This is a genomic window from [Actinomadura] parvosata subsp. kistnae (assembly GCF_900323885.1).
In the GTDB taxonomy this organism is placed as follows: Bacteria; Actinomycetota; Actinomycetes; order Streptosporangiales; family Streptosporangiaceae; genus Nonomuraea; species Nonomuraea composti.
On sequence record NZ_OOHJ01000006.1, the window covers coordinates 835,054 to 919,945 of the forward strand.

Genomic DNA, 84,892 nt, shown 5'->3' on the forward strand with positions numbered 1-84,892 from the left:
AGCGTCGCGCACCTGCGCGGTGAGGACCTGGGGGTGTTCACGCACGGCACGGTGGAGATCCTCAACCCCCTGGGTGGCGAGCCGGCCGCCGACTGGCCGGACCTGCTCGCCTACCTCAAGGACTTCTACGGCGACGACCTCTTCGACTGGGACAACGAAGTGGTCTACTACCGGCTGCATCCCCACTGGATGAGCGTCTTCGCCCCCGACCTCGCCAAGCTCACCGCGGAGTCCCGTTCGTGATCCGGGCTGAAGCCGGCGTCCGCGATTTAGTGCGGTGCAGCGAGCCGTAAGGCCGGGCTCGTCGTTCTCGACGAGCCCGCAAGGGCAACCCGGGCTCTTCCTTGAGGGGCGCGGGGCCTTCACCGCGGCCATTTCCATGAGTCACACCAGTCGATCGACAGATTCGCCGCAAGGCCGTCGGTGAATAACGTCGGTGCTGTTTCGACAGCGTCGATGGGAGTACGTGAGATGAAAATGCTCGCCCGCTTGATGGTCGCCGTGGTGACCCTGGGCGTGACCTTACTGACCGGCGGTTCGGCGCACGCCGCCGACACGGAGCGAACCTACAACGTGTGGCAGTGGAATGTGGCCGGCTGGAAGATGAACGACGGGTCCACGACCAACGGAATGGTGGACGCCGCGGCCGCGTCGATCCTGAACAGGGACGCGGATTTCGCGGCGTTCAACGAACTCTGCTGGAACCAGTACAAGGCACTGCAGGAAAAACTCCTGCAGAACGGCTGGGTGTCGGCGGGCACCAGCTTCGCCCGCTTCGCGGCCATCCGCAACGGGGGAGAATCGCACGATGACGAGGCCTGCAACGGAGAGCCGTACGGCGTCGCCATCTTCAGCCGGCGAGACCTCGGCATCGCCGAGAAGTACGACCTGCCGCAATACACCCCGAAAGTCGTGTACAAGCTTCTGTGCGCGCCGCTCGCCGACCTCGGGCGCATGCGGTTCTGCACCACGCACATCACCAGCAAGAATTCCGACATCAACGGAAGCCCCATCAACGAGCAGCAACTGAACGCGGTGCAGGAACATCTCGAAGACCTCTACAACGCCGGCAACACCGTGATCATCGCCGGCGACTTCAACGCACGCCCCCATCTGATCCGGCTCAACGACTGGTACTCCCCGTCGGTCAACGGGCCGAACAACCACAACAACACCGGGGCTTACCGGGAGCTCGACGACCTGGACCCGGTGTGCCCGGGCGTCGGCGAGACCACCGTCCTGGGCATCGGGAACGAGACACCCTGCGGCCAGCCTCCCAAGATCGACATGATCTTCGTACGGGAGAGCCTGATCGCCGGCGCGTACTCCGCTGACGCGCTCGGCCAGGGCACCGGCTGCGGCGGCGGAGGGTGCTCCGACCATCGCGTCCTGACCGGCACGGTCACGGTCCGCATCAGGGCCTGACGGCAGGCCCACCGGAGCCGCCCCGTCCGCCGGCCGACACGGCAGGCGGACGGGGCCCGCACCGGGCCTGTCACCAGCTGAGCACCCGCAGCGGCACTTTCGTCTCGGCCGGCTGGGCCTGCTCGCGCAGCTCCGGTACGGCGTCGCGCAGCACCTTGATCCCGAGCGGCACGAGCACCAGGCACAGGGCGGCGCCCGACAGGACGCCGTCGATCAGCTCGCTCCTCTTCAGCACGCCGGTCCACAACCATCCCGAGAACACGAACAGCGCCAGCCGCCCGGTGCCGAACGTGCCCGAGCGGAAGGCGGCGAAGCCGAGCAGCAGCGTCCCGAGGTAGAGGCCGAAGGCCGCCGAGACGGGCACCCGCCAGGGCCCGTAGGAGATGTCCTCGTACAGGCTCATCACGATCTCGGTCGTCCGCTCCAGCCCGAGCGTCCCGATGAGCCGCAGGGCCGTCTCGTCCACGCCCGCCCAGTACAGGCGCGAGAACAACCCGACGACCACCATCGCGCCGCCCAGGCGGGCCGGCCACGGTGAGCGCGCGGCGGCCACCCGTGCCAGCACGACGACGGCCAGGCACAACACGATGGCGCCCGCCGTGTAGAGGGCGTATCCGGCGGTGGCCAGGCCGGGGTTCACGGTGTAGACGGCCAGTTGCTCCGGAGCGGCGAACGGCTGCGCGGCGAAATGCGCCCGCTGCTGCGCGGTGAACGGCGCCGTGCTCGTCGCCAGGTGGCGCAGCGTCAGCCCGGCGAGCCACAGGAGCGGGCCGAGTACCAGGGCGCCGCCTCCGAGGAAGCGCCCGGGAAACCAGGCGTTGTGGGTGATCAATGGCATGCCGCTCACCCTGGCGTGCGGGAGCGGGCCGCCACATCTGCCGTTCGTCCAGGTACGGACATCACTTTAGTCAGCAGCGAGCCCGTGGAACGGCAGGGGCACCGGGCCGAACGCCTATGAGGATGCCGACCCATCAGGTCTCAAGACGTGAAGCACCAGTGGGTACGCTGGCCGGGCTTCCGGCTGCCCACCGAACGCGGAGCGGCCGCCGATGCCCTGCGTGAGGCGTGGGACCGGGCCGGGTCGGAGCGCCTGCTGCGGCGGTCAGGGCCGCACCGGCACCGCCCCGGCCTGCCTGGCCGTGCTCGACGGCGCACCGAACGACCAGGCGGTCACCTACGTACGCGAGCCGGGGTCAGATCCTGGGAGGCCTGCGCCGCCGCTTCACGGTGACGTGCCACCGCTTACGCAGCCATTCGACGCCCGCGTAGAACCCCACCATGCAGGGAATCGAGTAGAACGCCGACCCCCACCCCTGCACCCAGTACACGTTGTACGCCGCAGCCACCATGAACGGCCCGAGCAGCGTCCACGTACGCCACTCCGAGGCCAGCACCCACGAGGCGGCCCGCCGGACGTGGTACAGCCGCACCCGCCCCGACAACGCCATCCGCAGTTCCAGCACCCGGCGAAGCTGGTGGACCGAGTAGATGACCTGCGCGGACGAGGTGGCCTTGGCGTTGGCCAGCTCGTACAGCTCGGCGTGCAGTTCCTCGGCGTAGCGGCTGCGGTGCCTGGCGGGCAGCAGCCGGGTCAGGGCGTCGACCAGGACCACGGCGGGGCGGGCGACGTTGGCCCGCTTGGCGGCGACGTGCGCGGGCTCGAACTGGTGCAGCCACTTGTCCAGCCGGCGGACCAGGCGGACGGCCTGGCCGAGGTCGCGGTCGAGCTCGCGGGCGCGGATCTGGACCTCGTCCAGCGTGCCTGCCAGGGTCCGGGCGGGCTCGAAGATCCGGTCGCAGGCGTTCATCACGGTGAGCGCCCTGACGCGGTGCCGGGCCCCTGCGATGATGCGCTCGTCGGTGATGCCGCGCGACAGGAGCCTGGCCTGGTCGAGGCTCCGGTCGAGCACGTTGAGCGGCGTGCTGGTGAGGTCGGGGATGCGGGCCTCCTCCAGCGTCCCGGCCAGCCGCAACGCGCGCCCGCGTGCGCGGTCGAGCAGGATGACGGCCTCCAGGGAGTAAGCCAGCTCGCGACAGCGCTCCAGGTCCTCAACGAGGATCCCGGCGTGGACGCGGGCCCGCTCCAGGGCTCTGGTGAGGTCAAGGATCCCGGTGGTCTGGAGAACGTCGGCACTGCCGCCTAATTTGCTCACATCGCACCATCCGCGAGGCCGGGCCGCCTGATCGGCAGGGTGCCGATCTTGGTGTGTGCCTTGGCGAGCGCCTGACGCGCCTGCTCGGCACCGTCCGCCGTGAGCCGGTAGTAGCGACGGCGGGGGCGGCCCTCCTCGCTCGGGTCGATGTCCTCGAACCTCGACTGCAGCCAGCCGATGCCTTCAAATCTGGCAAGGATGGGATGGATCGTGCCACTCGGCAGCCCGGCGGCGTCACAGATCTCCAGCCCGTACATCTCCCGTGTGGGGCTCTCCAGAAGAGCGCGGAGCACGAGCTGGGTCGACAATGTCATGCGCGGACCACCCATGCTCTAACTCTACCTAGGGGCTAGGTAGAGAACAAGCATCTACGCCGCCTCGGCGGCCATCCGCCGCCGGCCCCGCCTCGTACGACTCCGCCACGCCCGCCACCGACTTGCTGATGGCCGCATCGTGTGGCGGGTATGGACCGGTGTGCCCTGGCGGGATGTGCCCGGGCCAGGACAGCGACACCCGGCGACTGCCGGTGCTGCTGAACCGTATCCGCATACCCTGGCCGGGCCGCGTCGGCCGGCCACGCACGCGGCTGCACAGCCTGACCGGCGACAAGGCCTGCGGCTCGGCCGCCAACCGCACGCTGCTGCGCCGCCGCAACCAGAGCGAACGCCTGATGAACCGGCGCAAGCAGTACCGCGCCATGGCCACCAGTACCCCTGATCCAGGGGAACACACCCTAGCAGCACCCGTCGGCGCAGCCCTGCTCACGCGCAGGCGCGCCCTCGCCGGCGAGCGGGGGCGGGCAGCAGGTGTCGCCGCGCCAGGCTTCGCGGCCTTCCTTGACGGCGACGGCGGCGATGACGAGGGCGGCGATCGGGTCGGCCCAGGACCAGCCGAACAGGCTGTTGAGCGCCAGGCCGGCGAGGAGCACCCCGGACAGGTACGTGCACAGCAGCGTCTGCTTGGAGTCGGCGACGGCCGAGGCGGAGCCGAGCTCGCTGCCGGCGCGGCGTTGCGCGTGCGACAGGAACGGCATGACGACCAGGCTGAGGGCGGCCAGGATCAGGCCGGGGGTGGAGTGCTCGGCCTCGCCGGCGCCGAGCAATGCGCGCACGGCGTCGAAGGTGACGTAGGCGGCCAGCGCGAAGAACGAGATCGCGATGACGTGCAGCGCCATCCGCTCCCGCCGTTCGTGGTCGTGGGCGGAGAACTGCCAGGCCACCGCGGCGGCCGAGGCCACCTCCACGACCGAGTCGAGGCCGAAGCCGATCAGCGCGGCCGAGGAGGCGAGGGTGCCGGCGGTGATGGCGACGGCCGCCTCGATCACGTTGTAGGTGATGGTCGCCGCGACCAGCAGCCGGATGCGGCGCCGCAACGCCGTGCGCCGGGCGGGGCCGGGAGCGGGCAGGTCGATCGCGCTCACCTCGCCCCACCTCGCCCGGCGTCCGGGTGAGGGGCGGGGCAGAGCGTGACCGCGTGGCCGGTGGCGACCAGCAACTGCTCGGCGGAGGCGAGCAGGTCCATCAGCTCGGGCCGGGTCAGGCTGTAGAAGGACTGGCGGCCCTCGGCGCGGTAGTCGACCAGGCCGCAGTCGCGCAGGCAGGCCAGGTGCTTGGAGACGGTGGACTGGGCCAGGCCGAGCTCGGCCACGAGGTCTACGACGCGAGCCTCGCCGCGGGCCAGGCGTTGCACGATGCGCAGCCGGTTCTCATCGGCCAGGGAGTGGAAGAGCGCGGCCGCCGGGGGGACGCCGGCGGCGATGTCCGCGCTGACACAGGGCCCCGCATCGCTATCAATCGCCATATGGCGATGATATCCCGTTCTGGGCATCTCATGGCAAGGAGCGGCCCAGAGCTTGAGGCGGGCTCCAGGCGCGCTCCTGGTGCGCATCCGGGTGCGCTCCTGGTGCAAACCCCGTGACCGGTGCGGGTTCGGGGTCGCTTCAGCCGAGCAGGGCCGACGGGTCGCGTTCCGGTGGGCCGGCGGGCCACCACTCGTCCCCGCGCTGCCGGAACGGGTACCAGCGTCCGTCGCGGCTGTAGCGCAGTTGCAGCGGGCCGAGGGTCCAGCGGTTGCGCCACACCTCCGGGCGCGGCGGGCGTTCGCCCTCCCAGCCGGACTCCAGCAGCGCCTGAGCCCTGGCCAGCTCGTGCCGGGGCGGGGTCCAGGCGTGCTCCAGGACGTCGAGGCCGTCGGCGCCGCCGTAGCGCCACGCCTGGACGGCGGCGCCGAGCCCGAGCTCAGGCCGCGCTTCCGGCCTGGCGTCCGGGTCGTCGTCCGATACCGCGTTCGGGCCGGTGGCCGGTATGAGGGCCGGGCCGTGTTCGGCGAGGAGGCGGACGTGGTCCTGGTGCTCGGTCAGCTCGGGCAGGCGGCCGTGCCGGAGCAGGTCGCGGGCCCGGCCGGCGGCGGAGGCGGCCAGGAGCGCGAGGGCGGTCACGTCCACGCCCGGGCCGGGCTCCAGGGCGGGCGGGGTGTAGGCGACGTCGTACGGCGGCGGCTCCGGCAGCGGCGGCACCCCCGCCGCGTACGCCAGTGCCGCCGGCACCCCCGACGGCTCCTGGACGGGCGCCTCGCGCTCCTGCAACGCCTCGATCAGGTCGCGCTCGCCGCGCCCGCGCATCAGCAGCAGCACGAACGGGTCCGCGTCCAGCAGCCACGACACCTGGTAGCACAGGGCGGCGGCGTGCTTGCAGGGATGGCCCCAGTCGGGGCAGGAGCATTCGGGCTCGAGGTCGCCGACGGCCGGCAGCAGCGGCACGGCGGCGTCCTCCGCCGCCTCGACGAGGTCGTGCGGCATGTCGCGGTCGAGCAGCGCGGCGATGTGCCCGGCCTTGGCGGCGACCTGGTCGAGGAAGCGTTCCCAGGCCGCGTCGGTGAGCTGCTCGACGCGGACGACGACGTCGTACTCGCTTTCGGCGACGGCGGCGATCCTGCCGGGGCTGACGGTGATGGGGCCGAGCCGGCCCTGTTTGGCGTACGCGCGGCCGTTGCGCAGCAGGGTGTGGTCCAGGGAGGTGTCCTCCATGGCCTGGATCCAGGCGCGTCCCCACCAGGAGGTGGCGAAGCGGGCGCCGGCGCGTTGCGGGGGGAAGGCGGCGAAGCCGCGGGCGTCGGTCATGCGGGCTCCCAGGGGGTCAGCGGAGCTCGACCAGGGCGGCGAGTTCGGTGTCGGTCAGCTCGGTGAAGGCGGCCTCGCCGGAGGCCAGCACGGCCTCGGCGAGCGAGCGCTTGGCGGTCAGCATCTGGGCGATGCGGTCCTCGATCGTGCCTTCGGCGATGAGGCGGTGCACCTGGACGGGCCTGGTCTGGCCGATGCGGTAGGCGCGGTCGGTGGCCTGGTCCTCCACGGCGGGGTTCCACCAGCGGTCGTAGTGGATGACGTGGTCGGCGCGGGTGAGGTTCAGGCCGGTGCCGGCGGCCTTGAGGGAGAGCAGGAACACCGGGGCCTCGCCGTCCTGGAAGCGCCGGACCATCTCCTCGCGGCGGGCGACGGGGGTGCCGCCGTGCAGGAGCTGGGTGGGCACGCCGCGGCCGGACAGGTGGCGTTCCAGCAGGCGGGCCATGGCGACGTACTGGGTGAAGACCAGCACGGCGCCGTCCTCGGCGACGATGGTGTCGACGAGCTCGTCCAGCAGCTCCAGCTTGCCGGAGCGGCCGGGCAGGCGCGGGCTCGCCTCGTGCAGGTACTGGGCGGGGTGGTTGCAGATCTGCTTGAGCCCGGTGAGGAGCTTGACGATGAGGCCGCGCCTGGCCATGCCCTTGGCGTCGGCGATCTGGGCCATGATCTCGCGCACGACGGCCTCGTACAGGCTGGCCTGCTCGGTGGTGAGCGGCACCGGCCGGTCGGTCTCGGTCTTGGGCGGCAGCTCGGGCGCGATGCCGGGGTCGCTCTTGCGGCGGCGCAGCAGGAACGGCCCCACCAGCCGGGACAGCCGCTCGGCCGTGCCGGTGTCGCCGGACTCGACGGGCTTGGCCCATCGCGCCCTGAACCTGGTGAGCGGGCCGAGCAGGCCCGGCGTCGTCCAGTCAAGGATGGCCCACAGCTCCGACAGGTTGTTCTCCACGGGGGTGCCGGTCAGAGCGACGCGCGCGGCGGCGGGGATCTCGCGCAGGGCCTTGGCGGTGCCGGAGGCGGGGTTCTTGACGTGCTGGGCCTCGTCGGCGACGACCAGGCCCCAGGGGTGGGCGGCCAGCAGGGGCGCGTCCAGGCGCATGGTGGCGTACGTCGTCAGCACGAAACCCTCGTCCGGCAGGCTGCGGTTGGCGCCGTGGTAGCGGCGGACGGGCACGCCCGGCGCGAACCGGGTGATCTCGCGCTCCCAGTTGCCCAGCAGCGAGGCGGGGCAGACCACGAGCGTAGGACCTGGGGCTTCGGCGGCTCCGGTGGTGCGGGTGGCTTCGGCGGTGCGGTGCAGGTGCAGGGCGATGAGGGTGATCGTCTTGCCCAGGCCCATGTCGTCGGCCAGGCAGGCGCCCAGCCCGAGCGAGGTCATCCTGACCAGCCAGCGCAGCCCGGCGAGCTGGTAGTCGCGCAGCGTGGCGGCCAGCCCCGGCGGCGGGCCGGCGTCGGCGGGCTCGGCCAAACGCCGGCGCAGCTCGTCCAGCCAGGCGGTGGGCTCGACGGGCACCTGCTCGCCCTCGACCTCGACCGTCCCGGTCAGGGCGGCGCCGAGCGCTTCGATGCCGGTCAGCGGCTTGAGGTCGCGCTGGCGGGCCTTGCGGGCCAGGTCGGGGTCGATGAGCACCCACTGGTCGCGCAGCCGGACGACGGGGCGGTGCGACTCGGCCAGCCGGTCCATCTCGGCGGCGGTCAGGCGCTCGCCGCCGAGGGCGAGCTGCCAGTTGAAGCTGGTCATGTGGTGCCCGCCGAGGAAGGACGGCAGGTCGGAGGGTGCGGCGTCGCGGTCGCCGACGACGGCGCGGGCGCTGAGGCCGCGGACGAGCGACTTGGGCCAGTGCACGTCCACGCCGGCGGCGGCCAGCCGGTCGGCGGCTCCGGCGAGCAGGTCCCCGATGTCGCCGTCGGACAGGGTGAGCTCGTCGGGGACGGCGCTGTCCAGGAGGCGTTCGAGGCGGGGCCAGGCGCGGGCGGCGCGGCGTACGGCGAGGGTGGCCTCGATCCTGGCGCGGGCGCCGAAGCCGGGGTCGCGGCCGTGCCACAGGTCGGCGGCGTCCACCACGAGGGACGGGTCGGCCAGGCTGTGGAGCTGGACGACGGCGCGGAACTCGGCGGCCCCCTGGCCGGTCGCTTCGTCGGGCAGGTGGTCGGCTTCGACGCGCAACGACAGCCGGACGCCGGCGTCCAGCCCGGCGGAGCTCTCCTCGGCCCAGCGGCGCAGGTGGGGGACCTTGACGGGCCGGGCGGCGGCGAAGGCGGTGGTGCCGGTGGCGCGCACGGCGCCGGGTGAGCGGGGCATGGCGTCGGCGACGGCGTCGAGGAAGGCCCGCACGAGCGCTTCGGCGTCCGGCAACAGCGGGCCCTCGGCCGAGGCCGGCTCGCCGCCGGAAGGGCCGCTCATGGGGAGGGGATGGCACGGGCGGCGGCGGGCATGGCGGCGGCCAGCTCCCGTACGCGGCGCAGGTCGTCGGCGTCCAGCGGTCCGGCCCGCCACGAGTCGTGCTCGCCGGCCGTCACGCCGGGCAGGATGCGCCCCCGGGTGACGAGCTGGAGCGCGACGAGCGCGGCGGCGCCCCAGAAGCGGGCGGCGGGGTGGGCGTGCGCGTCCATGCGGGCTCTGGCCAGCGCCGCGACCGCCTGCGCGACGGGCACAAGGGTGGCGGGGGCGGAGCGGGTGACGATCCGGCCGTCGAGCTCCTCGGCGACGGTGACCTGACCGTCTCCTTCGGGGTCGAGGAAGGCGATCTGGCCGGACCTGGGCGGGTCGCCGGGTTGGAAGACTGCGGAGTGCCGGGCCAGATCCGTCGAAGAGCTCACGGCCGTACAGTGTACGGTACGGAGGGGGTGTGGTTTACCGCAGCGAAGATCGGGCAGCGTCCCCATTCCACACTTTTCCGGATCTTCCATAGCCTTGATCTCATGACTGACTGGCTGATCGGATTGATGGAGAGCCTGGGTGCCGTGGGGGCGGGGCTGGCCATCGCACTGGAGAACTTGTTCCCGCCCCTGCCGAGCGAGGTGATCCTACCGCTGGCCGGTTTCACGGCGAGCAAGGGCAACATGGACCTGCTCGACGTGCTGGTGTGCACCACGCTGGGCTCGGTGGTCGGCGCGCTGGCCCTGTACTGGGTCGGAGCGCTGCTCGGCCGCGAGCGCACGCTGGCCATCGCCTCCAAGCTCCCCCTCGTCAAGATCACCGACATCGAGAAGACCGAGGCGTTCTTCCAGCGTCACGGGCGCAAGACCGTCTTCTTCGGCCGGATGATCCCCATCTTCCGCAGCCTCATCTCCATCCCGGCCGGCGTGGAGCGCATGCCGCTGCCGATCTTCCTGCTGCTCACCACCGCCGGCAGCCTCATCTGGAACACCGCGTTCGTGATGGCCGGCTACCTGCTCGGCGACAACTGGCACCTGGTGGAGACCTACGCGGGCATCGGCAGCAAGGTCGTGCTCGGCCTGGTCGCCCTCGCGGTCGTGGTCTTCGTCGTCGTCCGGCTGACCGAGCGCGCCAAGGGAAGGCATGCGAGCCGTCGTTGAGGGCCTGCGCGTGGGCGCCGCCGTGGTCCTGGGCGCACTCAGCGCGCTCGCGGAGCTGGCGTTCCTGCTGCTGACGCTGCCGTTCCTGGGCAATCCGAACGTGCGGGCCGCCGCCCGGCGGCTGGCCCGGCTGGAGGCCCGCCGCCTGCGCCTTGACCTGTCCGAGCTGGACGCGCTGGGCGAGGGGCGGGGCAGGCGGGCCACCGGTTACCTGGCCGCGCGGGTGCCGGTCGGGTTGCTGGGCGGCCTGGTGCTGGTGTTGCTGGTGTTCGGGATCGTGACCGGGGTGCGGATCGCGCTGGCCTGGGGGCGGGGCGAGCCGTTCGACGGCATGCTGCCCTCGGTGCCGATCGTCGCCTACTTCGGGGTGGGCGGGTTCGTGTTGCTGTTCCTGGTGCTGTCGGGGCTGGCCGGCGCGCACGCGGTGGAGTGCGTGCTGGCCCGGCGGATGCTCGGCCCCGACCCGACCGAGGTGCTGCGGCGCCGGATCGCTGAGCTGGCCGAGAGCCGGGCCGGGATCGTGGCGGCGGTCGACTCGGAGCGGCGCAGGATCGAGCGTGACCTGCACGACGGGCTGCAGCAGCGGCTGGTGGCGCTGTCGATGCTGATCGGCCGCTCCCTGCGCGGCCGTACCGAGCTGATGCGCCAGGCGCACCAGGAGGCGCAGCAGGCGCTCGCGGAGCTGCGCGAGGTGGCCTGGCGGGTCTATCCGAGCGGGCTGGACACGCTCGGGCTGGGCGAGGCGCTGGCGGGGGTCGCGGAACGCTCCAGCGTCCCGGTCAGGGTAGATTGCCGCCTGGAACAGCGGCCGCCGATGGCGGTGGAGACGGCGGCGTACTTCGTCGTCTGCGAGGCGGTGACGAACGCGGCCAAGCACGCCGGCGCCACGCTGATCAGGGTCGAGGTGTGGCAGGAGGAAGCGGCGGTGCACGTACGGGTGCGCGACGACGGCTCGGGCGGCGCGCAGGCCTCGGGAGGCGGCCTGTCGGGCCTGGCCAGGCGGGTGGCGGCGCTCGACGGCGGCTTCGAGGTGACCAGCCCGGCGGGCGGGCCCACGACGATCACGGCGGTGCTGCCGTGCGGGTGATCCTCGCCGAGGACTCCACGCTGCTGCGCGAGGGCCTGGTACGCCTGCTGCTGGAGGAGGGCCACGAGGTGCCGGCGGCGGTCAGCGACGGCCAGGCCCTGGTGGCGGCGGTTCAGGAGCACGTGCCCGACATCGTCGTGGTGGACGTGCGCATGCCGCCCACCCACACCGACGAGGGCCTGCGGGCGGCGCTGGAGATCCGCCGCCGGTGGCCGGGGGTCAAGGTGCTGGTCCTGTCGCAGTACGTGGAGAAGCGCTACGCCACCGAGCTGATGAGCTCCGACGTCGAGGGCGTCGGCTACCTGCTAAAGGACCGGGTCGGGCAGGTCGGCGACTTCCTCGACGCGCTGGAGCGGGTCGGCGCGGGCGGCGCCGCGTTCGACCCGGAGGTGGTGCGGCAGCTCCTGGCCCGCACCACGCAGGTGGACCCGCTGTCGCGGCTGACGGCGCGCGAGCGTGAGGTGCTGGAACGGATGGCGCAAGGGCTCACCAACGCCTCGATCGCCCAGGAGCTGCACGTGTCGCAGAGCGCGGTGGAAAAGCACGTCAACTCGCTGTTCGACAAGCTGAACCTGTCGCACACCACCGGCTACAGCCGCCGCGTGCTGGCCGTCCTGCACTTCCTGGAGTCCTGAGGCTCAGTGGCGGCGCAGGACGAGGCTCGCCTCGCCGCCGGAGACGCTGAGCTCGGCCAGCCCGCCGATCGGGATGGTGGCCAGCGGGTAGGTGTGGCCGACGTCCACGCCGGCCAGCACCGGCAGGCCCTCCAGCACCGGCTGGGTGGCGATGATCTGCTCCAGCAGCGGGCGCGTCATGTGGGTCGCCCGCTGGAAGCGCCCGATGACCAGCCCGCGCACGCCGGCGGCGTCCGGCAGCTGGAGCAGGGAGGTCAGGTTCCGGGCGAAGGTCGCCGGGTGCGACTCCAGGTCGTCCTCCAGCACGAGGATCGCGCCGTCGAGTGAGGGCATGTAGGGGGTGCCCTGCAGCAGGCTGAGGGTGGAGAGGTTGCCGCCGACGATGCGCCCCTCGGCGGCGCCCGGCCGCAGCCGCCACCATCCCTCGTTGCGGAAGAGCTCGCGTTTGTCCTGGTCGAGGAACCACAGGTCGTCGCTCCAGGTGTCGGCCGGACTCAGCGTGACCGGCTCGGAGCCGAACATGACGTCGGTGAACCAGCGCAGCGTCTGCTCGAAGTGGTCGCGCATCCCGAACGTCGCCCAGTGCGGCCCGGAGTAGGTCACCAGCCCGGTGCGGGCGAGGATCGCGTTCTGCAGGGCGCTGATGTCGGAGTAGCCGCACAGGATCTTGGGGTTGGCCCGGATCAGGTCCCAGTCGAGGTACGGCAGGAGCTCGTTGCTGTTGTAGCCGCCGATGACCGTGATGATCGCCGCGACCGAGGGGTCGGCGAAGGCGTCGTGCAGGTCGGCCAGGCGGGAGGCGACGGAGGAGGAGTCGAAGGCGTCGCGCTCGTCGACGTGGCGGCCGTAGGTGAGCGTGAGGCCGAGCTCGGCGAAGCGGGTCTCGATGACGGCGGTGTGGTCGTGCTCGGTCACCATGGCGCGGGACCTGGCCGGGGCCACGACGCGCACGACATCGCCCCTGGTCAGCTTGGTGGGGAAGGTCATGCCCAGGGACCCTATCGGGCTCGCGGGGGAGGGCTCATCCGCATTTCGCCACCGACCAACAGGATTGCCTTGACAAAACTTTTTGTCGGTGGAACGCTGGAGCCACCTCAGAGAAGGAGCCGGACCATCATGAGAAAGATCATCGCGAACCTGTTCATCTCGCTCGACGGCGTCGTCGAGGCCCCCGAGACCTGGCACTTCCCCTACCTCGACGAGGAGATGGGCCAGGCGATCGCCGCCCAGATGCAGGCCGCCGACGCCCTGCTGCTCGGCCGCCACACCTACGACGTCTTCGCCGCCCACTGGCCGCACCGCGACGCCGCCCAGGACCCCATGGCCGCCACGCTCAACGCCGTGCCCAAGTACGTCGTCTCCACCACCCTGACCGCCCCCACCTGGGCCAACACCACCGTCATCGCCGCCGACCCGCGCAAGGAGCTGCTCCAGCTCAAGGAGCGCCCCGGCAGGGACATCGGCATGAGCGGCAGCCCCACCCTGGTGACCTGGCTGCTGCGCGAGGGCCTGCTCGACGAGCTCAACCTGATGGTGCACCCCATCGTCGTCGGCGCCGGCCGCCGCCTGTTCGAGCCCGGCACCGGGCAGATCCCGCTGACGCTCACCCGATCCGCCACCTTCAGCACGGGCGTGCTGAACCTGACCTACACGAGGGCCTGACCATGCCTGCCAAGACCGTCGCCGAGAAACTGCTCGTCAAGCCGGGCACCGCCGTCTGGATCTCCGAGGAGGCCCACCGCCCGCTGGTGGAGCCGCTGCCCGAGGGCGCCCGCCACGCCGGCGACCTGCGGGAGGCCGCCGTCGCGGTGTTCTTCGCCGCCGACGCCGCCACCGCCCGCCGGCTGCTCGACCAGCACCGCGCCGCGCTCACCGAGCCCGCCGTCGTCTGGGTCGCCTACCCCAAGGGCAACAAGTCCGACATCAACCGCGACACGCTGTGGCCCATCGTCGGCGAGTACGGCCTGCGGCCCAACGGCCAGGTCGCCGTGGACGAGGTGTGGTCGGCCCTGCGCTTCCGTCCCCTGAAGGAGGGCGAGCCCCCGTTCACCGGCGGCCGCGGTTGACCCCCGGCCCCGCGGGCGGGTGCTTGAATGGCCCTCGGGCCGCCGCACCGAAGGAGCTCCGCGTGGACCCTCTGGCCAAGACGTTCGGCACGACCCTGGTCACCGCGATGACCACCCCGGCCTGGCCGCGGGCCCGCACCGCGGCGGTGCAGCTGTGGCGCGAGGCCCGCCCCGACCAGGCCGGCGCCGTCGAGCGGGACCTGACCGACGCCCGCGCGCTCGCCCTGGCCGCCAAAGACGAGGGCGACACCGACACCGAGCGGGCCCTGGCCGGCTCCTGGCAGCTGCGGCTGCAGCGGCTCCTGCGCGACAGCCCCGCCCTCGCCCCCGAGATCCAGCGCGTCCTGGACGAGGTGCTCACGCCCGCCCTCGCCCCGGCGGCCCGGCCCGGCCGGACGGCCACGATGACCGCCACCGCCCGCGACCACGGCCGCATCTACCAGGCGGCGGGCAACCAGTACATCACCGAGCACGGGGCGGGCGGGCAGGAGTGAGCGCGGAGCGGGAGGTCGTCGAGGCGGCCCGCGAGCGCGCCGCCGCCCTGGCCTCAGGCGACGCCGAACGGCTGCGCCGCTCCCTGCACCCCGGCTTCCACTGGACCTCCCACACCGGCCGGCGGTTCGACCGCGACGCCTACGTCGCCGCCAACACCGCAAGCGGGCTCACCTGGCGGCGGCAGTCGCTGGAGGAGACCGAGGTGACGGTGGTCGGCCCGGTCGCGGTGCTGCGCTGCGTGGCGTGCGACGACGTGGTCGACGGGCGGGGCGAGCGGGTGACGTACCGGATGCCGATGACGCAGACCTGGGTCAGGCAGGACGGCCGCTGGTTGTGCCTGGCCGGGCACGCGGGCCCGGCTCGACTCTCCCCCCGTGGGAGACCTCATGCTACGTCGCAGGAACGCCGGGAACGGGAGGGCGACGCATGACCATGGTGAAGGACGTCGAGGCGCGCGGCACGCAGCACTGCGAGACGACGGCGCTGGGGGTCCTGCTGCGCCACGAGGGGCTGGACCTGTCGGAGCCCATGCTGTTCGGGCTCGGCTCCGGGCTGTCGTTCGTCTACTGGGACGGCAAGAACCTGCCGTTCCCGTTCCTCGGCGGCCGCGTCAAGCCGTTCGAGCTCACCCGGAACCTGGCCGCCAGGCTGGGCGCGACGCTGACGGTCGCGGAGACCGCCTCGGCGCGCAAGGCGTGGGAGAACGTGGCCGCGCCCCTCGACGCCGGCCGGCCCGTCGGCCTCCAGCTCGACTGCTACCACCTCGACTACTTCACCACCAGGATCCACTTCGGCGGTCACGTCGTCGCCATGTACGGCTACGACGACCGCGACGCGTACCTGGTCGACACCGGCCCGCAGGGCGGGGCGGTGCGCACCAGCCGCGACAGCCTGGCCAGGGCGCGCGCCGAACGCGGCCCGATGACCGCCAGGAACCGCTCCTTCACCCTCACCCTGCCGGCCGGCCCGCCCTCCTGGCAGGCCGCCGTCCTGCCCGCCGTCCGGCACTGCGCCGAGGCGTTCCTCGCCGCGCCCATCGCGAACCTGGGCCACCGCGGCATCGCCAAGGCCGGCGACCTGGTGCCCGGCTGGCTGCGGCGCGCCGCCGACCCGCGCCGGGACCTGCCGCAGGCCGCCCTCCTCATGGAGCGGGCCGGCACCGGCGGCGCCCTGTTCCGCGCCCTGTTCCGCGACTTCCTCCAGGAGTGCACCGGCCTCGTCGACGCTGACGGCCTGCGCACCGGCCACCGCCTCTACGCCGAGGCGGCCACCTTGTGGACGGAGGTGTCCGCGCTGATCGGCAAGGCCGGGGAGAGCGGCGACCCGGCCCTCCTGGAGCGGGCCGGCGCCGTCCTGCACGACCTGGCGCGCATCGAAGGCGAGGCCATGCAGGTGCTGCGTCAGGTGTGACGCGGGGCGGGCGGCAGGTCGGTGGCGCGGCCGGCGAGGTGCCGGGCCAGCGCGACGGCGGCCGTCAGCGCCACGATCGCGCACACCCCCGGCCAGCCGGCCCGCCCGTAGGCGGCCGTCCCGAGCCAGGAGCCGGCGGCGCCGCCGAGGTACGCGCACGCCATGTACGCGGTGGTGAGCCGGCCGCGGGCCCCGGCGCGCACCCCGTAGACGCGCACCTGGTTGGCCACCATCCCCGACTGCATGGCGAGGTCCAGCAGCAGCGACCCGACCGCGAGCCCCGCCATCCCGGGTGCCCCGCCGAGCGCGCCAGCCGCGAGCACGGGCGCCGAGACGATGACCGCGACCAGGCAGACGAGGGTGACCGGGCCGGGGCCGCGCCGGTCCACCTGGCGCCCGGCGATCGGCGTGATCACCATGGTGGCCGCGTTCACCAGCGCGAGCACCCCGGTCGCGGACGCCGGCAGGCCGTAGGCGGGGCCGGTCAGCAGGAGCGTGATGCTCGCCCAGACGGCCGAGAACCCGGCGAAGACCAGGGCCTGGTAGAGGCACGAGCGCCGCAGCAACGGCTCGCCGACCAGCAACCGCAACGGCTCGGCCAGCAGCGCCAGATAGCGCCGCACCGGGGCAGGCGCTCCGCCGAGCGATGCCGCGTCGCGGCGTGCCGGCGAGGGCGCGCCGCCCGGCCGGTGCCGCTCCGCCGGTTCTCCTCCGGCCGGCAGCACCCGGAGCAGGACGAGCGCGACGGCCAGGGTCAGGGCCGCCGCCACCAGGTACGGTGCCCGCCAGCCCAGCCCTTCCACGAGCGCCCCGCCGAGCGTGCGCGACAGCAGCATGCCGCCCAGCCCGCCGCTCAGCAGCATCCCGCTGACCCTCCCGCGACGGCCCTCGCTCACCAGCCCGGCCGCCATCGTTCCGACGATCGGCCCGATCACGGTCGTGGCGCCGGTGAGCACGGCGGCGGCCAGCAGCACCCCCAGCGTGGGCGCGCCGGCCGCGACCAGGAGCCCCACGCCGGTGAGCAGCAGCAGACCGACGATCAGCCGCCGGTAGGGGATCCGGTCGCCGAGCGGCACCAGCAGCACGATCCCGGCCGCGTACCCGGCCTGCGTCGCGCTCACCACCCGCGCCGCCGCCCCGGCGGACACCCCCAGCCCGTCGGCCACTCCGGGGACGACGACCTGGGGGAAGTACACGTTCCCGACCGCCACCCCGGCAGCCAGGGCCAGCAGCAGGATCAGGGCCGCGCCCGGCTCTCCCACCGGCCCCGCGTCGGTCGGGGTGGGTGTGGCCGCGCCGCCCGTCTGTGCAGAGGTCATGCGCCAAGCAGAGCGCCCAGGACGCCCCGCCGCCCATTGATGTAGCCTCCAGCTTAATGATCAGTTACGAGCTCGGCGTCGAGGACCTCGCCGACACCCGGTTCGCGATCTCGCCCCTGGCCGAGACCGTCTTCAGCCTGCGGGTCCTGCGCGACCCCGGCCTGCACGCCCTGCACCTGCCCTGGCGCAGGACGGTGCTCGCCAGGCTGGAGGCGGCCGACGCCGAACGGCTGACCGCGCTGGTCGGCGAACGGCTGGCCCTGCCCGACTTCCTGACCCCGAGGCCCGAGACGTTCGCGCCGGCGTTCGAGGAGGAGCTGGCCCTCGTCCGGCGCACACCCCCCGGGCTGGTCCGCCGGGACGTGCCGGCCGCGCTCGTCTCCCGGCCGGCCCTGGACGGCGACGACGACGCGGCCCGTTTCCGCGACGCGGCCTGCGAGCTGCTGCGCCGCTACTGGGCGCTGGCGGTCGAGCCGTTCTGGCCCCGGATGCGGCAGGTGCTGGAGGCCGACATGACGTACCGGGCGCGGCGGCTGGCCAGGGGCGGCGCCCGGCTGCTGTTCGCCGACATGCACCCGAACCTGCGCTGGCACGACGGCGTGCTGCGCATCTCCAAGATGATCGGCCACCACCATGTCGCCGCGTCCGGGCGGGGGCTGCTGCTGATGCCGTCGGTGTTCGCCCACAAGCCCGCCCCGCCGGTCAGCCCGGACGAGCCGCCCAGCCTGGTCTACCCGAGCAGGGCGGTGGCCACGTTGTGGACGCCCGCGCAGGTCACGGACGCGGGCGCGCTGAGCGCGCTGCTCGGCGCGCCCCGCGCCCGGCTGCTGCGCCTGCTGGAGGAGCCGCTGCCGACGATCGAGCTGGCCCGCCGCCTGCGCGTCACCCCCAGCGCCGTCTCCCAGCACCTGCGCGTCCTGTACGGCTCGGGCCTGGTCGCCAAGGCCCGTGACGGGCGGCAGGTCCTCTACGGCCGCACCGAACTCGGCGACCGCCTCGTCACCGTGAAGCCCGGGGCTTAATCGTTTGGCCGCCGGGCGTCGTGACGGTGAGCTGGAGGCCGTACAGGTCGTCTGGAGGAGGATCGGGATGCAGATCAAGCGGCTCGGGGGCAGCTCGGTGGAGGTCACGGAGCTGGGGTTCGGCGGCGGCCCGCTGGGCGGGCTGTTCACGGCGACGCCCGAGGACGAGGCCGCCGAGGCGCTGGCGGCGGCGTGGGAGGGCGGCGTCCGCTACTTCGACACCTCGCCGCACTACGGGATCGGGCAGTCCGAACGCCTGATCGGCCGGTTCCTCAGCCAAAAGCCGCGCGACGAGTACGTGCTGTCCACCAAGGTAGGCCGGCTGCTCGTCCCGCAGGACCCGCAAGGGCGGATGGACGAGTTCTTCCAGGTGCCCGCCACCCACCGCCGCGTCTGGGACTTCTCCCGCGACGGCATCCGGCGCAGCGTCGAGGACTCCCTGACCCGGATGGGCGTCGACCGCTTCGACGTGCTCTTCCTGCACGACGCCGAGGAGCACTTCGAGGACGCGCTGTGTGAGGGCGCCCCCGCGCTGGCCGAGTTGCGCGCGGAGGGCCTGGTGGGCGCCATCGGGGCGGGCATGTACGACACGGGCCTGCTCACCCGGCTCGTCCGGGAGGCCGACGTGGACGTCATCATGCTGTCCGCCCACTACACGCTGCTGCGGCAGCCGGCCCTGGACGACCTGCTGCCGGCCTGCGCCGAGCGCGGGGTCTCGGTCCTGGCGGCCTCGGTGTTCAACTCCGGCATCCTGGCCACCCCCCGCCCCCGGCCCCGACGCGCGCTTCGAGTACGGGCCCGCGCCGGCGGAGGTGCTGGAGCGCGCGCACCGCATCGCCGACGTCTGCCAGGCCCACGGCGTGACGCTGCCCGAGGCGGCCCTGGCCTTCCCCCTGCTGCATCCGGTGGTCGCCGGCGTCGTGGTCGGCATGCGCTCGGCCGAGGAGGCGCGCCACAACCTGGCCTCGTTCAACCGTGAGGTGCCGGGGCGGTTGTGGGCCGACCTGGCCGCCGCGGGGCTGATCGACGCGCGGGCGGCCGCGTAGGCGGGCGATTTTGTCGGGCATGTCGGGTTCGACGAGGCCGATCATGAGCAGGTACGTCATGACCGGCCTTCCACGAGGGGAGCATCCACGTGAAACCCGTGTACGCGGCCGCCGCCGTGCACGTGCCCGCGCCGCCGGAGCAGGTGTTCGCGCTGATCACCGACTGGCCCCGGCACCACGAGTGGATGCTCCTGACGACCGCCCGGCAGGTGGGCGAGGACCGGCTGGAGGCGTACACGGGGGTGTGGCCGCTCGGCTTCCTCGACACGATGACGATCACCCACTGGGAGCCGCCGGCGCTGATGCGCGTCCTGCACACCGGGCGGGTGGTGCGGGGCCGCGGCGCCATCCGCGTCCGCCCTCAGGGGAACGGCAGCCGCGTGGTGTGGGCCGAGGAGCTGGAGCTGCCGCTCGGGCCGCTCGGCCGGGCGGCCTGGCCGCTGGTCCGGCCCGTCGCCGTCGCGTTCGCCCGCCACTGCCTGCACCGGCTGGCCCGGCTCCTGCCCCCGCCCGCCTGAACGCGTGCGGAATCGGTGAACCTGGACGGCCCGCCGCCCGACTGTGCTGGGTGACGGGAGGCCGAGATGTCTGATGAGCTGCTGATCGTGCGCGCCCAGCTGGGCGAGCGGGCGGCGCTGGCGGAGCTGGTGGCGCGCTGGCGGGTGCCGGTGTGGACGTACGTGCGGCGCATGCTCGACGCCGAGCGGGCCGACGACGTGAGCCAGGAGATCTGGCTGGCGGTGGTGCGCGGCCTGCCGCGGCTGCGGGAGCCCGAACGGTTCGCGCCGTGGCTGTTCACGATCGCGCGCAGGTCGATCACCGACCGGCTGCGCGGCCAGTACGCCCGCGAGCAGGAAACGCTCACGCCCGCCGGAAACACCTTCACCGGGGACACCTTCACCGAGGATCAGGTGGAGGCCATGGTGGACCGGGCCGTGCTGGTCGAAGCGCTGGCGCGGCTGCCGCTGCCGGAGCGGGAGGTCCTCGTCCTGCACTACCTGGAGGACCTGCCGGTGGCGGACTGCGCCCACATCTGCCAGGTCCCGGCCGGGACGATCAAGTCGCGGCTCAGCCGGGCCCGTCGCCTGCTGCGTACCTGCCTGGAGGAGGGAGACCGGTCATGAACGGAGACGAGGAGCCGCGCCTGTCCGCGCGGGAGCTGCTCGAGCGGCTGGAGCCGTCGCTGCGGGTCCGCACGCGCGTGCGGGCGGTGGCGGCGCTGGTGGCGGGGCTGGCCGGGGCGGTGTTCGTGCTCGGCCTGTGGTGGAGCGAGCCGGCGCCGCTGCCGGGGCGCACGCGGCTCGCGTTCGGGCTGCTCACGGCGTTCTGTCTGGCGTGGGCGTGCTACGGCGGCTGGCTGGTCAGGCGGCGGGTGCCGCTGTTCGCCACCGACCGGGTGATCGCCGCCTGGATCGCGCTGGCCGCCTGCGCCTCCGTCACCGCCCTGATCGCCTTCGTCGCCGCCCAGCGCGGCACCGTCCCGGTGCCGGCGCTGGTGGTGGGGGCGCTGTTCGTCGGGGCGGCCCTGGTTCTGGTGGTACGCGCGCACCGGCGGCGGGCGGCGCTGTTGCGCCGGTTGCGGGAGCTGGGCTCCGAGCCGCAGCCATGACCGGCCCCGGCTTACGAGGGCAGCGCGTACAGGTTGCCGTTGGAGCTGCCGACGTAGACGAAGCCGTCCCCGATGACCGGGGTGGTCGTGGTGGTGCCGCCGGTGGGGAGCCTGGATCGCACTGCGCCGGTGGTCGCGTCGAGGGTGTGGAGGGTGCCGTCGCGGGCGGTGACGTGGACGGCGTCGCCCGCCACGACGGGGCCGGTGGCGCGGCCCTTCGGCAGGGGGAGGCTCCAGCGACTCGTGCCGGTGGCGGGGTCGAGGGCGTACAGGGTGCGGTCGGCGCCGGCGGTGAAGAGCAGGCCGTCGCCGGCCGCGGCGCTCCAGGTGTAGGTGGGCTCGTCGCGGGCGGTGCGGACGTGCCACAGCGGGGTGCCGGTGGTGGTGTCCAGCGCGTACGTGGTGCCGTCGCTGTCGCCGGCGTACAGGATGCCGCCGGCCACGAGCGGGCGGGAGGTGACGGCGCCGGGGATGCGTGACCTCCACCGGAGGCGGCCGGTGGCGGCGTCCAGGGCGTGGGCGGTGCCGCCGGCGCCGATGGCGTAGACGGTCGTGCCCGCCCGGGTCAGGTGGACGCGCTCACCGGGCGGGCCGGTGCGATGGTGCCACCTCTCCGCCCCGGTGGCGGGGTCGAGGGCGTGGACGAGGCCCTGGTCGGCGCCCACGAGGAGAGGGTCGCCGCTCAGGACGGGATCGAGGTTGAAGACGTCGCCGTCCGGGCGGAACGTCCACAACGTTGCGCCCGTTGCGGGGTCGAGCGTGACCAGGGTGGCGCTTCCCGAGGCGGGGGAGGGCCTGGTCCAGGCGTGCAGGCGGCCCCCTTCCGCGACGAAGCCGCCCGCGACCGTGAGCGTGCGGGTCCACCTGGGGCGGCCGGTGGCGGCGTCCAGGACCACCAGGGAGCCGGTGCCGTTGCCGGCCGCGTACACGCTGCCGTCCGCGACGGCGAAGGCGTCCGGGACCGAGCCGCCCGTACGGAAGCGCCAGCGGAGCGCGCCCGTGGCGGCGTCCAGGGCGAGGACGACGCCGTCGCCGCTGATGGCGTGGACGACGCCGCCCGCCACCACCGGGTCGGTGCGGATGGCGGCGTCGGCCGGGAAGTTCCATCCCGGCCCGCCCGTGGGGGAGGGGGCGGGGACGCCCGGCTGGTAGCGGGCCAGCAGGTTGCGGCGCAGGGACGCGGCGAGCAGGCGCACCGCCGCTCGTGAGGCCGAGGTGAGGCGGGCGATCACGGGGCCGACGTTCACGAGCGCCGCGCCGTAGAAGCCGTTCGGGGTGGCGACGGTGTAGGACAGGAAACCCGGCACCTCGGTGGTGGGGTCGATGTCGCCGTTCTGCCTGATGGCGGCGGCCTCGGCGGCGAACAGATCTCTGGCGCCGTTCCCGGACGGCGACACCCAGTCCACGGACAGCGAGACGACCGGGGTGCCGTCGGCCGGCGGGATCCAGTCGCACGTCGCGGCGCCGTCGGTGGCGGGGGACGGGCGGTAGCCGGGCGCGAACGACGCCAGGTCGGGGGTGGTGAGCAGGGTGCACGGGTCCGGCCAGGCGGTCCGCCGACCGGGCCGCTCATGGACCAGCCTGTACGCGGTGAGCCGCCCGCCCCTGCCGGCGTCGCTGTGCACGAAGGCCAGGTCCCCGCTGGTACCGGCGAGGGTCGCCAGGCGGGCGGGCACGTCGATCGGCAGGCCGCCGAGGCGTCCGGTGCGGGTGTCCACGGAGACCAGGTAGGCGGGCAGCGGCCAGGTGCCGTCCAGCTCGATGCCGCCGTGCGCGCCCGGGGCCGGAAGGGGGCCGGCGTACAGGGGTGCGCTCCAGCGGCCGGGATCCGTCTGCGCGGGCGAATCTCCGGAGGCGGGGTCTGCCTGCGCGGGCGGAGCGCCAGGGCCGGAGCCGGTCTGCGTGGGCGGGCTCCCCTGCTGGGCCGGAACGGCTTGCGATCCGGTGGACAGGAGGCGGCCGTCCGGCCCGTAGAAGAAGTCGTCCTCGCCCACCGAGGCGTGCACGTACCCGTCGGCGGCGGCTCTGAGGCCGATCGGAGGGCCGTCGCCTTGCGGGGCGGACGATGACAGTAGGGCTCGACTCCACTCCTGGCGCAGGGTGCCCGGGTTCAGCGAGGCGAGGCGCAGGTCGTTCTCCTGGCAGTGGCTGAGCAGGATCACCGAGCGGGCGGTCGCGGCGGCGGTCAGCCGGCAGCCGGCGGGAGGAGCCCAGCGGGCCGTCACCGCGCCGGTGCGCGGGTCGAGGGCCCGCACGGCGATGGGCTCGTCGGGCTCCTCGACCACCACGATGCCGCGCTCGGTCGCCAGGACGCGCGGCCCGTGGTAGGTGCCGGTGTTCCCGAGTGTGGGCCGGTAGTCGGTGATGGTGATCGCTCGCCGCCACAGTGCCGTGCCGGTGGCCAGGTCGTGGCCGTGCAGGGTCTGCTCGGCGCCGCCCGGTGCGCCTCTGGAGACGATCAGTGTGCCCGCCGCGATCCAGAGGCCGGTGACGGACGCGGGCCGGGCGGCGCCGGCGGGCACGACGCGCCGCAGTGCTCCGGTGCGGGGGTCGTGGATCCGCACGTCGCCCTGACGCGTGGCCACCGCGACCGCCTGACCGGCCGGGGTGTGCCCGGGGACGGCGTACCCCGCCTCGGTGGGCACCGACCAGGCCGCCCGCCACGCGGCGAGAACGCGCGGCGGCCCTGTGGCACCGTCCCGGGCCGCGACGGCGCAGGTCGCCAGGAGGAGCACCGCGAGCAGGATCGCACCTCGCAAGATCGCGCCGCGCCTCGCGCCGCGCCTGATGCCGTGCCCCATCCCGCCCCGCCCGATCGCATCCTGCCGAATCGCATCCTGCCGGATCGCATCCTGCCGGATCGTGCCCCGCCCGTTCGCTTCCCGTCCGATCGCGCCCTGCCGGTGCTCGCGCCCGCTCAGCACTTGCCGGCCTCGGCGAGCTTCGGCTCGATGGCGCACGCCTGGCTCCTGGGGATCGGCTGCCAGCCGCCCATCTGGGAGTAGGTGTAGTACCCCTGGTACGTGGCGGAGGTGCCGGTGACGCGGAACGGCGTCCGATCGGGCCCCGTGATGGTCAGCTGCTCGGTGCGGTCGCCGGCGAGCACGGTGACCAGGAGGTCGAAGGTGTAGCAGGCGGCGGTGCCGGTGACCGCCATGGAGAGCGTGACTCGTTCGTCCCGTTTGAGGTCGATCTGTTTCTTCCTGAAGTACGGCGTGTCCGGGTCGCCGGACGTGGCGAAGCGGGGCGCGGGCTGGTCGAGGTCGGCGGCCAGCTCGATCGCGTCGGCCTCCCCGGCGGGGGTGTGGACGAGCAGCGCGCCGTCCGAGACGGGCGCGCGGCCGAGGACACGCGGCTGGATGTCGACGATGCGCACGCTGCTGCGGTTGCCGACGAGGACGACGGTGAGCTCGGCGGCCTCGAGCGGCGCCCACTCGTGGCGGGCCAGGACCGCGTCCCGCCGCGAGGCGCCCGCGCTGCCGAGCAGCACCGCCCGGTCGGCGGGGTCCTGGACGGGCGTGCGCAGCGCGAGGTCCTGGGCGGCGTGGTCGACCGCGACGTGGCCGACCTTGACCGGGGGCTCGCCGGTGACGCGGTCGAGGGTGTCGGGGCCGTCCGCGTTCAGCCAGGCGGTGACCACGACGCCGGCGGCGGCGACGATCACGGCGCTGAGGATGCCGGCGAGCCACGCCCGCACGCCCTTCCAGCTCCCCTCTTCCTCACGGAGGGAGCCCGGGCGCGGGCGGGGGCGCCTCTTCTGGCGCGTCTTGGCCATGGGACGTCCCCTCGTGAGCGGCGTACGGCATTCCGATTCATAACGCATGGGACGGCGGCCGCGTCGCGCTCTTGACGAAATCCTTCTGACCGTTCTGAACGGCTGATGTCCGCCATTTCCGCAGGGCCGGGCCGAGGTGCTGAAAGTTTCATCCGAAATGCGCGGGCGCGTGAGGGTTGACGTCACCCACGTGCTCGTTCCATAGTGAGCCGGTCACCCTGAATTCTCGCTCAGGAGGTCGATGACCGCGCCGATGTTAGCGCTAACAGTATAATTCTCCTCCCTGTCGCGATGTCCGCAGGCCCATCGGCATGAGCCCATCGTCGATGCCCCATGCCGCAATTCTCCGGCATCGCCCGAAAAAGGCAGAGGTACCATCATGGCTGGCTCCGGATTACGCAATCTGACAAAGGCGATGTCGTCCGCGGGCGCGGTCGTCGCGCTCGCCGCCGGTCTGCTGACCGGCCTGTCCACGCCGTCGCAGGCCGCCGCGTCCCTGTCGTGCGACCTCTACGCCGCCGGCGGCACGCCCTGCGTCGCGGCGCACAGCACGACCCGCGCCCTGTACGGCGCCTACAGCGGCTCGCTCTACCAGGTGCGCCGCTCCTCCGACAACGCCACCCGCGACATCGGCGTCCTGAGCGCGGGCGGCTACGCCGACGCCGCCGCGCAGGACACCTTCTGCGCCGGCACGACCTGCCTCATCTCCGTCATCTACGACCAGTCGGGCCGCGGCAACCACCTCACCCAGGCGCCGCCCGGCGGCTTCTCCGGCCCGGCGCCCGGCGGGTACGACAACCTCGCCGTCGCGACCGCGGCGCCGATCATGGTCGGCGGGCACAAGGCGTACGGCGTGTACGTGGCCCCCGGCACCGGCTACCGCGACAACAGCACCAACGGCATCGCCCGCGGCGACCAGCCGGAAGGCATGTACGCCGTCTTCGACGGCACGCACTACAACGGCGGCTGCTGCTTCGACTACGGCAACGCCGAGACCAACAGCCGCGACAACGGCAACGGCACCATGGAGGCCATCTACTTCGGCAACAACAAGGTGTGGGGCTACGGCGCCGGTAACGGCCCCTGGATCATGGCCGACCTGGAGAACGGCCTGTTCTCGGGCGTGAACCGCGGCTACAACGCGGGCGACCCGAGCATCAGCCACCGCTTCCTGACCGCCATCGTCAAGGGCGAGCCGAACCACTGGGCCATCCGGGGCGGCAACGCGCAGTCGGGCGGCCTTGCCACCTTCTACAACGGCCCGCGCCCCAACGTCGCCGGCTACAACCCGATGAAGAAGGAGGGCGCGATCATCCTGGGCATCGGCGGCGACAACAGCATCGGTGCCCGCGGCACGTTCTACGAGGGCGTGATGACCAGCGGCTACCCGTCGGACGCGACCGAGAACGCGGTGCAGGCGAGCATCGTCGCCGCCGGGTACGCGCCCTCGGGCGGCGGCGTCCCGGGCGGCACCCTGACCCCGGGGTCGGCGATCTCGCTGCGGGCGACCACGCCCGGCTACACCGACCGCTCGATCCGCCACCAGAACGACCAGGTCATCACCTCGGTGGTCGGCTCCTCCAGCTCGTCGCTGGACAAGAACGACGCCACCTGGGTGGTGCGTGCCGGGCTGGCGAGCAGTTCGTGCGTGTCGTTCGAGTCGCGCAACTATCCCGGCGACTACCTGCGTCACCAGAACTACCAGCTGTACCGGCAGCGCAACGACGGCAGCTCGCTGTTCGCCGCCGACGCCACGTTCTGCGCGCAGGGCGGCAGGAGCGGCCAGGGCACGTCGTTCGCCTCCTACAACTTCCCCGACCGGTTCCTGCGCCACTACAACAACGTCGTCTACATCGCCTCCAACGGCGGCTCGCACGCCTTCGACAGCACCTCCTCGTGGGCGGCGGACGTGAGCTGGACGGTCGGCCAGCCCTGGGCTTAGCCGGCCGGCGCTCCCGAGCGAGCCGTCCCCGCGCACCCCGGGGACGGCTCCCCGTCCTCAAGGAACGATCGGCTCCTTCGGAGGCGAGGGCGGAGGCACGGGCGGGGGCACGGGCGGGGGCACGGTAGGGGCAGGGTGCCGGAGCCGTTGCTCAGGGCCCGGGTGAGCACGGCGGCCAGCCCTTCGAGGCTGGACCCCGGCCCGGTGACGAGGACGTCCGGCATGATGTCGATCTGCCCGTCCGCGACCGCGTTCGCCACGGCCACGATCGCCGTGGGCAGCTCGCCGATGGCCTGGCTCTGGGCGTGGAACGCGGCGGCCTTGGCCAGGCCGAGCGCCTCGGCGGCGGCGGCTTCGGCCAGGCCGATCGCCTGCACCTTGTCGGCCTCGGCCTGGCCGGTGAGCCGGACGAACGCGGCCTCGCCGCTGGCCTCCGCCTCGCGTGCTTTGGCGCGGCTGGCGTTGATGTCGACGGAGACCTGGGCGGTGGCCAGCTCGGCCTGCCGGTCGGCGGTGCCGCGCGCCTTCTCCATCTCGATGCGGGCGATCTCGGCGCGGCGCTGCTCCTCGTAGGTGGCCCGCTGCTGGTTGGCGATCTCGCGCCGGGTCAGGACCTCGACGATCTCCGGCGGGAAGACGACGTCCTGGATGTGCACGCCCTTCGTCTCGACCTGGTAGCCGTTGAGGTAGGAGCTGATCGCGTGGAAGGCGCTGACCTGCACCTCCTGGCGGGTCTCGATGAACATCACCGCTTCCAGGTTCTGCAACGTGTTGCGGAAGTGGTTGCCGACGGCCGACTGCAGCACTTCGGTGACGAGGTTCTGCATGGTGCCGACCATGGAGATGACCTTGGGCGCGCGGGTGTCGGAGACGTGGATCTGCACTTGCAGGTCGATGTGGAAGACGAACCCCTCCCGGCTCTTGCCGATGATGGGCTCCAGCCGCGAGTCGAGGTTGTGGGCGAAGGAGACGGCTTTGGCCCAGTTCAGGGTGAGGATGGAGGTGGGGACGATCTCGGCGGCGTAGATGCGGGTGTTGAGGGGGTACTTGCCGGTGCGCAGCGGCTCCTGCCAGATGCCCCGGTGCCCGGGCCGGACGATGCTGCCGAACTTGAACTCCTCGCCCGAGGTGTCGAGGGTGGGCAGGCCGACGAAGCTCTTGATGACGGCGACCTGGCCCTGCCGTACGACGAGCATCGGCACCTGCTCGACGCGGACGAGGAAGGGGTTGAGCAGGTACGCCCCGTACAGCAGGGGGTCGTGCTGCAGCCCGATGCGCCCGCCGGCGTCCAGGAACGCCTGGAAGTCCTGGTAGTTGTTGTGCCGCTCGTTCTGGGAGCCGAGCAGGGCCTCGATCAGCTCGGCGTCGGTGGTGCGCGGCATGGCCTCCAGCCGGGTCATGTCGGAGAAGCCGCCCAGGCGGCTGGCCATGTCACCGGGCGGCAGCGGCTCGCCCTCCAGGACGGTGACCAGGCCCACGACGTCCGTCTCGCTCTGCGGGCTGATGACCATCACCTGCAGCTGCTCGGGGGCCAGGCCGAAGGAGGAGGGGGTGAGCTTGCCGCGCTCGGCCAGGCGGGCCAGCTCGGGGGTGACCGGCAGGCCGTACACCTTGCGGGCGGTGATGACCACGAACGCGACCGGATGGATCGGCACGAGCGTGCCCGGCGGCAGCACGGGACGCTGCACGCCCTTCTCGCCGTCGCCGGCCACGAAGGCGCGCAGGTCGGAGAAGTTGCCGAACTCCGGTCTGAAGCGGGCGCTCTTGGCGCCGATCGGCAGCGGCCGGCCGACCTGGGCGATGACGACGCCGATCTCCCCGGCGGGCACCTGCACCCAGGGGAACTTCCTGACGCCGAACTTGGGCCACATCTTGAAGCGCAGCCCCGGCATCAGCAGCTCGGACTGGTATCCGGCCTCGCCGTTGAAGGCGACCGGGTTGTCCTCGGTGAGCTTGCGGCCGCTGTAGCGCTTGATGACGAGCCCGACCTGGTCGGGCCCGATGCGGTGCAGGGAGAGCAGGGAGATCGCCGCGGCCGGCACGGCCAGGACGACGGCGACGATCGCGAGCAACGCCGGCACGCCCATGTGCATCCCTTTCCCAGGGGTTGGAAGACGCGCACTGTCACGTCGAGCGTACGCCGCCCGGCCCGCCCGGCCGGCTGGTCCTGTGGCGCACCAGGCCGCGCGGCGAGCGCGAGGCGTGGGGGCCACGGATCGCCGGCCGGGATGGGCGTGGCGGTCAGCGGCTGATCCGGCGGGGGGCCGCCAGCGCGAGGAGCTTGTCCGGGTTGCGGATGGCGTAGAACTGGGTGATCTTCCCGTCGGCGACGTCGGCCAGGAAGACGCCCTCCAGGCGCTCGCCGTTGTAGGCGGCGAGCGCGGGCGTGTTGTTGCAGTTCACGCGCTCGATGCGCAGGTCCGGCCGGAAGATGCCCAGGATGAGCGCGGCCACCTTCTCCGCGCCGACCACGGGCCGGCGCACCGTGATCACCTTGCCGCCGCCGTCGGCGGTCCAGGTGACGTCCGGCGCGAGCAGCGACAGCAGTCCCTCCATGTCGCCGGTGGTCACCGCGGCCATGAACCGCTCGGTGACCCGGGCGGTCCTGGCGGGGCCCGCGGGGTGGAAGCGCTTGCGCCGCGCCCGCACGTGCTCACGGGCGCGGTGCGCCACCTGGCGCACCGTCGCGGCCGACTTGCCCACCGCCGGCGCGATCTCGTCGTAGTCGAAGCCGAACACCTCACGCAGGACGAACACCGCTCGCTCGTCGGGAGTGAGCGTTTCGAGCACCACGAGCATCGCCATCGACACCGACTCGGCGAGCACCAGGTCCTCGGAGGCGTCGTGCTCGTCGAGCAGCAGCGGCTCCGGCAGCCACACGCCGACGTAGTCCTCGCGGCGGCGGGCGCCGGCCCGCAACGCGTTGAGCGCCTGCCGGGTCACCAGCCGCGCCAGGTAGGCCTTGGTGTCACGGACCGTCGCCAGGTCCACCTCCGCCCACCGCAGGTAGCTGTCCTGGAGCACGTCGTCGGATTCCGTCGCCGAGCCGAGGATCTCGTAGGCGATCGCGAACAGCAGCGGCCGCAACAGGGTGAACCGTTCGGCGTGCTCGTCGGTGCTCATGCCGGCGCCGCCATCCGCTCGGCCCGCGGCCCGCTCTTCTGCCAGACGACGGACCCTGGGCTGCGGGCCTCCAGGGCGATTCCCGTCACTGCCTTCTTGCAGAACTCCTCCTTGATCTCGGCGGCCTGCCGCCCGTCGATGCAGGTGTCCAGGGGGGTGTCGTCCGGGCGGGCGGGCTGCATCGTGGCGGCGTGCCGGCCCAGGCTGATGATCGACCCCTTGAAGGCCTGGTCGATCACCGCCGGTTCGGTGCCCGCGATGCGGCTCAGCACGGTGTCGGCGGCCTGCACCCCGAGCGGTACGGCGGCCTGGCAGCTCATCCGCAGTGGCCGGCCCGACGGTGAGGCGGCGTCGCCCGCCGCGACGATGCGGTCGTCGTCGAGGCTGAGGAGCGTCTCGTCGGTGAGGAGGCGGCCGAGCGCGTCGACGCGCAGCCCGCTGGCCGCCGCCAGGGCGGGCACGCCGAAGCCGGCCGTCCAGATGGTGAGGTCGCTGCGCCGTAGCGCCGCGTCGGTGAGGACGACGGCGTCCTGCCGGACCTCGGCCACCGCGGTGCCCTCCAGCACGGTGACGCCGTGCTCGGTCAGCCAGGTCATGATCGATCGGCGGCCGGCGGTGCTGAGTGACGGAGCCAGGGTCGCGCCGCAGACCAGCGTGACCGTGCGTCCTTGCTCGGCGAGCTCCGCCGCGGTCTCGATGCCGGTCAGCCCGCCGCCGACCACGGTGACCTCGGCGTCGGCGGGCAGCTCCGCGAGCCGGTCGCGCAGCCGCTGGGCGGCCTCGAACTCGGCGAGGGAGCAGGCGAACTCGGCCGCGCCCGGCACCGAGGAGGGGATGGCGCCGGTGCTGCCGACCGCGTAGATGACGTAGTCGTAGTCGAGTGCCCGGCCGGAGGCCAGCTCCACGGTGCGGGAGGTGGTGTCGATGCGGGTGGCGTCGTCGACCACCAGCCGGATGCCGTCGCCGAGCAGCGTGCCGTAGTCGCGGCAGGCGTCGTAGCCGCCGGCCACGAACTGGTGCAGCCGGATCCGCTCGACGAACTTCGGGCGGGAGTTGACGAGAGTGATGTCGACGTCGGTGCGCGAACGGAGGTGGTTGGCCGCGACCGTTCCCGCGTAGCCGCCGCCGATGACCACGATCTTGTGCAGGGTGCCGTGTTCAGTCATGCCCTCAAGACACCGCGCGTTCCTGCGGAGTGACACGACGTGGCGCACATCACACGGGGCCCTTGCGTTTCAGGCGCGCAGGCCGTCGATGAGGGCGTCGACGGCGGCGAGGGCGGCGGCGGTGTCGAGGCCCGCGCGGGCGACCAGCGACAGGCCCTGGGTGGTGAACAGCAGCAGCCGCGCCTGCGCCTCGGGGGCGGCGGCGCGGGTGACCTCGCCGTCGGCCTGCGCGCGCCGCAGCGCGCCGGCGACGATCTCGACGAAACGCTCGTGCGAGCGGGTCACGATCCGGCGGGCCTCGTCGTCCTGCGGGACGAGCTCGGCGCTGGTGTTGCCGATCATGCAGCCTTGCGGGACGCCGAGGTCGGAGGCGTACTCGTGCGCCCGGACGGGGTGGGTGAGCACCTCGCGCAGCGCCGGCAGCACCGGCCCGGCCTCCAGCGCCTCCCGCAGCCGGCGCTCGTAGGTGTCCCAGTACAGCTGGACCGCGGTGAGGTAGAACTGGCGCTTGTCGCCGAAGGCGCCGTACAGGCTGCCGCGTTCCAGGGCGAGCGCGTCGACGAGGTCCTGGACGGAGGTCGCTCCGTAGCCCCGTGACCAGAACAGCAGCAGCGCGCGCTCCAGGGCGTGGTCCTTGTCGAAGGCGCGGGGGCGCCCGGTGCGTGCCATGTGCCCAGGTTACGACTTTTTGACCGGCTGCACAAAACCCCGTACGGTGAGGACCGCACGACTTCTTGAACGAATGCACAGAAGTCGGCCGGCGCGAGCGTGCCGGCCGGCGAGAGGCAGGACCACCATGACCTTCACCGGAAAGACGGCGCTGATCACCGGCTCGGGCGCCATCGGCGGGCTCGGGCACGCGACGGCCAGGATCCTCGCCGCCGGCGGCGCGGACGTGATCATCACCGGCACCGACCCGGACCGCGGCGCCCAGGTCGTGGCGGACGTGCGGGAGAGCGCGACCGGCACCGTCCGCTTCGTCCCCGCCGACCTGGCCGACCCCCAGGCCGTGCAGCGGCTGGCCGACGACGCCGGGGCGGTGGACATCCTCGTCAACAACGCCGGCGTCGTCCCGTTCGGCACGACCCCCGACCAGGACCTCGCCGCCTACGACGCCGCCTTCGCGGTCAACGTGCGCGCGCCGTTCCTCCTGGTCGCCCGGCTCGCGCCGAAGATGGCCGCGGCCGGCGGCGGCAGCATCGTCAACGTCAGCTCCACCGCCGCCCGCCTGGGCCTGGCGCCGATGGCGGTCTACGGCGCCACCAAGGCCGCGCTGGAGTCGCTGACCCGCACCTGGGCGGCCGAGTTCGCCGCCGCGAACGTGCGCGTCAACGCCGTGGCGCCCGGCCCGATGACCACCTCCAAGGTGGTGGCGGCCATGGGCCCGGACGTCGGCGGCATGGGCCTGACCACCGCGCTGCGGCGCGCCGGCGACCCGGCCGAGGTCGCCCACGTGATCGCCTTCCTCGCCGGCGACCAGGCCAGCTACATGACCGGCGCCGTCGTGGCCGCCGACGGCGGCCGCACCGCCATCTGACCGCCCGCTTTGAGGATTCGCCCGCTTTGAGGAGACTGACATGGGACGACTTGACGGCAAGTACGCACTGATCACCGGAGGGACGAGCGGCATCGGCTTCGAGACCGCCCGCGAGTTCCTCGCCGAGGGAGCGGCCGTCGCGATCACCGGCCGCTCCCGTGAACGGCTGGACGAGGCCGCCCGCCGGCTGGACGGCCGGGTGCTGACCGTCCTGTCCGACGCCGGCGACGTGCCCGGCCAGGCGGCACTCGCGCAGCGGCTGCGGCAGGAGTGGCCGCGGCTCGACATCGTGATGAGCAACGCCGCCGACACCACCCACCTGCCGATCGAGTCCTGGACCGAGGAGGCGTTCGACCGGCTCCTCGCCACCAACCTCAAAGGACCGTTCTTCCTGGTCAAGGCGCTGCTGCCGCTGCTGTCGCGGCAGGCGTCCGTCATCGTCGTCGGCTCCGTGTCCGCCTTCATCGGCCACGAGAACGCCGCCGTCTACGGCGCCGCCAAGGCCGGGCTACTGTCGCTGGCGCGCGGGCTGACCTACGAGCTGAAGGAGCGGGGCGTCCGCGTCAACGGCCTGAGCCCCGGCCCCACCCTCACCGACACCTTCGCCGCGCTCGGCCCCGAACGGCAGGCCGCCCTCTACGACGAGCTGCGCCGCACCGTGCCCCTGCACCGCATCGGCACCGCCACCGAGCTGGCGAAGGCGGCCGTCTACCTCGCCTCCGACGAGTCCGCCTACACCGCCGGCACCGTCCTGCGCGTCGACGGCGGCATCGGCGCACTCGCCTACTGACCCGCCGGATGATCGTCTAGGGTGTGCGGCGTGAGCGACACACCCGACGATCTCGCCCTGCCCGCCGCCCTCGCCGAAGTGGCCGAGATCGGCTTCACCTACGAGTGGGACGAGGACAGCGACGAAGCCGTCGGCTGCGACTTCGAGCTGTACCCCCGCCTGGAGGAGCCGAGCCGCACCGCGTGGTGGCTGCGCCTGTGGACGGGCAACCCGGAGGCCGACGGCAGCCGGTTCCGCTTCTTCGGCACGACCGGCGCGGGCGACTACACCGGCTTCTGGCTGATCCGGCCCGGCACGCCGCTCACCGGCCAGCCCGTCGTCCATCTGGGCTCCGAGGGCGACCGGGGCGTGATCGCCCGGGATCTCGGCGACCTGCTGTGGCTGTTCGCCGCCGGCCTCGGCCCCGGCGAGGCCTTCGACGACCCCGCCCGCCCCGCCGAGCCGAACGACGGCTTCCGCGCGATCGCCGAACGCCACGCCCCGGGCCGCCGCCGCGATCCGGCGCGGATCGTGGCGGACGCTCGGGCGGAGTTCCCCGGGTTCTCCGGGCTCATCGACGCGATGTGCCGCTGATCAAGGCCCGTCAGCCCCCGGGCTCGGGGTGTGGGCGGCGTGGTGACCGCCACCGACGCCGCCGCCGGACACCTGCGGCCGGCCCAGGGGTGGGGTCAGCGTGTGGTGGTCAGGTCGTGGGCGGGGTGGTGGTGGCGGGCGACGGCGGCGGCGAACGCGGAGATCACCGGGTGCGGCCGCGTCCCGTCGCCGGCCAGTTCCGGCTGGAACAGGGTGGCCAGGAAGAACGGGTGCCCCGGCAGCTCGGCCACCCGGGCCGTCCCGTCGTCGGCGTGGCCGGAGAACACCATGCCGTGCGCGGCCAGCGTCTGCCGGTAGTCCTCGTTGAGGCCGTAGGAGCAGATGTAGGACTCCATCGTCGTGGGCGCGCCGACGATCTGCTCGATGCGCGTGCCGGGCACCAGCCGTACCAGACCCTCGTGGCCGGCCAGCGAGCACGCCAGCGGCGTCATCACGAAGTCCCCGGCGCCCGGGTCGTTCTCGGCGTGCGCGACGCGCAGCCCGCACACCTCGCGCGCGAACTCCAGCAGCATGTGCTGGAAGCCCGCGCACGTGCCCAGGAACGGGATGCCGCGCTCGCGCGCCACCCGCACGGCCCGCACCGCGCCCGCCTCGTCCTGGTACGGGCTGCCGGGCACCAGCCAGATCCCGTCGAACCCCTCGATGCCGCTGACGTCGGTGGTGGGCAGCCAGTACGGGTCGAGCGCGATCCCGTCGCGCTCGCGCAGCGCCCGCATGAGCTGCGGGATCCGGGCGTGGGAGCGGACACCGGGGGAGCGGTCCCCCACAAGAGCGATTCTCATGGCACCATCGTGACCGGCGCCCCCCGTTAAGCGCCAACGATGATTCCTGCACCGACGATAAGCGATGCTGATGGACCCGCACCTGCTGACCACGTTCGTGACCGTCGCCCGGCACGGCTCGTTCTCCGCCGCCGCCGCGGAGCTCGGCTACACGCAGTCGGCGATCTCCCAGCAGATCGCCGCCCTGGAGGCCGACCTGGGCCTGGCGCTGCTGCGCCGCCGCCCGGTCGAGCCCACCCCGGCCGGGCGGCGGCTGCTGGAGCACGCGGGGCCGCTGCTGCTGCGCCTGCGCGCGGCCCGCGCCGACGTGCTGCGCACCGCCGCCGAGCCCTCCCACCTGCTGCGCGTGGCCGCCACCCCGCTGGCGGTCAACCCGGTCGTGGCCGCCCGCCTCGCGGCGGCGCGCGCCGCGCAGCCGCGCCTGGAGGTGCGGCTGCGCACGTGCCGGGCCGAGCGGCTGGCGGCCCTGGTGGCGGAGGGACGGGCGGAGCTGGGCCTGGCGGGCGGCATCGCGGCGCCGAGCGACCCGCTGCGCCTGCCCGAGTCCGGCCCGATGAGCACGGCCGGGGTGAGCGAGGAGGACCTGGTCGTGGTGCTGGAGCCCGGCCATCCCCTGGCCGGGCGGGCCCGGCTGCGGCTGGCCGACCTCATCGACGCCCGCTGGCTCGACACGCCCCTGTGCCCGCTCACCCGCCTGCGGGACCTGGTGGGTGACGGGTTCCCGGTGGGCCTGGAGTACGAGGGGGACGACGTGCACACGGTGCTGACCCTGGCGGCGGCCGGCCACGGCCTGACCCTCCTGCCCGCCTCGGCCGTCCCCGCAGGTGGAGGGCCGGTGTGCGCGGTGCCGGTCGCCGCGCCCCGGCTGGTGCACCGCGTGGAACTGCTGCACGCGGCCCTGCCGCCGGGCCCGGCGACCGCGCTGGCCGCCGCGCTCGCCGGCTGACCCCGCTGGACCCGCTATACCCGCTGGTCGCGGCGGGGCCGCCGCGCCGAGCGGTCAGGCGTGCCAGTCGCCCGCGCCGCCCGGCACCGGCGCGTTGGGGTCGTAGGGCGTCCGGGTGAAGATGAAGGTGTTGAGGTCGAGATGGTCGGCCGCGACCCGCAGCGTCTCCCCGGCGTAGTAGCCGTCCAGCCCCAGCCACGTGCCGTCGTCCTGCGGCACGAACCGCGAGGCCCGCCCCGCCCCGCCGACCGGCTCCAGCGACAGCCCCCGCTCGGGCAGCAGCCGCAGCGTGTACGCCTTCGGCCCCCAGTGCCACAACCCCGTCAGCGCTAGCAGGCCGGGATCGGCCGGGACGGGCCGCCACTCGTCGGGCAGGCGCGGCTCGTGGCGGTCGAGCAGGTCGAGCAGATCCGGCAGCAGGGTGCCGCTCATGCCGCTGGTGGTGTTGGCCAGGAACAACGCCCCCACCCCTTCGGCGGCGTCGCTCCACACGGTGGCCAGGAAGCCGGGCATGGAGCCGGTGTGCCCGGCCAGGCGCCGCCCGCCGACCCTGGCCAGCTGCAGCCCGAGCCCGAACCCGCCGCTCCAGGTGTCGCCGTCCTCCACCCCGGCCGGCTCGCGCATCTCGGCCAGCGTCTGCGTGCACAGCACCCCGGCGGTCTCGCCGCCCAGGAACGCCGCCCACCGGGCCAGGTCGTGCGCGGTGGACCACAGCTGCCCGGCCGGGCCCATGGCGTCGGCGTCGTGCTCCGGCTCGGCCTGCACCACGTCCGCCCACGGGTGCACCGCGTAGCCGGTGGCGTGCGGGGCGCGCGGCCGGGGCGTGGTGGCGTGCATGCCGAGCGGGTCGAGCACCTCGGCGCGCAACGCCTTCAGCCACGTGGTGCCGCGCAGGCGGGCCACCAGCTCGCCCAGCACCGCGAACCCGACGTTGGAGTAGTGGAAGCGGCGGCCCGGCCGGTGCTTCAGCTCGCCGGGGCCGAGCCGGTCCAGCAGCTCACCGGCGGGGATGCCGGGGGTGCGCTCCCACCACGCGGTGGGCGGCTCGGCGGTCAGGCCCGCGGTGTGCGACAGGAGCTGGGCGATGGTCAGGTGGCCGAGCCGGGTGCCCGGCAGGTGCCGTTCGAGCGGGTCGGTCAGGTCGAGCAGCCCCTCGTCGCGCAGCCGCATCACCACGACCGCCACCATGCTCTTGGTGATCGAGCCGATGCGGTACTGCGTGGCGGCGGTCGGGGCGGCGCCGTCCACGCTGCCGCGCCCGCCGAACCACACTGGCCGCCCGTCGCGGACGATCGCCGCCACCACCGACGGGATCCTGCACTCGGCCTGCTCCACGGCGAGCCTGCGCAGCAGTGCGCGCGCCGCCTCATGTCCCACCTGCGTCATGGGCGACAGGTTAGCGTTTAGATCGGCACCAGCCGCGGCCCGATCAGCTCGCCCTGGTGGGGCTGCGGGTGGGCCTGGTCGTGGAAGTAGTGCCCGGCGTACCAGACGACGACGTTGGCGCCGTTGATGTTCTCGCCGTTGAGGAAACGGTTGATCATGGCGCGATTGCGCGGGTCGGGGTCGCCGTCGTCCAGCTCGCGCGGGTGGTGGCGCAGGAACCACAGGTCGGAGATGCCGTAGGCGTCGGCGGTGCCGTCGAACGGCCCCGGATGGATCTGCAGCCCCCGCCCAGACGCCTTGTCGCGGACCTGCCAGTAGCGGGCCGGCGGCCGGCGCCGCCGCGACGTCTCACGGATGATCGTCACCGGCTCGGGGATGAGGGAGCCGGTGTCGTCGACCTGCTCGACGACGTCGTTGCCGGCGCCCTCGACGTCGAAGTCGAGCCGCCAGTAGCAGTGGTGGCGGTGCACCAGGCACGTCATCGGGTTGCGGGTGGCGGCGAACCCGAAGCGCGGCAGGATCTCGCCGTCGTCGGCCAGCCGCCAGTCGCTGGCGTAGCGGTACCAGCCGGCCTCCAGCTCGCTGACGATGCGCAGCTGCTCGCCGTCGTGGTGGAAGGCGACGCCCTGGAAGTTGCCTGCGTCGGTGCCGGGGCGTTCCAGGATCGTACGGGGGGAGCTGGTGCACAGCCGCCAGCCCCAGCCGACCGGGTCGCTGCCGGTGGCGCTGAAGCGGGTCTCGGCGTTGACCATGTCGCGGAAGGTCGTGCCCTCCTCGTACTCGACGTTGAGGATCGGCACGTGCGCCTGCCGCAGCACGAGCCGGCCCCGGTAGCGGACCTGGCGCAGCTCGACGCCGCCGCCGACGCCCGGGTTCTGCGGGGCGGAGGCGCGCGGGCGCACCACCAGCAGGCTCCACAGCTCGGTGCCGCCGCGGTGCACGCGGACCCGCACCTGGTCGGGGCCGCCGCGGTCGGCCAGCGCGTCCACGCCGACCGGGACGCTGTCCTCGCAGTCGTGGTGCATGCGCACGTTGATGCCGGCGGGCGTCCAGTCCACCGAACGGGCGGCCAGGTCCACGGCCACGATCCGGTGCCGCAGCCCCGTGGGCTCGCCCGGCGTGTACAGGCCGAGAGTGGGGCGGCGCACGGTGGTGCCGTCGGGGTTCTCGGCGTCGGCCAGCGGCGGCATCGGCCGGTAGACGACCACGTCGTCCCCGGCCGGGAAGCGCGGGTCGGCGCGCAGGATCGCCGCCGCGGCGACCAGCTCCTCGCGGCTGGGCGGGGGACGGAAGGAGCTGGGGCGCAGCTCGGCCCGCTCGGGACGGTCGAGGGTGCCGCGCAGCTCCACGGCGCGGTTGCCGACCGGGTCGAACACGGTGGCCTGGAACGGCGCATTGTCGCCCGGGTCGTGGCCCAGGCCGGGGGCGAAGGTGACGGTGAGGCGCTCGGGGTCGGCGACCTCCAGCGCGGCCAGCGCCTCGGGATGCTCGGCGACGGCCTGGCGCAGCCGCTGCTCGGTCAGCCCCGTGCGGGGGACGGCTTCGATCGTGACGCGTACGTCGTCGGTCATGTGCACTCCTTGTCGGTCATGTGCACTTCATGGGAACTCCGTCAGGCCGGCGGGCCAGGTGCGCCCGTCCCCGTGCGGTCGCGTACAGGCGCAGTCTGGTGCCGGCGGGGCGGGATTTCCAGTCAGGCCGCCATATCCGCCCGGACAGACAGAAACGGGGACGGCCGCGGGCGTGATGCCCGCGGCCGTCCCCGTTCCCGGCGGTCAGCGGCCGGCGCGCGTCTTGCGCCAGGTGAGGCCGCCCGGCAGGTTGACCGACACCGTACGGCGGCCGTCGGCGCCGCGCGTCACCCGGAACAGCCGGTTGCCCCAGCTGTGGCCGACGCCGCGGCGCGACAGGTTCAGCCGCAACGGCCCGACCTTGATCGACTTCCGATAGCTCCAGCCCATATCGCTTTCCTCCGTTGTGATCGCGGAAAGCTTCCAACTACCCGGACAGAGCGCGATATATCGGGTTTCTTCACGTCGGGGTCAAGGTGACGCGTTCACGGGACGTGCCGTACCGAGGTCGTGTCGCTGGTCAGCGGCGACCCGTCGGCCGCCACGGGCAGCAGGTCGGGGACGGGGGCGCCGTCGCCGTCGACCAGCACCGAATGCGTCTCGCCCGGCTCGAACGCGTGGCGCTCGCCCCACTGCCGCAGCGTGACGATCACCGGGAAGAGGTCCTTGCCCGCCTGGGTCAGCGCGTACGGGCGGCGCTTGCCCGGCCCGGCCTCCACCTGGGTGAGCAGGCCGGCGGCGGTGAGCCTGCGCAGCCGGTCGGCGAGGATGTTGCGGGCGATGCCGGTGCGCTGCTGGAAGTCGGTGAAGGAGCGGGCGCCGTCCATCGCGTCGCGGATGATGAGCAGGCTCCAGCGGTCGCCGACGAGATCGACGGTGCGGGCGACCGGGCACGCGGGATCCGTCCAGGCGGTGCTCCGCCCTGCCTTGTCCTGGCGGCCGGGGTGGTCGGGGTGGTCGTCGCGTGCCATCACACTCCTCCCGTTGAGTTGCGTAATGAAACCATTCTTGCCTACCCTCCGATCAGTTGCAAAACGAAACCAATCGAGGGGTTGTCGCGGATGAACCGGAGAACGAGGCTGCTACTGGCCGTGGTGTGCGGGGTCGCGGTGGCCTGCGTGTACGCCGGGCAGCCGGTGCTGGGGCCGATGGGGCGCGAGCTGGGCGTGGCGGCCGACGCGCTCGGCCGGCTCGTGGCCGCCGGCCAGCTCGGCTACCTGGCCGGCCTGGTGCTGCTGGTGCCGCTGGGCGACCTGTTCGACCGCCGGCGGCTGATCGCCGCGCACCTGGCGCTGGTGGCCGCGGCGACCGCGCTCACGGCGGCCGCCCCGGCCGCGTGGGCGGCGTTCGCGGGGCTGGCCGGGGCGGGCGTGTTCGCGGTGGTGGTGCAGAGCGCGGTCGCCTACACGGCGGCGATCTCACCGCCCGCCGAACGCGGGCGCAACCTGGGCGTGGTGACCTCGGGCGTGGTGATCGGCATCCTCGGCGGCCGGGTCGTCGCCGGCGCGCTGGCGGACGTGTGGGGCTGGCGCGCCATCTACCTGGTGCTGGCCCTCCTGGCCGCCGTCCTCGCCGTACTCACCCTCACCCTCCTGCCCCCGGACACCCGCCGAGCCCCGGAACCGCCGCCGGCCACCTACGGGCGGATCCTCCGCTCCTTCGCCGCGCTGTTCACCCAGCCGCTGTTCCTCACCCGCGGCCTGATCGCCTTCTTCCTGTTCGCCTCGTTCGGCACCCTCTGGAGCGGCCTGTCGCTGCCGCTGGCCGGTGCGCCCTGGCATCTCAGCGAGACGCAGATCGGCCTGTTCGGCCTCGCGGGCCTGGCGGGCTCGCTCGGCGCGGCCCGTTCGGGACGGTGGGGCGACGCCGGGCACGCCCGACGTGTCACCGGCGTGGCGCTGGCGCTCCTGCTCGCCTCCTGGGCCGCGATCGCCCAGCTCCCGTGGTCGCTGCCGGCGCTGATCGTCGGCGTGGTCCTGCTGGACTTCGCCGTGCAGGCCGTGCACGTGAGCAACCAGCACACCCTCACCGCCGCCTACCCGGGCCGCACCAGCACGACGATCGGCGCGTACATGGTCTTCTACTCGCTCGGCTCGGCGCTGGGCGCCGCCGCGACGACGGCGCTGTTCGACGCCGCGGGCTGGCTCGGCTCCGCCGCCCTGGGCGCGGCGCTGGCCCTGTGCGCGCTGGCCACCTGGGCGCTCAGCACCCGACTACCTCGGCAAGGCCAGGCGGAGGGCCAGCAGGAAGACACCGGCAGCCTCGAACCGTCGGCTCCAACAGCCCGCATCACCGGCAGGTAGCGTCCTCATGCCCGGTCCGGCACTCTCGCCGACGGCAGGCCACGGCTCGCACCGCCCCGCGGGTCTACAGGGCGCGGTCGAGGGCGTCGAGCACGCTGTCGTCGAGCAGGTCGAGCCCGCCGCCGACCAGCCGGCGCTCCACGATCTCGACCACCACCGTCTCGCTGCGGGCGACCTTCTCCGCGATGCCCCGCGCCCCGATCGTGGCCGGCGCGTCGCTGCGCAGGTAGGTCAGATCGGCGAAGTACGGCTGTAGCCACGGCAGCGAGTTGCGGGTGAACGAGTCGCCGATCAGCAGCGTCCGGGCCTCGGCGAGGGGATCGCTGACGTTGCGCGCCGTCGGGCCGATACAGCGGCGCCCGATCCGAGGTGTTGACGGTGCCGGACGACACCGGCAGCTCGCGATCGTCCTGGCGGAGCCGGCGCACGCCGTCCCGGACGAGCCGCCACCGCTCGATGACCTCCTCGGTCGGGATGCCCAGCAGCCCGCCCAGGTCCCCGTCGCGCGGCGCCTGCCCGGCCTTCGACAGCCGGGTGTGACGGGACAGGCCGGGCTGGAGCGTCCGGGCGAGCTCACTGCCGTACAGGCCGGCGGAGCGCTCGGTCCAGTGGCTGTCGGTCCGCCAGTACGCGGGTGTGCCCGTCTCCCGCTGCGACCGCTCGAGCGGTTCGCGCAGATCCAGGTAGCCGGGCAGGCGTGCCGCCTTCAGCGCGGCCCAGAACTCCTGCTTGCGCTGCCGCAGGCAGGCCCGGCCGGGGAAACGCGCGGGCAGGTGGCCGGGGCTGATCGTGGTCTTGTCCGGAGCCACGGTGAACACCAACCGCCTGCCGGATCCGCCTACGATCTCCGACAGCGCCGCGTGGCCGCGGACGGCCTGCCGCCGCAGCGGCAGGTGAGCCGTCGCCCAGGCTTCCACCTCGGGCACGGCCGCCCAGCCGCGCGACAGGTCCGGGAACGCGGGCAGCCGGCGGTTCTCGATCTCCGCGGCGCGGTCGCCGGCGGCGAAGGCCAGTGCGGGGCCGGTGAAGAACATCACCGCCGCCAGCAACGTCATCGGTGTTCTCATCGAGACCTCGTCAGAACTGGTAGTACAGGAAGGGGCTGAAGGTGCCGGCGGTGACGAGCATGGCCGCGTACGGCGCGGCCACCCACGTGATCGCCGCGCGTGTCAGCCGCACCGCCGCCGGCGCGACCCGCCGGTGCAGCAGCGGGCCGAGCGCCGGTGAGCTGGGCAGGACCACCACGGCCAGCGCCAGCACGAGAACGAGCGTGCGCCGGTGACCGGCGGCGAACGCGGTGAACTCCTCCAGCTCGCCCGACCGCCAGGTGAACATGGCCTGCACCATCTCCCACGCCCCGGCCAGGCTCTCCGCCCGGAAGAACGCCACCGCGGCCAGGACCTGATCGCCGGGTGGCGGGTGTCACCATCCGCATCGACACGGGCCTACGATGTTCCGGCCCGCCTCACTTCCCGGGAGGACGACGGATGACACAGGTCCGGCCGGCAGATCCCATCAGTGCGGCCCTGCGGCGGCTGCGCGAGCCCGGGTTCGCTCATGTCGGGCACCTTGTGGTCGTACGCGACGGCGCCACGGTCGCGGCCCACGCGTTCGGCGCCCGCGCGCTGGACGAGCCGGCGGACGTGTTCTCTGTGACGAAGTCGGTGCTGGCGACCGTCACCCTGCTGGCCGTCCGGGACGGCCGAGTGTCGCTGGACGCCACCTTGGGCGAGCTGCTCGGACAACGGGTGCCGCTCGCGCGGCGCGACGCCACGGTACGGCACCTGCTGTCCATGACCGGCGGAGCGCACTGTGGCGGGCTGGAGGACATCGATCGGGTGATGGAGCAGCCGGGAAGCTGGGTCGACGCGCTGCTCGCGGTGCCCGGCCGCTATCCACCCGGCGAGGTCTTCTGCTACGACAACGGCGCCACGCATCTGCTCGCCGCGGCCCTGCAGGCGGCGACAGGTGACATCGCCGAGCTGGCGGCCGCCACCGTGTTCGATCCGCTGGGTGTGACGGCATGGCGGTGGCCGCGCGATCCGGAGGGCGTCCCGTGGGGATTCGGCGGCCTGTGCCTGTCGCCGCTGGACCTGGCGCGGCTGGGCGAGGCCTGGCGCACGGACGCGCTCAGCCTGGGGCAGTTGCTCGCGCAGGCCACGACCGCCCAATCGGCGGGCGGACCGCCGGAGGACGTGCCGTACGGATGGTTGTTCTGGGTCTGCCGGATCGCCGGCCGTTCCGCCTATATGGCTGCGGGCTGGGCCGGGCAGTATGTGCTGGTCGTGCCCGAGGAAGCGCTGACCATCGTGGTCACGGGCGAACCCGAAGGGTTGCACCCCGGCTCGGGAAGCGGGCTGGCCGTCGTCCGTGACCTGGCCGCCGCGCTCGTCGCCGAACAGCCCCGGTGACCGCCACCACCAGCCGGGGACCGCCCTTGCCGCACCCGGCCGGTAACCCTGATCGACGTCCGTACAAGTGAGAACCTTTTCCCACACTTCCCGGCGATTGCCGATCATTTGCCTTGCCGTGGCGACGGCCCGCCGGGAGACTCGACAGGTGTCACACGCTCCGCATCCGGACATCCGGGCGATCGATCGCATGGCCGCGCTCCTGGCGGACGTGCCCGACTCTGACCTTTTCACGCGCGCCGCCGCCTTGCGCGGGCGACAGGCCACAGGAGAGAGCGCGGACGCGCTGCTGCCAGAGGCGTTCGCGCTCGTTTCCGCGACGTCCGGCAGGATCTCCGGCCGCCGTTGCACTCTGGCTGAGCTGCGGGCCGGCGTCGCGTTGTTTCGCGGCGCGGTGGTGGAGCTCGCCGACCGCACGGCTTGGCCGGCCGCCGTGACGCTCGCCGTCTTCCTCGGCGCTCTGGAAGGGAGAGGCGTCCATCTGATGACCGGGGACGGCGCCCCCGTCACGGCCACGGTGTGCGGGCGTCTCGGGCTGACGGTCGCCCGCCTGTCCAGCGACATGGAGCCGGACGAGAAACGACTCGCCTATGCGGCGGACGTGACGGTGGGACGGATCGAGATGTTCGGCTACGACCACCTGACCGACAATCTCGTGTCGGGCCCGGATGAGCGGCTGCAGCGCGAGCCGTGCCGGGCGATCGTGGCCGAAGCCGACCTCGTCATGCTCGACCAATCGATCAACGACCTCATCGTGAACCGCGACGGCGTGCGCACGGCGTCGATCAGCGTGCGCGCCTGCCTGGCCCGGTATGCGTCCCTGGCCGGGATCACCGCGACGGTCCTCACCGAAGCCGCTGAGTTCGCCCACCTGTACGGGCTCTCGGTGGAAACCGTCGACACGGCGTACCCGACCGCGCGGCGTGACCATCCCGACCTGCTGTACGGCACGACCGAGGCCAAGCTGAACGGCCTCCTCGAGGCCATCGCGGGTCACCACGCCGCGGCCCGGCCGGTGCTCGTGATCACGGACTCCACGGAGATCACCGAACGGCTGGCGGACCTGCTGGCCGGCCGCGGCCTGCCGGCCGCACGGCCTCACGAGGAGCGCCCGCTGGCTCTGGCGGGACGTCCGGCGACGGTGACCCTGCTCACGCAGCCGGCCGTGGAGGGCGAGGTCGCCTTGGGCGGTGACCTGGAGTGGCTGGCCCACGAGCACGTACGGGCCTCGGGCCTCGACCCGGCCGTCACCTCCGGCGACGTGTGGGACGAGGCGGTGGCCGCGGCCCGGCGGGAGCTCCTGCCCACGTGGACGGCTGACCGGGATCGGGTGATCGAGGCAGGCGGGCTGGTGGTGCTGGGCGCCGAGTATCCGGGCACCAGGCGCCTGGAGGCGCGCCTGCGCGCGACGGCAGGGGCGCGGGGAGACACCCAGCTCTTCGTGGCGCTGGACGAGGGCTGGCTCAGGCACCCATATGCCGAGTGGCTGCGCCGCCTCGTCCTGGGGCGCATCACCGAGCCGTTGCAGGGCCCACTGCTGGCCAGGGCCGTCGAGCGTGCCAAGCGGCAGTGCGAGGTGCGGATCAGGGGCTACCGGGGCCGGATGGCGGCCTACGACACGATTGTCTCGGCGATCCGGGAGCGGATGCATGCCGAGCGCCGTGCGATGGTGGAGGCCGCCGAGCCGCTGGGAGCCGTCCTGGCCTTCACCGGCGGCGAGCACGTACCGCCAGGAAAGGTGGGCACGCGAGCACTGCGCCTCATCGCCCAGGAGGTCATCGACGAGCAGTGGACGGCCTGCCTGGCCGAGCTCACGACGATGCGCGACGACTACGCGAGCGAAGAGCACACGCGGGAAGCGGTGCCCGCCTTCCGGGAGAAGGCCGAGGCCGCCTACAGCACGATGCGCGAGAGGGCGGCCCAGGCACTCACGCATCGGCTGCGTGGAACGGGAGGGCACTGGTACCTGCCCTCTGGCGACCCGCCGCCGTGGAAAGCGTGGCGATGACCTCGGGGCAGCGGGCCCGACCACCGGCCTCCCGGCCCTCCCGCAGGTGTGACCACGAGCCGGCCCCGGCCCGCGCCGGCCACATGGGCGCTGGGCACCCGTCTGCCTCAGCAGGGCCAGGTGGACGCGCTCACCGCGTAGACGCCCGCCGCCTCGGGGTCGAACCGGACGTCCAGGCTGACCTCCGCGCCCCCGGCCTCCTTCACCACGCAGCCGTCGTCGCCGCCGCCCGGGACCCGCCGCCACCCGTTGCGCAGCGCGAGATCGTGGTAGAAGGACTCGACCTGCCCGGCAGAGCCCTGCCCGGAAGCGAGGCGGTAGGAGCGGCCGACGCTCGCATGGTGGTCGTCGGTGTCGGTGCACGACCGTTCCCGCCCGCCCTGGGCGACGGCCCCGGACGGGGCGGCCGCCAGCACGTCGAACGGCTCCAGGGCCGCTTCGACGCTGCCGTACAGCGAGCCGCACACCCGTTCGTGCTCGACGATCTCGGCGAGGAACGGGGAGGCGGCGACACCGCCCAGCACCAGCACCACCGCCGCCGTGGTCAGCGACCGCTTGAGCACCTTGTTCACAGGCTGCCCACCATCGCCGACCACAGGGCGGCGAGCGACCCGAGCAGCAGGCACGCCGCGCCCGCCGCCGCTCCCGCCCAGGCCGCGGCGGCGCGTCCGGGGTGCGGCCGGCCGGTGGTGATCGCCCGTCCCAGCAGGGCGCCGGCGACCGGCAGCGCCAGGGCGGCGACGCCGGCGGCGGTCAGGCCGGTGGTCAGCCATTCCAGCCGCCACAGGCTCCAGGCGAGGAGCGCGTACCCGCCGAGCGACACGACGGTCAGGAAGATCCAGCCGGCCGAGGCGGTGGCGGTGGCGGAGCGGGGGGAGGACGCCATGCCGCCCATGATCGCATCTCTTCGAAGGGGACGTGATCGGAGATGTCGGCCCGTTGCTCTAATCTTTGCTACCGAAAAGTCTTTCCTGCGGAAGGCAGGCGGGAGAGGGGATCGCGTGAAGCCTGGCGAGCAGGGGCCACCCGCTTCCGTGCTCGACGCCGTCCTCGAACGCGTCACCTACGCCAATGAGGAGACCGGCTACACGATCGCCCGGGTGGCCACCGAGCGCACCGGCGCCGATCTGCTGACCGTCGTCGGGCCGCTGCTGGGCGCGCAGGTGGGCGAGTCGCTGCGGCTGCGCGGCCGGTGGACCTCCCATCCGCGCTACGGCCGCCAGTTCGAGGTGTGGTCCTACAGCACGGTGCTGCCGGCCACGGTGCAGGGCATCCGCCGTTATCTGGGCTCGGGCCTGATCAAGGGCATCGGCCCGAAGATGGCCGAGCGGATCGTCGACCATTTCGGCACCGGCACGCTCGAGGTGATCGAGCAGCAGCCGGAGCGGCTGGTCGAGGTGCCGGGGCTGGGCCCGAAGCGGACGAAGATGATCGCCGCCGCCTGGGAGGAACAGAAGATCATCAAAGAGGTGATGATCTTCCTTCAGGGGGTCGGCGTGTCCACCTCGATCGCGGTGCGCATCTTCAAGCAGTACGGCGAGAGCTCGATCGAGGTGGTCAGGAGCCAGCCGTACAAGCTGGCCGACGACGTGTGGGGCATCGGCTTCAAGACCGCCGACACCATCGCCCAGGCGGTCGGCATCCCGCACGACAGCCCCGAGCGGGTCAAGGCCGGCCTGCGGTACACGCTGTCGCAGGCGGCCGACGACGGCCACTGCTACCTGCCGGCCCCCAACCTCGTCGCCGACGCCGTCAAGATCCTCGACGTGCCGGCCGCCCTGGTCGCCGCGTGCCTGGAGGAGCTGGTGGCCGACGAGGGGGTGGTGCGCGAGACGATCCCGGCCGGCGACAACGACGTGCCGGCCGTCTACCTGCCGCCCTTCCACCGCGCCGAGAGCGCCCTGGCCGCCGGCCTGCTGACGCTGCTGCGCGGCGGCCACGACCGGCTCAAGGCGTTCGCCGACGTCGACTGGGAGCGCGCCGAGACGTGGCTGCACGGCCAGACGGGCGCCGAGCTGGCCACCGAGCAGCGCCAGGCCGTCCGGCTGGCGCTGACGGAGAAGGTCGCGGTGCTGACCGGCGGGCCGGGCTGCGGCAAGAGCTTCACCGTGCGCTCCATCGTGCTGCTGGCCCGCGCCAAGCGCGCCAAGGTCATCCTGGCCGCCCCCACCGGCCGGGCGGCCAAGCGGCTGGCCGAGCTGACCGGGCACGAGGCGACCACGGTGCACCGCCTGCTGCAGCTGCGCCCCGGTGGCGAGGCCACCTTCGACCGCGACAACCCGCTCGACGCCGACCTGGTGGTGGTGGACGAGGCGTCGATGCTGGACCTGCTGCTGGCCAACAAGCTCGTCAAGGCCGTGGCGCCCGGCGCGCACCTGCTGTTCGTGGGCGACGTCGACCAGCTGCCGTCGGTGGGGGCGGGCGAGGTGCTGAAGGACCTGCTGGCGGCCGAGGACATCCCGCGGGTGCGGCTGACCCAGATCTTCCGGCAGGCGCAGGAGTCGGGCGTCGTCGTCAACGCCCACCGCGTCAACACCGGCCGCCACCCCGTCCTGGAGGGCATGAAGGACTTCTTCCTGTTCCCCTGCGAGGAGCCGGAGGAGATCGCCGCGCTGACCGTCGACGTGGTGGCCCGCCGCATCCCGCGCCGTTTCCGCCTCGACCCGCGCCGCGACGTGCAGGTCCTGGCGCCCATGCACCGCGGCGCCGCCGGCGCGGGCGCGCTGAACATCGCGCTGCAGGAGGCGCTGACGCCCGCCCGCGAGGGCATGCCGGAGCGCCGCTACGGCGGGCGTGTCTTCCGCGTCGGCGACAAGGTCACCCAGCTGCGCAACAACTACGACAAGGGCGCGGCCGGGGTGTTCAACGGCACCGTCGGCATCGTCACCGACATCCGTCCCGACGAGCACAAGCTGACCGTCCTGACGGACGAGGACGAAGCGGTCGACTACGCCTTCGACGAGCTCGACGAGCTGGCGCACGCCTACGCGGTCTCCATCCACCGCTCCCAGGGCAGCGAGTACCCGGCGGTCGTCATCCCGCTGGCCACCAGCGCGTGGATGATGCTGCAGCGCAACCTGCTCTACACGGCGATCACGCGGGCCAAGAAGCTCGTGGTCATCGTGGGGTCGCGGCGGGCGCTGGCGCAGGCCGTCCGGACGAAGGGGGCGGGCCGCCGCCACACCGGCCTGACGCACCGCCTGACCCGCCCCTGACGGGTGCGGTCGCGTTCCGCCACCGGGTTGCCGGACAAGTAATTGAAATGTGATCGAACTCTCCCAAAGGATTCGGCGTCTTACATGCGGGAGCATTAAGGTTTTTGAGGTGCCATTGTGGTGCCATGGGGAGAGGACGAAGGTGAACGTTGCGCCCGCCTGGAGGAGACCGGCCACCGCATTCGCGCTGCTCACGGCGGCGGCCCTGACGGCCTCATGCTCCGGCGGCCCGGCCGCGCAGCCGCCCGACGCCTCCGAGGCGACCACCAGCGCCACCCCCCAGGCCCCCACCGTGAAGATCACGCCCGCCGAGGGCGCGAGCAAGGTCAGCCCGGAGAAGAAGGTGGTGGTGGCCGCCGCCGGCGCGCCGCTCGACAACGTCACCGTCGAGGCCGGCGGCGAGCAGGTCGAAGGCGCCTTCAACGCCGACAAGACCCGCTGGGTGTCGAAGACCGCGCTGAAGCCGTCCACCAGCTACAACGTCTCGGCCACCGCCGGCGTCACCACCGCGACCAGCACGTTCACCACCGCCAAGCCCGACCGGGCGCTGCAGGTCGCCGACGTCACCCCCAACGCCAAGGGCGAGACGCTCGGCGTCGGCGCGCCCATCATCGTCACCTTCAACCAGCCCGTCACCAACAAGGCGACCATCGAGCGCGCCCTGGAGGTCGAGGCGGAAAAGCCCGTCACGGGCGCCTGGCGCTGGATCAACGACACCGTCGTCATCTACCGCACCGCCAAGTACTGGCCCGCCCACCAGAAGGTCACCTTCAACGCCAACATCACCGGCATCAAGGGCGGCAAGGGCCTGTACGGGGTCAAGGACTACACCGCGAAACTCAAGATCGGCGCCAAGCAGATCAGCAAGGTCGACACCCGCAAGAAGATGATGTACGTCTACAAGGACGGCAAACGGGTGCAGACCATGCGCATCAGCGCCGGCATGGCCACCACCCGCGAGTACACCACCACCTCCGGCGTGCACCTGACGATGGAACGCGGCAACCCGGTCCGCATGATCTCCCCGGGCCGCAAGAAGGGCGACCCCGGCTACTACGACGTCATGATCGACCACGCGGTGCGCATCTCCAACTCCGGCGAGTACGTCCACGCCAAGGACAACGTGTGGGCCCAGGGCGTGCGCAACGTCAGCCACGGCTGCGTCAACGCTCGCCCCGACCAGGCCAAGTGGTTCTACGAGAACATGCAGCGCGGCGACGTCGTCGACATCACCGGCACCGACCGCGAGCTGGAGTGGAACAACGGCTGGGGCTTCTGGCAGATGCCGTTCTCGCAGTGGAAGAAGGGCAGCGCCCTGCACAAGAGCAGCAAGTCATGACCGGCGGCCACCGCGCGCGGCGCCCCGTCACGATCCGGCCGGGCCGCGAGGGCGACGTGCCGGCCGTGCTGGCCATGTTCGACTCGGCGGTGGCCTGGCTCACCGAGCAGGGCCGCACCGGGCAGTGGGGCACCCGGCCCTTCACCGGCGACGCCCGCCGCACCGAGCAGGTCGCCTCCTGGCTGGCCGGCGGCGGCATGCGCATCGCCGAGCACGACGGCCGGCCCGCCGGCTGCCTGTCGGTGGGGCCCGCCCACGACTACGTGCCGCCCGCCGCCGAGCCTGAGCTGTACGTGCAGGCCCTGGTGACCGACCGCCGCCACGCCGGGCTCGGCATCGGCCGCGCCCTGCTCGACCGCGCCGCCACCGAGGCCCGCGGGCAGGGCCTCGGCCTGCTGCGCGTCGACTGCTACGCCGGGCACGACGGCCGCCTGGTGGCCTACTACGAGAGCTGCGGCTTCACCCGCATCGGCCCGTTCACGGTGGGGGAGTGGCCGGGCATGCTGCTGCAACGCCGCCTGTAACGCGCCGGCTCAGCGGCCGTAGTCCAGGAACAGGGTGCCGTTCCTGCCCCGGTCGACCTCCAGCAGCTTCCACGGCTGGACGCCGTCGCCCTCGAACACCCGCCTGCCGCGCCCCACCACCGCCGGCGCGACGACCAGCCGCAGCTCGTCGACCAGGCCGGCCCGCAGCAGGGAACGGGCCAGCTCGATGCTGCCGTGCACGCCGATGTCGCCGCCGCTCTCCCGCTTCAGCGCGGCCACGTACTCAGGCACGGGGGTGGTGACCCGCGTGGCGTGCGCCCACTCCTGGGCGGGTGTGGTGGAGGTGACGACGTGCTTGCGGGCGCCGTTGATGAAGTCGGCGAACGGCTGGAAGTCCGAGGTGGGCCAGTGCCCGGCCCAGTAGTCGTAGGTGCCGCGTCCCATCAGCACGTCGTCCTGGGTAGCGATGACGCGGCCGAGGTAGGCGACGAGCTGGGGGCCGTCGTCGGCGAGCCAGTCGCCGTCCTCGTAGGCGACGCCGTCCAGCGACATCAGGTGGTAGAGCACGACCTTGCGCATGGGGTTCTCCTCGGGGTTCGTCTCAGTGCGCTCCATGCTGTGGCCCGGCCGGGCCCCGGCGCGATACATTCGGCCGCAGCCGAATCCGAGGGGTGGCCGGCATGCTCAGGGTGACGTTCTCCGCCCACGACCTGACCTCGATCAGGTTCGCGTACTCGCCGCTGCGGGAGGTCTCCACCGGCGTGCACGCGCTGCGCACGCCCGCCGGCCGCGTCCTGCACCTGCCGTGGTTCCAGCAGGTACGCCCCCGGCTCGGCGGCGAGCTGGCGCCGCTGCTCGACCTCGTCCCCGGCGGCCCCTACCTCCCCGACTTCCTGTGCCCCGTCCCCACCAGCCCCACCCCGGACCTGGCCGGCGAGCTGGCGGCCCTGCGCGCCACCCCGCACGAGATCATCCGCGCCGACCTGGAACGCCTGGCCGAGGAGACGCCCGGCGCGCTCACCGGCTGCGCCCTGCAGCTGTACCGGGAGCCGGAGCCGGGCCTCGAGCGGCTGGTGGCCGCCATCGAGGCGTACTGGCGGCTGGCCATGGCGCCGCACTGGCCGCGCATGCGCAACCTCCTCGAAGGCGACCTGCTCCATCGCGCCCGGCAGTTCGCCGAGCACGGCCCGGCCGGCGTGTTCGCCGGCATGCACCCGGCCATCCGCTGGGAGAACCGCACCCTCTCCCTGGAGCAGCGCCCCCAGGAGTGGTCGCGGACGCTGAAGGGCGAGGGCCTGCTGCTGGCCCCGTCCATCTTCGTCTGGCCCGCCTTCCTCTACCGCACCGACTCTCCCGGCCAGGCCGCCATCACCTACCCGGTGCGCGCCATCGCCACGCTGTGGGAGCGCGGCACCACGCCCGACCCCGGCGCGCTGGCCGCCGTCATCGGCCGGTCCCGCGCGCTGCTGCTGGGCGAGCTCGACAGCCCCGCCTCCACCACCGACCTGTCCCGCCGCACCGGCCTGGCACCCGGCAGCGTCTCCGAGCAGCTCACCCTGCTGCTGGCGGCGGGCCTGGTCACCAAGCACCGCGTCGGCAGATCCATGCTGTACGTCCGCACCTCCCGCGCCCAGGCCCTGCTGGACGGCTGATTCGGCTCCAGCCGAATATGTCGCCCTCCGGGAGGGGCCGCCCGCAGCATGCACTCATGACGATCACGGCTCCCGCCCGCCCCACCGTGTTCCAGGGGCTGCCCAAGGTGTACTGGCTGCTGTTCTCCGGCCAGCTGGTCAACCGGTTCGGCGGGGTCGTGCTGCCGTTCCTCGTCTTCTACCTGACCGGCCGCGGCTACGCCGCCGCGCAGATCGCCGCGGTCGTCTCCGCGTACGGGCTGGGCGGCCTGGGCGGGCAACCGCTGGGCGGCTACCTGGCCGACCGGTTCGGCCGCCGCGCCACCCTGATCGGCGGCCTGCTCGCCACCGCCACCTGCCTCATCCTCATCGCGGCCGCCGGCAACCTGACCTGGCTGATCGCCTCCGCCCTGGCCATGGGGCTGGCCGGCGACGTCTACCGGCCCGCCGCCGCGGCACTGGTCGCCGAGACCACCCCGCCGCACCTGCGCGCCCAGGCCTTCGGGCTCATGCACTGGGCGGTCAACGTGGGCACCGCCGCCGCGGGCGCCGTCGCCGGGCTCCTGCTCGCCCACGGCTTCTGGCTCCTGGTCGTCCTGGACGTCGCCACCAGCCTCGCCTTCGCCGTCCTCGTGGCCGCCGGCATCCCCCGCGGCCACGACAAGCGCGCCGCCAGGCCGGCGCGCACCGGCTACGCGATCGCCGCCCGCGACCGGGTCCTGATGGCCGCGCTGGCCTTCCTGCTGCTCGGCCTGATCCTGTACGCCCAGGCCTCCTACGCGCTGCCCCTGGCCCTGGCCGCCGGCGGCCTGCCGCCCTCCCTGTACGGGCTGCTCATCACCGTCAACGGCGCCATCGTGGTGATCTTCCAGCCGCTGCTGGTCTCCTGGCTGTCGCGCCTGCCGCGGCTGCCCGTCCTCGGCGCCTCCATGGCCGTGGTGGGCCTCGGCCTGGCCCTGACCGGCCTGGCCACCCGGCCCTGGCACTACGTGGCCACGGTCGTGCTGTGGTCGATCGGCGAGATCGGCATGGCCGGCTTCGAGGCCGCGCTCATCGCCGACCTCACCCCCGAGGGCGCCCACGGCACCTACCAGGCGCTGTACGGCTGGACCACCGCCATCGCCCGCTTCGCCGGCCCCGCCATCGGCGCCGTGCTGTTCCCGGCGGGCATGCTGTGGTGGGCGTGCGCCGCGACCGGCGTCGCGTGCGCGGTGCTCGCCGCCGTCCTGATGCCCGCCGTCGCCCGGCGCTCACCCGCCACGACGCAGCCGCTCTGAACCCGCGACCCTGCGGCATGGGCGCCAGACGGGAGCCGCCTTCATCGCGCGGTGCCGCCGCGCGGCGCCGCACGGACGTGGGCGCGCTCGCCTTGGCGGCCGATGAGGCTCAGGAACTCCACCGGCCCCGCACTGGTGGCGCCGAACCAGTGCGGGGTGCGCGTGTCGAACTCCGCGACCTCCCCGGGCTTGAGGATCAGGTCGTGCTCGCCGAGCACGAGGCGCAGCGTCCCGTTGAGCACGTACACCCAGTCGTGGCCCTCGTGCGTGCGCAGGTCGGGCTCGCGGTCGCCGCTCCCGGCGGGCAGCACGAACTTGTAGGCCTGGATCCCGCCGGCCCGGCGGGTCAGCGGCAGCACCACCGAGCCGTCATGGCCGGCGATGGGGCGCAGGTGGACGCGGGGATCGCCGGTGGGCGGCGCGTCGACGAGGTCGTCCAGCGTGACGCCGTAGGCGCGGGCGAGCGGCAGCAGCTGCTCCAGCGTGGGCCGCCGCAGGCCCGCCTCCAGCCGGGACAGCGTGCTGGCGGAGATGCCCGTCTGGGCGGCCAGGCCGGCGAGCGTGACGCCGCGCTGCGAGCGCAGGCGCTTCAGCCGCGGGCCGACGGCGTCGAGGGTACGGTCGATGGTCTCATCCACCCCACCTAATTTGCCATTCGGCAACAACGTTTGCACATCCGGCTCCCCGTCGCCCACCATGAGCAGCGACCCACCACGAGCGGAACGAGGAACGGCACCGATGACGCACGCCTTCGACAAGGACTACTGGGAACGGCACTGGCACCAGGCGCCCGCCACCATGGCCGGCGCCCCGCCGAACCCGTACCTGGCGCGCGAAACCGCCGGCCTGAGGCCGGGCACGGCGCTGGACGCGGGCTGCGGCAGCGGCGCGGAGGCGCTCTGGCTGGCCGACCACGGCTGGGAGGTCACCGCGGCCGACATCTCCGCCGAGGTCCTGTCCCGCGCCGCCCGGCGCGCGGCCGCGGACCCGGGCTGGAGCGCCGCCGCCGGCCGCGTGCGCTGGGTCGAGGCGGACCTGACCGTCTGGACGCCGCAGGCCCCCTTCGACCTGGTCATGACCCACTACGCGCACCCGGCGATGCCGCAGCTCGCCTTCTACGACCGCCTGGCCGGCTGGGTGGCCCCCGGCGGCACCCTGCTCATCGTCGGCCACCTGCACACCGGCCACAAGAACGGGCACGGTCACGGGCACGGTCACGGGCACAGTCACGGGCACAGTCACGGGCACAGTCACGGGCACAGTCACGGGCACGGTCACGGGCACAGTCACGGGCACGGTCACGGGGAGGGTCACCACCCTCCGGAGGAGGCGTCGGCCACCAGCGCGGCCATCACCGCACGCCTGGACACCGCACAGTGGGAGATCGTCACCGCGACCGAGCACCAGCGCTTCGTGCCCGGCCGCGAGCTCCCCCTCGACGACGTCGTCGTGCGCGCCACCCGGCGCCGCTCGAACCCGCAGTCCCGCTGAAGGACGGCCCGCGCCCCAGCCCCGGAACCCTCGTCTTGACCTCAAGCAAGGTTGATGTTGCAAGGTCATCGCCATGACGAAGACCTCCGAGCATCGCATCGCCGTGATCGGCACGGGCGCCATCGGCAGCGCGGTGACCCGCCGCCTGCTCGAGCACGGCCACGACGTGGTGGTGTGGAACCGCACCCCGGCCCGCCTCAACCCGCTCGCCACCGCCGGAGCACGACCCGCCGCGTCGGTGAGCGAGGCGGTGTCCTCGGCCACGCTGACCCTGCTCACCCTCACCGACTACACCGCCGTCCAGGAGTGCCTGGCCGCACTGGACGGCGACCTGTCCGGACGGACGATCGTCGCGATGTGCACCGGCACCCCCGACGACGCGGAACGGGCCGCGCGGCGGGTGGCCGCCCTGGGAGCGTCCTATCTCGACGCCGGCGTCCAGGCCGCGCCGGAGACGATCGGCACCGGCGCGGCGACCATCCTGTACGGCGGCTCACCCGAGGCCTTCCAGCGCCACCGCGCGGTCCTGGAGCTGCTGAGCACGCCCCGCTTCGCGGGACAGGCACCCCAAGCGGCCGCGATCTGGGACCTCACCCTGTTCGGCCTCTGGTACGACGCCCAGCTCGGCCTGCTGCGGGCCCTCGACACCGTACGCGCGGCGGGCATCGACGTCACCGAGTTCGCCGCGAGCGCGGCCGACCAGCTCGGGCACGTGGTCACCGGCGCCCCCGGCACAGCCGCGGAGCTGCTGCGGGCCGCCTACCCGGCGGGACCCGCCACCCTGGCCGAGCACCTGACCGTCCTGCGCCACCTCATCGGGCTGCGCGACGGCCAGGTGCTCGGCGACGGCGGCCTGCCGGCGGTGGCGGCCAGAATCGAAACGCTCATCGCCCAGGGCCGCGAAAGTGAGGGCCTGACCGCCACGATCGCCTCGACAACCGCCCAGGCCCCCGCCCGCAGCGCCTGAACCGGGGCTCACCGGGACGGGAAGCCGGGCGGCATGGCCATCGGGCCGCCGCCCAGAGGCCCGCCGCCGACCAGGACGGCCGACCCGGCCATGTAGGAGAACTCGGCGCTCGCCAGCGACACCACGGACCGGGCGATCTCCTCCTTCGACGCCATCCGGTGCGTGCCGGAGGCGTTCAACGGCCCCCACGCCCGCTTGAACGCCTCCCACACCGCGTCAGGCAGCGACGCCGGGCGCACCAGCGCGGTGTCGGTCGTGCCGGGACAGATGGCGTTGATCCGGATGCCCTTCGGGCCGTAGTCCATGGCGGCCGTCTCCACGATGCCCTTGATCGCCTGCTTGCTGGAGGTGTACGCGGCGCCGCCGGGGCGCCGGGACTCCGAGGCGGTGCAGATGATGACGCCGCCGTGCTCCAGCATGTGCGGCACCTCGTACTTGATCGACAGGAAGACGCCCCGGGCGTTGGTGTGCTGCACGTCCGTCCAGTCCTCCAGGGTCATCTCGTGCAGCGGCGCCGTCCGGGTGATGCCGGCGTTGTTGAAGGCGACGTCCAGCCGGCCGAACGCGGCGGCCGTGTCGTCCACGAAACGCCGCAGCTGGTCGGGGTCGCGCACGTCGGCCTGCTGGTAGCGGGCGGTGCCGCCGGCGTCGCGCAGGTCCCGCTCCACCCGGCGGCCCAGCTCGGCGCGCCGGCCGCAGAAGCCGACCTTCGCCCCCTCGGCGGCGAACGCCCGGGCCGTGGCCTCCCCGATGCCGGACGTGGCCCCGGTGATCAGGACGACCTTGCCGTCGAAACGCCCGCGCGGCGGCGCCGGGGGCGGCGCGCTGGTCGGCGGGGCCGTCAGGTACGGCGGGACCGCCACCGCCCCGGCCAGGCCGGCCGCTCCGGCCGCGGCGGCGGCCAGCCCGAAGAAGGCCCGCCGCCCACGCCGGGTCCCCCGGCCGCCCGCTCCTGAACGCTGTCCTCCCGAACGTTCTCCTGCTCGCTCACCGGCACACCCCTGCCCGGCACGCGACCAGGCCACCAGGGCGGGCGCCGGACGACGCCTCTGCCAGACCACGCTCAAGCCACTCAAAACCCTCACCAATCCCTCCACAAGCCGGATGAGCCGACTGTTCCGCGCGGGCCGGGGCCGCCGCTTCCGCCGCGCGTCTCGTCCGTCCGGCCAGATGGCGGAGCCGGACAGGCCACAAGGCGGAGCCGGACAGGCCAGTCGGGGGAGCCGCCGCGCCCAGGCGGCTGCCTACGATCGGGAAGGTGATCACACGCTGGACGGAACGCGTCCTCGACGACCGGGCGGCGCTCGTGCGTCTGGCCGGGCTGACGGTCCTGGCGCTGGGCGACCTGCACCTGCTGCACCGCCCCGCCCGGCTCGCCGACTGGGCGCTGGCGCTCGCGGGCCTCGCGCTCTGCCTGGCGGGCGCGCGCCTGCCGCTGGCCGCGACGGCCGCGCTGCCGGGGCTGCTCGTCGTGGGCGACCTGATCGGCACGAACGTGGGCGTCCCGCTCAAGGCGATGCTGGCGGTCACGCTGTTCGAGCTGGCGTTACGGGGACGCGGCCGGCGGGTGGCGTTCGGGGCGGGGACGGCGGGGTTCCTGCTGACCGCGCACGCCATGTCCTCGCACGCCATGTCCGTGCCCGCGGCCGAGGTGCCGCCCACCCTCTACCGCCTGTCGATCCTGCTCGGCGTGCCGCTGCTGCTGGGCGCGTACGTGCGCCTGACCCGCGAGAACGCCCGCCAGGCCCGCGAACGGGCGGCGAGCCTCACCCTCGCGGCGCGCACCGCCGAACGCACCGCCATCGCCCGCGAGCTGCACGACCTGGTGGCGCACCACGTCTCGTCCATGGTGCTGCGGGTGGGCGTGGCCCGGCACGTGCTGCCGGACGCCGACCCCCGCCTCACGCAGGTGCTCGACGACCTGCACGCCTCGGCCGGCACCGCGCTGGCGGACCTGCGGCGGCTGGTGACGGTGCTGCGCGACCCCGCGCGCGCGGGCGAAGGGCCGTTCTGCTCGCCGGCCGACCAGGCGGCGCTGCCGGACGCGCTGGAGCAGGCGGCGGCGCGGGCCCGCGCCACCGGCCTGTCGGTGCACTGCGCGATCGGCCCGCAGGTGGCGCGGCTGGACGCGGTACGCGCCCTGACCGTGCTGCGGCTGGCACAGGAGGGGCTGGCGAACGCGGCCCAGCACGCCGGGCGGCACGCCTGCGCGCGGATGACGGTGAAGGTGGAGGACGACGTGGTCAGGCTGGAGATCGCGGACGACGGCGGAGCCGCCCGTCCCGGCACCCGCCGCGCCCCGGGCGCCGGGCACGGGCTGGCCGGGATGGCCGAGCGGGCCGGGCTGCTCGGCGGGCGGTTCGAGGCGGGACCATCGGGCCGCGGCTGGCGCCTGTACGCCGAGCTGCCGCCGCCCCCCACCCCACAGCCCCTCCCGCAGGCCGTCGCGCAGCCCGCCGGGCGGGGGGCGGCGTGATCCGGGTGCTGCTGGCCGACGACCAGAAACTCGTCCGCGTCGGCCTGCGCATGTTGTGCGAGTCCGACCCCGACGTGGAGGTGGTCGCCGAGGCGGGCGACGGCCAGGAGGCGGTACGGCTGGCGGCCGAGCGGCTGCCCGACGTCATCCTCATGGACCTGCGCATGCCGGGCGTGGACGGCATCACCGCCACCGAGCGCATCATGGCGGCCCGCCCGTCGAGCCGGATCGTGGCGCTGACCACGTTCGACGACGACGATCACCTGTATCCGGCGCTGGCCGCGGGCGCGTTCGGGTTCCTGGTGAAGGACTCGCCGCCGTCCGTGCTGCTGGCGGCGCTGCGCCGCGCGGCGGCCGGCGAGCCGCCCTTCAGCCCGCCCGTGCTGGAGCGGCTCGTCCGGCACGCCGTACGCGCCCGCCAGCCCCGGCCCGGACGGGCGCCCGAGCCGGCCGGGCTGGCCGGGTTGAGCCCGCGCGAGCGGGACGTGCTGGCCATGGTCGGCGAAGGGCTGTCCAACCGGAGCATCGCCGAGCGCCTGCACCTGGGGGTCTCCACGGTCAAGACGTACGTGGCGAGCCTCATGCGCAAGACCGGCACGGCCAACCGGATCCGGCTGGCCGTGCTCGCCGCCCGCCACTGCGACACGCTCGCCGGCGAAACCCCGGGAGTGAACGCCTAGCGGCCGATCTTGTCCAGCTCCGCGAGATCCTCCTGCGACAGCCGCAGCCCCGCCCCGGCGACGTTCTCACGCAGGTGCGCCACCGACGACGTGCCGGGAATGAGCAGGATGTTCGGCGAGCGGTGCAGCAGCCACGCCAGGGCGACCGACATCGGCGTCGCCCCCAGCCGCCCCGCCACCGCCGACAACGCCGAGGACTGCAACGGGCTGAACCCGCCCAGCGGGAAGAACGGCACGTACGCGATGCCCTCCCGGGCGAGCTCGTCGATCAGCGCGTCGTCGTCCCGGTGGGCGAGGTTGTACAGGTTCTGCACGCACACGATCGGCGCGATCGACCGTGCCTCGGCGACCTGCTCGGGCGTGGCGTTGCTCACCCCGAGGTGCCGGATCAGGCCCTGGCGCTGCAGCTCCACCAGCGCCTCGAACGGCTCGGCCAGCGACCCGGGCCGGGGCCCCTGGGCGTCGCCGAGCCGCAGGTTCACCAGGTCGAGCACCTCGAGGCCGAGGGTGCGCAGGTTCTGCTGGACGGCGTGGCGCAGCTGCTCGGGCCGCCGCGCCGGCGGCCACCCGCCGTGCTCGTCACGGACCGCGCCGACCTTGGTCGCGATGCGCAGTGAGCGCGGGTACGGGTGCAGCGCCTGGCGGATCAGCTCGTTGGTGACGTCCGGCCCGTAGGCGGCGGCGGTGTCGATGTGGGTGATCCCGAGCTCGACGGCTGCACGCAGGACCGCGAGCGCGCCGTCACGGTCGGCGGGCGGACCCATGACGCCGGGCCCGGCCAGCTGCATGGCGCCGTAGCCGAAGCGGGTGACGGTCAGGTCGCCCAGCGTCCAGGTGCCGCCGGGAAGCGAAGGGGAAAGCGTGCTCATGCTTGTGTCTTTCGTGTCGGAATGGTGATCGGGGTGGTGCCGGCCGGCCCCTCGCAGCAGTATGGAAAGCCCGCTGCGCACCGGGAAGTACGCACTTCGAAGTGCGTAGGCCACCCCCGGGTCAGACGCCCGCTCCTCATTCCCCCTGCACCAGCAAGGTCGGCCCCGCCGCCCAGGCGGGCGGCGGGGCCGGGGGACGGGTCAGCCGAGCACCGGGTAGTTGGCGCGGAAGACGCCGTGCGGGTCGCGGGCCCGTTTGACGTCCCGCAGCCGCGCGAGCGTCCCGGCGGAGAAGGACTGCGCCGCCGTGTCGCCCGGGGACAGCATCGTGTACGGCTTGCGGCCGCCGATGTAGGCGCCCAGGTCGGCCACGATCTCGGCCTGCCGGGCGCGGGTCGCGGCGGCCGTGTGCGGCAGGCCGAGGCCCAGCAGTCCCAGCAGGTACGGCTCCGCCACCGCGCCGCTCGCGCCGGCCCCATCGCCGGCCCCATCGCCGGCTCCGTCGCGGGGCTCGGCCAGCGCCCCGCCCAGGTGCCTGATCTGCACGTTGATGAGCGGATCGATCGGCTCGGCCAGCAGCAGGTCCACCGCATCGGCGTCAAAGCCGGTGAGGAGTTCGGCGCGGGTGAGGGAGGGGGCCGGGGCGGTCGGTTCGGCGGTGATGGCGCCCAGGTCGGCGAGGGGGACGACGCCGCGGCTGTCGGAGATCACGTCGCCGATCTTGTCCAGGCGCGCCAGCAGGCCCTCCGCCTCGTCCTTCCCGCCCAGGTAGGCCAGGTCCAGCGTCACCACCGGCGCGGGCGCGCCGGGCGGCCGGAGCCGGTTGATCCAGACGCTGAGCTCGCGCGGCGCGAAAGCGGTGAGCTCCAGGAACGCGTCGTAGACCTCCCGGGTACGGTGCTCGGGCCAGATCACGCGCCCGCCGTACAGGACCGGCACCGGGAACAGCTCCAGCTCCAGGGCGGTCACCAGCGCGTAGTCCCCGCCGCCGCCGCGCAGCGCCCAGAACAGCTCAGGATCGGACGCGGCGCTCACCCGCTGGGGCTCGCCGTCGGCGTCGACGATGTCGAAGGACCGCACGCTGGCGGAGGCGAAGCCGTGCTTGCGGCTGAACCAGCCGACGCCGCCGCCCAGCGTGTAGCCGGTCACGCTGACGCCGGGCGCGCTGCCGGACAGGCCCGTCAGCCCGAACGGGCCGGCCGCCGCCAGCACCTGCCCCCACGTCGCGCCCGCGCCCACCCAGGCCACCCGCTCCCGGACGTCCACCTCCACCTGGTTCAACAGGCCGGTGCGCAGCAGGATCAGCCCGTCCACGTCACCGGAGGCGCCGTGCCCGCTCGGCTGCGCGGTCACCGTCATCCCCGCCCGGCGGGCGTAGCGCACCAGCGCCGCCACGTCGCCGGCGTCCGCGGCCTCCACCACGGCCGCCACCGGCTGCCGGACGGTCAGGTTCCAGGCGGTGGTGGCCTGCTCGAAGCCGTCGTCACCGGGCAGCAGCACGCGTCCCTGGAGCACACCGCGCAGATCGTCGATCATCATCGTCTCCCTTTCGGTCGAATGGTCAGAGAATGCGAAGGAATCGGAGGGGTCAGGCGCGCACCGCGACGCGGGTCTCACGCAGGATCAGCACCCCCGTGACCGCGATCAGCGCCGCCGTCAGCCCATGGATGGCGAACGCGGCCACCGCGGACCCGTGATGCGCCAGGACGTTGACCATGTCACCGAACGGCGCCACGGCCACCATCACCAGCACCCACCCCAGCGCCCGCCGCTGCCCCGTCACCATCAGCACGCCCATCGCCAGCCCCATCGCGATCTCCCTGCTGCCCTTGACGACGTTGAAGCCGCCGCTCTCGGCGGGCCAGTCCGGCAGCCCCGGGAAGACCGTCCCCAGCGGCAGGACGAACGACATCCCCAGATAGAGGGTGAACAGGACGACGACGACGGCCAGCACGGTGTTGACCTTCTTCAGCGACATGGTGGTGCTCCTCAAAGAATCGGGGTTCAGCCGCGGACGCGGCGGATGTGACGGGCGTAGCGGGGCCGGCCGGCGACGTACCAGACGACGCGGGCCGCGGCGGGCAGGCCGCGCAGGACCAGGGCCCGCTCGGCCGGGGACGCCTCCTCCAGGACGGCGCCGAACAGCGCGGGCCCGGCAAGCCCGGCCACCAGGCGCTCACCCAGGCAGGCCCACTCGCGTTCGGTGAGATACCGGGCCGCCAGCGGCAGGAGAGCGGCCTCCTCGTCGTCGAGATGCTCCAGCAGCACCGCACGGTGATCGCACAACGCGGCCACCACGGTGTCGCGCTCGTCGCCGCCCGCCGCCGCCTCCCAGGCGGCGACCGCGGCGTCCAGCCGGGCCAGCGTGACGGCGACGCGTTCGTGCTGGGCCTGCATGCGCAGCACGACGTCGGCCTCCAGGTCCACCCGCGCCAGCAGCGGCGGCCACAGCAGCTCGTCCTGGCCCTGGTGATGGCGGCGCAGCGCCAGCCGGTAGAGCCGGAAGTGACCGGCGAGCACCCCGGCACGAGCCGTGTCACCCGGCCGGACGGCCGCGACGAGCTCCATCAGCAGCCGCGACTCACGCCGGAACACACGCCGCAACACACGGTGGACGATCCGCACGCCCTGGGTCTCGACGCTCACCTTGGTCCCGCCTCTCATCGGTTGCGATGGGTCAAGGCTGCTCCCGCCCCTTTGGAGGGGACTTGGAGCCCATTTGGAACACCCGCGTACGATGAGCGGAATCATGGTCTTCATCCGGGTGCTGGGCGCGTTCGCGGCCGAGGTGAACGGCGCCGCCGTCCCCCTCGGCGGGCCGCGGCAGCGCGGCGTGCTGGCGCTGCTGGTGGCCGCGCGCGGCCAGGTCGTGCCGGTCGACCGCATGATCGAGGACCTGTGGCGCGGCGAGCCGCCCGCGCGGGCGCTGATGTCCCTTCAGGCGTACGTGTCCAACCTGCGCCGCCTCCTGGAACCCGGACGCCCCCCGCGCACCCCGGCCCGGCTGCTGGTGAGCGCGGCACCCGGCTACGCACTGCGCCTGCCCCCCGACGCCGTGGACGCGTGGCTGTTCGAAAGCCTGCTGACCCAGGCCCGCGCCGACACCGACCCGCGCGCCGCGCAATCCAGGCTCGCCGAGGCGCTGCGGCTGTGGCAGGGGCCGGCGTTCGCCGAGGTCGCCGACGAGCCGTGGGCCGCCGCCGAGACCGCCCGCCTCGACGAGCTGCGCCTGACCGCCACCGAGCTGCACGTCGCGGCCGGCCTGCGCCTCGGCGACCCCGCCGCGGTGATCCCCGACGCCGAACGGCTCACCCGCGACGAGCCACTGCGTGAGGAAGGCTGGCGGCTGCACGCCCTGGCCCTGTGGGCAAGCGGCCGCCAGGCCGACGCGCTGGCGACGCTGCGCCGCGCCCGCGCCGTCCTGGCCGAGGAGCTGGGGCTCGACCCGGGCCCGGACCTGGCGGCGCTGGAGGAGGCCATCCTCACCCAACGCACGGACGTCCTGCACGCGACCGCGCCCCCGCCCGTTGCATCCCCGCCTGTTGCATCCGCGCCCGCCGCACCCCCGCTCACGGCATCTCCGCTCACCGCATCTCCGCTCACCGCATCCGCGCCCGCCGCACCCCTGCTCACCGGGCCGCCTGCCGCCCCGTCCCCGCCTGCCGCGCCGCTTCCGATCACCGGGCCGCCGTTCCCCGCGCCGCCGTTCTCTGTGCCGCCGCCCGCCCGGACGCCGTTCGTCGGACGCGAAGCGGAACTGTCCGCCCTGATCACCGCCGCCCAAGAGACGGCCACCGCCGGCGGGCCCCGCATCGCGCTGGTCACCGGCGAGGCCGGGCTCGGCAAGTCCACCCTCCTCGACCACCTCACCCAGCAGCTCGAACGCGACGGCTGGCTGGTCGCCACCGGCCGCTGCCCCGAGGTCGACAGCGCCCCACCCGCCTGGGCCTGGACCGAAGCACTCGGCGCCGTCGCCGCGACCACACCCCCCGGCGCGTTCGCCCGCGACCTCGCACCCCTGCTCACCGACACCGGACCGGTGACCGCCGACGCCACCGCCGGCCGCTTCCGCCTGCGCCAAGCCGTCTGGAAATGGCTCGCGGCGATCGCCGCCCGCCGCCCCGTCGCCGTCGTGCTGGACGACCTGCACTGGGCCGACGCCACCACCCTGGAACTGCTCGGCGGCATCCTGACCGTGCGGGCCCCGATCCTCCTGCTCGCCGCCTACCGCGCCGACGAAAGCCGGCACCTCACCGAGACGCTGGCCGCCCTCGCCCGCGCCACACCCCTGCGCCTGGCGCTGCCCGGCCTGAACGACGACGCCGTCGCGCGACTCGTACGGACCGAATGCGACACCGACGACCAGACCATCGCCGGAATCGCAGAACGCACCGGCGGCAACCCCTTCTACGTGCGCGAGAGCGCCCGCCTGCTGAGCGGCGAAGGCGCCCTGGTCGCCCTGTCCGAGGTCCCCGAAGGCGTGCGGGACGTCCTGCGCCGCCGGTTCGCCCGCCTGCCCCAGGGCGGCGTGTCCGTCCTGCGGCTGGCCGCGGTCGCCGGCCGGGAAAGCTCCGTGGACGTCCTGGTCAAGGCCGCCGACACCGACGAGGACGGCGTCATGGACGCCCTGGACGCCGGCGTCATCGCCGGGCTCCTCGACGAGCCCGCCCCCGGACGCGTCCGCTTCGTCCACGCCCTGGTCAGGGACACCCTCATCGCCGACGTCAGCCGGCTGCGCGCCACCCGCATGCACGCCCGCCTGGCCGCCGCACTCGAAGGCAGCGGCGACATCGCCGCACTGGCCCACCACTACGCCCGCGCCGGCTCACCCCAGGCCGTCGCCTACTGCGTGCGGGCCGCCGAACTCGCCGAGGCCCGCTACGCCCACGACGTGGCCGCCGACCTCCTCACCGACGCCGTCGCCCTCGCGAGCGGACCCGACGAACGCGTCGACCTGCTCGGCCGGCTGCTGCGCGCCCAGATCCGCGCCGGAGCCGTCGCCGCCGCCCGCCGGACCCGCGGCCAGGCCGTGGAGTACGCCGAATCCCTGGGCCGCGACGACCTCATGATCGCCGCGTTCACCGCCTGGACCGAACCCACCCCCTGGCAGGCCCGCACCTACGGCACCGTGGACCGCCCCATCGTCGACCGCCTGACCCGCCTGCTCGAACGCGACCTGCCCCCCGCCGTCCGCTCCCGCCTCCTGACCGCCTACGCCCACGAACTCATCGGCGAGGACGACCCCACCGTCGCCCAGGCGGCACAGGAAGCCCTCGACCTCGCCACCGACCCCCGGCTGCGGGCCGCGGCACTGGAGATCCTGGCCGAGGTCCACGGCGACGCCGATCTGTGCCGCGAGCTCGTCCGGATCGGCACCGAGCACGACCTGCCCGTCTACCGCGTCACCGGCCTGCTCGACCACGCCGGCGTCGCCGCCGCCGCCAACGACCCGCCACCCTGCGCCAGGTCATCACCGAAGCGCTGGACCTCGCCCGCGCCTACCGCATGCGCGAGGCGATCGCCGTCACCGAGATCACCCTGGCGGCCCTGGCGCTCATCGAAGGCCGCCTCGCCGACGCCGAACGCCTCTACCTCCAGGCCGACGAGGGCATGCGCCGCATCGGCTCCGTGCACGCCACCGGCTTCCTCCCGCTCGCCCTGGCCACCATCCGGCTGAACGAGGGCACGCTCGCCGCCCACCTGGACGACGTGCGCGCCCTGCACACCATGGTCGGCCCGATGGCCTGCGACCTGCTCGCGCTCGCCCTGCACGCCAACGGCCTGGACACCGAGGCCCGCCAGGCCCGCGCCTCGGCCGGCCCGATCCGTCCCGACTTCTTCTTCACCTACCTCACCAGCCTGCGCGCGATGGCCGCCATCGCCCTGAACGACCGCGCCGGCGCCGAGGAGACCTACCAGGCGCTGCTCCTGCACCGCGACGGCCCCCCGGCCGGCGCGGAAAGCCTGTCGCTGGCACTGCGCCCGGTCGCCCACACCCTCGGCGAGCTGGCCCGCTACCTGGGCCACCCCGACACCGCCGCCACCCACTTCGCCCACGCCGCCACCATCGCCGAACGCTGGAACGCCCCCCACTGGGCCGCCGAAGCCCGCGCCGCCCAAACGGCCGCTGCCATCATCACGGGGTGAACGACTGCCCCTTCTGCTGGATCGCGGCCGGCCACCTGTCGGCCCACCACGTCCTCCAGGACGAACACACGCTGGCGTTCCTGGACATCAGGCCCGCCACCCCCGGCCACACCCTGGTCATCCCGCGCACGCACGCCCGCGACCTGTGGGACATCACGCAGGAACGGCACGGCCAGGTCGCCGCCATGGTGCACCGGGTCGCCGCCCTGCTGAAAGCGGCCCTGGCCCCCGAGGGCCTGAACGTCCGCCACAACACGGGCCGCGCCGCGGGCCAGGACGTCCCGCACTACCACGTGCACGTTGTGCCCCGCCGGACCGGCGACGGCCTGCGCCCCGGATGGACCCCGCCACCGGCCCCGCCGCAGGAGCTGGAACAGGTCCTGGCCCGCATCACCCAGGCCCGCTGATCCGCACCTTGCGGTGAACAGGTGGCCGCCGATGAACGGCCTTCTGGCGATGAGCGGATGCATGGGATGCGGCGCAGCGCGCGCCCCGGTGCTGACGACCGCTTCTGAACGTGCGGCGCCTTCCACGCCTGGGACGCGCATGCGGACGCCTTCGGCGCCCTGGCACGCGCCTTCGGGGCCTGGGAGCGCCCGCTGACGCCTTCGGGGCTCTGGGGCACGTGCCTGCGGGCGCCTTCGGGGCTTGGGACGCGCAGTCGGCCATGCGGGCGACGCAACCGGCGCGGCCGGCCCTCCTCGTGTCAGCGGCGGCTTCGTGTCGGCGGCGGCTGTGGGGGGCGATCGCCGTGATCTGGCCGGGATGCCCGAGCAGCGGTATGTCCGAGCGGCGGCGGGCCGTGTCAGGGGTGGCCGTGTGTCAGGGGCGGCCTCGTAGCAGGGGGTGGGAGCGCATGGCGACCTCCAGCTCGCCCGGCAGCTCGTCCCGGTACCGGCCCAGCGTCGACAGGTCGCTGTGCCCCAGCACCCGCCGTACCGCGTCCATGTCGACCGCGTCGGCCAGCAGGTGCGTCGCCGTGGTGTGCCGCAGCCCGTGCGGGGTCACCGAGCGCCGCTGGTCGGCGTCGACGCGCTGCTGCACCCGGTCGATCACCGCCTGCACGTCGCCCCGCGCCAGCCGCCGGCCCCGCCACGACAGCAGCAGCGCCTTCTCGCCGGCCGCACCGGCCGTTTGCGGGCGGCCGCGCTCGAGGTAGGCCTGCAGCACGCGGGCCACGTCGTCGGGCAGCGGCACGTCGCGGGTGCGGCCGCCCTTGCCGAAGATGCGCCAGTAGCGCACCCCGTCGTTGGTGAAGAAGTCCTCGACGTTGGCGCGGACGAGCTCCGAGACGCGCGGCCCCACCGTCGCCAGCAGCAGCACGATCACCGCGTCGCGCAGCTCGGTGCGCTGGTCGCGCCGCTTGCCCGGCTGCGGCGGCGCCTCCTGCAGCCCCTGCGCGGCGCCGATCAACCCCTGGGCCTGCTCGCGGGTCAGGGCCCGCCGCTCGGCGCGCAGCCCGCCCCGCTGCCTGGCCGTCACCGTGGAGGCCGTCATCGGGTTGATCTGCACCCAGCCGGCCAGCGCCGCGTGCTTGAACAGCGCCGAGATCGAGCGGCGGAACCGCGCCTGCGACGACGGCGACTGCCCCGCCCACTGCCCCTCACGGGCCGAGCCGGGCGAGGAGCGGCCGTCGGGTTTACGGGCGAAGGCCAGCAGGATCGCATCGACGTCGGCGCCGGTCAGGTCGTCGAGCACCGTCTGCTCGCCGGCCAGCTCCACCAGCGTCGCCACGTCGCGCGCGTACACCTCGGCGGTGGCGGGCGACAGCGCGCCCGTCAGCGTTCTGGCCCGGACCAGCTCCACATAGCGGTCCGCCGCCTCCGCCACCGTCACCCGGTCGAGCTCCGCAGGCCGCACCCGCCGCCCCTTCCCTCACGACACCCTCACGACCACCACGGTCCAGCAACGACGGTAGCGGCCCGCACCGACGAAAACCGCGCGGTGGGCGGCGGCGGAGGCGGGCGTCCTGAAAGCAGGACCGGAAGGTCGACGGCCCGCCCGAGGCGGACGGCCCCGGGGGAGCGGGGGAGCGGGGGCACATGCCGGGTCACCTACCCCCGCCACGCACCGAAGTCACGCCCCCGAAGTCATGCACCGAAGTCGCGTGCCGCCGCAGCCGGCACGGCGTCACACAGCACGGCGTCACACAGCACGGCGTCACACAGCACGGCGTCACACAGCACGGCGTCACACAGCACGGCGTCACACAGCACGGGGTCATGCACTGCGGCGTCGTGCAGTGCGGCGCCCGTCTGAGGCGGCGTCGCACAACGAGCCGTCAGACGGGCGCCGTCAGGTGGGCGCGTCAGGTGGCGGGTCAGATGTCGCGGAAGGTCTCGATGCGCGCGCCGAGCGCGTTCAGCCGCTCCGCCAGATCCTCATACCCCCGGTTGATCACATACACGTTCCGCAGCACGGACGTGCCCTCGGCCGCCATCATCGCCAGCAGCACCACGACGGCGGGCCGCAGCGCCGGCGGGCACATCATCTCCGCGCTGCGCCACCGCGTCGGCCCTTCCACCAGGACGCGGTGCGGGTCGAGCAGCTTCACCGACGCGCCGAGCCGGGTCAGCTCGGTCAGGTAGATGGCCCGGTTGTCGTAGACCCAGTCGTGGATCAGCGTGGAGCCCTGCGCCGAGGCGGCGATCGCGGCGAAGAACGGCACGTTGTCGATGTTCAGGCCGGGGAACGGCATCGGGTGGATCTTGTCGATGGGGGAGACCAGCTTGGAGGGCCGCACCGTCAGGTCGACCAGCCGTGTGCGGCCGTTGGCCGCCGGGTACTCCCGCCCCCGGTCGTGATCCAGCCCCATCTCCTCCAGCACGGCCAGCTCGATCTCCAGGAACTCCACCGGCACCCGGCAGATCGTCAGCTCCGAAGAGGTCACGACGGCCGCGGCCAGCAGGCTCATCGCCTCGACCGGGTCCTCGGAGGGGGAGTAGTCGACGTCCCGCTCGATCTGCGGCAGCCCGTGCACGGTCAGCGTCGTGGTGCCGATGCCGTCGACCCGCACGCCGAGCTGCTCCAGGAAGAAGCACAGGTCCTGGACCATGTAGTTGGAGGAGGCGTTGCGGATGACCGTGACGCCGTCGTGCCGGGCGGCGGCCAGCAGCGCGTTCTCGGTGACGGTGTCGCCCCGCTCGGTCAGCACGATCGGCCGTGACGGCGACACCGACCGGTCCACCCGCGCGTGGTAGAAGCCGCCGGTCGCGGTGATGTCCAGCCCGAAGTGCCGCAGCGCCGACATGTGCGGCTGCACCGTGCGGGTGCCCAGGTCGCAGCCGCCCGCGTACGGGATCTGGAACTGCTCGGTGCGGTGCATCAGCGGCCCGAGGAACATGATGACGCTGCGCGTGCGGCGCGCCGCCTCGGTGTCCATCGACTCCAGCTCCAGCCGGGACGGCGGCACGATCTCCAGGTCGCTGCCCTCGTTGATCCACCGCGCCCGCACCCCGATGGAGGCCAGCACCTCCAGGATCCGGTACACCTCCTCGATGCGCGCCACCTTCCGCAAGATGGTGCGCCCGGAGTTCAGCAGCGACGCGCACAGCAGCGCCACGCACGCGTTCTTCGACGTCTTGACGTCGATGCTGCCCGACAGGCGGCGGCCGCCCACCACCCGCAGATGCATCGGCCCGGCGTATCCGAGCGAGACGATCTCGCTGTCGAGCGCCTCACCGATCCGCGCGATCATCTCAAGACTGATGTTCTGGTTGCCGCGCTCGATGCGGTTGACCGCGCTCTGGCTCGTCGCCAGCGCATCGGCCAGCTGCAGCTGTGTCCATCCGCGATGCTGACGAGCGTCGCGGATCAGCCGGCCGATCCGCACAAGGTAATCATCTGCCACAACAGGCAACCATATCTCACATATGAGATGCAGTAGCGGTCGCGGGGGCCGACGCGCCGGACAACTCCCGGTGCCGCGCCAGCCGCTCCGGCGTGGCCGACGCCTTCACCTTGTGGACGAACTCCCGCCGCGCCAGGCGGAACCCGTCGCGGTCGTCGAACATGTCGCGGCTCATCTCCGCCAGCTCCTCGGCCCGGTAGGCGTCCAGCGGCTTGCGCCGCTCATCGACCTCACGAACCTGCCGCCTGCCCGCCAGCAACCGATCGTAACCCGGATCGGCCGCCAGCCGCTCGGCGTACTCCAGCACCCGCCGCTCGAAGTCCAGCCGCGAGCCGGGCAGCGCCTTGTCGGCCAGCCCGCACGCCACCGCCTCGGCCGCGCCGATCGGCAGCGCGTCCTGCGTCAGCCGGCGCGCGTGCTCGGCGCCCACCCGCCGCGGCAGCACGTACGTCCAGTACTCGCTGCCGAACAAGCCCATGGTGCGGTAGTGCGGGTTCAGCACCACCGAGTCGCGGATGATGACCCGGTCGGCGCCCAGCCCCATCATCACCCCGCCGGCGCCGGCGTTCCCGCCGATCGAGGTCACCACCAGCTGGCTGGTGCAGCCCACGATCTCCCGGCACACGGCGTTGATGGCGTTGATGTTCATCCACGCCTCCAGCTCCGGGTGCCGCGCCGCCTCGATCACGTTGAGGTGGATGCCGTTGGAGAACACCTCGCCGCCGCGCACCACCAGCACCCGCGTGTCCTGCGCCGCGGCGTACCGCAGCGCCGAGGCCAGCCGCCGGCACTGGTCGGTCGACATGGCCCCGTTGTAGAAGTCGAAGCTGACCACCCCGACGCCCTCGCTGCGGTCGTAGGTGATCTCGCTGTAGCCGGACCGCTCCGGCGCCGCCGCCACCAGCTCGCCCAGCGCCATCGTGGCCGGCAGCTTGATCGCGCCTTCCTGCTCCAGCCGCAGGTGGCCCACCCACAGCGTCCCGTCGCCGGTGTGCACCAGCACCGCGCCCTCGCGCCGCGCCGCGATCTGCCCGGCGGGCCCGGGCAGCTCCGGCCCCCGGTAGACGTCGAACACCCGAACGGGCAGATCGCACAGCACCGAGCGGCCGCCGGGCGCGCCGTCGGCCGCCCGCACCCGGCGCAGGATGTCCTCGGTCGGCTCGGACCAGGAGAACTCCCGGTCGGCGTGCCGCATCGCCCGCCGCAGCCGCCCCCGCACGTGCGGGGCGCGGTAGTCCAGCGGCTCCGGCGTGAACGACGCGTCGCCCGCCTTGGCCGCCACCTCCACCACCAGCTCCGCCGCCGCCTCGGTGACCGGCCCGTTGTACAGCGCCGACTTGCGCGGCGGCTCGGCCGGCATGCCGAACGTGCGGAACCCCCAGATGGGGCCGGCGTCCATCTCCTCGACCGCCTGCAGCGCCGTGACGCCCCACTCGCTCTCGCCGTCGGCGATCGCCCAGTCCAGCGAGGACGGCCCGCGGTCCCCGGGCGGCCCCGGGTGGATGATCACCGTGCGGTGGCCCCGCCACAGCGCCGCCGGCACCCGCTCCTTCAGGAACGGGCAGATGATCAGATCCGGCTTGGCCAGCTCGGCCGCCTCCACCATCACCTCGGGGGACAGGGCCAGCTCGACCGTGACGTCGTGGCCGGCCCGGCGCAGCTCCAGCCAGGCGCGCTGGGTCAGGCCGTTGAAGGAGGAACAGAGCAGCAGGATACGCAACGCGGTACTTCTTTCAGCACGAGACAGGGACGGCACCAGGGCAGGGAACCACCGGCCGGGCGGCGCGCCGGACACACGCGCCACCGGCATTTACGGCAGTCCCATATGACCCATACATCCCTCGATGCTGACATGAAACTTCCACTGCCGGTGACCGATCACCGCAAAAAGCCGCCCTGACCAGCCCCAATTGACCCGCTTTGCCCGAAAAGATCCTGGACGGGGTGGGCGACACCACCCCCGCCCGCCCCGTCCGAAACCCCCTCAAACAGGGGGATGGGGTCCGGGCGAGGGAGGCGACCCGGACCCCCGGGCGATGACAAGGCCCCCGGCCGGGACCACGCCACCACGCACCCCCAGCATCCCGCCGCGCCCCGCCACCCCAGGTCACGCCCAGGGCACGACTGTCCGCCACCTCCTTGGCACAACCCTGCCCCGCGGCGATCCAAACCCGCCCGCCCACCCCGGCCCTCCCCACACCTCACCGCCTGTAGAGGCCACGTCACCGCCCGTAGAGCCCGGTCACCGGTTGTAGAGCCGGCGCGCCCACAGATAACCCGCCAGCGCGATCCCCGCACTCCACACCGCCGCCTCCACCAGCTCCGGCCCCGCCGGCCGCCCCGCCAGCAGCGCCCGCAACGTCTCGATCACCGGCGTGACCGGCTGATGCTCGGCGAACCACCGCAACGGACCCGGCATCGACTCCGCCGGCACGAACCCGCTGCCGAGGAACGGCAGCACCATCAGCGGCATCGGCAGATTGCTCGCCGTGGCCACGTTCCTGCTCACCATCGCCAGCGCCACCGACAACCACGTGATCGCGAACGTGAACATGGCCAGCACCCCGACCACCCCCGCCCAGCCCGCCACCGAAGCGGCCGGCCGGAACCCGATCAGCAGCGCCACCACCATCACCACCGCGACCGCCAGGAACGTCTGCGCCAACGCCCCCAGCACGTGCCCCGTCAGCACCGACACCCGCGCGATGGCCATCGTCTTGAACCGGGCGATGATCCCCTCGGTCATGTCCGTCGCCACCGAGATCGCCGTCCCCTGCGCCGCCCCCACGATCGTCGTGACCATGATGCCCGGAACGAGGAAACCGACGTAGGCGGCACGGCCCGCGCCCAGGCCCGCACCCATCGCGCCGCCGAAGACGTACACGAACAACAGCAGGAACACCACGGGCACGGCCGCGAACGTCAGGACCAGCGTCGGGTAGCGCCAGATGTGCCTGATCTGACGGCGCGTCATCGTCACCGAGTCGGTGATCGCTCTCATCGGGAGGCCTCCTGGGTCGAGGACGGCCCGGCCGCGCCCTCACGGGCCGGGGTGTCGCTGGTCAGCGTGAGGAAGACGTCGTCCAGATCGGGGGAGTGCACCGACAGCTCCGCCACCTCGACGGCGTGGCTGTCCAGCCACTCCAGCAGCCCCCTGAGCGTCCGCACCCCGCCCGCGTCGGGGATCTGGACGGTCAGCGCCTCCTCGTCGCAGGAGGAGGCGCCGACGTGACCGGCCGCCCGCCGATACCCGTCCGCATCGGCGAAACGCACCACGATGTGACCGCCCGGCACCATCCGCTTCAGCTCCTGCGGCGTGCCCTCGGCCACCAGCCGCCCCTGGCTGAGCAGCGCGATCCGGTCGGCCAGCTCGTCGGCCTCCTCCAGGTACTGCGTCGTCAGGAAGATCGTCACCCCGTCCCGCCGGACGAGCTCCCGCACGATCTCCCACATCGTGCGCCGGCTGCGCGGATCCAGCCCCGTCGTCGGCTCGTCCAGGAAGATGAGCCGGGGCGTGCCCACCATCGTCATCGCCAGATCCAGCCGCCGCCGCATCCCGCCCGAATACGTCGCCGCCGGCCTGCGCGCGGCACCGGCCAGATCGAAGCGCTCCAGCAGCTCCCGCACCCGCGCCCGCCCCTCGGCCCGGCCCAGGTGCAGCAGATCGGCCATCAGCCGCAGGTTCTCCTCACCCGTCAGGAAACCGTCCACGGCCGAGAACTGGCCGGTCACCCCGATCGCGGCCCGCACCGCGTCCGGCTCGCGGGCCAGCTCGTGCCCCGCCACCCACACCTCGCCCGCGTCCGGCTTGATCAGGGTGGACAGGATCTGCACCGTGGTGGTCTTGCCGGCCCCGTTCGGGCCGAGCAGCGAGAAGACGCTGCCCTGGGGGATGGCCAGGTCGATGCCGTCCAGGACGCGGTGAGCGCCGTAGGACTTGCGCAGCCCCGACACCGAGACGAACGGACGCGTCCCGTCGCGATAGTACGTGTTCGACATGATTGAAAGCTACGTTGCTTCAAGAAAATCCGTCAATCAGATCGTCTGCATCAGCGCAGGTAGAAGCCACGAAATTGATGCATTGACGCTGAACCTGAACGCAACGAAACGTTGCATCCCCTGACGCCGAACGCAATAGTGACCCCATGGCACAAGGACGACTCACCCTCCACGACCGCCAGCGCATCGCCACCGGCCTCACCGAAGGCCGCTCCTACGCCGAGATCGCCCGGCGCCTCAACCGCCCCACCTCCACCATCAGCCGCGAAATCGCCCGCAACGGCGGCCCCGCCGACTACCGCCCCGAACGCGCCCACCACGCCGCCACCCGCCGGGCCCGCCGCGACACCCCACCCCGCCCGCCCGCCACCGACCCTCGCGACCGCGAAGTCTTCCAAGCCGAGGAAGGCGCCATCGAGATGGCGGTCGCCATGGGCCTGCCCAAAATGATCGCCCGCGTCCTCATCGGCCTGTGGCTCAGCGAGGACGGCCGCCTCACCGCCGCCGAACTCGCCCGCGGCCTGAACGTCAGCCCCGCCTCCATCTCCATGGCCGTCGCCTACCTCACCCGGCAAGGCCTCATCCGACGCGAACGCGACCCCCGGCGGCGCCGCGACATCTACGTGGTCGACGACGACGCCTGGTACCACTCCAGCGTCATCGGCGCCCGCCAGACCCTCCAGGCGGCGGAGCTCACCAAAGCGGCGGGGGAGACGCTCGGGCTCGACACCCCCGCAGGGCGCCGCCTGGCCAGGGGCGGCGCGTTCCTGGAACGGATCAGCCTGGACGCCCTGGCCTCGGCCGAACGCTGGCGCCACCTGCTGCCGCCCGCCACCTCACCATGATCGCGGAGGGGGAGGGGCCTCCAGGCGGGGGGACCGCCCGCCTGCGTCCCTGCGTCCCTGCGCCTGTGCTGCCTGCGGCGTCGCCGGTTCGGCCGCGTTTCCTTTCCGGCCGATGCGGAGGCGGCACGTTCGTGCTCGCCCGACACACCACTGAACGTCCCGTTTGTTGCCCCATAAGAGGTATGCGCGATACCAAACAGAATCCAGCTTCTGTCCGGTATCGCATACTCTGCCCCAAGAGGGGGTCACGTGAGGGAGTAGCGGACCGGCAACCGCTTCAACCCGCCCACGAACGTCGTCGCCGTCCACGCCGGCTCACCATCGAGCTCGATGCCCGCCAGCCGGGGCAGCAGCTCCGCGAACAACGCCGTGACCTCCATCCGCGCCAGCGCCGCACCCAGGCAGAAGTGCGCCCCGAACCCGAACGCCAGCTGCCGGTTCGGCCGGCGGCCGGCGTCGAAGCGGAACGGCTCGTCGAAGACGTCCTCGTCGCGGTTGGCCGACGGGTAGGACAGCAGCACCGATTCGCCCGCGCGGATCGGCACGCCGCGCACGCGGGTGTCGGCGGCGGCGGTGCGCATGAACGCCTTGACGGGGGTGACCCAGCGGATCATCTCCTCGGTGGCGGCCGGCAGCAGGGCCGGGTCCTCGCGCAGGCGGCGCAGCTGGCCGGGGTGGGTGATGAGGGCGTGCAGGCCGCCGGCGATGGTGGAGCTGGTGGTGTCGTGGCCGGCGGTGGCGATGAGGATGTAGTAGGAGGCGGCGGTGTTGTCGTCGAGGAGGCGGCCGTCGATGCGGGCGTTGGCGATGCGGGAGGCGAGGTCGCCGGTGGGGTGGGCGCGGCGGCGGGCGGTGAGGTCGTGGAAGTGGGCGAAGAGGTCTTCCAGGACGGAGGTGTGGTCGTGGGGGGTGCCGGTGCCGCGTCCGGTTTCGTCGTCGTCGTGGCCGAAGAGCTGCTGGGTGAGGTGCAGCATGCGGTCGAAGTCGGATTCGGGCAGGCCGAGGAGGGTGAGGATGGCGTGCAGGGGGTAGGGGGCGGCGACGGTGCGGGCGAAGTCGCAGGCGGGTCCGTGCTCGGCCATGGTGTCGATGTGGCGGCGGGCCAGGTGGCGCAGGCGGGTGTCGAGGGTGCGCAGGGTGGCGGGGCGGAACCAGTCGGCGGCGATGGCGCGCAGGGGGCGGTGGTGGGGGTGGTCGAGGTGGACGAGGGTGGCGAGGGCTTTGCCTTGGGTGCGGCGGGTGTGGAGGGCTTGGTCGAGGGCGGCGGTGCGCAGGACGGGGCGGGGGGCGTTGAGCCAGAGGGTGTGGTCGCGTTCGATGGCGAGGATGTCGGCGTGGCGGGTGATGGCCCAGAAGGGGTTGTAGCCGGGTGCGGTGACGTGGTGGACGGGTGCGTGGTGGCGCAGGAGGGTGAGGGCGCTGTGGAGGTGGTGTTCGTCGGTGTAGGTGGCGGGGTCGGCGAGGGCTTGGCCTGCCTGGGTGAGGGCCTGGGTGGGGGTGGTGGCGGGCATGGTGTCTCCGTGGGCGGGCCTGGGTGCGGGTTGGCCCGAGGAGGCATTCCCGTGGCCGGCGGGGCCGAACCAGCGGGGCGGGCGGCTGGGTGTGTGCGGAGTGTTATAACCGGTTGACGAAGCGTGCGGCGGCGCGCTGGCTCATGCCGGTTTCGCCGCGGACGAGGAAGACGGCTTCCTGGATCTGGCCGAGTGCTTTGAGTTCGCGGGCCTGGTCGACGAGGTCGACGGGGATGCCTGGGCGGTTGCGCGGGCTTCTGGTGAGGCGGGCGGCCAGGATGATGAGCCAGATGGCGGCGGCGGTGATGACGGCGGTCAGGGCGATGATGCTGGGGGTGGCGATCTCCAGTGGGCGCATGGTGGGGCGTCTTCCCGGGTGTTGGTGGTTTATGCGGCCCCTCTCCGTAGTTGCTCGATAATGAACATTATGTCAAGTAGAGGGGGTGGGGAGGAGTCAGGCGCTCCCCTGTGCGGGTGGGGCGGGCGGGTTTTCTGGGAAGATTTTTTACGGCCGCCCGAGCGTTCCGAGCGGGGGTGTGCGGAGGGGGCTGGAAGGCGGCTGAGCGGGGGTGACGCGGTGTCATCGGCTCTGGTCGCACGGCCTGCGCGGGCGTTGACGGCCGCTTTGACTTTGGGTTGATTCCTGTTCTTGGCGGCGGATGTGGCCGTAGGGTGGAGCTCCTGCTATTCGCGCCGCGAGAGGAGCAGCACGTGGGGAACGAGTCGGTGTTATGTCCGGTGTGTCAGAGAGTTCTGCCGGCCACCGGTAAGGAGTCGTACACGCCGCTGCGGGGGCGGCTCATCGTGACGAACGGGTACTGCGCGGGCGGCTGCGCCGAGGTGACCGAGCAGACGTTGACGCAGCAGACCCTCACCCAGCAGACCCTCACCCAGCAGACGATGACGCAGCACACGTTGGCGGACCAGGCGCAGACGCAGCAGATGACGCGTCCGCAGCCGGTCGTCCCCTCCCCTGCCCCGATGCCCGTCCAGAACCCCGCGCAGGTGCAGCCCGCGGCTCGCGCGGGCCTGCGGGTGGTGCGTTAAGGCCCTGGGTGGTGGCCGTCGGCGGTGTGCCAGTAGTCGCGGGTGCGCACGGCCAGGCCGTCGGGGTCGAACTGGGCGAAGACGCAGCCCGCCAGGGTGACCGGGCGTCCGTTGTCGTAGGCGCGGACGCGGAACTCGATGGCGGCCTGGTCCCCGTCGACCAGGGGTGCGGAGAAGGTCACCTCGGGGTCGCTCTCGCCGGCGAAGGACCACGTGATGTAGTCGGCGATGGCCTGCCTGCCGTGGTGCGGCGGGCGGAACGGCATGCTGGTGTGGACGGCGTCGTCGCGGTAGAGGGCGGTGATGGCGGCGACGTCGTGGTGGGTCCAGCCGCGCTGCCAGGTGTCGGCGAAACGCTGGGCGGCCTGCCGGATGTCCATGGGCTCCCTTACGGGCGGGTTCAGGGCGTGTAGGGGCGTACGGCGGTGACCGCGGCCAGGGGCAGCGGCCCGTACAGGTGCGGGAAGCCGTTCTCCACGCGCACGTCGAGGCCGGCCGGGTCGATGTCGAGGACCAGCAGCGGCTCGGTGACGTGCCCGTAGAAGGCGGTGTGGACGCCGCGCAGCTGGCGCAGGTCGCGGCTGCAGTGGATGAAGCCCTCCTCCTCCAGGGTGCGGCCGAGGGTGGAGATGCGGTACTCCCCGCCGCCCGTGCGCTGTCCCAGTCGGCGGCCAGGGCGAGATGGTGGATGGTCATGGGGTCCTTCCGGCGGTCGCCTGGGTCAGGGCGAGGCCGAGCAGGGCGCGGGCCTCGTCGAGAGGGCGTTGTTCCACGACGTGTTCGAGCCACAGGGTGGAGACGGTGGTGTAGAGGAGGCGGACGCGGGGGTCGTTCTCGGGCCGGCCGAGCGTCTCGGCGATGAGGCGGACGCAGCCGTCGGTCCAGCGGCGGGCGATGTGCTGCAGGACGGGGTCGCGGCCGGCGTGGACGTACAGCTCCCACAGGCCGAGCTGGCGGGCGCGGTCGGCGGTGGCGACCTGGTCGGTGAGGGCGGGCAGGCCGTGGCGGGTGATCCAGGCGCGGGTGGTGGCCAGCTCGGTCTCCACCAGCTGGGCGAACGCTTCGGCCAGGAGCTGGTCGCGGGAGGCGAAGTAGTAGGTGGTGGCGGCCAGCGGCAGGTGGGCGCGCTGGGCGACGGCGCGGTGGGTGACGGCTTTGAAGCCGCCCTCGGTGAGCAGGGCGACGGCGGCGTTGAGGAGGGTGGCGCGGCGGCGGCGGCCGCGTTCCTGGCTCGGGGTGCGCGGGGTGGTGCCGTCCGGGTGCCCATCTGTGTGCCCGTCCGGGTGCCCATCTGTGTGCTCGTCTGGGTGCCCGTCTGTGTGCTCGTCTGGGGAGCCGGGTGGGTTCAGTGCGTTCAATGGCCACCTGCGAGGTTGAGGAGGACGACGCCGCCGATGATGAGCAGGATACCGCCGATCTTGAGCGGGGTGAGGTTCTCCCCCATGAACGCGGCGCCGATGAGGGCGATGGCGGCGGTGCCGGCGCCGGACCAGACGGCGTAGGCGGTGCCCATGTCGAGCTGGAGTTTCAGGACGCGGGCCAGCAGGGCGAAGGAGGTGATGTAGCCGGCGGCGACGGCGATGCTCCAGCCGAGGTGGGTGAAGCCGTTGCTGAGCTTGAGGGCGGTGGTGGCGAGGACTTCGCTGGTGATGGCGAGGGCGAGCAGGATCCAGGCCATGGGTTCTCCTGGGGTGTGGCGAAAAGTGGTACGGGTGTCCTGATTTTACGGTGCCGCTCCCCCGCCGGCGGCGCGGGCTGAGGTGAATCGCTTGAAAACCGAGTCGAATACGTGTTCCACTGGAGGGTGTGGCTTGGGACGCGCTTTCGCTGGTCGACGCCGCCGACGATCGCCCGCTGATCGAGCGGCGGGCCGTGCTGCGTGACGGCTTCTACGAGCTGCAGGCCCGCACCGTGATCGAGCGGGTGCCGCAGGCCGCGGGCATCGCCCAGCAGTGGGCCGTCTCCCCCTACCGCGGCTGCGCCCATGCCTGCCGCGGCTGCGGCGCCCGCGCCGCGCACCGCAAGCTCGGTCTCGACCTGGGCCGCGACTTCGACACCCGCATCGTCGTGCGCCCGAACGTCGCCGAGCGGCTGCGCGCCGAGCTGCAACGCTGGGGCGGCGGCGAGATCGCGGTCGGGCTGGGCGGCGACTGCTACCAGGCGGCGGAGGAGACCTACCGGCTGATGCCGCGCGTGATCGCGGCGCTGGCCGGCGCGGGCACCCCGTTCACCGTCTACACCAAGGGGCCGCTGGTGCTGCGCGACGCCGAGCTGCTGGCGCGGGCCGGGGCGCGGGTGGCGGTGTCGATCGCGTTCGTGGACGAGCGGATCCGGCGCGCCGTCGAGCCGGGCGCGCCGCCCGCGCAGGCGCGGCTGGAGCTGGTCTCGGCGCTGGTGGAGGCGGGCGTCGACTGCCGGGTGCTGATGGCGCCGGTGCTGCCGCTGCTGAGCGACGCCGCCGACCAGCTCGCCGCCACCGTACGCCGCATCGCCGCGGCCGGGGTGCGGCGGGTGGAGCCGGTGGTGCTGCGGCTGCCGCCGGGCACGCGCGCCTGGTACGTGGAGTGGCTGGAGCAGGCGCATCCGCAGCTCGTGGCCCGCTACGAGGAGCTGTACGACCGCGCGGGCCTGCCGTCACCGGCCTACGAGGGCCGGATCACGGGGCAGATCGCGCAGCTGTGCCGCATGTACGGGATGGAGTACGGCGCCCCCGAACCGGCGCAGGGCGAGCCGAAGGCGGCGCAGCTCGCGCTCGTCTGACAGCCCCCGTCGTCGCATGGCCTGTCTTGTGAGAGGTCAGTCGGCCGGCAGCGGCCAGCCGTTCAGCACGTGGCCGGGGTGTTCGCGCAGGAACCGCCGCCGGACCTCGATGTACCGGGTGGGTGTGAGCCCGGTGAAGGCGCGGAACTCGTGGCCGAAGTGGGCCTGGTCGAAGTAGCCGGCGCCGCCGGCGAGGCCGCCCCAGTCGATGGCCCGGCGGGGTCGATCGCGAACACGGTGGCGGTGAAGCGGTGGGTGCGGGCCAGCCGCTTGGGGGTGACGCCGATGAGCTCCTTGAACCGCCGTGCCAGATGGGTGCTGCTGACTCCGGCGGCCACGCTCAGGTCGCCGATCGTGGCCGTCCCGCCGCTCGCCGCGATGACGTCGCTGGTGTGGCGGACCAGCGCGAGGCCGGGGGTCTCGCGCAGCCGCCGCATGAGCTCCTGCTCCAGCAGCGTCAGCATCGCGTGCGGCCCGCTCGCCGCGGCCAGCCGCTCGCGCAGCTCGGCGACGGCGGCCCGGCCCCACACCTGCTCCAGTGTGACCGGCCGGTCGCACAGCTCGGCGGCGGGCATCGGCAGGAACGGCGCCGGCCCCCACGGCTTGAAGTGCACCCCGACGGACCGGGTGCGGGGCGGGTAGCCGAACTCGACGGCGCGGGTGGGCATGGTGATCACGCAGCCGTCGGCGTACGCGCCCGTCTCGGTGCCGGTGCCGGCGCGGATGCGGAACGGCGCCCCGAGGTTGACGATGAGCAGGGCCGACGGGCTCGGCGGCAGCGTCAGCCGGGCGTACGGGGACGCGCCCTCCAGGTAGTAGAGGTCGTCGATCAGCCCGTCCAGCGGCGGTCGCGGCACTCTGGACACGTACTCCACCCGCACAGTATCGCCGGAACGGGCGGGCGTGCGCGTCAGGAAGGCCGGCAGGGCTGGCCGGTGGGGCCGGCCGGTGGGGTTAGCCGGTGGCGGCCGGGGTGGAGCGGACGGCGAGGCGGTCGAGGGAGATGCCGAGCACGTCGGCCAGCGCCGCGATGGTGAAGAACGCCGGCGTCGCGATGCGGCCGGTCTCGATCTTGCGGAGGGTTTCGGCGGACATGCCGGCCGCGGCGGCGACCTCGACGATGCTGCGCTCGCCGCGTGCCTGGCGCAGCACCTGGCCGAGCTGCTCGCCGCGCAGCCGCTCCTCGGGGGTCAGCGGTGGTCGCACCATGGCCCCACTGTATACCGGCCGCGGGAGCGGGCTCGCACCACACCACGGACCGTACAGCGTCCCGTACACCATACGGTAGCGTGGGGGGATGGACGACAGCATCGAGATCACCGGCGCGCGCGTCAACAACCTCAAGAACGTCAGCCTGCGCATCCCCAAGAACCACCTGGTCGTCTTCACCGGCGTGTCCGGCTCCGGCAAGTCCTCCATCGTCTTCGACACCATCGCCGCCGAAGCCCAGCGCCAGCTGAACGAGACCTACACCGCCTTCATCCGCAACCGCCTGCCCTCCTACGACAAACCCGACGTCGAAACCATCGACCACCTCAGCGCCACCATCGTCGTCGACCAGAAACCCGTCGGCGGCAACGCCCGCTCCACCGTCGGCACCATGACCGACATCATGCCGATCCTGCGCATCCTGTTCTCCCGCTACGGCACCCCCAGCGCCGGCTACTCCTTCGCCTACTCCTTCAACGACCCCGCCGGCATGTGCCCCGGCTGCGACGGCCTCGGCCGCGCCGTCCGCCTCGACATCGACGCCCTCATCGACGACGAACGCTCCCTCGACGACGGCGCCATCCGCTTCCCCCTGTTCGGCGTCGGCACCTGGCAATGGCAGATCTACGCCCGCTCCGGCACCTTCGACCCCGCCAAACCCGTCCGCGACTACACCCCCGCCGAACGCGACCTCCTCCTGCACGGCAGCGGCTTCACCGTCGACGTCCACGGCAAGAACGGCACCCTCAACAAGGTCGACTACGAAGGCGTCGCCGACCGCTTCACCCGCCTCTACCTCCGGCGCGACACCTCCACCCTGTCCGAACGCACCCGCCGCGCCGTCGCCGACCTCATCACCGAAGGCGTCTGCCCGCAGTGCCACGGCGCCCGCCTCAACCAGGCGGCCCTGGCCACCCGCATCGGCCCCCACACCATCGCCGACCACGCCGCCATGGAGATCACCGACCTCATCACCGTCCTGGACGGCCTGCACAACCCCGTCGCCGACGCCGCCGCCCGAGCCCTGCGGCGCCTCGACGACATCGGCCTCGGCTACCTCACCCTCGACCGCGAGACCTCCACCGTCTCCGGCGGCGAGGCTCAGCGCCTCAAAACCGTCCGCCACCTCGGCTCCGCCCTCACCGGCATGACCTACGTCTTCGACGAGCCCAGCGCCGGCCTGCACCCCAGCGACGTCGGACGGCTCAACACCCTCCTGCGAGCCCTGCGCGACAAAGGCAACACCGTCCTGGTCGTCGAGCACGACCCCGACGTCATCGCCATCGCCGACCACGTCATCGACCTCGGCCCCGGCGCCGGCACCCACGGCGGCCAGGTCGTCTTCCAAGGCGACGTCGCCGCCCTCACCCGCGCCGACACCCCCACCGGACGCGCGCTACGCCACCGCGTCCCGCTCAAGACCAGCCCGCGCCGCCCCACCGGCCGGCTCACGCTCTCCCCCGCCACCCTGCACAACCTGCACCAGGTCGCCCTCGACCTGCCCACCGGCGTGCTCACCTGCATCACCGGCGTCGCCGGCAGCGGCAAATCCACCCTCGCCACCCGCATCCTGCCCGCCCAGCACCCCTCCGTCACCGTCGTCGACCAGAGCGCCCCCGGCACCTCCGCCCGCTCCAGCCCCGCCTCCTACCTCGGCATCCTCGACCCGATCCGCCGCCTGTTCGCCCGCGCCACCGGCACCCCGCCCGCCCTGTTCAGCCACAACTCCGACGGCGCCTGCCCCCGCTGCGAAGGCCGCGGCCTCATCCACACCGACCTGGCCTTCATGGACCCCATCACCACCGTGTGCGAAATGTGCGCCGGCACCCGCTACCGTCCCGAAGCGCTCACCCACCGGCTGCGCGGCCACTCCATCGCCGACGTCCTCGCCCTGACCGCCGAGCAGGCCGCCGCCTTCTTCACCGAGCCCGCCGTCACCGCCCGCGTCCACGCCCTCCTCGACGTCGGCCTCGGCTACCTCACCCTCGGACAGCCCACCTCCACCCTGTCCGGCGGCGAGCTGCAACGCATGAAACTCGCCGCCGAGCTGCACCGCACCGGCGCCATCCACGTCCTGGACGAGCCCACCACCGGCCTGCACCTGTCCGACGTCCAGACGCTCATCGCCCTGCTGGACCGGCTCGTGGACGGCGGCAACACCGTCATCGTCATCGAGCACCACCTCGACGTCGTCAAACGCGCCGACTGGGTGATCGACCTCGGCCCTGGCGGCGGCAAACACGGCGGCCGCGTCCTGTTCCAAGGGCCGCCCCAGGACCTCGTCTCAGCGCCGGGCTCGATCACCGGCGCCCATCTCAAAGCCGCACTCGGCTGACGGGGCGCCCGGCGTGCCCGGCACCGGCTCATAACCCGCGTGACATCCGGCGTAATAAGCCGGGTAATAAGCCGTGCTCCAGCTCCGCCACCCGCCCGTGGCGCGACCACTGCCGGCCCGTCGCCCGCCGCTCCACCACGGCAACCCGGGCGCGGGGCCCACTACGCCGTACCGTGACGACCGGCGCCACCACGGCAGACGCTCCCGCTGATAACCCGCACAAGGGACGAATCCGCCGCCGCCTCACCTGACGCCGCGCGAGATCCCGCACGGGACCCCGCACGGGACCCCGCCCCGGCCCGCCCGGCGCGCGGCGGCCCGCCGGCCGGCGGGCGGCACCGGCACGCCGCCGGAAAGCAGCAGCCGTTCCACTTCCTAACATGAGGCGTAACTCCAGTCGATCAGCACCCGCGCCACCCCGCAGAGCCGGGACGGCACGCGCTGTCATGGACGCGCTGTGCATACTGGCGACGCGGGGGCCGTGACCGGTGTGGGCCACGCTCCCGGGTCGTCGCCCCCAGGTTATGTCCCGCTCACGCCGCAGGTCCGCCCCGATCACGAAGCCACAGCAACTTTTGACCTTGGCATGGCACGCCCCCTGCCCGCCCTTGACCAGCCGTCACGGCGCCTGGTTGTCCTCCAGGAGCTGCCTGGCACGGGCGAGGAACGCCTGCCGGACCTCCTCCGGATGCAGGATCCGCAGCGGCCGGCCGAGGCTGAGCAGGTAGCGGGCCAGGCCGTCGGCGTCCGGCCCGCCGATGTCGACGATCGTCGCGTCCGCACCGTCCGGGCGGTGCACCCCGACCGTCGGCGGCACCAGCCGGCGCGCCTCATCGGCCGGCACCGCCAGCCGGATGCTCACCCGCATCGGGTAGGGCCGCGACGCGATGCCCGTGCCCACCATCCGCGCCGGATCCGGCGGGTCGGGCAGCGCGGCGGCCTGCCCGGTCGCGGCGGCCTCGACGATGCGGTCCGTACGGAAGGTGCGCCAGTCCTGCCGCGTCACGTCATAGGCCAGCAGATACCAGCGGCGGCCGGTGTAGATGAGCCGGTAGGGATCCACCCGCCGCGTGGACGTCGTCCCGCCCCCGTCACGGTAGGTCAGCCGGATGCGTTCGCCCCGCCGGCACGCCGTCGCCAGGCCGAGCAGCAGCGCCGGCGAGATCCGGCCGTCGTCGGGGAAGGCGGTGTGGGTGAACGCGGCGTCCAGCTCCCCGAGCCGGTCGGCGATCCTGGCCGGCAGCACCTGGCGCAGCTTCAGCAGCGCCGACAGAGCCGCCTGGTCGCTGCCCGACACCCCGCTGAACGCGGCCGCGCGCAGCCCCACGGCGACCGCGAGCGCCTCCTCCTCATCCAGGATCAGCGGCGGAATGCCGGTGCCGGGCCCGAGGTGGTAGCCGCCCCACGGGCCCATCTCCGACTCGATGCCGTAGCCGAGCTCCCGCAGCCGCGCGATGTCCCGGCGGACCGTCCGCTCGGTGATCCGCAGCTGGGCGGCCAGCT

At 73.3% G+C, this 84,892-nt stretch carries 84 protein-coding genes and 1 pseudogene (1 of these 85 cut by a window edge); 39 read left to right on the forward strand and 46 right to left on the reverse strand.

The window, feature by feature from the left end:
• Nucleotides 1–243 carry the final stretch of a pyridoxamine 5'-phosphate oxidase family protein gene (locus tag KIS93_RS07830; protein WP_080038811.1) on the forward strand. It extends 288 nt beyond the left edge of the window, so 243 of the gene's 531 nt are visible here — the last part of the coding sequence; its start codon lies beyond the left edge, outside the window; the stop codon is at nucleotides 241–243.
• 228 nt (nucleotides 244–471) lie between these two features.
• Nucleotides 472–1,425: an endonuclease/exonuclease/phosphatase family protein gene (locus KIS93_RS07835; protein ID WP_155127269.1), complete on the forward strand. Its 954-nt coding sequence runs from the start codon at nucleotides 472–474 to the stop codon at nucleotides 1,423–1,425.
• A gap of 70 nt (nucleotides 1,426–1,495) precedes the next feature.
• Here the strand turns inward: KIS93_RS07835 and KIS93_RS07840 are convergent, their stop codons facing one another.
• The 8 genes from KIS93_RS07840 to KIS93_RS63185 all read right to left on the reverse strand — a co-directional run bounded on the left by KIS93_RS07840 (nucleotide 1,496) and on the right by KIS93_RS63185 (nucleotide 9,513).
• Nucleotides 1,496–2,263, reverse strand: a complete 768-nt coding sequence (locus KIS93_RS07840) for a hypothetical protein (RefSeq protein ID WP_080046746.1) — start codon at nucleotides 2,261–2,263, stop codon at nucleotides 1,496–1,498.
• Nucleotides 2,264–2,618: 355 nt separating this feature from the next.
• Complete coding sequence (locus KIS93_RS07845) at nucleotides 2,619–3,578, reverse strand: hypothetical protein (RefSeq protein WP_080038815.1); 960 nt, start codon at nucleotides 3,576–3,578, stop codon at nucleotides 2,619–2,621.
• Complete coding sequence (locus KIS93_RS07850) at nucleotides 3,575–3,907, reverse strand: PadR family transcriptional regulator (protein ID WP_230466173.1); 333 nt, start codon at nucleotides 3,905–3,907, stop codon at nucleotides 3,575–3,577. Before KIS93_RS07850 ends, KIS93_RS07845 begins: the two co-directional genes overlap by 4 nt.
• A gap of 404 nt (nucleotides 3,908–4,311) precedes the next feature.
• Entirely contained in the window at nucleotides 4,312–4,998 is a 687-nt protein-coding gene (locus KIS93_RS07855; protein WP_080038819.1) for a cation efflux transmembrane domain-containing protein, read from the reverse strand.
• Complete coding sequence (locus KIS93_RS07860) at nucleotides 4,995–5,378, reverse strand: ArsR/SmtB family transcription factor (RefSeq protein ID WP_080038820.1); 384 nt, start codon at nucleotides 5,376–5,378, stop codon at nucleotides 4,995–4,997. The genes KIS93_RS07855 and KIS93_RS07860 overlap by 4 nt, the downstream gene beginning before the upstream one ends.
• 139 nt (nucleotides 5,379–5,517) lie before the next feature.
• The gene (locus KIS93_RS07865; RefSeq protein ID WP_080038822.1) at nucleotides 5,518–6,696 is read right to left on the reverse strand and encodes an SWIM zinc finger family protein; all 1,179 of its coding nucleotides are present in this window, start codon (nucleotides 6,694–6,696) and stop codon (nucleotides 5,518–5,520) included.
• Nucleotides 6,697–6,712: 16 nt separating this feature from the next.
• On the reverse strand, nucleotides 6,713–9,097 hold the full coding sequence (locus tag KIS93_RS07870) for a DEAD/DEAH box helicase (RefSeq protein ID WP_222107318.1): 2,385 nt from the start codon (nucleotides 9,095–9,097) through the stop codon (nucleotides 6,713–6,715).
• A complete protein-coding gene (locus KIS93_RS63185; RefSeq protein WP_222107319.1) occupies nucleotides 9,094–9,513 on the reverse strand; it encodes a hypothetical protein in 420 nt (139 codons plus the stop codon). The genes KIS93_RS07870 and KIS93_RS63185 overlap by 4 nt, the downstream gene beginning before the upstream one ends.
• 102 nt (nucleotides 9,514–9,615) lie before the next feature.
• On the opposite strand from KIS93_RS63185, the gene KIS93_RS07875 reads away from it, so the two are divergent.
• From KIS93_RS07875 to KIS93_RS07885, 3 genes are read left to right on the forward strand one after another with little or no spacing between them, the layout of a single operon-like run.
• Nucleotides 9,616–10,233: a DedA family protein gene (locus KIS93_RS07875; protein ID WP_080038825.1), complete on the forward strand. Its 618-nt coding sequence runs from the start codon at nucleotides 9,616–9,618 to the stop codon at nucleotides 10,231–10,233.
• Entirely contained in the window at nucleotides 10,217–11,320 is a 1,104-nt protein-coding gene (locus KIS93_RS07880; protein WP_080038826.1) for a sensor histidine kinase, read from the forward strand. The genes KIS93_RS07875 and KIS93_RS07880 overlap by 17 nt, the downstream gene beginning before the upstream one ends.
• Nucleotides 11,311–11,955 (forward strand): response regulator, encoded by a 645-nt coding sequence (locus KIS93_RS07885; protein WP_080038828.1) that lies wholly within the window; start codon nucleotides 11,311–11,313, stop codon nucleotides 11,953–11,955. The genes KIS93_RS07880 and KIS93_RS07885 overlap by 10 nt, the downstream gene beginning before the upstream one ends.
• 3 nt (nucleotides 11,956–11,958) lie before the next feature.
• Here the strand turns inward: KIS93_RS07885 and KIS93_RS07890 are convergent, their stop codons facing one another.
• A complete protein-coding gene (locus KIS93_RS07890; protein WP_080038829.1) occupies nucleotides 11,959–12,942 on the reverse strand; it encodes a S66 peptidase family protein in 984 nt (327 codons plus the stop codon).
• Nucleotides 12,943–13,071: 129 nt separating this feature from the next.
• Here KIS93_RS07890 and KIS93_RS07895 point away from each other — a divergent pair, with 129 nt between their 5' ends.
• The 5 genes from KIS93_RS07895 (at nucleotide 13,072) to KIS93_RS07915 (ending at nucleotide 15,926) form a co-directional block, all read left to right on the forward strand.
• On the forward strand, nucleotides 13,072–13,617 hold the full coding sequence (locus tag KIS93_RS07895) for a dihydrofolate reductase family protein (RefSeq protein ID WP_080038830.1): 546 nt from the start codon (nucleotides 13,072–13,074) through the stop codon (nucleotides 13,615–13,617).
• Nucleotides 13,618–13,619: 2 nt separating this feature from the next.
• Nucleotides 13,620–14,021 carry a hypothetical protein gene (locus KIS93_RS07900; protein WP_080038832.1) on the forward strand — a complete coding sequence of 134 codons (402 nt, stop codon included), beginning with the start codon at nucleotides 13,620–13,622 and terminating at the stop codon, nucleotides 14,019–14,021.
• Nucleotides 14,022–14,083: 62 nt separating this feature from the next.
• Complete coding sequence (locus KIS93_RS07905) at nucleotides 14,084–14,515, forward strand: hypothetical protein (RefSeq protein ID WP_186403961.1); 432 nt, start codon at nucleotides 14,084–14,086, stop codon at nucleotides 14,513–14,515.
• Nucleotides 14,512–14,946 (forward strand): nuclear transport factor 2 family protein, encoded by a 435-nt coding sequence (locus tag KIS93_RS07910; protein ID WP_186403962.1) that lies wholly within the window; start codon nucleotides 14,512–14,514, stop codon nucleotides 14,944–14,946. The genes KIS93_RS07905 and KIS93_RS07910 overlap by 4 nt, the downstream gene beginning before the upstream one ends.
• Nucleotides 14,943–15,926, forward strand: a complete 984-nt coding sequence (locus KIS93_RS07915) for a BtrH N-terminal domain-containing protein (protein WP_080038834.1) — start codon at nucleotides 14,943–14,945, stop codon at nucleotides 15,924–15,926. The genes KIS93_RS07910 and KIS93_RS07915 overlap by 4 nt, the downstream gene beginning before the upstream one ends.
• Here the strand turns inward: KIS93_RS07915 and KIS93_RS07920 are convergent.
• On the reverse strand, nucleotides 15,917–17,245 hold the full coding sequence (locus KIS93_RS07920; RefSeq protein ID WP_080038835.1) for an MFS transporter: 1,329 nt from the start codon (nucleotides 17,243–17,245) through the stop codon (nucleotides 15,917–15,919). The two genes, KIS93_RS07915 and KIS93_RS07920, sit on opposite strands and share 10 nt — an antisense overlap.
• A gap of 56 nt (nucleotides 17,246–17,301) precedes the next feature.
• Here KIS93_RS07920 and KIS93_RS07925 point away from each other — a divergent pair, with 56 nt between their 5' ends.
• From KIS93_RS07925 to KIS93_RS07945, 6 genes and pseudogenes are all read left to right on the forward strand, one after another.
• Entirely contained in the window at nucleotides 17,302–18,267 is a 966-nt protein-coding gene (locus tag KIS93_RS07925) for an ArsR family transcriptional regulator (RefSeq protein ID WP_080038837.1), read from the forward strand.
• Between the two features lie 67 nt (nucleotides 18,268–18,334).
• Nucleotides 18,335–18,991: pseudogene (locus KIS93_RS07930) on the forward strand (aldo/keto reductase); the annotation flags it as partial.
• A 136-nt stretch (nucleotides 18,992–19,127) separates the two neighbouring features.
• The gene (locus KIS93_RS67345) at nucleotides 19,128–19,313 is read left to right on the forward strand and encodes a pyridoxal 4-dehydrogenase (RefSeq protein ID WP_268966959.1); all 186 of its coding nucleotides are present in this window, start codon (nucleotides 19,128–19,130) and stop codon (nucleotides 19,311–19,313) included.
• A gap of 89 nt (nucleotides 19,314–19,402) precedes the next feature.
• Nucleotides 19,403–19,831 carry an SRPBCC family protein gene (locus tag KIS93_RS07935; protein ID WP_222107320.1) on the forward strand — a complete coding sequence of 143 codons (429 nt, stop codon included), beginning with the start codon at nucleotides 19,403–19,405 and terminating at the stop codon, nucleotides 19,829–19,831.
• 66 nt (nucleotides 19,832–19,897) lie between these two features.
• Nucleotides 19,898–20,437, forward strand: coding sequence for an RNA polymerase sigma factor (locus KIS93_RS07940; protein ID WP_080038839.1), 540 nt, complete (start codon nucleotides 19,898–19,900; stop codon nucleotides 20,435–20,437).
• Nucleotides 20,434–20,922 carry a hypothetical protein gene (locus KIS93_RS07945; protein ID WP_080038841.1) on the forward strand — a complete coding sequence of 163 codons (489 nt, stop codon included), beginning with the start codon at nucleotides 20,434–20,436 and terminating at the stop codon, nucleotides 20,920–20,922. The genes KIS93_RS07940 and KIS93_RS07945 overlap by 4 nt, the downstream gene beginning before the upstream one ends.
• 11 nt (nucleotides 20,923–20,933) lie before the next feature.
• Here the strand turns inward: KIS93_RS07945 and KIS93_RS07950 are convergent, their stop codons facing one another.
• Both KIS93_RS07950 and KIS93_RS07955 read right to left on the reverse strand, forming a co-directional pair.
• On the reverse strand, nucleotides 20,934–23,681 hold the full coding sequence (locus tag KIS93_RS07950) for an outer membrane protein assembly factor BamB family protein (RefSeq protein WP_186403963.1): 2,748 nt from the start codon (nucleotides 23,679–23,681) through the stop codon (nucleotides 20,934–20,936).
• A gap of 158 nt (nucleotides 23,682–23,839) precedes the next feature.
• Nucleotides 23,840–24,697 carry a hypothetical protein gene (locus KIS93_RS07955; protein ID WP_080038843.1) on the reverse strand — a complete coding sequence of 286 codons (858 nt, stop codon included), beginning with the start codon at nucleotides 24,695–24,697 and terminating at the stop codon, nucleotides 23,840–23,842.
• A 415-nt stretch (nucleotides 24,698–25,112) separates the two neighbouring features.
• Here KIS93_RS07955 and KIS93_RS07960 point away from each other — a divergent pair, with 415 nt between their 5' ends.
• The gene (locus tag KIS93_RS07960; RefSeq protein ID WP_155127272.1) at nucleotides 25,113–26,639 is read left to right on the forward strand and encodes an alpha-L-arabinofuranosidase B; all 1,527 of its coding nucleotides are present in this window, start codon (nucleotides 25,113–25,115) and stop codon (nucleotides 26,637–26,639) included.
• Here KIS93_RS07960 and KIS93_RS07965 read toward each other — a convergent pair.
• The 4 genes from KIS93_RS07965 to KIS93_RS07980 all read right to left on the reverse strand — a co-directional run bounded on the left by KIS93_RS07965 (nucleotide 26,636) and on the right by KIS93_RS07980 (nucleotide 31,597).
• Nucleotides 26,636–28,720 (reverse strand): SPFH domain-containing protein, encoded by a 2,085-nt coding sequence (locus tag KIS93_RS07965; protein WP_186403964.1) that lies wholly within the window; start codon nucleotides 28,718–28,720, stop codon nucleotides 26,636–26,638. The genes KIS93_RS07960 and KIS93_RS07965 overlap by 4 nt on opposite strands.
• A gap of 160 nt (nucleotides 28,721–28,880) precedes the next feature.
• A complete protein-coding gene (locus KIS93_RS07970; RefSeq protein ID WP_080038848.1) occupies nucleotides 28,881–29,762 on the reverse strand; it encodes an RNA polymerase sigma-70 factor in 882 nt (293 codons plus the stop codon).
• Nucleotides 29,759–30,928: an NAD(P)/FAD-dependent oxidoreductase gene (locus KIS93_RS07975; RefSeq protein ID WP_080038850.1), complete on the reverse strand. Its 1,170-nt coding sequence runs from the start codon at nucleotides 30,926–30,928 to the stop codon at nucleotides 29,759–29,761. The genes KIS93_RS07970 and KIS93_RS07975 overlap by 4 nt, the downstream gene beginning before the upstream one ends.
• 69 nt (nucleotides 30,929–30,997) lie before the next feature.
• Nucleotides 30,998–31,597 carry a TetR/AcrR family transcriptional regulator gene (locus KIS93_RS07980; RefSeq protein WP_080038852.1) on the reverse strand — a complete coding sequence of 200 codons (600 nt, stop codon included), beginning with the start codon at nucleotides 31,595–31,597 and terminating at the stop codon, nucleotides 30,998–31,000.
• Between the two features lie 127 nt (nucleotides 31,598–31,724).
• On the opposite strand from KIS93_RS07980, the gene KIS93_RS07985 reads away from it, so the two are divergent.
• Genes KIS93_RS07985 through KIS93_RS07995 form a run of 3 tightly spaced genes read left to right on the forward strand, consistent with a single transcriptional unit; the run spans nucleotide 31,725 to nucleotide 33,828 of the window.
• Nucleotides 31,725–32,465: an SDR family NAD(P)-dependent oxidoreductase gene (locus tag KIS93_RS07985; RefSeq protein WP_080038854.1), complete on the forward strand. Its 741-nt coding sequence runs from the start codon at nucleotides 31,725–31,727 to the stop codon at nucleotides 32,463–32,465.
• Between the two features lie 40 nt (nucleotides 32,466–32,505).
• Nucleotides 32,506–33,255 carry an SDR family oxidoreductase gene (locus KIS93_RS07990; protein ID WP_080038856.1) on the forward strand — a complete coding sequence of 250 codons (750 nt, stop codon included), beginning with the start codon at nucleotides 32,506–32,508 and terminating at the stop codon, nucleotides 33,253–33,255.
• Nucleotides 33,256–33,285: 30 nt separating this feature from the next.
• The gene (locus tag KIS93_RS07995) at nucleotides 33,286–33,828 is read left to right on the forward strand and encodes an SMI1/KNR4 family protein (RefSeq protein ID WP_230466175.1); all 543 of its coding nucleotides are present in this window, start codon (nucleotides 33,286–33,288) and stop codon (nucleotides 33,826–33,828) included.
• A gap of 95 nt (nucleotides 33,829–33,923) precedes the next feature.
• On the opposite strand, the gene KIS93_RS08000 is transcribed toward KIS93_RS07995, so the two are convergent.
• The gene (locus tag KIS93_RS08000) at nucleotides 33,924–34,631 is read right to left on the reverse strand and encodes a CTP synthase C-terminal region-related (seleno)protein (protein ID WP_080038857.1); all 708 of its coding nucleotides are present in this window, start codon (nucleotides 34,629–34,631) and stop codon (nucleotides 33,924–33,926) included.
• Between the two features lie 64 nt (nucleotides 34,632–34,695).
• On the opposite strand from KIS93_RS08000, the gene KIS93_RS67350 reads away from it, so the two are divergent.
• Nucleotides 34,696–35,577, forward strand: coding sequence for a LysR family transcriptional regulator (locus KIS93_RS67350; RefSeq protein WP_281261951.1), 882 nt, complete (start codon nucleotides 34,696–34,698; stop codon nucleotides 35,575–35,577).
• Nucleotides 35,578–35,631: 54 nt separating this feature from the next.
• Here the strand turns inward: KIS93_RS67350 and KIS93_RS08010 are convergent, their stop codons facing one another.
• The 4 genes from KIS93_RS08010 to KIS93_RS08025 form a co-directional block, all read right to left on the reverse strand.
• Nucleotides 35,632–36,963, reverse strand: coding sequence for a serine hydrolase domain-containing protein (locus KIS93_RS08010; RefSeq protein ID WP_080038858.1), 1,332 nt, complete (start codon nucleotides 36,961–36,963; stop codon nucleotides 35,632–35,634).
• Nucleotides 36,964–36,980: 17 nt separating this feature from the next.
• Nucleotides 36,981–38,534, reverse strand: coding sequence for a hypothetical protein (locus KIS93_RS08015; protein WP_080038859.1), 1,554 nt, complete (start codon nucleotides 38,532–38,534; stop codon nucleotides 36,981–36,983).
• Between the two features lie 204 nt (nucleotides 38,535–38,738).
• Nucleotides 38,739–38,924 carry a DUF4236 domain-containing protein gene (locus KIS93_RS08020; protein ID WP_080038860.1) on the reverse strand — a complete coding sequence of 62 codons (186 nt, stop codon included), beginning with the start codon at nucleotides 38,922–38,924 and terminating at the stop codon, nucleotides 38,739–38,741.
• Nucleotides 38,925–39,019: 95 nt separating this feature from the next.
• Nucleotides 39,020–39,505: a winged helix-turn-helix transcriptional regulator gene (locus KIS93_RS08025; RefSeq protein ID WP_080038861.1), complete on the reverse strand. Its 486-nt coding sequence runs from the start codon at nucleotides 39,503–39,505 to the stop codon at nucleotides 39,020–39,022.
• 90 nt (nucleotides 39,506–39,595) lie between these two features.
• Between KIS93_RS08025 and KIS93_RS08030 the strand changes: the two genes are divergently transcribed.
• The gene (locus KIS93_RS08030) at nucleotides 39,596–40,837 is read left to right on the forward strand and encodes an MFS transporter (protein WP_080038862.1); all 1,242 of its coding nucleotides are present in this window, start codon (nucleotides 39,596–39,598) and stop codon (nucleotides 40,835–40,837) included.
• Nucleotides 40,838–40,842: 5 nt separating this feature from the next.
• On the opposite strand, the gene KIS93_RS68905 is transcribed toward KIS93_RS08030, so the two are convergent.
• Together KIS93_RS68905 and KIS93_RS08040 are read right to left on the reverse strand one after the other, a co-directional pair.
• Nucleotides 40,843–41,904, reverse strand: coding sequence for an alginate O-acetyltransferase AlgX-related protein (locus KIS93_RS68905; RefSeq protein WP_080038863.1), 1,062 nt, complete (start codon nucleotides 41,902–41,904; stop codon nucleotides 40,843–40,845).
• A gap of 10 nt (nucleotides 41,905–41,914) precedes the next feature.
• Nucleotides 41,915–42,226, reverse strand: coding sequence for a hypothetical protein (locus KIS93_RS08040; RefSeq protein ID WP_186403965.1), 312 nt, complete (start codon nucleotides 42,224–42,226; stop codon nucleotides 41,915–41,917).
• A gap of 98 nt (nucleotides 42,227–42,324) precedes the next feature.
• Between KIS93_RS08040 and KIS93_RS08045 the strand changes: the two genes are divergently transcribed.
• Both KIS93_RS08045 and KIS93_RS08050 read left to right on the forward strand, forming a co-directional pair.
• Complete coding sequence (locus KIS93_RS08045) at nucleotides 42,325–43,248, forward strand: serine hydrolase domain-containing protein (RefSeq protein WP_080038864.1); 924 nt, start codon at nucleotides 42,325–42,327, stop codon at nucleotides 43,246–43,248.
• A gap of 148 nt (nucleotides 43,249–43,396) precedes the next feature.
• Nucleotides 43,397–45,256 (forward strand): preprotein translocase subunit SecA, encoded by a 1,860-nt coding sequence (locus KIS93_RS08050; protein ID WP_155127275.1) that lies wholly within the window; start codon nucleotides 43,397–43,399, stop codon nucleotides 45,254–45,256.
• Nucleotides 45,257–45,363: 107 nt separating this feature from the next.
• Here the strand turns inward: KIS93_RS08050 and KIS93_RS08055 are convergent, their stop codons facing one another.
• Both KIS93_RS08055 and KIS93_RS08060 read right to left on the reverse strand, forming a co-directional pair.
• Nucleotides 45,364–45,828, reverse strand: a complete 465-nt coding sequence (locus KIS93_RS08055) for a hypothetical protein (RefSeq protein ID WP_080038866.1) — start codon at nucleotides 45,826–45,828, stop codon at nucleotides 45,364–45,366.
• Complete coding sequence (locus tag KIS93_RS08060) at nucleotides 45,825–46,142, reverse strand: hypothetical protein (protein ID WP_155127278.1); 318 nt, start codon at nucleotides 46,140–46,142, stop codon at nucleotides 45,825–45,827. The genes KIS93_RS08055 and KIS93_RS08060 overlap by 4 nt, the downstream gene beginning before the upstream one ends.
• A 115-nt stretch (nucleotides 46,143–46,257) precedes the next feature.
• Here KIS93_RS08060 and recD2 point away from each other — a divergent pair, with 115 nt between their 5' ends.
• The 3 genes from recD2 to KIS93_RS08075 all read left to right on the forward strand — a co-directional run bounded on the left by recD2 (nucleotide 46,258) and on the right by KIS93_RS08075 (nucleotide 50,334).
• On the forward strand, nucleotides 46,258–48,471 hold the full coding sequence (recD2, locus tag KIS93_RS08065; protein ID WP_080038868.1) for an SF1B family DNA helicase RecD2: 2,214 nt from the start codon (nucleotides 46,258–46,260) through the stop codon (nucleotides 48,469–48,471).
• A gap of 142 nt (nucleotides 48,472–48,613) precedes the next feature.
• A complete protein-coding gene (locus tag KIS93_RS08070) occupies nucleotides 48,614–49,810 on the forward strand; it encodes a L,D-transpeptidase (RefSeq protein ID WP_080038869.1) in 1,197 nt (398 codons plus the stop codon).
• Nucleotides 49,807–50,334, forward strand: a complete 528-nt coding sequence (locus KIS93_RS08075; RefSeq protein ID WP_080038870.1) for a GNAT family N-acetyltransferase — start codon at nucleotides 49,807–49,809, stop codon at nucleotides 50,332–50,334. The genes KIS93_RS08070 and KIS93_RS08075 overlap by 4 nt, the downstream gene beginning before the upstream one ends.
• A 9-nt stretch (nucleotides 50,335–50,343) precedes the next feature.
• Here the strand turns inward: KIS93_RS08075 and KIS93_RS08080 are convergent, their stop codons facing one another.
• On the reverse strand, nucleotides 50,344–50,874 hold the full coding sequence (locus KIS93_RS08080) for a dihydrofolate reductase family protein (RefSeq protein WP_080046751.1): 531 nt from the start codon (nucleotides 50,872–50,874) through the stop codon (nucleotides 50,344–50,346).
• A gap of 101 nt (nucleotides 50,875–50,975) precedes the next feature.
• Between KIS93_RS08080 and KIS93_RS08085 the strand changes: the two genes are divergently transcribed.
• Together KIS93_RS08085 and KIS93_RS08090 are read left to right on the forward strand one after the other, a co-directional pair.
• Nucleotides 50,976–51,947, forward strand: a complete 972-nt coding sequence (locus tag KIS93_RS08085) for an ArsR family transcriptional regulator (protein ID WP_080046752.1) — start codon at nucleotides 50,976–50,978, stop codon at nucleotides 51,945–51,947.
• Nucleotides 51,948–52,003: 56 nt separating this feature from the next.
• Entirely contained in the window at nucleotides 52,004–53,203 is a 1,200-nt protein-coding gene (locus KIS93_RS08090) for an MFS transporter (RefSeq protein WP_186403966.1), read from the forward strand.
• A 41-nt stretch (nucleotides 53,204–53,244) separates the two neighbouring features.
• Here KIS93_RS08090 and KIS93_RS08095 read toward each other — a convergent pair whose 3' ends face one another.
• Nucleotides 53,245–53,841: a helix-turn-helix domain-containing protein gene (locus KIS93_RS08095; RefSeq protein WP_080038872.1), complete on the reverse strand. Its 597-nt coding sequence runs from the start codon at nucleotides 53,839–53,841 to the stop codon at nucleotides 53,245–53,247.
• A gap of 100 nt (nucleotides 53,842–53,941) precedes the next feature.
• Here KIS93_RS08095 and KIS93_RS08100 point away from each other — a divergent pair, with 100 nt between their 5' ends.
• Complete coding sequence (locus KIS93_RS08100) at nucleotides 53,942–54,694, forward strand: class I SAM-dependent methyltransferase (protein ID WP_080038873.1); 753 nt, start codon at nucleotides 53,942–53,944, stop codon at nucleotides 54,692–54,694.
• Between the two features lie 73 nt (nucleotides 54,695–54,767).
• Nucleotides 54,768–55,661, forward strand: a complete 894-nt coding sequence (locus KIS93_RS08105; RefSeq protein ID WP_080038874.1) for an NAD(P)-binding domain-containing protein — start codon at nucleotides 54,768–54,770, stop codon at nucleotides 55,659–55,661.
• 8 nt (nucleotides 55,662–55,669) lie between these two features.
• On the opposite strand, the gene KIS93_RS08110 is transcribed toward KIS93_RS08105, so the two are convergent.
• The gene (locus KIS93_RS08110) at nucleotides 55,670–56,722 is read right to left on the reverse strand and encodes an SDR family NAD(P)-dependent oxidoreductase (protein WP_246005232.1); all 1,053 of its coding nucleotides are present in this window, start codon (nucleotides 56,720–56,722) and stop codon (nucleotides 55,670–55,672) included.
• 197 nt (nucleotides 56,723–56,919) lie between these two features.
• Between KIS93_RS08110 and KIS93_RS08115 the strand changes: the two genes are divergently transcribed.
• Together KIS93_RS08115 and KIS93_RS08120 are read left to right on the forward strand one after the other, a co-directional pair.
• A complete protein-coding gene (locus tag KIS93_RS08115; RefSeq protein ID WP_222107322.1) occupies nucleotides 56,920–58,137 on the forward strand; it encodes a sensor histidine kinase in 1,218 nt (405 codons plus the stop codon).
• The gene (locus tag KIS93_RS08120; RefSeq protein WP_080038876.1) at nucleotides 58,134–58,817 is read left to right on the forward strand and encodes a response regulator; all 684 of its coding nucleotides are present in this window, start codon (nucleotides 58,134–58,136) and stop codon (nucleotides 58,815–58,817) included. The genes KIS93_RS08115 and KIS93_RS08120 overlap by 4 nt, the downstream gene beginning before the upstream one ends.
• Here KIS93_RS08120 and KIS93_RS08125 read toward each other — a convergent pair.
• The 4 genes from KIS93_RS08125 to KIS93_RS08140 all read right to left on the reverse strand — a co-directional run bounded on the left by KIS93_RS08125 (nucleotide 58,814) and on the right by KIS93_RS08140 (nucleotide 62,350).
• Entirely contained in the window at nucleotides 58,814–59,686 is an 873-nt protein-coding gene (locus tag KIS93_RS08125; protein ID WP_080038877.1) for an aldo/keto reductase family oxidoreductase, read from the reverse strand. The genes KIS93_RS08120 and KIS93_RS08125 overlap by 4 nt on opposite strands.
• 201 nt (nucleotides 59,687–59,887) lie before the next feature.
• Nucleotides 59,888–61,225, reverse strand: coding sequence for an FAD-binding oxidoreductase (locus KIS93_RS08130; RefSeq protein ID WP_080038878.1), 1,338 nt, complete (start codon nucleotides 61,223–61,225; stop codon nucleotides 59,888–59,890).
• Between the two features lie 49 nt (nucleotides 61,226–61,274).
• Nucleotides 61,275–61,664, reverse strand: a complete 390-nt coding sequence (locus KIS93_RS08135; protein ID WP_080038879.1) for a DUF4267 domain-containing protein — start codon at nucleotides 61,662–61,664, stop codon at nucleotides 61,275–61,277.
• Between the two features lie 26 nt (nucleotides 61,665–61,690).
• Nucleotides 61,691–62,350, reverse strand: coding sequence for a hemerythrin domain-containing protein (locus KIS93_RS08140; RefSeq protein WP_418114663.1), 660 nt, complete (start codon nucleotides 62,348–62,350; stop codon nucleotides 61,691–61,693).
• Nucleotides 62,351–62,435: 85 nt separating this feature from the next.
• On the opposite strand from KIS93_RS08140, the gene KIS93_RS08145 reads away from it, so the two are divergent.
• Nucleotides 62,436–65,363: an AfsR/SARP family transcriptional regulator gene (locus KIS93_RS08145; RefSeq protein WP_222107323.1), complete on the forward strand. Its 2,928-nt coding sequence runs from the start codon at nucleotides 62,436–62,438 to the stop codon at nucleotides 65,361–65,363.
• Nucleotides 65,364–65,829: 466 nt separating this feature from the next.
• A complete protein-coding gene (locus KIS93_RS08150) occupies nucleotides 65,830–66,240 on the forward strand; it encodes an HIT family protein (protein WP_080038882.1) in 411 nt (136 codons plus the stop codon).
• A 415-nt stretch (nucleotides 66,241–66,655) separates the two neighbouring features.
• On the opposite strand, the gene KIS93_RS08155 is transcribed toward KIS93_RS08150, so the two are convergent.
• From KIS93_RS08155 to KIS93_RS08175, 5 genes are all read right to left on the reverse strand, one after another.
• Complete coding sequence (locus tag KIS93_RS08155; protein ID WP_080038883.1) at nucleotides 66,656–67,693, reverse strand: tyrosine-type recombinase/integrase; 1,038 nt, start codon at nucleotides 67,691–67,693, stop codon at nucleotides 66,656–66,658.
• A gap of 460 nt (nucleotides 67,694–68,153) precedes the next feature.
• A complete protein-coding gene (locus KIS93_RS08160) occupies nucleotides 68,154–69,683 on the reverse strand; it encodes a helix-turn-helix domain-containing protein (RefSeq protein WP_080038884.1) in 1,530 nt (509 codons plus the stop codon).
• Between the two features lie 16 nt (nucleotides 69,684–69,699).
• Nucleotides 69,700–71,403 (reverse strand): enoyl-CoA hydratase-related protein, encoded by a 1,704-nt coding sequence (locus KIS93_RS08165; protein ID WP_080038885.1) that lies wholly within the window; start codon nucleotides 71,401–71,403, stop codon nucleotides 69,700–69,702.
• Nucleotides 71,404–71,925: 522 nt separating this feature from the next.
• The gene (locus tag KIS93_RS08170) at nucleotides 71,926–72,684 is read right to left on the reverse strand and encodes an ABC transporter permease (RefSeq protein ID WP_080038886.1); all 759 of its coding nucleotides are present in this window, start codon (nucleotides 72,682–72,684) and stop codon (nucleotides 71,926–71,928) included.
• Entirely contained in the window at nucleotides 72,681–73,682 is a 1,002-nt protein-coding gene (locus KIS93_RS08175) for an ATP-binding cassette domain-containing protein (protein ID WP_080038887.1), read from the reverse strand. Before KIS93_RS08175 ends, KIS93_RS08170 begins: the two co-directional genes overlap by 4 nt.
• A gap of 146 nt (nucleotides 73,683–73,828) precedes the next feature.
• On the opposite strand from KIS93_RS08175, the gene KIS93_RS08180 reads away from it, so the two are divergent.
• Nucleotides 73,829–74,527: a MarR family transcriptional regulator gene (locus KIS93_RS08180; protein ID WP_080038888.1), complete on the forward strand. Its 699-nt coding sequence runs from the start codon at nucleotides 73,829–73,831 to the stop codon at nucleotides 74,525–74,527.
• 245 nt (nucleotides 74,528–74,772) lie between these two features.
• Here the strand turns inward: KIS93_RS08180 and KIS93_RS08185 are convergent, their stop codons facing one another.
• Complete coding sequence (locus tag KIS93_RS08185; RefSeq protein WP_080038889.1) at nucleotides 74,773–76,038, reverse strand: cytochrome P450; 1,266 nt, start codon at nucleotides 76,036–76,038, stop codon at nucleotides 74,773–74,775.
• Between the two features lie 103 nt (nucleotides 76,039–76,141).
• Complete coding sequence (locus KIS93_RS08190) at nucleotides 76,142–76,396, reverse strand: hypothetical protein (protein ID WP_080038890.1); 255 nt, start codon at nucleotides 76,394–76,396, stop codon at nucleotides 76,142–76,144.
• 380 nt (nucleotides 76,397–76,776) lie between these two features.
• Here KIS93_RS08190 and KIS93_RS08195 point away from each other — a divergent pair, with 380 nt between their 5' ends.
• Nucleotides 76,777–77,085 carry a hypothetical protein gene (locus KIS93_RS08195; RefSeq protein ID WP_155127281.1) on the forward strand — a complete coding sequence of 103 codons (309 nt, stop codon included), beginning with the start codon at nucleotides 76,777–76,779 and terminating at the stop codon, nucleotides 77,083–77,085.
• Here KIS93_RS08195 and KIS93_RS08200 read toward each other — a convergent pair.
• The 4 genes from KIS93_RS08200 to KIS93_RS08215 are packed head-to-tail and all read right to left on the reverse strand — an operon-like array spanning nucleotide 77,082 to nucleotide 78,763.
• On the reverse strand, nucleotides 77,082–77,465 hold the full coding sequence (locus tag KIS93_RS08200) for a nuclear transport factor 2 family protein (RefSeq protein ID WP_080038892.1): 384 nt from the start codon (nucleotides 77,463–77,465) through the stop codon (nucleotides 77,082–77,084). The two genes, KIS93_RS08195 and KIS93_RS08200, sit on opposite strands and share 4 nt — an antisense overlap.
• A 20-nt stretch (nucleotides 77,466–77,485) precedes the next feature.
• A complete protein-coding gene (locus KIS93_RS68290) occupies nucleotides 77,486–77,749 on the reverse strand; it encodes a DUF952 domain-containing protein (RefSeq protein WP_335673882.1) in 264 nt (87 codons plus the stop codon).
• A gap of 28 nt (nucleotides 77,750–77,777) precedes the next feature.
• The gene (locus KIS93_RS63190) at nucleotides 77,778–78,443 is read right to left on the reverse strand and encodes a TetR/AcrR family transcriptional regulator (RefSeq protein ID WP_080038894.1); all 666 of its coding nucleotides are present in this window, start codon (nucleotides 78,441–78,443) and stop codon (nucleotides 77,778–77,780) included.
• A complete protein-coding gene (locus KIS93_RS08215) occupies nucleotides 78,440–78,763 on the reverse strand; it encodes a DMT family transporter (RefSeq protein ID WP_080038895.1) in 324 nt (107 codons plus the stop codon). The genes KIS93_RS63190 and KIS93_RS08215 overlap by 4 nt, the downstream gene beginning before the upstream one ends.
• A gap of 128 nt (nucleotides 78,764–78,891) precedes the next feature.
• On the opposite strand from KIS93_RS08215, the gene KIS93_RS08220 reads away from it, so the two are divergent.
• A complete protein-coding gene (locus tag KIS93_RS08220) occupies nucleotides 78,892–79,845 on the forward strand; it encodes a radical SAM protein (RefSeq protein WP_230466177.1) in 954 nt (317 codons plus the stop codon).
• Nucleotides 79,846–79,907: 62 nt separating this feature from the next.
• On the opposite strand, the gene KIS93_RS08225 is transcribed toward KIS93_RS08220, so the two are convergent.
• Together KIS93_RS08225 and KIS93_RS08230 are read right to left on the reverse strand one after the other, a co-directional pair.
• Entirely contained in the window at nucleotides 79,908–80,720 is an 813-nt protein-coding gene (locus KIS93_RS08225) for a DUF6597 domain-containing transcriptional factor (protein WP_222107324.1), read from the reverse strand.
• A gap of 79 nt (nucleotides 80,721–80,799) precedes the next feature.
• Complete coding sequence (locus tag KIS93_RS08230; RefSeq protein WP_080038896.1) at nucleotides 80,800–81,054, reverse strand: helix-turn-helix domain-containing protein; 255 nt, start codon at nucleotides 81,052–81,054, stop codon at nucleotides 80,800–80,802.
• A gap of 88 nt (nucleotides 81,055–81,142) precedes the next feature.
• On the opposite strand from KIS93_RS08230, the gene KIS93_RS08235 reads away from it, so the two are divergent.
• Nucleotides 81,143–83,389, forward strand: a complete 2,247-nt coding sequence (locus tag KIS93_RS08235; protein ID WP_080038897.1) for an excinuclease ABC subunit UvrA — start codon at nucleotides 81,143–81,145, stop codon at nucleotides 83,387–83,389.
• A 619-nt stretch (nucleotides 83,390–84,008) separates the two neighbouring features.
• On the opposite strand, the gene KIS93_RS08240 is transcribed toward KIS93_RS08235, so the two are convergent.
• Nucleotides 84,009–84,892: helix-turn-helix transcriptional regulator (locus tag KIS93_RS08240; protein WP_186403967.1), on the reverse strand; the 884-nt coding region annotated here is incomplete at its 5' end.

What these genes read in the sequence shown, in the direction of transcription:
- KIS93_RS08105 (WP_080038874.1), top strand. Translation starts at nt 54,768, where the DNA reads ATGACGAAGACCTCCGAGCATCGCATCGCCGTGATCGGCACGGGCGCC.
- KIS93_RS08100 (WP_080038873.1), top strand. Translation starts at nt 53,942, where the DNA reads ATGACGCACGCCTTCGACAAGGACTACTGGGAACGGCACTGGCACCAG.
- KIS93_RS08090 (WP_186403966.1), top strand. Translation starts at nt 52,004, where the DNA reads ATGACGATCACGGCTCCCGCCCGCCCCACCGTGTTCCAGGGGCTGCCC.
- KIS93_RS07940 (WP_080038839.1), top strand. Translation starts at nt 19,898, where the DNA reads ATGTCTGATGAGCTGCTGATCGTGCGCGCCCAGCTGGGCGAGCGGGCG.
- KIS93_RS07945 (WP_080038841.1), top strand. Translation starts at nt 20,434, where the DNA reads ATGAACGGAGACGAGGAGCCGCGCCTGTCCGCGCGGGAGCTGCTCGAG.
- KIS93_RS07970 (WP_080038848.1), bottom strand. Translation starts at nt 29,762, where the DNA reads ATGAGCACCGACGAGCACGCCGAACGGTTCACCCTGTTGCGGCCGCTG.
- KIS93_RS07990 (WP_080038856.1), top strand. Translation starts at nt 32,506, where the DNA reads ATGGGACGACTTGACGGCAAGTACGCACTGATCACCGGAGGGACGAGC.
- KIS93_RS07890 (WP_080038829.1), bottom strand. Translation starts at nt 12,942, where the DNA reads ATGACCTTCCCCACCAAGCTGACCAGGGGCGATGTCGTGCGCGTCGTG.
- KIS93_RS07840 (WP_080046746.1), bottom strand. Translation starts at nt 2,263, where the DNA reads ATGCCATTGATCACCCACAACGCCTGGTTTCCCGGGCGCTTCCTCGGA.
- KIS93_RS08130 (WP_080038878.1), bottom strand. Translation starts at nt 61,225, where the DNA reads ATGATGATCGACGATCTGCGCGGTGTGCTCCAGGGACGCGTGCTGCTG.
- KIS93_RS07850 (WP_230466173.1), bottom strand. Translation starts at nt 3,907, where the DNA reads ATGGGTGGTCCGCGCATGACATTGTCGACCCAGCTCGTGCTCCGCGCT.
- KIS93_RS08185 (WP_080038889.1), bottom strand. Translation starts at nt 76,038, where the DNA reads ATGCCCGCCACCACCCCCACCCAGGCCCTCACCCAGGCAGGCCAAGCC.
- KIS93_RS08125 (WP_080038877.1), bottom strand. Translation starts at nt 59,686, where the DNA reads ATGAGCACGCTTTCCCCTTCGCTTCCCGGCGGCACCTGGACGCTGGGC.
- KIS93_RS07920 (WP_080038835.1), bottom strand. Translation starts at nt 17,245, where the DNA reads ATGACCTCTGCACAGACGGGCGGCGCGGCCACACCCACCCCGACCGAC.
- KIS93_RS07875 (WP_080038825.1), top strand. Translation starts at nt 9,616, where the DNA reads ATGACTGACTGGCTGATCGGATTGATGGAGAGCCTGGGTGCCGTGGGG.
- KIS93_RS08030 (WP_080038862.1), top strand. Translation starts at nt 39,596, where the DNA reads ATGAACCGGAGAACGAGGCTGCTACTGGCCGTGGTGTGCGGGGTCGCG.
- KIS93_RS08215 (WP_080038895.1), bottom strand. Translation starts at nt 78,763, where the DNA reads ATGGCCTGGATCCTGCTCGCCCTCGCCATCACCAGCGAAGTCCTCGCC.
- KIS93_RS08140 (WP_418114663.1), bottom strand. Translation starts at nt 62,350, where the DNA reads ATGAGAGGCGGGACCAAGGTGAGCGTCGAGACCCAGGGCGTGCGGATC.
- KIS93_RS08135 (WP_080038879.1), bottom strand. Translation starts at nt 61,664, where the DNA reads ATGTCGCTGAAGAAGGTCAACACCGTGCTGGCCGTCGTCGTCGTCCTG.
- KIS93_RS67350 (WP_281261951.1), top strand. Translation starts at nt 34,696, where the DNA reads ATGCTGATGGACCCGCACCTGCTGACCACGTTCGTGACCGTCGCCCGG.
- KIS93_RS08075 (WP_080038870.1), top strand. Translation starts at nt 49,807, where the DNA reads ATGACCGGCGGCCACCGCGCGCGGCGCCCCGTCACGATCCGGCCGGGC.
- KIS93_RS08015 (WP_080038859.1), bottom strand. Translation starts at nt 38,534, where the DNA reads ATGACCGACGACGTACGCGTCACGATCGAAGCCGTCCCCCGCACGGGG.
- KIS93_RS07865 (WP_080038822.1), bottom strand. Translation starts at nt 6,696, where the DNA reads ATGACCGACGCCCGCGGCTTCGCCGCCTTCCCCCCGCAACGCGCCGGC.
- KIS93_RS08060 (WP_155127278.1), bottom strand. Translation starts at nt 46,142, where the DNA reads ATGGCGTCCTCCCCCCGCTCCGCCACCGCCACCGCCTCGGCCGGCTGG.
- KIS93_RS08175 (WP_080038887.1), bottom strand. Translation starts at nt 73,682, where the DNA reads ATGTCGAACACGTACTATCGCGACGGGACGCGTCCGTTCGTCTCGGTG.
- KIS93_RS07925 (WP_080038837.1), top strand. Translation starts at nt 17,302, where the DNA reads ATGATCAGTTACGAGCTCGGCGTCGAGGACCTCGCCGACACCCGGTTC.
- KIS93_RS08085 (WP_080046752.1), top strand. Translation starts at nt 50,976, where the DNA reads ATGCTCAGGGTGACGTTCTCCGCCCACGACCTGACCTCGATCAGGTTC.
- KIS93_RS08235 (WP_080038897.1), top strand. Translation starts at nt 81,143, where the DNA reads ATGGACGACAGCATCGAGATCACCGGCGCGCGCGTCAACAACCTCAAG.
- KIS93_RS08080 (WP_080046751.1), bottom strand. Translation starts at nt 50,874, where the DNA reads ATGCGCAAGGTCGTGCTCTACCACCTGATGTCGCTGGACGGCGTCGCC.
- KIS93_RS68905 (WP_080038863.1), bottom strand. Translation starts at nt 41,904, where the DNA reads ATGAGAACACCGATGACGTTGCTGGCGGCGGTGATGTTCTTCACCGGC.
- KIS93_RS08025 (WP_080038861.1), bottom strand. Translation starts at nt 39,505, where the DNA reads ATGGCACGCGACGACCACCCCGACCACCCCGGCCGCCAGGACAAGGCA.
- KIS93_RS08010 (WP_080038858.1), bottom strand. Translation starts at nt 36,963, where the DNA reads ATGACGCAGGTGGGACATGAGGCGGCGCGCGCACTGCTGCGCAGGCTC.
- KIS93_RS08180 (WP_080038888.1), top strand. Translation starts at nt 73,829, where the DNA reads ATGGCACAAGGACGACTCACCCTCCACGACCGCCAGCGCATCGCCACC.
- KIS93_RS07960 (WP_155127272.1), top strand. Translation starts at nt 25,113, where the DNA reads ATGTCGTCCGCGGGCGCGGTCGTCGCGCTCGCCGCCGGTCTGCTGACC.
- KIS93_RS07900 (WP_080038832.1), top strand. Translation starts at nt 13,620, where the DNA reads ATGCCTGCCAAGACCGTCGCCGAGAAACTGCTCGTCAAGCCGGGCACC.
- KIS93_RS08020 (WP_080038860.1), bottom strand. Translation starts at nt 38,924, where the DNA reads ATGGGCTGGAGCTATCGGAAGTCGATCAAGGTCGGGCCGTTGCGGCTG.
- KIS93_RS08045 (WP_080038864.1), top strand. Translation starts at nt 42,325, where the DNA reads ATGACACAGGTCCGGCCGGCAGATCCCATCAGTGCGGCCCTGCGGCGG.
- KIS93_RS08000 (WP_080038857.1), bottom strand. Translation starts at nt 34,631, where the DNA reads ATGAGAATCGCTCTTGTGGGGGACCGCTCCCCCGGTGTCCGCTCCCAC.
- KIS93_RS07880 (WP_080038826.1), top strand. Translation starts at nt 10,217, where the DNA reads ATGCGAGCCGTCGTTGAGGGCCTGCGCGTGGGCGCCGCCGTGGTCCTG.
- KIS93_RS08200 (WP_080038892.1), bottom strand. Translation starts at nt 77,465, where the DNA reads ATGGACATCCGGCAGGCCGCCCAGCGTTTCGCCGACACCTGGCAGCGC.
- KIS93_RS07895 (WP_080038830.1), top strand. Translation starts at nt 13,072, where the DNA reads ATGAGAAAGATCATCGCGAACCTGTTCATCTCGCTCGACGGCGTCGTC.
- KIS93_RS07870 (WP_222107318.1), bottom strand. Translation starts at nt 9,097, where the DNA reads ATGAGCGGCCCTTCCGGCGGCGAGCCGGCCTCGGCCGAGGGCCCGCTG.
- KIS93_RS07835 (WP_155127269.1), top strand. Translation starts at nt 472, where the DNA reads ATGAAAATGCTCGCCCGCTTGATGGTCGCCGTGGTGACCCTGGGCGTG.
- KIS93_RS08190 (WP_080038890.1), bottom strand. Translation starts at nt 76,396, where the DNA reads ATGCGCCCACTGGAGATCGCCACCCCCAGCATCATCGCCCTGACCGCC.
- KIS93_RS08230 (WP_080038896.1), bottom strand. Translation starts at nt 81,054, where the DNA reads ATGGTGCGACCACCGCTGACCCCCGAGGAGCGGCTGCGCGGCGAGCAG.
- KIS93_RS07955 (WP_080038843.1), bottom strand. Translation starts at nt 24,697, where the DNA reads ATGGCCAAGACGCGCCAGAAGAGGCGCCCCCGCCCGCGCCCGGGCTCC.
- KIS93_RS07980 (WP_080038852.1), bottom strand. Translation starts at nt 31,597, where the DNA reads ATGGCACGCACCGGGCGCCCCCGCGCCTTCGACAAGGACCACGCCCTG.
- KIS93_RS07860 (WP_080038820.1), bottom strand. Translation starts at nt 5,378, where the DNA reads ATGGCGATTGATAGCGATGCGGGGCCCTGTGTCAGCGCGGACATCGCC.
- KIS93_RS07985 (WP_080038854.1), top strand. Translation starts at nt 31,725, where the DNA reads ATGACCTTCACCGGAAAGACGGCGCTGATCACCGGCTCGGGCGCCATC.
- KIS93_RS07915 (WP_080038834.1), top strand. Translation starts at nt 14,943, where the DNA reads ATGACCATGGTGAAGGACGTCGAGGCGCGCGGCACGCAGCACTGCGAG.
- KIS93_RS07975 (WP_080038850.1), bottom strand. Translation starts at nt 30,928, where the DNA reads ATGACTGAACACGGCACCCTGCACAAGATCGTGGTCATCGGCGGCGGC.
- KIS93_RS08145 (WP_222107323.1), top strand. Translation starts at nt 62,436, where the DNA reads ATGGTCTTCATCCGGGTGCTGGGCGCGTTCGCGGCCGAGGTGAACGGC.
- KIS93_RS08170 (WP_080038886.1), bottom strand. Translation starts at nt 72,684, where the DNA reads ATGAGAGCGATCACCGACTCGGTGACGATGACGCGCCGTCAGATCAGG.